110 protein-coding genes, 1 pseudogene and 1 other annotated feature (1 of these 112 only partly in view) are annotated in these 115,343 nt (G+C 37.7%); of the genes and pseudogenes, 24 read left to right on the forward strand and 87 right to left on the reverse strand.

Annotated elements, in window-relative coordinates:
* Positions 1–155: 155 nt before the first annotated feature.
* Positions 156–932, reverse strand: a complete 777-nt coding sequence (locus V7108_RS11025; RefSeq protein ID WP_335568245.1) for a C40 family peptidase — start codon at positions 930–932, stop codon at positions 156–158.
* Positions 933–1,304: 372 nt separating this feature from the next.
* On the opposite strand from V7108_RS11025, the gene V7108_RS11030 reads away from it, so the two are divergent.
* Positions 1,305–2,483 carry a TIGR04053 family radical SAM/SPASM domain-containing protein gene (locus tag V7108_RS11030; RefSeq protein ID WP_335568246.1) on the forward strand — a complete coding sequence of 393 codons (1,179 nt, stop codon included), beginning with the start codon at positions 1,305–1,307 and terminating at the stop codon, positions 2,481–2,483.
* A 38-nt stretch (positions 2,484–2,521) separates the two neighbouring features.
* Here V7108_RS11030 and V7108_RS11035 read toward each other — a convergent pair whose 3' ends face one another.
* Positions 2,522–2,665 carry a Ger(x)C family spore germination C-terminal domain-containing protein gene (locus V7108_RS11035; protein ID WP_335515636.1) on the reverse strand — a complete coding sequence of 48 codons (144 nt, stop codon included), beginning with the start codon at positions 2,663–2,665 and terminating at the stop codon, positions 2,522–2,524.
* Between the two features lie 112 nt (positions 2,666–2,777).
* Here V7108_RS11035 and corA point away from each other — a divergent pair, with 112 nt between their 5' ends.
* A complete protein-coding gene (gene corA, locus V7108_RS11040) occupies positions 2,778–3,728 on the forward strand; it encodes a magnesium/cobalt transporter CorA (protein ID WP_335568247.1) in 951 nt (316 codons plus the stop codon).
* 64 nt (positions 3,729–3,792) lie between these two features.
* Here the strand turns inward: corA and V7108_RS11045 are convergent, their stop codons facing one another.
* Positions 3,793–4,107 carry a hypothetical protein gene (locus tag V7108_RS11045; protein WP_335568248.1) on the reverse strand — a complete coding sequence of 105 codons (315 nt, stop codon included), beginning with the start codon at positions 4,105–4,107 and terminating at the stop codon, positions 3,793–3,795.
* Between the two features lie 234 nt (positions 4,108–4,341).
* On the opposite strand from V7108_RS11045, the gene V7108_RS11050 reads away from it, so the two are divergent.
* The gene (locus tag V7108_RS11050) at positions 4,342–5,364 is read left to right on the forward strand and encodes a M42 family metallopeptidase (protein ID WP_420489079.1); all 1,023 of its coding nucleotides are present in this window, start codon (positions 4,342–4,344) and stop codon (positions 5,362–5,364) included.
* Between the two features lie 15 nt (positions 5,365–5,379).
* Complete coding sequence (tatA, locus tag V7108_RS11055) at positions 5,380–5,595, forward strand: twin-arginine translocase TatA/TatE family subunit (RefSeq protein ID WP_335568249.1); 216 nt, start codon at positions 5,380–5,382, stop codon at positions 5,593–5,595.
* A 62-nt stretch (positions 5,596–5,657) separates the two neighbouring features.
* Here tatA and V7108_RS11060 read toward each other — a convergent pair whose 3' ends face one another.
* A complete protein-coding gene (locus V7108_RS11060) occupies positions 5,658–6,230 on the reverse strand; it encodes a hypothetical protein (protein WP_335568250.1) in 573 nt (190 codons plus the stop codon).
* Between the two features lie 302 nt (positions 6,231–6,532).
* On the opposite strand from V7108_RS11060, the gene V7108_RS11065 reads away from it, so the two are divergent.
* Together V7108_RS11065 and V7108_RS11070 are read left to right on the forward strand one after the other, a co-directional pair.
* Positions 6,533–7,756 (forward strand): NAD(P)/FAD-dependent oxidoreductase, encoded by a 1,224-nt coding sequence (locus V7108_RS11065; RefSeq protein ID WP_335568251.1) that lies wholly within the window; start codon positions 6,533–6,535, stop codon positions 7,754–7,756.
* Positions 7,757–7,978: 222 nt separating this feature from the next.
* A complete protein-coding gene (locus V7108_RS11070) occupies positions 7,979–9,370 on the forward strand; it encodes a YheC/YheD family protein (protein ID WP_335568252.1) in 1,392 nt (463 codons plus the stop codon).
* 35 nt (positions 9,371–9,405) lie between these two features.
* Here V7108_RS11070 and V7108_RS11075 read toward each other — a convergent pair whose 3' ends face one another.
* From V7108_RS11075 to proS, 7 genes are all read right to left on the reverse strand, one after another.
* The gene (locus V7108_RS11075) at positions 9,406–10,386 is read right to left on the reverse strand and encodes an ABC transporter permease (RefSeq protein ID WP_335516504.1); all 981 of its coding nucleotides are present in this window, start codon (positions 10,384–10,386) and stop codon (positions 9,406–9,408) included.
* Positions 10,379–11,290 carry an ABC transporter ATP-binding protein gene (locus V7108_RS11080; protein ID WP_335568253.1) on the reverse strand — a complete coding sequence of 304 codons (912 nt, stop codon included), beginning with the start codon at positions 11,288–11,290 and terminating at the stop codon, positions 10,379–10,381. The genes V7108_RS11075 and V7108_RS11080 overlap by 8 nt, the downstream gene beginning before the upstream one ends.
* Before the next feature lie 13 nt (positions 11,291–11,303).
* Positions 11,304–12,080: an SGNH/GDSL hydrolase family protein gene (locus V7108_RS11085; protein ID WP_335516498.1), complete on the reverse strand. Its 777-nt coding sequence runs from the start codon at positions 12,078–12,080 to the stop codon at positions 11,304–11,306.
* 91 nt (positions 12,081–12,171) lie between these two features.
* Entirely contained in the window at positions 12,172–13,413 is a 1,242-nt protein-coding gene (gene hmpA / locus V7108_RS11090) for an NO-inducible flavohemoprotein (RefSeq protein WP_335568254.1), read from the reverse strand.
* Positions 13,414–13,547: 134 nt separating this feature from the next.
* Positions 13,548–14,213, reverse strand: a complete 666-nt coding sequence (locus V7108_RS11095) for a vWA domain-containing protein (RefSeq protein ID WP_335520588.1) — start codon at positions 14,211–14,213, stop codon at positions 13,548–13,550.
* A gap of 157 nt (positions 14,214–14,370) precedes the next feature.
* A complete protein-coding gene (locus V7108_RS11100) occupies positions 14,371–14,931 on the reverse strand; it encodes a GNAT family N-acetyltransferase (RefSeq protein ID WP_335519901.1) in 561 nt (186 codons plus the stop codon).
* Between the two features lie 126 nt (positions 14,932–15,057).
* Positions 15,058–16,488 carry a proline--tRNA ligase gene (proS, locus tag V7108_RS11105; RefSeq protein ID WP_335568255.1) on the reverse strand — a complete coding sequence of 477 codons (1,431 nt, stop codon included), beginning with the start codon at positions 16,486–16,488 and terminating at the stop codon, positions 15,058–15,060.
* Between the two features lie 46 nt (positions 16,489–16,534).
* Positions 16,535–16,755: a binding site (T-box leader), on the reverse strand.
* A gap of 161 nt (positions 16,756–16,916) precedes the next feature.
* On the opposite strand from proS, the gene V7108_RS11110 reads away from it, so the two are divergent.
* Together V7108_RS11110 and V7108_RS11115 are read left to right on the forward strand one after the other, a co-directional pair.
* The gene (locus tag V7108_RS11110) at positions 16,917–17,051 is read left to right on the forward strand and encodes a hypothetical protein (protein WP_335519905.1); all 135 of its coding nucleotides are present in this window, start codon (positions 16,917–16,919) and stop codon (positions 17,049–17,051) included.
* A gap of 137 nt (positions 17,052–17,188) precedes the next feature.
* Entirely contained in the window at positions 17,189–18,067 is an 879-nt protein-coding gene (locus tag V7108_RS11115) for a cupredoxin domain-containing protein (RefSeq protein WP_335568256.1), read from the forward strand.
* A 37-nt stretch (positions 18,068–18,104) separates the two neighbouring features.
* Here V7108_RS11115 and V7108_RS11120 read toward each other — a convergent pair whose 3' ends face one another.
* The 14 genes from V7108_RS11120 to V7108_RS11185 all read right to left on the reverse strand — a co-directional run bounded on the left by V7108_RS11120 (position 18,105) and on the right by V7108_RS11185 (position 33,558).
* Positions 18,105–21,257 carry an MMPL family transporter gene (locus V7108_RS11120; RefSeq protein ID WP_335568257.1) on the reverse strand — a complete coding sequence of 1,051 codons (3,153 nt, stop codon included), beginning with the start codon at positions 21,255–21,257 and terminating at the stop codon, positions 18,105–18,107.
* 3 nt (positions 21,258–21,260) lie between these two features.
* Positions 21,261–21,722, reverse strand: coding sequence for a MarR family winged helix-turn-helix transcriptional regulator (locus V7108_RS11125; protein ID WP_335568258.1), 462 nt, complete (start codon positions 21,720–21,722; stop codon positions 21,261–21,263).
* 147 nt (positions 21,723–21,869) lie between these two features.
* Positions 21,870–22,484: an ATP-dependent Clp endopeptidase proteolytic subunit ClpP gene (gene clpP / locus V7108_RS11130; RefSeq protein WP_335568386.1), complete on the reverse strand. Its 615-nt coding sequence runs from the start codon at positions 22,482–22,484 to the stop codon at positions 21,870–21,872.
* Between the two features lie 3 nt (positions 22,485–22,487).
* A complete protein-coding gene (locus V7108_RS11135; RefSeq protein WP_335568259.1) occupies positions 22,488–23,210 on the reverse strand; it encodes a sigma-70 family RNA polymerase sigma factor in 723 nt (240 codons plus the stop codon).
* 125 nt (positions 23,211–23,335) lie between these two features.
* Complete coding sequence (locus V7108_RS11140; protein ID WP_335568260.1) at positions 23,336–24,127, reverse strand: serine hydrolase; 792 nt, start codon at positions 24,125–24,127, stop codon at positions 23,336–23,338.
* A 17-nt stretch (positions 24,128–24,144) separates the two neighbouring features.
* Positions 24,145–25,149, reverse strand: coding sequence for an ABC transporter ATP-binding protein (locus V7108_RS11145; protein ID WP_335568261.1), 1,005 nt, complete (start codon positions 25,147–25,149; stop codon positions 24,145–24,147).
* Position 25,150: 1 nt separating this feature from the next.
* Positions 25,151–26,062: a C40 family peptidase gene (locus V7108_RS11150; protein WP_335568262.1), complete on the reverse strand. Its 912-nt coding sequence runs from the start codon at positions 26,060–26,062 to the stop codon at positions 25,151–25,153.
* Complete coding sequence (locus V7108_RS11155; RefSeq protein WP_335568263.1) at positions 26,055–27,155, reverse strand: mandelate racemase/muconate lactonizing enzyme family protein; 1,101 nt, start codon at positions 27,153–27,155, stop codon at positions 26,055–26,057. The genes V7108_RS11150 and V7108_RS11155 overlap by 8 nt, the downstream gene beginning before the upstream one ends.
* Positions 27,156–27,167: 12 nt before the next feature.
* Positions 27,168–28,091, reverse strand: a complete 924-nt coding sequence (locus tag V7108_RS11160; RefSeq protein WP_335568264.1) for a S66 peptidase family protein — start codon at positions 28,089–28,091, stop codon at positions 27,168–27,170.
* A gap of 79 nt (positions 28,092–28,170) precedes the next feature.
* Positions 28,171–29,802, reverse strand: a complete 1,632-nt coding sequence (locus tag V7108_RS11165; protein WP_335568265.1) for a peptide ABC transporter substrate-binding protein — start codon at positions 29,800–29,802, stop codon at positions 28,171–28,173.
* A 28-nt stretch (positions 29,803–29,830) separates the two neighbouring features.
* Positions 29,831–30,829 (reverse strand): ABC transporter ATP-binding protein, encoded by a 999-nt coding sequence (locus tag V7108_RS11170; protein ID WP_335515482.1) that lies wholly within the window; start codon positions 30,827–30,829, stop codon positions 29,831–29,833.
* A gap of 4 nt (positions 30,830–30,833) precedes the next feature.
* The gene (locus tag V7108_RS11175) at positions 30,834–31,787 is read right to left on the reverse strand and encodes an ABC transporter permease (protein ID WP_335515479.1); all 954 of its coding nucleotides are present in this window, start codon (positions 31,785–31,787) and stop codon (positions 30,834–30,836) included.
* Complete coding sequence (locus tag V7108_RS11180; RefSeq protein ID WP_335568266.1) at positions 31,788–32,720, reverse strand: ABC transporter permease; 933 nt, start codon at positions 32,718–32,720, stop codon at positions 31,788–31,790.
* A gap of 13 nt (positions 32,721–32,733) precedes the next feature.
* On the reverse strand, positions 32,734–33,558 hold the full coding sequence (locus V7108_RS11185; RefSeq protein WP_335515473.1) for a M55 family metallopeptidase: 825 nt from the start codon (positions 33,556–33,558) through the stop codon (positions 32,734–32,736).
* Positions 33,559–33,860: 302 nt separating this feature from the next.
* Between V7108_RS11185 and V7108_RS11190 the strand changes: the two genes are divergently transcribed.
* Complete coding sequence (locus V7108_RS11190; RefSeq protein WP_335568267.1) at positions 33,861–35,279, forward strand: TerD family protein; 1,419 nt, start codon at positions 33,861–33,863, stop codon at positions 35,277–35,279.
* 40 nt (positions 35,280–35,319) lie between these two features.
* On the opposite strand, the gene selB is transcribed toward V7108_RS11190, so the two are convergent.
* The 12 genes from selB to V7108_RS11250 all read right to left on the reverse strand — a co-directional run bounded on the left by selB (position 35,320) and on the right by V7108_RS11250 (position 50,906).
* Complete coding sequence (selB, locus tag V7108_RS11195; RefSeq protein ID WP_335568268.1) at positions 35,320–37,203, reverse strand: selenocysteine-specific translation elongation factor; 1,884 nt, start codon at positions 37,201–37,203, stop codon at positions 35,320–35,322.
* 71 nt (positions 37,204–37,274) lie between these two features.
* Entirely contained in the window at positions 37,275–38,081 is an 807-nt protein-coding gene (gene coaW / locus V7108_RS11200) for a type II pantothenate kinase (RefSeq protein WP_335568269.1), read from the reverse strand.
* A gap of 626 nt (positions 38,082–38,707) precedes the next feature.
* On the reverse strand, positions 38,708–41,800 hold the full coding sequence (locus V7108_RS11205; RefSeq protein WP_335568270.1) for an AAA family ATPase: 3,093 nt from the start codon (positions 41,798–41,800) through the stop codon (positions 38,708–38,710).
* Between the two features lie 3 nt (positions 41,801–41,803).
* Entirely contained in the window at positions 41,804–43,009 is a 1,206-nt protein-coding gene (locus V7108_RS11210) for an exonuclease SbcCD subunit D (RefSeq protein WP_335515456.1), read from the reverse strand.
* Positions 43,010–43,178: 169 nt separating this feature from the next.
* Positions 43,179–43,379, reverse strand: a complete 201-nt coding sequence (locus tag V7108_RS11215) for a cold-shock protein (protein ID WP_335568271.1) — start codon at positions 43,377–43,379, stop codon at positions 43,179–43,181.
* 248 nt (positions 43,380–43,627) lie between these two features.
* Positions 43,628–45,442, reverse strand: coding sequence for a TIGR04190 family B12-binding domain/radical SAM domain protein (locus V7108_RS11220; RefSeq protein ID WP_335568272.1), 1,815 nt, complete (start codon positions 45,440–45,442; stop codon positions 43,628–43,630).
* A 133-nt stretch (positions 45,443–45,575) separates the two neighbouring features.
* Entirely contained in the window at positions 45,576–45,932 is a 357-nt protein-coding gene (locus tag V7108_RS11225) for an ArsR/SmtB family transcription factor (RefSeq protein ID WP_335515449.1), read from the reverse strand.
* 22 nt (positions 45,933–45,954) lie between these two features.
* The gene (locus V7108_RS11230) at positions 45,955–47,703 is read right to left on the reverse strand and encodes a SulP family inorganic anion transporter (protein ID WP_335568273.1); all 1,749 of its coding nucleotides are present in this window, start codon (positions 47,701–47,703) and stop codon (positions 45,955–45,957) included.
* 435 nt (positions 47,704–48,138) lie between these two features.
* Positions 48,139–49,599 (reverse strand): DUF4153 domain-containing protein, encoded by a 1,461-nt coding sequence (locus V7108_RS11235; protein ID WP_335568274.1) that lies wholly within the window; start codon positions 49,597–49,599, stop codon positions 48,139–48,141.
* Between the two features lie 70 nt (positions 49,600–49,669).
* Positions 49,670–50,308 (reverse strand): HAAS signaling domain-containing protein, encoded by a 639-nt coding sequence (locus V7108_RS11240; RefSeq protein WP_335568275.1) that lies wholly within the window; start codon positions 50,306–50,308, stop codon positions 49,670–49,672.
* Entirely contained in the window at positions 50,289–50,636 is a 348-nt protein-coding gene (locus V7108_RS11245) for a PadR family transcriptional regulator (protein WP_335568276.1), read from the reverse strand. Before V7108_RS11245 ends, V7108_RS11240 begins: the two co-directional genes overlap by 20 nt.
* 102 nt (positions 50,637–50,738) lie before the next feature.
* Positions 50,739–50,906 carry a hypothetical protein gene (locus V7108_RS11250; RefSeq protein WP_335568277.1) on the reverse strand — a complete coding sequence of 56 codons (168 nt, stop codon included), beginning with the start codon at positions 50,904–50,906 and terminating at the stop codon, positions 50,739–50,741.
* A 510-nt stretch (positions 50,907–51,416) separates the two neighbouring features.
* Here V7108_RS11250 and asnA point away from each other — a divergent pair.
* Both asnA and V7108_RS11260 read left to right on the forward strand, forming a co-directional pair.
* Positions 51,417–52,406 (forward strand): aspartate--ammonia ligase, encoded by a 990-nt coding sequence (gene asnA / locus V7108_RS11255; protein WP_335520046.1) that lies wholly within the window; start codon positions 51,417–51,419, stop codon positions 52,404–52,406.
* A gap of 75 nt (positions 52,407–52,481) precedes the next feature.
* Positions 52,482–52,835: a hypothetical protein gene (locus V7108_RS11260; protein ID WP_335520041.1), complete on the forward strand. Its 354-nt coding sequence runs from the start codon at positions 52,482–52,484 to the stop codon at positions 52,833–52,835.
* An 84-nt stretch (positions 52,836–52,919) separates the two neighbouring features.
* On the opposite strand, the gene aspA is transcribed toward V7108_RS11260, so the two are convergent.
* From aspA to V7108_RS11320, 12 genes are all read right to left on the reverse strand, one after another.
* Positions 52,920–54,344 (reverse strand): aspartate ammonia-lyase, encoded by a 1,425-nt coding sequence (gene aspA / locus V7108_RS11265; RefSeq protein ID WP_335520043.1) that lies wholly within the window; start codon positions 54,342–54,344, stop codon positions 52,920–52,922.
* 196 nt (positions 54,345–54,540) lie between these two features.
* The gene (locus V7108_RS11270; RefSeq protein WP_335519631.1) at positions 54,541–55,431 is read right to left on the reverse strand and encodes a YitT family protein; all 891 of its coding nucleotides are present in this window, start codon (positions 55,429–55,431) and stop codon (positions 54,541–54,543) included.
* A 154-nt stretch (positions 55,432–55,585) separates the two neighbouring features.
* Positions 55,586–56,530 carry a biotin-dependent carboxyltransferase family protein gene (locus tag V7108_RS11275; protein ID WP_335568278.1) on the reverse strand — a complete coding sequence of 315 codons (945 nt, stop codon included), beginning with the start codon at positions 56,528–56,530 and terminating at the stop codon, positions 55,586–55,588.
* Entirely contained in the window at positions 56,527–57,294 is a 768-nt protein-coding gene (locus tag V7108_RS11280) for a 5-oxoprolinase subunit PxpA (RefSeq protein ID WP_335568279.1), read from the reverse strand. The genes V7108_RS11275 and V7108_RS11280 overlap by 4 nt, the downstream gene beginning before the upstream one ends.
* 4 nt (positions 57,295–57,298) lie before the next feature.
* Entirely contained in the window at positions 57,299–58,033 is a 735-nt protein-coding gene (gene pxpB / locus V7108_RS11285; protein ID WP_335568280.1) for a 5-oxoprolinase subunit PxpB, read from the reverse strand.
* 93 nt (positions 58,034–58,126) lie between these two features.
* Entirely contained in the window at positions 58,127–58,810 is a 684-nt protein-coding gene (locus V7108_RS11290) for a TVP38/TMEM64 family protein (RefSeq protein ID WP_335568281.1), read from the reverse strand.
* 123 nt (positions 58,811–58,933) lie between these two features.
* The gene (gene pepF / locus V7108_RS11295) at positions 58,934–60,721 is read right to left on the reverse strand and encodes an oligoendopeptidase F (protein ID WP_335568282.1); all 1,788 of its coding nucleotides are present in this window, start codon (positions 60,719–60,721) and stop codon (positions 58,934–58,936) included.
* A 143-nt stretch (positions 60,722–60,864) separates the two neighbouring features.
* Complete coding sequence (locus V7108_RS11300; RefSeq protein WP_335568283.1) at positions 60,865–62,820, reverse strand: LTA synthase family protein; 1,956 nt, start codon at positions 62,818–62,820, stop codon at positions 60,865–60,867.
* 255 nt (positions 62,821–63,075) lie between these two features.
* Positions 63,076–64,956, reverse strand: a complete 1,881-nt coding sequence (locus V7108_RS11305; protein ID WP_335568284.1) for an AlwI family type II restriction endonuclease — start codon at positions 64,954–64,956, stop codon at positions 63,076–63,078.
* Between the two features lie 83 nt (positions 64,957–65,039).
* Positions 65,040–65,894, reverse strand: coding sequence for a DNA adenine methylase (locus tag V7108_RS11310; RefSeq protein WP_420489186.1), 855 nt, complete (start codon positions 65,892–65,894; stop codon positions 65,040–65,042).
* 60 nt (positions 65,895–65,954) lie between these two features.
* On the reverse strand, positions 65,955–67,034 hold the full coding sequence (locus V7108_RS11315; protein WP_335568286.1) for a DNA adenine methylase: 1,080 nt from the start codon (positions 67,032–67,034) through the stop codon (positions 65,955–65,957).
* Positions 67,035–67,132: 98 nt separating this feature from the next.
* A complete protein-coding gene (locus V7108_RS11320; RefSeq protein ID WP_335568287.1) occupies positions 67,133–67,765 on the reverse strand; it encodes a LysE family transporter in 633 nt (210 codons plus the stop codon).
* Positions 67,766–67,979: 214 nt separating this feature from the next.
* On the opposite strand from V7108_RS11320, the gene V7108_RS11325 reads away from it, so the two are divergent.
* Complete coding sequence (locus V7108_RS11325) at positions 67,980–68,492, forward strand: DUF3231 family protein (RefSeq protein ID WP_335519373.1); 513 nt, start codon at positions 67,980–67,982, stop codon at positions 68,490–68,492.
* Positions 68,493–68,544: 52 nt separating this feature from the next.
* On the opposite strand, the gene V7108_RS11330 is transcribed toward V7108_RS11325, so the two are convergent.
* The 9 genes from V7108_RS11330 to V7108_RS11370 all read right to left on the reverse strand — a co-directional run bounded on the left by V7108_RS11330 (position 68,545) and on the right by V7108_RS11370 (position 76,033).
* The gene (locus V7108_RS11330; protein WP_335519364.1) at positions 68,545–69,402 is read right to left on the reverse strand and encodes a manganese catalase family protein; all 858 of its coding nucleotides are present in this window, start codon (positions 69,400–69,402) and stop codon (positions 68,545–68,547) included.
* Positions 69,403–69,500: 98 nt separating this feature from the next.
* On the reverse strand, positions 69,501–69,674 hold the full coding sequence (locus V7108_RS11335; RefSeq protein WP_335519367.1) for a hypothetical protein: 174 nt from the start codon (positions 69,672–69,674) through the stop codon (positions 69,501–69,503).
* Positions 69,675–69,721: 47 nt separating this feature from the next.
* Positions 69,722–70,933 (reverse strand): GNAT family N-acetyltransferase, encoded by a 1,212-nt coding sequence (locus V7108_RS11340; RefSeq protein WP_335568288.1) that lies wholly within the window; start codon positions 70,931–70,933, stop codon positions 69,722–69,724.
* A 116-nt stretch (positions 70,934–71,049) separates the two neighbouring features.
* Positions 71,050–71,859, reverse strand: a complete 810-nt coding sequence (locus V7108_RS11345; protein ID WP_335568289.1) for an ABC transporter ATP-binding protein — start codon at positions 71,857–71,859, stop codon at positions 71,050–71,052.
* A gap of 12 nt (positions 71,860–71,871) precedes the next feature.
* Positions 71,872–72,639 carry an ABC transporter permease gene (locus V7108_RS11350; RefSeq protein ID WP_335568290.1) on the reverse strand — a complete coding sequence of 256 codons (768 nt, stop codon included), beginning with the start codon at positions 72,637–72,639 and terminating at the stop codon, positions 71,872–71,874.
* Positions 72,640–72,674: 35 nt separating this feature from the next.
* Positions 72,675–73,709: an ABC transporter substrate-binding protein gene (locus V7108_RS11355; protein ID WP_335568387.1), complete on the reverse strand. Its 1,035-nt coding sequence runs from the start codon at positions 73,707–73,709 to the stop codon at positions 72,675–72,677.
* Positions 73,710–73,735: 26 nt separating this feature from the next.
* Positions 73,736–74,059: a 4Fe-4S binding protein gene (locus V7108_RS11360; protein ID WP_335568291.1), complete on the reverse strand. Its 324-nt coding sequence runs from the start codon at positions 74,057–74,059 to the stop codon at positions 73,736–73,738.
* 12 nt (positions 74,060–74,071) lie between these two features.
* On the reverse strand, positions 74,072–75,697 hold the full coding sequence (locus tag V7108_RS11365) for an FAD-binding protein (RefSeq protein WP_335568292.1): 1,626 nt from the start codon (positions 75,695–75,697) through the stop codon (positions 74,072–74,074).
* Positions 75,698–75,817: 120 nt separating this feature from the next.
* The gene (locus tag V7108_RS11370; protein ID WP_335520411.1) at positions 75,818–76,033 is read right to left on the reverse strand and encodes a Fur-regulated basic protein FbpA; all 216 of its coding nucleotides are present in this window, start codon (positions 76,031–76,033) and stop codon (positions 75,818–75,820) included.
* Positions 76,034–76,407: 374 nt separating this feature from the next.
* Here V7108_RS11370 and V7108_RS11375 point away from each other — a divergent pair, with 374 nt between their 5' ends.
* Positions 76,408–77,196 (forward strand): alpha/beta hydrolase, encoded by a 789-nt coding sequence (locus V7108_RS11375; protein WP_335568293.1) that lies wholly within the window; start codon positions 76,408–76,410, stop codon positions 77,194–77,196.
* Between the two features lie 23 nt (positions 77,197–77,219).
* Here the strand turns inward: V7108_RS11375 and V7108_RS11380 are convergent, their stop codons facing one another.
* The 5 genes from V7108_RS11380 to brnQ all read right to left on the reverse strand — a co-directional run bounded on the left by V7108_RS11380 (position 77,220) and on the right by brnQ (position 82,263).
* Complete coding sequence (locus V7108_RS11380) at positions 77,220–78,179, reverse strand: 2-hydroxyacid dehydrogenase (RefSeq protein ID WP_335568294.1); 960 nt, start codon at positions 78,177–78,179, stop codon at positions 77,220–77,222.
* Positions 78,180–78,285: 106 nt separating this feature from the next.
* A complete protein-coding gene (kynA, locus tag V7108_RS11385) occupies positions 78,286–79,134 on the reverse strand; it encodes a tryptophan 2,3-dioxygenase (protein ID WP_335568295.1) in 849 nt (282 codons plus the stop codon).
* A gap of 35 nt (positions 79,135–79,169) precedes the next feature.
* Entirely contained in the window at positions 79,170–80,441 is a 1,272-nt protein-coding gene (gene kynU, locus V7108_RS11390) for a kynureninase (protein ID WP_335568296.1), read from the reverse strand.
* 113 nt (positions 80,442–80,554) lie between these two features.
* Positions 80,555–80,800, reverse strand: coding sequence for a hypothetical protein (locus V7108_RS11395; RefSeq protein WP_335568297.1), 246 nt, complete (start codon positions 80,798–80,800; stop codon positions 80,555–80,557).
* A gap of 137 nt (positions 80,801–80,937) precedes the next feature.
* On the reverse strand, positions 80,938–82,263 hold the full coding sequence (gene brnQ / locus V7108_RS11400) for a branched-chain amino acid transport system II carrier protein (protein WP_335568298.1): 1,326 nt from the start codon (positions 82,261–82,263) through the stop codon (positions 80,938–80,940).
* A gap of 217 nt (positions 82,264–82,480) precedes the next feature.
* Here brnQ and V7108_RS11405 point away from each other — a divergent pair, with 217 nt between their 5' ends.
* The 4 genes from V7108_RS11405 (at position 82,481) to V7108_RS11420 (ending at position 83,598) form a co-directional block, all read left to right on the forward strand.
* Positions 82,481–82,759 carry a ferritin-like domain-containing protein gene (locus V7108_RS11405; protein WP_335568299.1) on the forward strand — a complete coding sequence of 93 codons (279 nt, stop codon included), beginning with the start codon at positions 82,481–82,483 and terminating at the stop codon, positions 82,757–82,759.
* A gap of 27 nt (positions 82,760–82,786) precedes the next feature.
* Positions 82,787–83,131: a spore coat protein gene (locus tag V7108_RS11410; RefSeq protein ID WP_335518710.1), complete on the forward strand. Its 345-nt coding sequence runs from the start codon at positions 82,787–82,789 to the stop codon at positions 83,129–83,131.
* A 25-nt stretch (positions 83,132–83,156) separates the two neighbouring features.
* The gene (locus tag V7108_RS11415) at positions 83,157–83,294 is read left to right on the forward strand and encodes a hypothetical protein (RefSeq protein ID WP_335518713.1); all 138 of its coding nucleotides are present in this window, start codon (positions 83,157–83,159) and stop codon (positions 83,292–83,294) included.
* A gap of 151 nt (positions 83,295–83,445) precedes the next feature.
* Positions 83,446–83,598: a hypothetical protein gene (locus V7108_RS11420; protein WP_335568300.1), complete on the forward strand. Its 153-nt coding sequence runs from the start codon at positions 83,446–83,448 to the stop codon at positions 83,596–83,598.
* Between the two features lie 249 nt (positions 83,599–83,847).
* Here the strand turns inward: V7108_RS11420 and V7108_RS11425 are convergent, their stop codons facing one another.
* The 3 genes from V7108_RS11425 to V7108_RS11435 form a co-directional block, all read right to left on the reverse strand.
* Positions 83,848–84,315 carry a PTS sugar transporter subunit IIA gene (locus tag V7108_RS11425; RefSeq protein ID WP_335568301.1) on the reverse strand — a complete coding sequence of 156 codons (468 nt, stop codon included), beginning with the start codon at positions 84,313–84,315 and terminating at the stop codon, positions 83,848–83,850.
* 183 nt (positions 84,316–84,498) lie between these two features.
* The gene (locus tag V7108_RS11430) at positions 84,499–84,852 is read right to left on the reverse strand and encodes a hypothetical protein (RefSeq protein WP_335568302.1); all 354 of its coding nucleotides are present in this window, start codon (positions 84,850–84,852) and stop codon (positions 84,499–84,501) included.
* Positions 84,853–84,945: 93 nt separating this feature from the next.
* Positions 84,946–85,122: a hypothetical protein gene (locus V7108_RS11435; RefSeq protein WP_335568303.1), complete on the reverse strand. Its 177-nt coding sequence runs from the start codon at positions 85,120–85,122 to the stop codon at positions 84,946–84,948.
* Positions 85,123–85,343: 221 nt separating this feature from the next.
* Between V7108_RS11435 and V7108_RS11440 the strand changes: the two genes are divergently transcribed.
* Together V7108_RS11440 and V7108_RS11445 are read left to right on the forward strand one after the other, a co-directional pair.
* Positions 85,344–86,270 (forward strand): DMT family transporter, encoded by a 927-nt coding sequence (locus V7108_RS11440; RefSeq protein ID WP_335568304.1) that lies wholly within the window; start codon positions 85,344–85,346, stop codon positions 86,268–86,270.
* Positions 86,271–86,282: 12 nt separating this feature from the next.
* The gene (locus tag V7108_RS11445) at positions 86,283–86,840 is read left to right on the forward strand and encodes a cysteine dioxygenase (protein ID WP_335568305.1); all 558 of its coding nucleotides are present in this window, start codon (positions 86,283–86,285) and stop codon (positions 86,838–86,840) included.
* A gap of 79 nt (positions 86,841–86,919) precedes the next feature.
* Here the strand turns inward: V7108_RS11445 and V7108_RS11450 are convergent, their stop codons facing one another.
* Together V7108_RS11450 and V7108_RS11455 are read right to left on the reverse strand one after the other, a co-directional pair.
* The gene (locus tag V7108_RS11450; protein WP_335568306.1) at positions 86,920–87,186 is read right to left on the reverse strand and encodes an HPr family phosphocarrier protein; all 267 of its coding nucleotides are present in this window, start codon (positions 87,184–87,186) and stop codon (positions 86,920–86,922) included.
* A 168-nt stretch (positions 87,187–87,354) separates the two neighbouring features.
* A complete protein-coding gene (locus V7108_RS11455) occupies positions 87,355–88,047 on the reverse strand; it encodes a hypothetical protein (protein WP_335516636.1) in 693 nt (230 codons plus the stop codon).
* Positions 88,048–88,213: 166 nt separating this feature from the next.
* On the opposite strand from V7108_RS11455, the gene V7108_RS11460 reads away from it, so the two are divergent.
* The gene (locus V7108_RS11460) at positions 88,214–89,005 is read left to right on the forward strand and encodes an ABC transporter ATP-binding protein (protein WP_335568388.1); all 792 of its coding nucleotides are present in this window, start codon (positions 88,214–88,216) and stop codon (positions 89,003–89,005) included.
* A gap of 167 nt (positions 89,006–89,172) precedes the next feature.
* Positions 89,173–89,742, forward strand: a complete 570-nt coding sequence (locus tag V7108_RS11465; RefSeq protein WP_335568307.1) for a biotin transporter BioY — start codon at positions 89,173–89,175, stop codon at positions 89,740–89,742.
* A gap of 63 nt (positions 89,743–89,805) precedes the next feature.
* Here V7108_RS11465 and V7108_RS11470 read toward each other — a convergent pair whose 3' ends face one another.
* A complete protein-coding gene (locus V7108_RS11470) occupies positions 89,806–91,062 on the reverse strand; it encodes a coiled-coil domain-containing protein (RefSeq protein WP_335568308.1) in 1,257 nt (418 codons plus the stop codon).
* Between the two features lie 308 nt (positions 91,063–91,370).
* On the opposite strand from V7108_RS11470, the gene V7108_RS11475 reads away from it, so the two are divergent.
* Positions 91,371–91,955 carry a uracil-DNA glycosylase gene (locus V7108_RS11475; protein WP_335568309.1) on the forward strand — a complete coding sequence of 195 codons (585 nt, stop codon included), beginning with the start codon at positions 91,371–91,373 and terminating at the stop codon, positions 91,953–91,955.
* A gap of 40 nt (positions 91,956–91,995) precedes the next feature.
* Positions 91,996–92,580 (forward strand): annotated as a pseudogene (locus V7108_RS11480) (hypothetical protein); the annotation flags it as partial.
* Positions 92,581–92,661: 81 nt separating this feature from the next.
* Here V7108_RS11480 and V7108_RS11485 read toward each other — a convergent pair.
* The 14 genes from V7108_RS11485 to V7108_RS11550 form a co-directional block, all read right to left on the reverse strand.
* Positions 92,662–94,419, reverse strand: a complete 1,758-nt coding sequence (locus V7108_RS11485) for an SMP-30/gluconolactonase/LRE family protein (protein WP_335568310.1) — start codon at positions 94,417–94,419, stop codon at positions 92,662–92,664.
* 234 nt (positions 94,420–94,653) lie between these two features.
* Positions 94,654–95,577, reverse strand: a complete 924-nt coding sequence (locus V7108_RS11490) for an AEC family transporter (protein WP_335568311.1) — start codon at positions 95,575–95,577, stop codon at positions 94,654–94,656.
* Positions 95,578–95,661: 84 nt separating this feature from the next.
* A complete protein-coding gene (locus V7108_RS11495) occupies positions 95,662–95,799 on the reverse strand; it encodes a hypothetical protein (RefSeq protein WP_335568312.1) in 138 nt (45 codons plus the stop codon).
* A 42-nt stretch (positions 95,800–95,841) separates the two neighbouring features.
* A complete protein-coding gene (locus V7108_RS11500) occupies positions 95,842–97,248 on the reverse strand; it encodes a CitMHS family transporter (RefSeq protein ID WP_335568313.1) in 1,407 nt (468 codons plus the stop codon).
* Between the two features lie 68 nt (positions 97,249–97,316).
* Positions 97,317–98,000 (reverse strand): response regulator, encoded by a 684-nt coding sequence (locus tag V7108_RS11505; RefSeq protein ID WP_335568314.1) that lies wholly within the window; start codon positions 97,998–98,000, stop codon positions 97,317–97,319.
* A complete protein-coding gene (locus V7108_RS11510; RefSeq protein WP_335568315.1) occupies positions 97,993–99,501 on the reverse strand; it encodes a sensor histidine kinase in 1,509 nt (502 codons plus the stop codon). Before V7108_RS11510 ends, V7108_RS11505 begins: the two co-directional genes overlap by 8 nt.
* Before the next feature lie 142 nt (positions 99,502–99,643).
* Positions 99,644–100,354: a response regulator gene (locus V7108_RS11515; RefSeq protein WP_335568316.1), complete on the reverse strand. Its 711-nt coding sequence runs from the start codon at positions 100,352–100,354 to the stop codon at positions 99,644–99,646.
* Complete coding sequence (locus tag V7108_RS11520; protein WP_335568317.1) at positions 100,320–101,945, reverse strand: sensor histidine kinase; 1,626 nt, start codon at positions 101,943–101,945, stop codon at positions 100,320–100,322. Before V7108_RS11520 ends, V7108_RS11515 begins: the two co-directional genes overlap by 35 nt.
* 71 nt (positions 101,946–102,016) lie before the next feature.
* Complete coding sequence (locus V7108_RS11525) at positions 102,017–103,543, reverse strand: tripartite tricarboxylate transporter permease (RefSeq protein WP_335514039.1); 1,527 nt, start codon at positions 103,541–103,543, stop codon at positions 102,017–102,019.
* 33 nt (positions 103,544–103,576) lie between these two features.
* Positions 103,577–104,032 (reverse strand): tripartite tricarboxylate transporter TctB family protein, encoded by a 456-nt coding sequence (locus V7108_RS11530; protein WP_335514036.1) that lies wholly within the window; start codon positions 104,030–104,032, stop codon positions 103,577–103,579.
* 60 nt (positions 104,033–104,092) lie between these two features.
* Positions 104,093–105,121 carry a Bug family tripartite tricarboxylate transporter substrate binding protein gene (locus V7108_RS11535; protein ID WP_335568318.1) on the reverse strand — a complete coding sequence of 343 codons (1,029 nt, stop codon included), beginning with the start codon at positions 105,119–105,121 and terminating at the stop codon, positions 104,093–104,095.
* Positions 105,122–105,422: 301 nt separating this feature from the next.
* Positions 105,423–106,397, reverse strand: coding sequence for a carbamate kinase (gene arcC / locus V7108_RS11540; protein ID WP_335514029.1), 975 nt, complete (start codon positions 106,395–106,397; stop codon positions 105,423–105,425).
* The gene (locus V7108_RS11545) at positions 106,394–107,575 is read right to left on the reverse strand and encodes a tetratricopeptide repeat protein (protein ID WP_335514026.1); all 1,182 of its coding nucleotides are present in this window, start codon (positions 107,573–107,575) and stop codon (positions 106,394–106,396) included. Before V7108_RS11545 ends, arcC begins: the two co-directional genes overlap by 4 nt.
* Before the next feature lie 99 nt (positions 107,576–107,674).
* Positions 107,675–109,222 (reverse strand): xanthine permease, encoded by a 1,548-nt coding sequence (locus V7108_RS11550; RefSeq protein WP_335514023.1) that lies wholly within the window; start codon positions 109,220–109,222, stop codon positions 107,675–107,677.
* 391 nt (positions 109,223–109,613) lie between these two features.
* On the opposite strand from V7108_RS11550, the gene V7108_RS11555 reads away from it, so the two are divergent.
* Positions 109,614–110,483: an alpha/beta hydrolase gene (locus V7108_RS11555; RefSeq protein WP_335516885.1), complete on the forward strand. Its 870-nt coding sequence runs from the start codon at positions 109,614–109,616 to the stop codon at positions 110,481–110,483.
* A gap of 64 nt (positions 110,484–110,547) precedes the next feature.
* On the opposite strand, the gene V7108_RS11560 is transcribed toward V7108_RS11555, so the two are convergent.
* The 4 genes from V7108_RS11560 to V7108_RS11575 form a co-directional block, all read right to left on the reverse strand.
* Positions 110,548–111,975: a DUF1116 domain-containing protein gene (locus V7108_RS11560; protein ID WP_335568319.1), complete on the reverse strand. Its 1,428-nt coding sequence runs from the start codon at positions 111,973–111,975 to the stop codon at positions 110,548–110,550.
* Entirely contained in the window at positions 111,972–113,525 is a 1,554-nt protein-coding gene (gene fdrA / locus V7108_RS11565) for an acyl-CoA synthetase FdrA (RefSeq protein ID WP_335568320.1), read from the reverse strand. The genes V7108_RS11560 and fdrA overlap by 4 nt, the downstream gene beginning before the upstream one ends.
* A complete protein-coding gene (locus tag V7108_RS11570) occupies positions 113,519–114,406 on the reverse strand; it encodes a DUF2877 domain-containing protein (RefSeq protein WP_335568321.1) in 888 nt (295 codons plus the stop codon). Before V7108_RS11570 ends, fdrA begins: the two co-directional genes overlap by 7 nt.
* A 361-nt stretch (positions 114,407–114,767) precedes the next feature.
* Positions 114,768–115,343, reverse strand: the 3' portion of a protein-coding gene (locus tag V7108_RS11575; protein WP_335516874.1) for an amidohydrolase. It continues 825 nt past the right edge of the window; only the last 576 of its 1,401 coding nucleotides appear in the window; its start codon lies beyond the right edge, outside the window; its stop codon occupies positions 114,768–114,770.

The following is a 115,343-nucleotide window of genomic DNA, read 5'->3' on the forward strand; positions in this document are numbered from 1 at the left end:
CGAATTTGCCCACGCACGAAGAAAATGCGATAGCATTTTCGAGGAGTCTTCGTGCCTTCCGCGCAAATCAACAGGTGCCTAAATCAATTTCACGCTTTAACACCGTCAATAAAAAGACCTTTATCGCTAGATAAAGGTCACTTTCTATTATTCTATTAAAATGCTGTTCGAGCACCTAGGTAGCGAGGCTTCCAGTATGGGTTGTTCATATCTGTAATCGTTACACCGGTTGATGTTCCGGCATGGATGAATTTGTTATCACCTATATAAATCCCTAAATGAGTTGGACCAGGTGCATAGGTTTCAAAGAATACAAGATCACCAGGGTTTGGGGTGCTTACCGCTTTTAAACCTGACCATTGAGTCGCTGCCGTTCTCGGAAGTGAGATTCCTGCCTTTTCAAAAACATACTTTGAGAAACCGCTGCAATCAAAACCGGCTGGAGTATTCCCTCCCCATAAATATGGAGTGCCGATATATTTCTTTGCCTCTGCGATCACCAATTGTGCTTTTGAAACGGTAGAAATGGGTGCAGGCGCCGCTGTTGTGCCAGTTAATACTAGAACTTGTCCAACATAAATGATGTCTGTAGACAGGTTATTTAGGGCCTTAAGCTGAGCAATTGTCAGCTTGTGCTTAGAGGAAATCCCCCACAACGTATCTCCTCTTTGAACTGTGTACGTGGAACTAGAATCTGTTTCATGCGTGTGCGGTGCCAATAATGATAGTTTCTGATTTACATAGATGTTATCGCCCGCAAGCTTATTCCAGGATTTTAAATCTGAAACTGATAGGTTATTAGCTTGAGATATTTTCCATAGGGTGTCACCCGATTTAACAGTATATACATTTTCTTGAGCACTAACGGATCCACCAAAAGATGTAAACAATATGCCGGCAGCTGCCGCGACTGTCAGTATGTGTTTTTTCATGGAAGTTCTCCTTCTCTTTAAGATAAATCTATCATAAAGGAGAGAACCAATTGAGTTGTATCACAAAAATTTGGTTGTTATGGAAATATCCCCCAACCCTAGCAATGTAAACCCTTATTTCACATAAGCTTGAAACACCTAAACCCTTTCAAAATAAGGTTTAAAGCTCTATTATTATTTTAATCCTCATTCTAGCTAAAACATATTGGTGGTTTTTGGAAAATAGAATGTAGAAATATTGTAACAAACCTTATGAAATATTGTAACAATCCTTTCATCCACGACGAATAGAGAAACTTATAATTAACCTATAGAAACATTTTTAAAGGTTATAAATAGATAAAAAAATATTATGAAATCTTGGTGATAATAATGCAAGGAATAAGTAAAGGACATCCACAGAAAATGGGACACCCACATGGGATGAGTAAGAGTATCAATTATGATGTGAACCCGTTTATCGTTATATGGGAAGTAACACGTGCTTGTCAATTAAAGTGTGTTCACTGCCGTGCAGATGCTCAATTGACTCCAGATCCTCGTGAGTTAACGCATGAAGAGGGTATTAATTTAATTGATCAAATTTATGAAATGGACAATCCAATGCTCGTGTTCTCAGGCGGAGATTGTATGATGAGGGAAGACCTGTTTGAGCTTGCGGATTACGCAGTTAAAAAGGGAATGCGCGTTAGTATGACTCCTAGTGCCACTCCTAATGTAACAAAAGAAAAAATGCAACGTGCTAAAGAAGTTGGTCTTTCACGCTGGGGCTTGAGTCTTGACGCACCGACAGCAGAAATCCACGATAAATTTCGAGGTGTGCCAGGATCATTCGATCTAACTATTGAAAAAATTAAGTACTTAAATGAATTGGGAATGCCTTTGCAAATTAATACCGTTATTTCACGTTACAATTATGACCATCTTGAGCAAATGGCTAAACTTGTAGAAGAGCTAGGTGCGGTTATGTGGTACATCTTCTTACTGGTTCCCACAGGAAGAGGTCAAATGGATGCATGTATCACACCAGCCGAGCATGAAAAGGTATTCCGCTGGTTATATCAGTTAAGTAAAACAGCTCCTTATGATATTAAGACAACTGCTGCTCAGCATTACCGTCGTGTTGTTTTACAAGAGAAAGCACGTGACCATCTCATTGAAAAAGGTGAAATTCGCTACGAAGATTCAATCACAACGGATTTCGCTTCCATGCACGATGGCTTAAAACGCGCACCAAAAGGTGTTAATGACGGAAATGGCTTTGCTTTCGTTAACCATATTGGCGATGTAATGCCTAGCGGCTTGCTCCCAATCGTTGGCGGTAACATTCGTGATACCCCGTTAGCAGAAATTTACCGCGAAGCAAAAGTTTTTAAGGACCTAAGACAACCAGAAAATTATAAAGGTAAATGCGGTGTCTGTGAATTCAACAAAATTTGCGGCGGTTCCCGTTCAAGAACTTATGCCGTAACCGGTGATTATATGGAAAGTGAACCATTCTGTGTTTATATTCCACAAGCAATGCGAAAAAAATCTGAACTGACAGTCTAGCACCAACCAGGCATTCCAACTAATTGGAATGCCTTTCCCTATTCAACCAATCCCGTATCTTCTATTTGCACGTCCACATTTACTTTAAATGGAATCGGAGGATATACCTTCTTCCACGTTTCCCAATCATTCTTTTCAAAATGTCTCGCACGATAATGCAGTCCAAACATTTTATTCCCCAAAAAGAAAATCCCCTAATAACAGTGGACAATTTTTGAAAAAAGAAACAACTATCGCTATCATTAGGTTATATTATTAAGTTTCCAACATAGAAAACTGAAAAAAGGTGTTTTTATGATTAAAACGATAGCAATTAATCAAGATTATCAATTGATACAAGGTCTGGAAGCCTCTGAGCTAATTAATGGTAATTATTTATGGTTTTGGATTGATTTTCAACAGCCCACACAAAGTGAAATAGAGGTTTTGAGCGATCCCCTACACTTTCACCCACTGGCTATAGAGGATTGTATTTTCACATTACAACGCCCAAAGTTAGACTACTATGAGGATTATACTTTTTTTGTTACACAAGCTTTAAACACACTCACAATTACAAAAGAAGAGATTGATTTTTTCCTTGCAGAGAACTATATCGTTTCCTTTCACTACAACCAATCTCCTGAGATTGAGGAAGTATGGAATAGATTTTTACATTCCACGAAGGTAAAAAGTTGGAGTCCATCGCAAGTGTTATATCATGTCCTAGATAAAATGGTGGACAATTACTTTCCACTTGTCTATCAGGTTGAGGATACCTTAAATGAAATAGATGAGAATTCTAAGGGAAGGTCTATGGAAGCCTTATTAGAGGACCTTTTTGATACACGGCACGACCTCTTGTCTTTGAGACAAACAGTTACACCAATGAGGGATCTGATTTATCGAATCATCAACTCCCAGCGGGTGACGGTTATGAAGATAAAAATTGAATATTTCTCTGATATTCATGATCATCTCTTAAAACTAACCGAAATGGTTGAAGCAAATCGGGAATTAGCAACAGATATCCGTGACAGTTATATTTCTTTAAATTCACATCAAACCAACCATGTGATGAAGGTCCTTACGGTTATTACTACACTTTTCATGCCACTAAGCTTCATCGCGGGCTTATATGGGATGAACTTTCATTACATGCCTGAATTAACATGGAAGTATGGTTACTTTTTCACACTGTTCCTCATGGTTTTAGTAGTACTTGTCATGTCACTATGGTTTAGGAAAAAAGGTTGGTTTAAATAAGTAAGGTGAGCCCATATTCGCTTTAAGCTTGAAAAAGTAAAAAAGACTAGCCCGCTAGTCTTTTTTATTCCCATTTTTCGTAAATGACCTTTCCACCTGTTACATCAATGATGTTTCTGTCTCCCTTATAAAAAGTCCTTCCATCCTTTTCATAAATGTAGTTTTTATAGGTAAATAGCTCTTTTCCATCTGGAAGGTGAATCACCACTTGGGAGCCAACATCTTCTTCCGGTGATTCAATCTTCATCGTACTTTGATAATAGTGGCGAAACACGAAGAAACCTACTGTCAGGATAATACAAGTTAGAATGAAAAAAAATGGCCTCTTCCACGTAAATTGCCTCGATTTCTTTTGATGGTATAGTTCTATTCTGGTCATTTTTCTCCTCCATTAGCAAGTTGTTGAATAATTTTGAATTATCCCTTTTATTCCCAAAACATAAAGCTTTTATGCTTTCCTAAAGGAAAATTCAACACTACCTAAACTATGCAGCAACAATGAAAAAGTTGACGAGTTTTGTTTCGATTGATTTATATGTAAGATGTTATAATAGGAAAGAGTGTTATTTAGAAAGGGGATTTAACTTTGGCTATCAAGAATACTGAGGAAACGATGAAATTACTGGTGGATTTAGTGTCGATTCCGAGTCCATCTGGGAATACAAATGAAGTGATTTCCTACGTTGAAAAATATCTTGCTGATTTAAAAGTTGAAACTAGGAGAAACCGTAAAGGCGGTCTTATTGCAACATTGGATGGAAAAGATTCCAGCCAGCATCGCATGCTTACTGCACATGTAGATACTCTTGGAGCAATGGTTAAGGAAATTAAATCAAACGGCAGACTAAAAATTGATTTAATTGGAGGCTTTAAATTTAACTCCATTGAAGGAGAATACTGTCAGATTGAAACGAGCAGCGGGAAGAAATTTACAGGGACTATCCTAATGCGCCAAACTTCTGTCCATGTTTATAAGGACGCCGGTAAAGCAGAGCGCAATCAGGACAATATGGAAATTAGACTTGATGAAAAGGTACATAATGCAGAGGATATTCGAGCACTTGGCATCGAGGTTGGTGATTTCGTATCCTTTGACCCACGAGTAGAAGTTACACCGAGCGGATTTATTAAATCCCGTCATTTAGATGACAAAGCCAGTGTAGCTATCTTACTTCAATTAATAAAACAACTAAAAAATGAAAACATCCAGTTACCATACACCACCCACTTTCTTATCTCTAATAATGAGGAAATTGGATATGGAGGAAATTCGAATATTACACCTGAAACGGTTGAATATTTAGCAGTTGATATGGGAGCAATGGGTGATGGTCAGTCAACGGATGAATATACCGTATCAATCTGTGTGAAGGATGCAAGTGGACCGTATCATTATGGACTTCGCAAGAATTTAGTACGTCTTGCTGAAGACAACAATATTGAATACAAACTTGATATCTATCCTTTTTATGGCTCGGACGCCTCAGCAGCCATTAGGTCTGGTCACGATATCGTTCACGGCTTAATAGGTCCTGGGATCGACTCCTCCCATGCTTTCGAACGGACACATGAATCATCCATTGAAAATACCGCCAATCTTTTATATTATTACGTTCAATCAAAATTAGTTATCTAAATAGGAGGCTGCTTAATGTTCTCAAACATAGGTGTACCTGGATTAATATTAATACTAGTTCTAGCCTTAATCATCTTTGGACCGAATAAACTGCCTGAAATTGGTCGTGCTGTCGGTAAATCAATACGTGAATTCAAGCGTGCTACGGATGGAATAACCAATGACATAAAAGAAGAATTTAAATATGACCTAAAGGAAGCACAGAAGGAAAAGGTCGATATTAAAAAATAAAAAAAAAATGCAAGCTGAATGGGCAGCTTGCATTTTTTAGTTTCCTTATTTAATTCTAAACGTTATTCTACTACCATTGCCTTCATTTTTTCGTTATGCTGTTTTGTCTGTTCTAACAATTGATTTAGTAATTCCGCTGCCTGCTTATCATTTCTCGTCTCCACGGCGGCTTTTAAATCGTGGAATGACTTCCAATTACCCATCGCTTTTCCACCATGCGCCTTTTGAACAAATTCTTCTTTTGTAATCTTACCCTCGTCTAATTGTTTCTTTAATGCTTGAATTTTCTCCATTTTTTCTTGCTTCCACTTTTCGCGCTTCGTTGCATTTTCAGGACTTAACCACTTATTTCGTAATTCCTTTTTTTCCGATAATACCTTTGTCCATTCTTCTTTTTTATCAGGGGTATACTGATTAACCCATGTTAACAGTTTTTGTTCACGTTCTGCCATTTTTTCCTGCCAGTTTTTGTGCATATGCTCATGTTTTTCATCACAATCGCATTCTTCTGTACCCTTCTCCCCATCTATTTCATGGGAGTTTGGTGCAGAAGGTTTTTGATTTTCATCCGGTACCTGAACATTTGCTGAAGTGAATCCTGGCATGGCTAGAAGCAACCCTAGCATCATTATCATTATTCTTACCTTCATTCGAATCTCCTTCTTTCTTTTTATATTGATTTGAACTTTAACCAGCCTTTATTTGGCACCTAGTTATCATTCCCTGACTGTCAAAAAAAATTTACCAATTCGACATATTTATCACAAAAGGCTACTTGTTATTTAATTTTCTATATTGTATTCTATGAATATTAACGACATGTGAAATATTTCACAAGGTTTAGAGGTAATACAACTTATTTTTTTTGAAGTAATATGTGAAATGCTTCACAATATGAATCATACATAAACATACTTATTGTTAGGAGAGGGATTTTATGAGAAAACCAAAAATTGTGATTTTAGGAGCAGGTTATGGTGGTATTATCACCAGTAAGAAATTAGAAAAGCTACTAAAGTCCGGTGAAGCAGACGTTACGTTAATCAATAAACATGAATACCACTACATTACTACCCAACTACATAAAACCGGTGTTGGTACTGCTGCGGATCGTCAAATTGCAATGAAAATTCCAGAGTTAATTGATCCCCATAAAACAACTTTTAAAAAAGCCAGTGTTACAGCAGTAGATGTTCAAAAACAAGCCGTACACCTTGATGATGGCGAAAGTGTTGAATATGATTACCTTTTAATCGCATTAGGTTTCGATATTGAAACATTTGGAATTCCTGGCATTAAAGAACATGCCTTTGCCATTCGCAGTTTTAGAAGTACCAAAGCCATTTATAACCAAATTATCAGACAATTAAATCTTTATAAAGAAGACAAAGACCCATCCCGCCTTACCTTTGTGGTGGCTGGAGGCGGATTTACGGGGGTGGAAATGTTAGGAGAATTAGCGGAAGGACTTCCAAAGCTTTGTAAGAAGTACGATGTTCCATTTGAAAAGGTTAAAATTGCAGCGGTTGAGGCTGCACCTTCTGTCATTCCATTCTTCCCTAAGGAATCTATCCAATATACAACAGATGTCTTAAAAAAGTTTAATATCGATATGTTTATGTCAACCAAAATATTAGAATGTACACCTGAGAAAGTCGTACTTGAAAACACCCTAGAGATCCCAACACGGACACTTATCTGGTCTTGCGGGGTAAAAGGTAATCCAATTGTACAAAACTGTAGTTTGCCAATCGAAAAAGGCAAACTCCCTGTTGATTCATTCTTACGTGTTAAAGGCAAGAATAACATTTTCAGCATTGGTGACTGTTCCCTATTCATGAAGGATGAAAAAAACGCCTTACCGCCAACAGCGCAGGTTGCCCTTCAGGAAGCGGATGTTTGTGCGAAAAATATCGTGTCCACAATCCGTGGTGGAAGCTTGAAAGCTTTTGAATATCATCATAAAGGGTCTGTCGCATCAATTGGTAACTTTGCTGCGGTTGGTAAGGTTGGTAACTTTAGATTGTCAGGATTGTTTGGCGCCTTTATGAAACAAGTAATTGAAGCACGCTATTTATTGAATCTTGGCGGTCCATCTCTTATTATTAAACAGCACTTTGGTTTCAGCAAAGAACCAGTAAAAGTAACCGCAAATCAGTAAATTTCAACCTTGGTATAAGGACTCCCTCCCCTTTACCTGATTAGAATATCCCTTATCTAGACCAAAGTAATGTCTTAATCCCCCAATTAAGGCAACGAAACCACCTTTTAAGTTAAAGGTGGTTTTTTTCACAATAATATTTTCCAAATTAAGGGCTCATACCCTCCAAATTATTCCCCTTCTGAATAAAATAGTAAAAAGAATTATTAAGGAGGGATATTTATGGTGAAAGTAATAAATGAAAAATTCAGCAAATATTCCCACTTAATAGCAGAGAAAAGTATTTCTCCTTACCTTCCAGAAACAGCTTTATTTAGTGAAAGTAGTTTTTATGAGTTCGTAAAGAAATACTATTCGGTATATGTACGTCCTTGTCATGATTATAAAATAAATATTTTAGTAACTTCCCTCGAAGATCATCACTATAAAATTGAATCGGGTAGTACCAATCATATAGCAAAAGGAACACAAGAAGCCTATCAGTTTATTGTTATGAATCTACTTGAAGGTAAAAGGTTTATCATCCAACAAGCGGTGCCGCGTACAAAATTGAACGGAAAGCACTTTGAGGTAAGGGTCTATGCTGTAAAGCTTTCTTCTAAATGGACTATAACTGAAAAGGTTGCACGAATATCGACAGAGGGATTTTCAGTTACGGATGAAGTAAAGGACATATTCCCTGCCCATGATATTTTACAAAAAATATATCAAGAAACTAGCAACGACTTTTCATTACAACTGGAAGAACTTCCTATCCAAATTGCTAAAAAATTAGAGGAGAAATTTCCTAAATCCAATTTAATTATGATTGATTTTTACCTGGATCAATTAGGGAAACCATGGATTCATGAGATAAGGTATAGATTCTCCGACGGCAAATGGGATTGGTACCAAGTGTTAAGAGGTGAAAAGGAAATCTTTCCCTATTTACCTGTCACCTATTTTTATCACGATAACCTCCTTCTTCAATATCTTGATAAATTTAAAAGCTGCATCATTAAGCCTAATCTAAGCCAATGGGGACGCGGTTTGGCACTGATTTCGCAGTTAGAAAATCAAACATTTGAAATCCATTCAGAGCGAAAAATCATCCCCATTGACCATTCTAATGAACTGTTAAAGGAAATAAGTGAACGGTTTCTCTCAAAAAAGTCCTATCTTTTACAAGAAAAGATCCCTCTTCCAACAATTAAAGGTTGTCCCTTTGATATCAGAGTGATGGTTCAACGGAAAAGTGTCAATTCGGAATGGGTAGTTACAGGCAGAATTACAAGAACCGCAGCGGCTGGATTTATTGTGACAAATGTGGCGAGAGCATTGACTAGCCTAGAGGACGCAATAGAAGCTTCCAACTTAAATCTAAGAAATATCGATTCACTGATTTGGGAATTGGATCGACTTTGTATGTTAGTTGCAAAGCAACTAGAAAAAGTTTACCCAGACGCCCGAATGTGGGGTATGGATATTGGAATTGATTCATTCGGAAAACCTTGGTTTATTGAAGCAAATCTCGTTCCCGACATATCAATCTTTCGCTACCTGGCTGACAAAACGATGTTGACAACGATAAGAGAATATATTCGTGCAGGAAAACAACAGCCAGAGGAAAACTAAGAGCTATCGCTTTCAGAGATAGCCCTTCTCCCGTTCTAATATACATCCTTTTTAGTAAAGACAAAAAAGGAAACGAATAAACCTGCAGCCCACCATACAAGGAGAACCATCATCGAAAAAGATAGGGTCATTCCCTCAATCGGCGGCGGGTTTCCATTCATATAGTTGGTTAATTTTAAATTCACCATAAAAAAATATTTTGCTGACTCCCAAGATGAAACCATATTGCTTAGAATGGCACCTGCTATTAGGGCTGCTAACATGACACCCATGCCTGCAGCCGTACTGCGAATCAGTACAGATAACATAAAGGATAAAGTACCGACAACTAATGCCACAAACCATACGAGTCCAAGATCCATTAATAAAAACAGCCATTGATCCATTAACTTCACACCTGCAGTATTTAATCCAGCATCACTGACGCTAAAACCCGTTAAAACGGGTGCTCCAAAGCCTTTATAGCCAAATACAAACCCGGAGATTAGGTAAGAAAGGATGGCTCCGATTGCAACAATTAACGAGATGGCAAGGGTCAGGGTTATATACTTACTTAAGAGGACTTTCCACCTCTTTACCGGTCTCGTCAAGAGCAGCTTAATCGATCCCTGACTATGCTCAGAAGACACGATATCACTGGCAATCACCATGACCATTAACGGAATAAATAATTCAATCGAGTTTTCAAAAAATATCCTCATAAACGTTGGAGCACCAGGCTCTGATGGGTTTATATCGTGATCTAGATAATATTGATTTTGCTGCATGGCAATTTGCAGTTGTTGTTTCCATTCATCTGAAATTCTCGGACTGCTTATCCGATTTTGCTGATCAATAATAGTTTGTTGGATAATCGTTCGCCAATCATCCGTTCCCAATTTTTCTTTTTGTCTTTCCACTTCTTTATATTGAGCATAAGTGAATAAAGCAACCAGTATGCCGATTATAATCGCAATCACAATGAGGCGCTTTTTGGCAATCAGCTTCATCATTTCATTTTGAATCAGTTTATTCAATCGAATCACCCCCGGTTAGCTCGAGGAACAAATCTTCAAGTACTGGCATTTTTCGATTCATTTCTGTCACGGATACTCCAGATTCAACAAGCATTTTATTCCACGCTGCTGCCTTTATTTCATCGTATTCCGTTAAAATGGAACCATCGTCTCTTTCTTCAATGGCGGTAACAGAACGTAATATCTGTTTTCCCTCTTCGCTTGGATGAAACCGCCATACTACCCGTTCCCTATTAGATAACAAGCTTTGGACGGTATCCGTGCGAATAACGGTTCCCCTTGAAATAATCGCGACTCGATCGCATAGTAATTGAATTTCACTTAATAAATGGCTGGAAACAAGAACACTAAGTCCTTCTTCTTCAGCAAGGAATCTGATAAATTCCCGCATTTCTCTAATCCCTGCAGGATCTAATCCATTTGTGGGTTCATCAAGAATTAATACTTTGGGTTGTCCCAGAAGTGCTTGAGCAATACCTAATCTTTGCCTCATCCCTAAGGAATACGTTTTCACCTTATCATTAATTCTATCTTTAAGGCCCATTAGCTCAGTTACTTCTTGAATTCGTTCTTCGCCAATTCCATCGAGCATCCGTGCAAAATGTAACAGATTGTCATAACCAGATAAATACGGATATAATTCAGGATTTTCAACAATACAACCCAAGTCCCTCATCGCTTCCTCAAAATTGTCTTCAATGTTATTCCCGCCAATCTGAATCTTCCCAGATGTGGGTTTAATTAATCCCACCAGCATGCGGATGGTTGTGGTTTTTCCCGCACCATTGGGTCCTAAGAATCCAAAAACCTCTCCTTCTTTTAAATCAAAGCTAATCCCTTTTATAATTTCTTTTTTACCAATCACTTTTTTTAAATTATGTACAGATAAAGTTATTTTCTTCATTTAGCCAATCTCCTCACCAGGTAAGCAATGAAGCCACTCGTTCAGCAATTAAACGGTACCCTTTTGAATTAGGATGGAACTTGTCAGAATACAGATAATCATTAACCTTCAATTCAAAAAGATCAAAGGTTGGAACAAACACAATATTGGGGAAGGCTGCACTTAGTTCAGCACTTTGATAATTCCAATGCCGGACTACCATAGAAAGCTCTTTCCCCTCCTCTAAATCACTAAAGGGATTATATAAACCAATGAAAAAAACATTCGCTTTAGGATTACTATTACGGATCTGTTGAAAAATAAAATTCATATTTTCAAGAAATTTTTTCTCAACAGCTGTAATGTCTTCCGTTTCAAACTCTAGTAAACCTTGTCCGCCTCTGAATAAATCATTGCCGCCCATCGTAACGACAATCATATCTGCGGTTTGAATTTGTCTTTGAACTTCTGCCTGCTGGACTTGTTGTTTCAATTGGTCTGACCGCTGCCCGGTGATGCCGAGGTTCGTTAACCGAACTTCTTTCTTTGACTTTTCCTTTATTTCATCCATTAAGATACCAACATAGCCTTTACCCGTTTCATCACCGGTTCCTCTTGTTAAGGAATCACCAAGAGCAACAATATGTAAGCCCTTTTTTTCATCCACTTTTTTTTCAACCTTGGTTTTCTCGGGGATATTATCTGGTTTTCCTGCATAATATTCTCCAACTGCCCAGCCTAGTCCAACCAGCCAAAGGAGACAAAAAAACACTGATATAATGGTTACAGACCGTATGAGATTCTTATTCAAGAAGATTCATCCTTTCTGGTTATTTCTACCTTTTATTTAATCACAATTACAGAGTGAATCAAACTTTTAACCCGCAAAAAAAAACCGGTTCCTAAACGGAAACCGGTTCTTTCTTCACACTCTCTTCTAAATTGCCTTTTGGGCCAAAGAATTCAAAGTTAATTCTATCTTCACTTACTCCTAAATTCTTTAGGAAACGATTGATTGCTGACATAAATGGTACTGGACCACAGAAATAAAAGTCTGCGTCTTGGAAAGGTAGATTTTCTGCCATCCACTCCTGGGTTACATACCCTTCCACATCAAACCTTTTGTTTGCCCAGTCATCTTCAGTCGGTGAATCGTAAAAGTAAAATGAATTGACATGTTCAAGCGACGTCAGCTGCTCCACTTCAGCTCTTAATGCATGGACGTTACTATTTGCAGCAGCATGGATGAAAGTGACCTTTCTTTCAGGCTGAACCTCAACCAATGTCTTTAACATGCTCAGCATTGGTGTTAACCCAACCCCGCCGCTTAAGAGCACAACAGGTGTATTTTTTTCAGTATCTAGCACAAAATCCCCTGCTGGAGCACTAACCTTAAGGATATCCCCTTCTTTTACACCTTCATGAAGGTAATTAGATACAACTCCATCTGGATTCGCTGTGCCTGCTTCACGTTTTACGCTAATGCGGTAATAATCTTTGCCTGGAGCATCAGACAAGCTATATTGACGGATATGGGTAAATTCCTCGCCAGCGATTTCAAGCTTAATACTGATATACTGACCTGGCTGGAAATGAGCAATTGACTTATTATCCTCAGGTTTTAAATAGAAGGAAGTAATAACATCACTTTCTTTTACCTTACGGTCCACAACAAAGCTGCGGAAACCTTCCCAACCACCTAGCTGTTTTTCTGCCTCATCATACATTTCTGCCTCTACACCGATAAAAGCATCCGCAATTACTCCATAAGCCTCAGCCCAGGCATTGATAATTTCATCTGTAGCTGCGTCCCCAAGTACATCTTTGATCGCTAATAATAAGTGTTTTCCAACAATCGGATAATGCTCTGCTTTAATACCTAGACTTCTGTGTTTATGAGCAATTTGTTTTACAAGTGGTAGAATTGCTTCAAGATTATCGATATATTGAGCAGCTGCATAGACGGTTCCTGCCAATGCTTTTTGTTGTCTTCCTTGTTTTTGGTTTGCGTGGTTAAAGATATTTAATAATTCAGGATGATTTCCAAACATTAATTGATAAAAACGGGTGGTTATTTTTTCCCCATGTTGTTCTAAAACAGGTACGGTTGATTTAATGATATCGATTGTTTTTTTATCTAACATAACTTTCACTCCTTATGTAGTGTGTTTATCACTGTTTATATAGTGATTATATGAGAAATCACACAAGGAGTAAGTGATGCAAATCACACTTCGTTATTTTCGGATAATTCGAACTATATCCTATCCATTTTTTGTTAGAGAACTCCCTTAGTTTTAGCCTCATTAAGCCATGAAGGAAACTCATTTAGTAAATTATTATACAATTCCTCATCCGAAATTTTTTCGATATCCGTAATGTGGAAGAAATTCGCGTTGTCTATATACCGCCCTTCCATCGTATCCAATTTCTCAAGTACTTCAAAGTTAGAATCACCAATACCAACAAATTGCCAAAAGATTGGCTTATTAGAGGAATCAACAATTTGTTTTTTGATCGTTCTCTTGCAGCCGCCATCATTGATAAACACAATAAAAGTAGGTTCCTGAGCTGGTTGTTCTATTGTGTATTTATTGATTACATCTTCCATTACTGGTGGTTCGTCATTTCTACCGAATTTGTGAATTAAATCGTTATTTAATATGTATTCTTCAACATAATTCACAAAATCTCTTTCCGTTACAGATTTAAGTCGCGAAAATTCATTATCATACACCCATACATCAAGGGACCCATCATCATCAAACTGGCTGGCAACAGCTAATATCCGCTCTACAACCTTTTGAACTGTTCCATTTTTATACAAAGATCTCATCGAACCTGAAATATCTAATATTAATCCAACTCTTGCTACCACATCTGTAAGTTTCTTCTTTTCTAATACAACACTTGCAGTCTTTTTCATTAAATTAATTGTCGTCATAGAATATCCCCTCCCAATTAATCATTTCTTCCATAATTATACTATAGTGGGTAATTTATAGGTAATATTCAATCTATTTCCCATAAACCTATATTTTGGCCACAAAAAAGGAGCCCACTATTTGGACACCTCTACTCTTTTAAAGGGTGTTTCAAAATTATTTAGTTTTTGCAAAGATGCAAGTATCCCTAAGTTCATTACTAGTAACTGAGAGATTATCATTTTTTAATATCCCTTCTAATGTAAAGCCTAATCTTTCAGGAATTGCCCGACTTCTAAGATTTCTTGGGTCACAACGGATTTCCACACGGTTAGCGTTTAATTCGGTAAATGCAAAATTAGTGATTGCCTCTGTGGCTTCGGTAATGTAACCTTTGCCGGAATATCGAGTATCTATCCAATAACCAATCTCAAACTTAGGAACATCCCAATTAATTCTATGCAGACCGGATGAACCGATAAATTCACCGGTTTCTTTATCGAAAATATGTAATCGTAAATCCTCACGTGTGATAAATTTTGCAATACTATCGCGTATATTTGCCTCGACATCCAGTTCAGATTGGTTGGAATGAGCCCATGGCATCCACGGCTTTAGTTCATTCAGTGAGGCTTGGATTGCTTTGTACACTGCTATTCCATCCCCTGGCATGGGCTTACGTATAAACAGTCTCTCTGAAGTAAATTCCTCTGGGAAATTTAGTAATGCAGGTTTCAACTTGATTCCCCCTTTGTTATTTATGGCTTTTTATGAGAACCACTTTTTCAAGTGAACCAATGTTTTGGCCTTCATAAACCGTATATAAAAATAACCCCTTCTTAAAATGAAGGGGCCTGATTTAAATTAGTATGCTTTTGCCCAATAAACCATCTTGTCAGCAGATTTACCGCAACAAACGCATGTATCCGAGACCTGTTCTTGTTCAAATGGGATACATCTTGATGTCGCTGTTGTTTCTTCTTTGATTTTCTCTTCGCAAGCGAGTTCGCCGCACCACATTGCTTTGATAAAGCCTGGTTTTGCTTCAAGCTTTTCCTTTAATTCAGGTAGCGTTACAGCTACGGATGTTCTCTCTTCGCGATGATTCAATGCTTTGTTATATAGGTTGGATTGAATATCATCGAGTAATTCAACAAGCTTTGTTTCTAATTGATCCAAAGGAACGAAAACCTTTTCTAATGTATCCCTTCTTACTAGCACTACTTGCTTGTTCTCAATATCTTTTGGTCCAACTTCCAAACGAACTGGAATCCCCTTCATTTCGTATTCATTGAATTTCCAGCCTGGCTTTTTATCACTTGCGTCGATATCCACGCGGGCAACTTGACCTAAGGACTTTTTCAAATCATAAGCGAAATCAAGAACGCCTTCTTTATGCTGGGCAATTGGCACAATCATAACCTGCGTTGGCGCAGCCTTCGGTGGAATCACAAGCCCGCGGTCATCACCATGAACCATAATTAATGCCCCAATAATTCTTGTAGTAAAGCCCCAAGATGTTTGGTGCACATACTGAAGCTTTCCTTCTTTATCGGTATATTGGATATTAAATGCTTCAGCAAAACCTGTTCCAAAGTGGTGAGAGGTTCCTGACTGAAGAGCTTTACCATCATGCATTAAGCTCTCAATCGTAAAAGTAGCCTTAGCACCTGCAAATTTTTCTTTATCTGTCTTTTGTCCTTTGACAACTGGAATCGCCAGAATTTCTTCACAAATTGCTGCATATACATTCAGCATTTTAATGGTTTCTTCCATTGCCTCTTCATCAGTTGCGTGTGCTGTATGACCTTCCTGCCATAAAAACTCTAATGTCCTTAGGAATGGACGAGTAGTTTTTTCCCAGCGGACCACGTTTGCCCATTGATTATAGAGCTTTGGCAAGTCTCTGTATGAATGAATAATATTGCTATAATGCTCACAGAAAAGAACTTCAGATGTAGGACGAACAACTAAGCGTTCGGCCAATTCTTCAGAACCGCCATGGGTTACCCATGCCACTTCAGGTGCAAAGCCTTCGACATGATCTTTTTCTTTTTGCAATAAGCTTTCAGGAATAAATAATGGCATATAAACATTTTCATGCCCTGTTTCTTTGATACGGCGGTCAAGTTCGTTTTTTATATTATCCCAAAGCGCATATCCATAAGGGCGAATGATCATCGATCCGCGTACACTTGAATAATCAATTAAATCTGCTTTTGTTACTACATCTGTATACCACTGGGCAAAATCCTCGTCCATACTGGTAACATCTTTTACAAATTCCTTTGCCATTTTGACACCTCATTATTTTTTTGAATATAAAAAGGCCCTGGCCCCAAAAAGGGACCAAGACCTGGCGATACCACCCTAAATTCATAAAGCAAATGCTTTATACTCTCGACATGATAACGGATTTTATCCGCATGTATCTTCAACAAAAACGATCCGATACAGAACTCCGAGGCAGGTTCAAATGACTGTCTTAAGAAACCTTCCACCAATGGTTTCCTCTCTTTGTAAGACAACTTACATTTTACTAATCCTCATCAACGTTTTAATAGTATTTTTAAAAAAATTATATATTTACCTTCCCTAAATGTCAAACATTGTTTTTGGAATATAATTCTTACTTTCGTCTTTTTTCCTTATTCTAATCAATCATCCAATCTTTATTCTCCACTTCGAATGGGTTAAAATGAATCAAGAATGAGGTGATTTCATTGAAGAAGGAAGAATCGAATGAAAAAGACTTGGATGAGGAAGAGAAAAAATACTTACTTGACTATATGAAAATGCAAAATGAAGTACTAAAGAGAATCTATAAAAACACAATAGAACCTGAAAAAGAAAAGTAGTCCCCCTATAGACGTTACATACGTCTTTTTTATTTTTGCTAGGTTTTCATTAAACGTTCATAAAAGCAGCAAAAATCCTTTCTATATACATTTATAATTTACTTATGTTGTTTATTAACTTTAGAGGGGATTTTCATATGTATCTATTATCCATTTTTGCAATATCTATTATCAGTTTAATCACAGGATATGTTATCTACCTATTACACCGCCATAAAAATAAACTAGCCAACATTTCTGGAATTGTGGTAGTCATCGTCATTACGATGATGGGCGGGCTATTAACAGGTTATCTTAGCGGCATTCTATCAGGAGAATTATTTCTTCCTGTTGGTTTGGGCACGCTGATTGGATTTTCCCTTGGATTTATCACTGGTCAGCCTGTAGGTATCCTGGCCATCCTAAGTGGTTCCGTTTCTGGAATGGTGAGTGGAATCATGGGTGCCCTCCTTGGAGCAATCCTTCAGTTTGATAATCCAACAATTATGTTAGGTATTTTTCTAGGTTTATATGTGATTGTTCTTGGTCTAGTAATTTTATATATTATTGTAGAGACAAATGGAAAACTTTCCTTAGATACAAAAGCCATTTCACCATTTAATATTTTGTCAGGCGGGCTTGTTTTGATTGCACTATTCCTATTTTTATACAGCAGTGATTTTGTTAAAGTTCCTGGTGAAACACAAGCAGCTCAGGCACAAGAAAAGAATCCTGCACCTCAACAAACAGAACTTGATCTTACCAAGGAAGCAAGTCCTAAAATCGAGATAATGATCACACCTACCGGATATTCTCCAAATGTTATCAAAGTTAGAAAAGGTGTTCCGGTAGAGCTAAATATCACTAATCCTGGTGATAATAGCTGTTTTTCAACCTTTATGATGCCAGATTTTGATTTAGATAATGTTAATTTAAAGGCTGGTACAACAAAGTTAACCTTTACCCCTGATAAAGAAGGTAATTACACCTTTAGTTGTGGAATGAATATGTTTAAAGGCACCGTTATTGTGGAATAGGCAAAAAGCACGCTGGAAAATCAGCGTGCTTCTTTTTTTACATATGAGAAGAATGATTGTTAACTACCGAATCATTACTCCTTTTAAACGGCCACCAATTTGCATTGCCAAAGGTTTTTACCATAACAGGAACAAACAATGGCAGAATCACCAGCGCATAAAGAAAGAGTCCAATTAATAGAATGGCCGCAATCTCAAGCAAAGATAACACACCAGCTGGCATCATCGCAGCGAAAGTACCTCCTAAAATAACCGCGGCAGAGATAATAACTGTTCCCATTTTCTTCATCGCTTCTAGAATCGCTTGTTCTACTGGCATTTGTTTGAACTCGTTAAAACGGTCCATTAAGAAAATACTATAGTCAATTCCAAGGGCAATTAAGATAACAAAAGCAAAGAATGGAACTGCCCAGCTAATACCGGTATAACCTAACCAATTTACGAAGATGGCTTCTGCAAGTGCCATCGAAGTATAATAGGTCAAGATTAATGATCCTATTAAATAAAGAGGCATAATAATCGAACGGAACAAAACGATTAATATAAGGGTAATTCCAATTAGCATGAGGACCACTGTTCTTGAATAATCTGCTTGTGAAATTACATCAAGGTCATGGTGCATACTTGATACTCCGCCTACTGCTACTCTCGCATTTTCTAGCTTTGTATCCTTTACTACACGCTTAACTGTTTCTTTAATTTCAGGAATACGATCCAGTGCTTCATTTGAATATGGATTCGTTGTAAAGACCACATCAATGGTCATGACCTTGCGATCTCTTGACATATACACATCTAAAGCCCGCTCAAAGTCTTTGCTGTCCAGTACATCTTGAGGAATATAAAAACCATTTTTCTCTTGCTTCGCTACACCTGCAAGATACTCTTGTGCAGATTCTAGACCATCAGAGACTTGATTTAGACCGTCCGCACTTTGCGTCAATCCATCTGTCAACTGAGTAATTTGACCGCTCATGTCCTTAAATCCGGTCAGGAGCTGCTGCTGTCCATTGTTTACCCCGTTTAAACCGCTTGTTACCTGTGGGAGACCATTAACGATTTGTCCTTGGCCATTCCCCATCGTATAAAGTCCTGTTTCAATTTCAGTGAGACCCCTTAAGAGATCTTCCATTCCTTTAATAAGGGCTTCCTGTCCAGCTATGGCTTCTGAAAATTTACCATTCGCAAAATCAATACCTTGCTGCGCTCCCGTTAATCCAGTATTTAATTGATTCAGGCTTCCAGCTAATTCTTCTGTTGCAGCTTGAGACCCTTGAATGGTCATTTTAATAGCTTGGTAATTTTCATTTTGCCCAATATCACTATAATCACTTTCTAGATTAGCAAAATATTGATTTGTTGAAGCTAAGGAATTATGTAAATAGCTAACCCCCATAGCAACTTGTTCATAATTTCCAGCAAGAGTTGTTAGTCCCCCAGCTGCTTGTTTATAACCTTCAAGTAACTGTTTACTGCCGGCTAACACTTCAGCAGATTTCGTTTTTATGACTTCAAGCCCTTCTTTTACTTGAGAGGTTCCTGCTGCACCTTGTTTTAATCCGTCTTCAATTTTAGCAAGGTTCTGTTGGATGGTGCCCATTCCAGTCTGTAATTGATTGGTTCCAGTAATCAATTCGCTGATTCCATCGGTTGCTTCATTCATTTTCGGCTGATTGGCAGCGAGTTGGCTCCCGGCCTCTGCAAGACCACTGCTAATCTTCTGAATTCCATCATTCCCCTGACCAAGGCCGTCTTCTAAACTTTTCACTTGCTCTGATATATATAATTCATCGATGGTTTCACCTGTCGGACGTGTAACAGAACGAACCGAATCAACATCACCGATTTTGCTTAGCTCTTGACTGATTTTTTCGGTAAGAGCAATGTATTCTGATGTATTCAACTCATCATCATTCTTAATGACAATCTGCGTTGGCATCGATTCACCAGGACCAAATCCATCCGAAATAATATTGAATCCTTTTATGGAATTGAAATCATCGCCAATTTCTTCGAGTGAGTTAAACGATAAATCTCCATCATAGGTAAATAATGCAGGCACAGAAATAGCTGCAACAATTAGAAGGGCGATTAATGGGCGTACCAATGCAAATTTACCGGCAATTCCCCATATTTTACTATCAACGTGCTCAAGCTTGCCTTTAGACGGCCAGAAAAGTTTTTTCCCGAGCACAGCCATGAAAAATGGAACAACGGTAAACAATGCTAAGAGCAATAACGCTACCCCAATTGCCACGGCTGCTGCCGACTGATAAAGAACAAATGTTGAAAAGCCAATGGAAGCAAATCCAATCATAACCGCTAATCCGCTAAAGAATACCGTTTTTCCTGCATTCTTATACGTAATAACAATTGCTTCTACTACACTATCATTCTTTGACATTTCCTCTTTAAAACGACTAAGCAGCAAAATACAATAGTCTGTTCCGATCCCAAACAAAACTGCGACTAAGAATATTTGTGTAAAGGTTGATAATGGGAAATTCACTTTATCTACTAAAATGGCAACAATCGATTGCGCTGCCAAATAGCTAAATCCTACCGTTACTAATGGAATAATAGGAGCAACTGCAGATCTAAATACAAGAAGTAATACAACCAGGATGAAAACAACGGTGATACCTTCTGTCTTCTTAAGGCCTTCTTGTGAGTTTGTTACAAGATCGTCGGAAATTAGCCAGTTTCCGGTATAATAGTGCTCTAACTCTACATCTTCAAGTACATGATATAATTCCTTCGTTATTTCTTTTCCTTCTCTACCATCTGCCGTTACATTCAAGGAAACCAGGATGGTTTTCCCGTCATCAGATACAAGCTGCTCCTTCAATTCTTCTTGATTAAAATGAGTAAGAATCGAAGTGATACCCAGTTCACTTTTATGATTTTCAAGCTGACTAACAGCTTTTTCTGCTATTGCAAAGTCATCTTCCGTTAACTTTTTATCACTATGAAAAACCAAAGCGGTTTGTAAATCATTTCCGCTATTTTCACTTGACTGGACAGCATTTAAGATTTCTTCTGCTAATGTAGAAGAATATCCATCAGGAACATTTATCTGCCCTTTTTCGCGGACCAAATTTTCCATGTTGGGTGCCGCCATAAAGAGAACAGCAATCAATGCTATCCAGGCAATAAGGATAAACCATTTTCCTTTAACAATGAATCTCACAAATTATTCCCCCACTTCTTCCTTTTTCATGTTGGTTAATATTTGGGCTAACTTTTCATAGGTATTAATAAAATTTGTAATTTCAGATTCATCGAATTGGGTGATAAACGATTCTACCAAAACATGTACTTTTTCCTGTGTTTTTTGATTAAGTTCTTTCCCCTTTTCCGTTAGGGTCAGATATACAACCCTTCTATCATTTTCATCTCGGGTTCTTTCTATAATCCCTCTATCGGCCAAACGGTTGACAATTGCAGTGATTGCACTTTTATTGACCTCAAATACCTCTGCCAATTCAGTAGAGGTGCATTCATGGGACTTTTGAATGTATCCTAAAATATAGTGTTGGTCAATCGTTAAATCTTCTCCTATTTGACATTTAATAAGAGAAGCTGCTTTCTTATTTACTTCAAAAGAAACGGACACGTAGCGGTTGATTAGTTCCTGAATGGTTTTTTTATCCATCGCCCATTTCTCACCTCTCTCTTCAATAATATTAGTTCAACTGTTAAACTATTCACCTGTTTAACTATATTTTATGTTGTTATATATGTCAATAAAAAAAGGTCAGCATCATGCTAACCTTTTTCCGTTATTTTGCTTATTATATCCTTATGACTTTTTAGGATACAGAATTTCATCAATGATTCCATATTCTTTGGCTTCTTCCGCACTCAAAAAGTAATCTCTATCGGTATCTTTCGCAACTTTTTCAATCGACTGACCTGTACGTTCCGCAATGATTTGGTTAATATGTTCTCTTAACTTTAAGATTCGCCTCGCCGATATTTCAATTTCTGTTGCCTGCCCTCTTGCACCCCCTAGAGGCTGGTGTATCATAATTTCACTATTTGGCAGAGCATACCGTTTACCTTTCGTACCTGCAAGAAGCAGCATCGCCCCAAATGAAGCGGCCATCCCCGTACATATAGTCCGTACATCAGGCTTAATGTATTGCATTGTATCAAAGATGGCGAAACCGGCTGAAGTTGAACCGCCCGGACTATTAATATAAAGCGATATTTCTTTATCTGGCGCGTCCGCCGCTAAAAATAATAATTGGGCAACCACACTATTTGCCACATGATCATTAATCTCATCACCAATTATGATGATACGATCTTTTAACAATCGTGAATAGATATCATAGGAACGTTCACCACGATTGGATTGTTCTATTACATAAGGAATTGTACTCATTGATTTGTCCTCCTTGAAAGCAGATATTAGCTACGCAGCCATACAGAGAGTGCTTGAAGGAGTGTGCCTATTAACCGAACGTATTTCCCTTGTAACTATTTGTGGAATGTCACCGACACTTTTTAATAATGGTATGGATTGAATTAGAATTGATGGATTTTGAATCTTTATAGCTTGATAAAAGAGGGATGCTAATAATTCTCGTTCTTCTTCATCCCAAAATAAATCAATAGGAAATGACTTCTCATCTTCTTTTACTTTTTTAAGTCTTTTTTTTGCTCGATATAAATTGGACTTTACAGCTTCTTCTGTCGTCCTGAGGATTTCGGCTATTTCTTTCGATTGATATTGAAAAGCCTCTTTCAACATAAAGGTGATCGCTTGCTTTGGTGTAAAATGCTTCATCAGCAATTCAACGGAATACATTATATCAATAGCTTGATTCTCTTCCTTTTGATTTACTATTTCATCATCTAATTCGATTGTCTCCTTTTTCCTTTTTCGAACCTGATCAATCCAATGATGGTAGGCAATTTTATTTAATAAGGCTGAGGTGAATGTTTGCTTATTACTGTAATATTTCTTTGCTTTCAGATAAACCTCTTGTGCAATATCATCAGCGTCCCATTTATTTTGGGTAAGAAAGTGGCAATATTGATGAAGTTTCGGATAATACTCCAGCCATATAGACTCCTCAGTCTCAGTTTCCTGTTGCACGTCTTCTGTGTTGTATATGCTAAGCTTATTAGACATTTTGTTCACTCCTTTAACACTCTCTACCTAATAAACGTTTTAAGGATGATAAAAAGATACGGGGTAAAAAAAATTTATTTTTATTATAATATACAAAAACTGACTCAGAATGTACCCAAGTCAGTCTAATTTAATGAATTTATTTGAGTCCTAATGAAAAAATCAGAAATATGTTTCCCTATATTCCTAATGGTTTGTTTTGCCATTACTTGATCATTAAGACAGTCCATTAAAACAGCAACATAACCAATTCTTCCCTGACAATCAAATATTGCACAATCGTGTTCAACATCTGACAATTCCCCGGTTTTATTAAAAACGGTAATCTTAACTTCGTCTACCAGTGCCGGGAGCTTTTCTCTAAATTGCTGATGTTTCAACATTTCTTTCGCGATATTTGGTGGTCCATTGATTCCAAAATACTCATTAAATTGATTCACCATTTTAAGGCAATGAACCATCTCTTCCGGAGTTGTCTGGTTGTCCTCCCCTTTGTATATTGCAGCAAAGTCCATCATTTTCCTATTCAGCTTCGTTTGTTTAAGTCCCATTTCTTGAAGTGTTGCGTTAATCGCCTCGATGCCTAATAAATCAATCAATATATTGGTTGCAGTATTATCTGAAACAATAATCATCAAAGTCATTAAATCCTTAACAGATAGTGTTAATCCATTGGATAGCGCTTGTAAAACTCCAGAACCTTCAACTTTATTATCGTTTAATATCGTAAACTGTTGCTGTAAATCAATTTGACCTTTATGATTGGCAAGTAGGATGGATAGTAAAATGGGCATCTTTATAAGACTTGCAGATTGAAAGACAGCCTGGCTATTTAAGTGTATAGGTTTTGAGTCTTCAATCTCTATTGCTAAGCCAATGCGTCCATGAAAACCATTAAGTTCTTCTTGAATCTTCACTTTTAAAATTTCCATATCTACCCAGTAACCGCAACCTGTGAATAATCATGGTCGCCTGTTTTGTTTTTATCATATAAATGACACGCGATGAAATGGCCAGCTTCCACTTCCTGCCAGCTTGGTTTTTCAGAGGAGCAAACTTCCATCGCCATCGGGCAGCGCGTTCGGAAGACGCAACCGCTTGGTGGATTGATTGGGCTTGGCAACTCTCCTTTTAAAATAATCCTTTCACGCTGATCCTCAATGTCAGGATCCGGAATGGGAATCGCAGACAGCAGCGCTTGTGTGTACGGATGAAGAGGTTTTTTATACAACTCACTGCTTTCTGTTAATTCAACTAATTGCCCTAAATACATAACCCCAATTCGATCACTAATTTGTTTTACCATCGAGAGATCATGGGCGATAAATAGATATGTTAACCCTTTTTCTTTCTGAAGTCTTCTTAACAAATTTACAACTTGTGCCTGGACCGACACATCAAGAGCAGAAATTGGTTCATCAGCGATAATAAACTCCGGATCTAATGCTAGAGCACGGGCAATGCCAATCCTTTGACGCTGCCCCCCGCTGAATTCATGCGGATAGCGATTGGCATGATTGCGATTTAACCCAACATCCTCTAGTAATTGATAGACTCGATTTAGCCGCTCTTTTTTATTTGGAAACAAGCCATGGACTTCCATGGGCTCGGATATTATTTCAGCTACTGTTGATCTTGGATTTAATGATGCATAAGGATCTTGAAAGATCATCTGCATTTGCCGGTGAAAGCTATGTCTTTCTTTAGACTTTAAAGTATGAATGTTTTTTCCATTAAAAATAACTTCTCCTTCAGTTTGGTCATAGAGTCCGATAATGGTTCTTCCAGCTGTAGACTTCCCGCAACCTGATTCACCAACAATTCCAAAGGTTTCCCCTTTATTGATATGAAAAGAAACACCATCCACCGCTTTTAAGATTTCATTTTTTCCTAAATGAAAATGTTTCTTCAAATTGTTTACTTGTAAAAATTTCACCATACTATGCCTCCAACTCCACCCAATATCGCCTTGCTACACAAAGTTCTCGTTCATAGATTGTTCCTGCTAATGAAATAATTTCAACTGTTTTTCCTGTATTAGGTGAATGGAGTAATTTTCCGTCACCATAATAGATTCCAACATGATGAATTCTACCCTTCCCTTCTTCGTAAGCAAAAAAGAGGAGATCACCTGGTTTTATTTCTTCTCCACTGACTTCCACCCCTGAATTTGCCTGATCGTGTGCATCGCGGGGGATGATATAACCATTTGCTTTACACATCGAATAGCTGAAACCAGAGCAATCATATCCGTAGCTGCTCATTCCACCCCATAAGTATGGAAGAGTAAGAAATTTTTCTCCATCTTCTACAATATTGTTTCCATTTCCCTTTTTGCGATTGGCTAGCGATTCAGAAATGGTAACATGGTCTAAATTCAGCCAACCTGTCCCATTAGGAGTCTTAACTACAACCTTCCCTTCACCTTCTTTTATTAAAGGTAGAATGGTTTGATAAGAGAGTTCTATATTTGATTCTTCTAAGAATGTTTTAGGATTCGTGACGATAACAATTGGACCTTCTTTAATATTCCAGTCTAATGGACATTTCACCAATTGAGATGACGGGACCCAGCCAGGGTAGCCATTTATATTTTTTGATGTCGGCTGATTCGGGATAGTAACATGGGCCCAATTCCCTTTCTCTTCAATTACGATGACTTCTTCGCCATATAAAAGTTGAGTTTGAACAAGGTTCTGTTCACACAATCCAAGTCTAGTTTCATATGTTAACCCTTCTAACCATCCATTGATGTCGACCGGATTACTGATAGCTGGCTTATCCAATTCCCTCGCAGAGTTATAGGATGTCCAGACAGTAGCTACCGGGACATTTACAAGTCGTTTATCCAATTGTAACTCCTCCTTCTAACGTTACATGCTTAATTCCAAGGCCAGGACAATCCGGAAGTGTAATAAATCTATTATGATATTGGATTCCTCCATCAACAATATCTTTCGCCAGCATAAGTGGCGCGTCAAAATCGAATCGAGTTATATTTCGCTTGCTTGCCGCAAAATGAGCTGCAGCCGTAATCCCAAGTCGTGTTTCAATCATGCTTCCAACCATGCACTCTACTCCACATGTTTCAGCTAGCTGATTGATTATCTGAGCTTGATAGATTCCACCGGATTTCATTAGCTTAATATTAATTAAATCAGCACTTCTAGTCTTTAAAACTTGGAAAGCCTGCTTAGGTGTGAAAACACTTTCATCTGCCATAATCAGTGTCCCAACAGAATCGGTAACCTGCTTTAGCCCCTCAAGATCATCCGCTTTGACAGGCTGTTCTACTAATTCTATTCCTAAATCACTATCTTCCATTTTACGAATCATTCGAATCGCATCTTTTGCGGTCCAGCCTTGATTTGCATCTAATCGTATTTTTATGGTATTTCCCACTCTTTTTCTAATCTCCTTGATTCGCTCTAAATCCTTGGAGATATCATCTTTCCCAACCTTAACCTTTAAGACATTGAAGCCTTTTTGTATATAAGAAACAGCATCGTCACCCATTTCTTCAGGACTATTCACACTTACGGTAAAATCCGTCTCTAGCTCTTTTTTGTGACCGCCAAGGAACTGGTATAGGGGAAGTTTACAAAATTGGGATAAACAATCATATAAAGCCATATCTATGGCTGCTTTTGCACTTGTGTTGCCTACCAAGATCGTTCTTAGTCCTTGAAAAATTAATTCGTAGTTTAGGAGACTTTTATTCTCTAGAAATGGTTTAATTACCTGATTAATCGCTGATTCAATACTTAACAGACTTTCGCCCGTAATGACCACTGTCGGTGGTGCCTCTCCCCAGCCAGAGATTCCATTATCACACGTTACTTTCACGATAATTGCTTCTGCTGTTGTTACTGTTCTTAATGCTGTTTTAAATGGTTTGATGAGTGGCACGGCTGCACGAAATGTTTCAATTTCCTTAATAATCATGATTTTCCTCCTTTATAAAATGCCGCTTTCAACTATTAAACTTTTATCATACGTATTTAAGACAGCCTGCACTCCCAAAGGAATGGATATATGCGGATTACAATGTCCGATCATGAATCCTTTTAAGGAAGGTTTATTTGCCGACAAAACATAGTGGTCTATAACTTCTTCGAGAGTTAAAGTCAGTTCCCTTTTAGGTGTACAATCACAAAAATCTCCAATAACGAAGCCAACTACTTCATCTAGTTTCCCTGCCATTTGGAGTTGATTCAGCATCCGATCGACTGATCTTGGTTCTTCATTCACATCTTCAATAAATAAAATCTTTCCCTTCGTATCTATTTCAAATGGTGTGCCTAGGGTGCTAACTATTAGGGATAAATTTCCGCCAACAAGTTCACCACTTGCAACACCCTCCGCCACTGTCTCTAAAGGAGAAAAACGCTCAGTATAACTTACATCAGTTGGCTCAAATAATTGCTGAAAGCCCTGTTTGGAAAATGCATGCGTGTCCTCCTTTCCGATATCCGAACCCAGCATGGGTCCATGAAAGGTGATCAGACCTGTTTCTTGCCTAATAGAGGTATGTAAAAAAGTAATATCACTATAACCCCAGAAAATTTTGGGGTTTGCTTTAATTATTTCGTAATCAATATTTGATGCCAATCTCGCTGTTCCATAGCCTCCACTTGCACAAAAAATAGCCTTTACTTCAGAATCGAGAAACATTGCATGTAAATCATCTAACCTATCTTGATCGGATCCAGCTAAATAGCCATAGATTTTTTCAACACTCTTGCCAACTTTTACCCGTAATCCTAATCCCTTTAAAAACTCTATTCCGCGTTGGAGATTTATTTGATTTGGCGGGCTAGCCGGAGCAATTACTCCAACGATATCCCCTGGATGCAGGCGGTTTGGTTTTACTTCACTCATCAAAACACCGTCCTCACTTTCTGTCTCTCTAGAATTTTAGAACAAAAGGGATGTTCAACGAACATCCCCTTTCCTTGATTTACTTTTTATCAGCGGACTTTAATTCCAAATATCCAACTGGATGACGGACAATTCCTGTTACACTTTTATTTTGTAAATATACTTGGTTATAGAAGTGAATTGGAATGATGGGTGCTTCTTCAAAGAGAATCTTTTCGGCTTTGTACATCAAGTCGAATCGTTTCTTTTCATCTGATTCATTTTTTGCGTCCTTAACCAATTGGTCATATTCTGCATTGCTCCAGCCTGTACGGTTCATAGAATGACCTGTTTGGAAGTTTTCGACAAAGTTGATTGGATCGGCATAGTCTGCAAGGAATGAGCTGCGGGAAAGCTGGAATTTTAATGCCTTTTGATCTGTTGCAAATACATTCGATTCCATGTTTGCAAGTTTTACGTCAACACCTAAATTTTCTTTAAACATTTGCTGAAGGGCTTCAGCAATTTTCTTATGTGAATCAAGAGTGTTATAAGTCAATGTTACTTCAGGAAGCGACGAATATCCTTCCTCTTCCATTCCCTTTTTTAACAGCTCCTTCGCTTGTTCTACATTCGTTTTAAGTAAGTCACCATTTGTTTCACGGAAGTCTTTACCTGAGGCATCCTGAAAGCCGTATGAAACAAAACCATAAGCAGGCTTTTCTTTATTTTTGGTAACTAATTCTACAATTTGCTTTTGGTCAACTGCCATGGCAAACGCTTTACGGATATTAACATTCTGGAAAGGTTCCATCGTTACATTAAAACGATAGAAATATTCCCCTGCTTGATCCTCTACTTTCACGTCGCCTTCTTTAAACAATGATTCTGCTAAATCTGCTGGAACGTCAGAGGTATCTAATTCACCAGTCTTGAACATCTGATATTCCGTATTGGTATCGTCAACCATGGCCCAATGAATCTTATCCAATTTAACATTTTCTGCATCCCAGTATTGGTCATTTTTTATCATCGTGAAATCGCTATCATGATTCCATTCTGATAATGCAAATGGTCCGTTACCAACGAAAGAATCTGCTTCAGAAAACCATTCTGGATTTGTAGTTGCTGCTTTCTCGTTGATTGGGAAAAACGCTGGATTTGCGATAACACTTAAGAAATATGCCTGCGGACTTGTCAGTGTGACTTCAAAAATTTTCGTATCTACTGCTTTTACTTTCACATCGTCTGCTGTTCCTTTTTCTGTATTAAAGGCTTCTCCACCTTCAATAAAATAGCCTAAAAATGCAGCTCCAGAACCTGTCTTTGGATCTAATAACCGTTTCCAGGCAAATACGAAGTCACCTGCTGTTAAATCATCACCATTGGACCATTTAGCATCTTTACGGATGTGGAAGGTATAGGTTTTTCCATCCTCTGATACATCCCATTTTTCTGCTGACGCTGCTTTTGGCAGGTGATTTTCGTCTAAACGGGTTAATCCTTCCATGATATTGTTTAAAGCATTCCATGATACAGCATCAAAACCGATTGGCGGGTCAAAGGAGGTAGGCTCTTGTCCGTTATTAAGATAGAGGACTTTTTCAGTCTTTTCCTTGGAATCACCATTTCCATCGTCCTTTGACTTGCTTCCAGCATCACTGTTTGCTGTACAAGCGGATAAAGCAAATAACAACATAATAGAAACCAACATCGTAATAAACTTCTTCATTTTCTTCCCCCTAAATAATGTTTAATATTTAAACAAATATTGAAACCAATTTTTTAGCGCGTTCATCCTGCAGCCAGCAATCAACATGGTGGATGTTGCTAAGCGAGGATTGAACCGGGTAGACTCGTTCACACACTTCCATTGAATACTTACAGCGTGCAGCAAAGGCACAGCCTTCAGGAGGTGAAAATAAGTCAGGCGGTGTTCCTGGGATTGGAACCAGCTCGGCCTTTTCAATATCTAAACGTGGTACAGATTGAAGCAGCCCAATTGTGTAAGGATGCTGTGGGCGATAAAAGATTTCCCTCCTGCTCCCTATTTCCACAATCTTACCGGCATACATAACTGCCACTCGATCAGCAACTTGGGCAACTACCCCCAAATCATGAGTGATTAAAATAATCGAAACACCTGTTTTTTTCTGTATATCACGGAACAATTCCAGTATTTGTGCTTGTATCGTTACATCCAGAGCAGTTGTCGGCTCATCGGCAATTAACACATCAGGACTGCACACGAGCGCCATCGCAATCACAATCCGCTGGCGCATCCCGCCGCTAAACTGATGAGGGTACTGTTTTAAACGTGCTTCAGGGCTCGGAATTCCAACAAGCTGGAGCATTTTAATCGCAGCTTTTTTGGCCCCGGTCCTTGATATCTTTTCATGTTCCATGATTCCTTCCATAATTTGCTCACCAATGGTCAGTGTTGGATTTAAAGCCGTCATTGGATCCTGAAAAATCATAGATATATTCGCACCACGAATTTTCCGAAGATCGGGTTCTTTTAACTTGATTAAATCCATATTATTAAAAAGGATTTCTCCACCTACCATTCTCCCTGGCGGTTCAGGAATCAATCTCATGATACTTTGGGAGGTAACACTTTTCCCACAACCGGATTCACCGACAATGGCAAGCGTTTCCCCTTTATGTAAATCAAAACTGACCCCGCGAACGGCCTGAACCTCACCGCCGTACGTGGAAAAGGACACATGAAGGTCTTTAACCTGAAGAATTTTTTCCATGATGTTACCTCCTCAGTTTCGGATCAAGAGCATCCTGCAGCCCATCACCCAAAACATTAAATGCAAACATAGTTAATGAAATAAAAAGGGTTGGGAAAAACAATCGCCACCAATACCCTGATAGAATCGTAGACAGACCATCATTGGCCATAACTCCCCAACTTGCATGCGGTGCTTGGATTCCAAGGCCGATAAAGCTTAAAAAGGCTTCTGCAAATATAGCTGATGGAATTGTAAGAGTCATTTGGACAATGATTGGTCCCATTGTATTGGGTAAAAGATTCTTTCGAATAATCCTTCCTGTTTTCGTTCCAAACGTTTTGGAGGCCAATACAAACTCATAGTTTTTAATTTGCAAGACTTGCCCTCGGACAATTCTCGCCATACCAACCCAACCGGTTATCGACAGTGCTAGGATGATCGTTGTTAAACCTGGTCCAATCACTACCATGACTAAAATAACTACAAGTAAGTAAGGAAGACCATACAATATCTCCACAAACCTCATCATCAGATTATCAGTCTTACCGCCTTTGTAACCAGCAATCCCTCCATAAACAACTCCAATAATAAAGTCAATAAGTGCGGCAACTAAACCAACAAATAGAGAGATACGGGCACCGTATGCCGTTCGTGTAAACACATCTCTTCCTAAATCATCTGTCCCAAACCAATATTCAGTAGAAGGCGGCAGATTTTGAGAGGTTAACTTTTGTGTTTCAACCGAGTGAGGTGAAATAATGGGACCAAAAATGGCGAATATAGCCAGCAATATCAAGAATGCCATTCCAGCCATTGCCAGTTTATTTTTTAAAAGCCGGTACCACGAATCTTTCCAATACGACAAGCTAGGTCTTACGACAGCTTCTGCTTCTGATTGATTTTGTACCTTAGGGACAAACCATTCATCAGGAATATCAGGCGAAATATTCCGTTCTTCCTGTTTACGCATTTCCATTTACTTTGCCTCCTTTTTGTGGAGTTTGATTCTAGGGTCTAATACTCCGTATGCGAGATCGACTAAAAAAAGCATGAGAATCAAAATCGCACTATAAAAAACGGTAGTCCCCATTATGACGGGAAAATCACGGTTATTGATACTATCAACAAAATATTTTCCCATTCCCGGAATCGCAAAGATTTTCTCAATTACAAACGTTCCAGTTAAAATACTTGCTGCTAAAGAACCTAAGACAGTGACAACTGGAAGAAGAGCATTTCTTAACGCATGTTTAAAAACAATTTTAACCGGTGATAATCCTTTGGCTTTTGCAGTCCTTATATAATCTTGTGTTAGAACCTCTAGCATACTTGAACGAGTTAACCTCGCGATAATCGCCATTGGGCCAGTTGCCAAAGCTAGAATTGGCAGTACCATATGTTTAGGGCTTGTCCAGGTTGCAACCGGAAAAATCGGAAAATTAACAGCTAATTGTTCAATTAGAAATGTTGCTATTACAAAGTTTGGAATTGATATCCCTAGGACAGCAATACTCATCGAAAGATAATCGACCACTCCATTATGACGAAGTGCGGCAATAATCCCGAGTGTAATTCCAGAAATGACCGCGAGGATAAGGGTATAAAATCCAAGTTCAAAACTAACTGGAAATCCTCTTCCTAGCATTTCATTGACAGTCTGTGATGATTTTTTGATCGATGGGCCAAGGTCTAGGTGAAGTAGAGCAGATAAGTAGTTCCCATATTGGACTAAGAGTGGTTCGTCTAGATGATAATAAGCTTCGAGGTTTTTTTGGATGGCTTCATTGGTTGTTCTTTCTTCATTGAAAGGTGAGCCAGGTACTGAATGCATTAAGAAGAATGTCCCTGTTATGATGAGCCAAAGAGTTATAATCATGGCTATAAATCGTTTGATAAAATATGTATTCATGCTTTGTCCTTTCTTAACAGAATGTAGTTCTCATCGCTAATTCAGTCATGACAAGCATTGCTTGATACGCTTCCAATATATTTTTAGCTTGGAAACGGACAATTGTTGTTCCAGGTACGATTTCTGTTCCTGGCATTAAGTTGGCCCACTCTGCTTGTCCATAGTTAGCAAATTCGATTCCAAGCATTGGTCGGTCAGGAGGCGTCAGCGGCTTTACAGTATCTTTATTTCTAAATGCAAAAGCTGTCTTTTCGCGGAGAAGTTGTCCAGCCTTAATAGGTGTTAAAGATTTTGCAGCGGACCGTGAGATCGACTCTTTTACAATTGCGGTTGTTACATTGGGAATTAGCTTTTCGGCCTCGTTTGCAGCGCCATCATCACCAGCTACCATTAACACCGGTACATCAAAATATCCGGCAACATAGGCATTAAACCCTAATTCTCCAACAGCGACATCATTAATGTACATATTCCTGACACCAAAAATCATGGAATGAGACATTACTCCTTTTAAAGATGCACGGGCATGATAGCCAACAAAGATGGCCCCGTCAAAAGTTTCATCTAAGCCCTGAACCATCGAAAAAGGCTTCACGTCACCGGTAATAAGTTGTGTTTCAGGGTGCAGCCTTTCAATTAACAGGTTATTCATTTTGGAGTGGCTGTCGTTTACAACTACCTCCTTCCATTTTTGCTCAAAAGCAGTCGCTACAACATGGTTCGTCTCATCTGTCATGATGATTCGGCTCCGTTCATAATTATGCTTGTTGGAATCGACATGGGTGTGGTCAACCAGACCTGTTATTCCTTCCATATCTACGGATACATATAACCTCATTTTATACCTCCTAATTAAAATACTTAATTTTCTTAAAATTATAAATTATTATTCTACTTTTTTCAATTCATTTTTAAAATATTATTTCAAAATGATTCTTATCGAAGAAAAAGATCATAATCTAGGTTTATGTTGTAGGGTTGAAATAAAGAAGGAATGAAATATGATTAATTTGAAACTTTATCATCCCTTACCTCGTAGTGTTATATTAAGTGAAAGAATTGAAAGTAAATTCATTTTTCTACATAATTAGATTTATAAATGAATATAGGAATACTAAACATGTTAAGGAGTGGAACGAATTGGGAGTTACGCTTAGTAAAGGACAGAAAGTTGATTTAACAAAGTCACATCCCGGTCTGAAGAATGTTGTCGTCGGTTTAGGATGGGATATCGGACATCACGGTTCGAATTTTGATTTGGATGCCTCAACCTTTTTATTAGGTCAAAATGGTAAGGTTCAAAGTGATCAGGATTTTATTTTTTACAATAATCCATCAGGCGGAAATGGCTCCATTGTTTACAGTGGTGACAATCGAAATGGTGCAGGAGAACGCGATGACGAACAAATTCGCATTGATTTACAGAGGGTTCCCAGCCATATCCATCGGATTGCCTTTACCATCACCATTCATGACGCACAAATAAAACAACAAAATTTCGGACAAATCTCTAACTCATATGTCCGGATTTTTAATGAACAAACAAATGAGGAGTTACTCCGTTTTAACCTTGGCAGGGATTTTACTGTGGAAACAGCGATTGTCGCGGCAGAATTATACCGCCATAACGGAGAATGGAAATTCAATGCCATTGCCAGTGGTTTTCAAGGTGGACTAGCTGCTTTATGCGGCAATTTTGGTGTCAGTGTGGATGACCCGGCACCAGCGCCAACACCGCCACCGATTCAACAAAATTTATTTACTGCCAATCAGAACCAAAATTCCTTTAATCAAAATCAAAATAATTCGAACTCGTATCAACAAAATCAAACGCAGCGAATTCATTTACAGCCGGAATCTTCCTATTCTCAGCCAGCATTCGGTTATCCAACACAAACCACACCAGTGAACAGTAATCGTACATATGGGGATGATATTTTTTGTCCACGTTGCCATTCATCAAATGTTCGAACTGGGCAAAAGGGGTTTGGGCTTGGGAAAGCAGCGATTGGCGGCTTAATTCTTGGTCCAGTTGGATTGCTTGGCGGATTTATTGGTAAGAACCAACTCAAGTTTACATGTAATAGCTGTGGTAACAATTGGTCACCAAATCAAACCGACATCACGGAATGGGCAAATCAGTCAAAGAGAAAAGCTCAAGAGTTATTTAACCGCTATAAGAGTCAAGATGTACTAGAAGCAGTCGTTGCAGCTTGTGCTTTGGTATCCATGGCGGACGGCTACTTGGATGCGCTGGAACGTCAAAAAATGATTGAATTTGTAAACTCTAGCGAAGAGTTACGCGTATTTGACAGCAATAAAGTCATCCAAAGATTTAATTACTTTGTATCACGGATTGAAGCAGATCGTATGATTGGAAGAGCAGAGGCATTCCGGGCATTAGGAAAAATCCGCTCAAAGCCAGAAATCGCCCGTTTAGTGGCTCGTTATTGTATTGCTATTGGGTATGCAGACGGTAATTTTGATCATAATGAAATGCAAATGGTCAGCGATATTTGCCGTGAGCTTGGATTAAATCCAGGAGAGTTTCTTTCCTAATACAAATACCTCAATCCATTTTGAAGGATTGAGGTATTTTTTATTTTTGCCACACACGTTTATTCTCTACACGTTTTGTTAGACCCTTAGAATCTAATCTTTCTAAAAAAGGAATCATATATTTTCGGGAAAGGTCAAGGATTTCCTTGGCGTCCCCTACTTCAAACTCTGTTCCCGTACCCTTGCGAAGTTTTTCGACCGCTTCTTTAAAGACATCACCGTTATAGGCAAATTGCTCATCCAAATGAACCACTAATTCCTGTTCTTCAAGAAAACGCCTTAAGTCCACCTCTAAATGGTCTGGTATACCAGAATCTGAAAAATAGTCTTTATAATAACGGACCTTAAGTCCATCCTTCTTTAACTCAGTCAGCATGTTTTCAGCTCGCTTTTGCCAGCTTTTCGGTACATGCGGCACAAAACTTGAAAGTGAAACAAATTGTTCTTTTCGATTAAATACACCATTTACGATTCCATTTTCGACTACATATTCAAGCAGCGATTTAGGGAATCTTTTTTGCATGGTTTGCAGAAGCTCTGCCTTATTGAGACCAAGTTTCATGGAATGAGTTTGATGGAATTCTTGTAAACGATCATAAATATCTTCTTCAATCGAGTTAATTAACATCTTAAGTGTGTATTCTTTATTATTGTATAAAACAAAATCACCATCGTTTAAAAACTCATTCAAGGTTTCTTCATCGAGTGCAGTATGTTTAATCAATTCACTTACCGTAAGGCTTTTTGCTTCAAAAATGGCAGCCGTAATTCGTTCCTTTGGCGTACCTTCCTTCTTCTTTTCAAGTTCCTCAATTGTTTGATTGCCAAACCGATATTTATTTCCTCTCGGATCAATTACCCAGCCACCGCCAATCGTCTCCTGCGGACTTGGCCGCCGTAAAATAAAGCGATCTCCGCGTTTCGTAAGAATTTCTTCTTCCAAGCGAAGTTGACAGAGAATTTCACCGTTCTCCTCTTTAAGTTCGTTTCTGTCAAAAAAGACAATACGCCCCATTACTTCAGTGGTTCCGATATGCAGCTTAATCGGCATCCTCTGCTTCACCAAATGTTCAAGGTCCTCAACCACCCGAATGGCCACATCTACAGTCTTTGTAACAATAAAGTGCTCGGAAGAAACCAAAACATCACCGCGTTCAAGGTCTTCTTTCGAAACGCCCGATAGATTGATGGCAGTACGCTGTCCTGCATAAGCCTTTGGCGCTTGCTTATGATGAACCTGAATCTGCCTGGCTTTGACTTCCAATCCTTTAGGCATGATCGTAAGGGTTTGCCCCTCTTCCACAGTTCCTTCATAAACTGTGCCTCGGACAACGGTTCCCTGTCCCTTGACCGTAAACACTTGGTCAATGGGGAGTCGAAATGCCCCTTTTGCATCTCTCATTTCTTGTTCTTTAAGTGTTTGAATCACTAAATCTTTTAATTCATCTATTCCTCTTTTTGAAATGCTGTCAACTAGTACGAATGAAGCACCCTCAAAAACGCTTCCAGTTAGTTCCTCTAAAATATCATCTTTCACAAGTTCAATAAATTCTTCATCGACTCGGTCAATTTTCGTAATCGCAACGAGTCCGGTTTTCACTCCTAAAAATTTCAAGATGTCGAGGTGCTCTCTTGTTTGCGGCATAACACCCTCATCAGCAGCAACAACAAGTACAACGAGGTCAATTCCAGCTACGCCAGCAATCATTTGCCGAATAAAGCGCTCATGACCAGGAACGTCAATAACTGAAATTTGAATGTCCTCATCCTCATATAATGGAGCAAATCCCAATTCTATTGAAATTTGTCGTTCCTTCTCTTCTTTTAACCTGTCTGTATCCACATTGGTCAGAGCTTTTGTCAAAGAAGTTTTACCATGATCAATATGTCCAGCCATACCAATTGTAAAATATCGTTTTTCCAAATTGCCACCTACTTTTTCAATCTTCCTATTCTACTTTATCTTTAAAGAACACATAGTTCAAGGGAACATTCTTAGACAGATAAGTAGGCTCCAATGGCTCCACAATATTCACCCTTTTCTAAAAATACCGTCGTTAAACCTACCATATTCAAATAGAATTCAAGAGCTCGTTTTAATGAAGGATTACCAATCATTGAGGTTCCAATGATAACGACATGGTTAACTTGATGGATGGTGGCTGCTTGTGACGTTAACAAAACAATCGTTTCAGCTATCATGTTAGAAAGTGAGGCCAGGCGATCTGCTTCTGTATGGTTTAATTTTTTCCCTTTAGCGAAGTTCGCAGCCGTTAATTCTCCATTAATGGGACTGTCATTTGAATCATAAATATCCTTAACCAGCATATCCACTTTTTCTTTATTTCCTTCTTCTGCTAAAATTGTAAGCAACTGATAGTCCTGAACTTGTGTTAATAAAGAACCGAGACCTGTAAAGGTTCCTCCGCCCATTCCACTCCCTAGAATTCGCTCCGACTTGTCCCCTTTCACCACATGCCACGAGGTTCCCGTACCAATGTTTACGATTAAGTAGGATTCTTCGATGCTTATATTTTCTTTTGCTAGTAAGAAACGAACACCATCACTTGCAGCCTGAAATTCAGGAATTATTATGCTGTCGTGAAAATACTTTTTTTGTATAGCCGCGGCTTTACCGCCGGCTAATGAAACTCTTAATGATGGTGCAATCGTTTTTAGCCATGAAATAGAAGAATCTTGCTTGTTACTTGGGAATTTTTTGAAATGCATTCTACCATTTTCTTTATAAACAATTTTGATTAACGAGCCCCCTGCATCAATACCTGCTGTTATCTGCTGCATCCCTTCCCACTCCTTTAAACGAATGATTTAATTACCTATTTGACAAAAATCTCCGTTAATCCTGCTTTTCATTTCACGAATCTTCCACAATCCTTCCGTTAAAATACTGGATGAATGTGCTATGGTGTAGAAAAGGATACTACAACAAAAGAGGAAGATTGAGTATGAAGTAATTTATATGGCCTTGTGTTTTAGGACTAGCCTTATTAACGGGCTGTCAAAACACTGAACCCAAAATAAAAGACGAAGGCAAGCAGTCAACGCAACAAAATCAACAGAAGGCAGCAGCCAATACTGACTCTCCCTTCCCTTATCCAACTTTATTGTCTGAAAGTGCACAAACCTTTTCACTTTTAGTCATTGGGGATCAGGATACACACATTGAAGACAACGAAAAAGTAACGGAAAAAGTAAATGATATTTTGAGCCTGCCCGAACTTGGAATGGTTCAGAAAGCATACCCAGCACTTAACATCAAATCAGAACCCGCATATATTCTTTTTGATCAGACAGGGGTAGTGCACCAATCAAAGAAACTCGAGGAGTTGACGAGCTTCCTTGACAAAAATAGCCCAAAATAAAAACCAGAATTATTTTCTGGTTTTTTTTGCAAACATATAAAAAAACTATCGAATTACAAACTCTGTTCGGCTAAAGCCTTCTTTCGTCTTCTTCACTTCTAAAATGGCCGGTATGGCATTTTTTAGTTCTTGAACGTGCGAGATTACACCAATCATTCGGCCAGATTGCTGCAGGTCAATTAAAGTGTCGATCGCTTTATTTAATGATTCTTCATCTAGCGAACCAAAGCCTTCATCAATAAACATGGTATCAATGGACACCCCACCCTGGAAACTCTGAATGACATCGGCCATACCAAGTGCCAAGCATAAGGAAGCATTGAACTTTTCTCCGCCCGACAGGGTTTTGACATCTCGTGTTTGACCAGTATAAGCATCAAACACATCTAAACCAAGACCACTTTGTCTTCCTCGGGCTTCTTGACGTTCACTTCTTTCCAAAATAAATTGACCGTTCGATAAATGTTTTAAGCGCTCATTCGCTGCAATAATAATCTGTTCCAAATACTCAATTTGTAAGTATCGTTCAAATGATATCCGACTTCCATTTTGTCCTCTAACGACATCATATAAATCTGTTATGCTATTCCTTTGCTTTTCCAAAGCCGATACGGTTTCTTCGGCATTTAGTATTTTGTTCTTTAATTCCAGTGCCAATTTCTGAAAACCTTCAGAATCACTTAATCGTTTTAAGGCAAGGTCACGGTTATTTTTCATAAGAGTTAAACGACTAGTAAGCATGTCTAAGTCTGCTCTTTCTTTATCCTTCAATTCCTCTTTAAGATCGGTAATTTGCTGCTTCAACGTATCTAAATTCTTCTTAAAATCGTCAATGGAATCTTTTAATAACTTGCGATCTCTGTCTGACAATTTTGCACGTAAATAGTCATCCTCTGAGAAAAATTGAGCATTTTGCCATTCTGATTGGAATAGATCTTCTGAACGTTCCTTTTTCTCGGTACTCTCCTGCAATTGTGTCTGAGCACTCATATAAAACGCAATTGCCTTTGTTTCTCCATCTTTTGCAATCTGCAGCTGCTTTTGGGCAGTCTCCCAGTCCCGCTCTAGCTTTTCTCGATGATTTTGTTCTTCATTGATTTTATGTTGTAACGCAGCTAGATTTCGAATTTCCTCTGGAATCCGGCTGATTTTTTCATCATAAATGGCTTTTTCTCTGACAAAAAGAGTTTGTTTTTCTTGATGAGCAGAAGAAAGCTGTTCCTTTTTCGCTTCATATTGCTTCAATTCTTGTTCTATCGTCTCCAGCGATTTCTTTAAGGTCTTTACTTCTTCCTTACCTGCTAACAGGGCATCGACCTCTTTCTTAAGCTCTTGTCCCTCTTTAACGATACGATTGTAGAAATGCTCTGCCTCTTCAACCAGAAATCCTCTGTTCGTGACTTCTTTGGCTTTTGTTTCAAGCTGCTCTGTATTCGAATTCAAGCTTGCTTGGGCATCGCGATATAGATTATCTAATTCGTCTAAATCTTTTTTTACAGCTTCTCGCTCTTCCTTGCTGGGTACCACATCTTGACCATCGGCTTTGTTTGGATGGTCACTGCTGCCACATACAGGGCATGGCATTCCATCGTGCAAATGCATTGCAAGAATACTCGCCTGCCCATTTATCCAGGACTCCTCAAGCTTTTCGTATCTCTCTTTCATTTCCAGATAATTTTTATGCTTTATCGTGAAATCCTGGTGTAACTTTCCCTGTTTTTGGTGAGCCTTTAGATATTCTTGGATGACCATAACCTGTTCTCTCAGCTCATGTAATGTCTCCTGCTTAGCAGGCAATTCATCAACTAGCTTGTCCATTCCCTTAATGTTCGCAGTGAGTTTTTCCTTTTCAATATTCTTTGTATCCCTATTTCTAAGGTTTACCTCAAGGTCATTAGCTAGCTTCTGGACTTCTTTATTCAAGCTAGAAAGCTTTGATTTTTTACTATCAATATCTTGAACAGTCGGCAAGAAGTCTTGTAATCGGTCAACGGTTCGGACAATTTCCTCACGCTCTCCTTTCCGCTGCTCTTCGATATCATAAAAATTTTGCGCATTTTCAAGCTGTTTCTTCGCGTTTTTTATTGCTAGATCAGCTTCAACCAGAGCCTTTTGTTTCAACTTTTCATCCGCACGCCATTCGTTCACCTGGTACTCGTAGGCTATAATTTTACTTGCCCGTTCCGCTTTTTCATACTGTTTTTCTTTTTCCATAAAGCTTGGAATCTTCAGGGACCATTCTTTGTGCCTTATCTCTTTCCCTTCAAGGTCTTGAAAACGATCATTTAACGCTTTCGCCTGATGATAGGCACCAAGCATTTCATTGTAGGCTGTATCTGCTTCCTCAGACTGCTTCTTATTTTCTATCATTTCAATTTGATAAAAGTCCGTTTCAATTTCCAAGGCGTCAATGATTTGATGGGTATTATACTGTTCTTGTGAGAACACTTCAGACAGTTTTGAAGTGTCCCTAATAGGGAGGGCGGCTTGAATATCTTTAATGTACCGGTCAATCATTTGTGCTTCTCGTTTATACTCTTCCTCCGCTTCCTTTTTTCGCTCCTTTAGCCGTTCACTAATCCATTTATATGGCTCCGTTTTAAAAATCTTCCTTAAAATCTCTTCTTTATTTTCCGTTTGCGAGGTTAGTAGCTTCCGAAATTCACCTTGCGGCAGCATCACAATTTGGCTAAACTGATCCTGTGTTAATCCAACAATCTCTTCCACCCTTTTATTAATCTCGGAAACGATTTGTCGGTCCACACAAGGTATTTCACCGTCTTTGGCTTTTTCATAGAATTCGTACTGCTCTCCAGTCGCCCCTTTATTCCCCTTTTTCACATGAGGCAGCTGTCTCTTAATCCTATAATGCTTATTATGAAGCTCAAACTCGAGCTCGACCGAAGTATGAACATCATCCTCCGCAAAGTCACTACGCATCATTTTCGAATCACTGCGGTCCTCCCCGCTTGCAGATCCGTAAAGAGCAAAACAAATGGCGTCAAAAATGGTCGTCTTTCCTGATCCTGTGTTACCTGAAACAACAAATAAACGATTATCTTTTAGTTCAGTAAAATCAATCACTTCACGATCTTTGTATGGTCCAAAAGCAGTTATAGTTATTTTAAGTGGTCTCAAATTCTACACTCCCTTCGCTGCTCGATTTGTTGTGACTGCGACCTTTTGAGCTGATTGCTCACTATCCTTTTGTAAAAGCTCTTGAAGAACTTCTAAAAATATCTCTTCTGTTTCCTCCGACAGAGCTGTTCCTTTTACTTCTTGGTAAAAAGCTTTAAAGAGGGATAAATCATCCATTTTTGTTCTCGCAACTTTTTCAGATGCTTCTCCATCTTTCGAGATTGGTGTTTGAATAACACGCTCGACATGCATCGCATTCGGATAAACTGATCGAACCTTTTCCATCGGCATAAGTACAGGTGTTTCATCTAGTAAACGAACAAAAACATAGTCTTCATTTGTGGAATGTTTTAATAACTCGTCCATTTTCGCCTCAACCGTTCTTACATCACGAGCAGGTGTTAACAACCGTTTTTCAAGTGTAACCTTACCTTCCTCGTCCATTTCCACGATGAAGAACCCTTTCTTATGCTTTTCCTCTGAGATGGAATATTTAAGTGGTGAGCCTGCATACTGGATACTTTCATTCGAAACAAAATGTGCTTGGTGCAAATGCCCCAGCGCAGTATAGTGAAATTTATTAAAGTGGATGCTACTGACATGCTCTGCTCCGCCAATCGAAAGTGGCCGTTCCGAATCGCTTGTATTGTCCTCTTTTTCTCCTGTTGGAGTTACAAATGCATGTCCAACAAAAACGTGCCGGGCATTTTTATTCATTTTCGCGGAAATTTCATCGGTAATTTTTTTCATCGCATCATTATGTGACTTAACTTCCTCATCTTCAAACACATAGCGAATAACACTTGGGTCCGCATACGGAATTAAATGAAAATGTACCTCACCATGCTTATCTTTTAGAACAACGGGTTCTAACTGCTTAGAAATCTGACCAACCATATGGTAACCGTTCGACTTCATGATTTTGCTGCCGAAATGAAGCCGGCTCGGACTATCATGATTCCCTGCAATCGCCAATACGGGCGTGTTTAATTTTAAAACGATAGTCTCTAGTACTTCATCTAATAAATTTACCGCCTCTGTAGGGGGCACTCCACGATCATACAAATCCCCGGCAATAATAACTGCATCGGGCTTTTCTTCTTCAATTGCTTTAACAAACTCCCCAAGAACGTGCCGTTGATCTTCCGTCATATACACATTTTGAACCAGCTTTCCTAAATGCCAGTCCGCCGTATGGAAAAATTTCATTTTATTCACCCCATCTTATTAAACTCATACATACTATTATAGCAAAATACCAACTTTTGTGAGATTGGAAAACGAAGAAATAACAGGTAATAGTGGGAGAGTATTATCGTATAAAAAGCAAAAAACAGCCTGACACATTGGTCAGGCTGTTAATAATTAGTTTCATAGATTATTTTTTTGTTACGTTAGCAGCTTGTGGTCCACGAGCACCTTCAACAACTTCAAAAGATACTTCTTGACCTTCTTCTAGAGTTTTGAATCCTTCAGTTTGGATAGCAGAAAAGTGAACAAAAACATCGTTTCCGTCTTCAGCTTCGATGAATCCGAAACCTTTTTCAGAGTTAAACCATTTTACTTTACCGTTTTTCATGAAAAAAATCCTCCTATTGGCTTATAAAAGCCATTGTAATTCACCAAATTACAACGTGATAGCTTTACTTTCACTTTCTCATCCAAACTTCATTTATAACTTTGAACAAGCTTTGTAGCATAAATCTAATCCCGTGCAACGGCTGACTAAAATTTAACATTTTTAAGCGGTTTAGTCAATAAATCACTATAGACAAAAGCCTACAAAATTCGGGCGTTTTCTAGGTGTTTCTGCTGTTATCTGGGGTCTTACTTTTGTCTTTGATGTCCGCTGGTATCAGCAACCATAACCTGATTTCTGTCGATTATTCCTCTTTTACATTTAATGTCTTTTATGACATCTTTAATTAGTAATTCAAGACCAATATAAGTAAGGGATGGAAAGTTCGCAAATAGTTTTTTGACCTCCCATTTTAGTTCATTTTCACCGCAAATACTATGTCGATTAATATGTTCCACTTCGTACTTAATCTTGGAAAGCTCCTCTTGTTTTTTATCTGGCGACAAGGACTCAAGCTCATCGAGTCTGGCAAGGAACTCGACAGACTTTTCTATTTTCAGTTGTACCTCATCGTGTACGTCTTTGGTAATAATTTGATGATTGTATTTAAATTCATTTAATCTTAGTGCTGAATCATAGGTAGCTTGAACAATTTCCTCTCTTGTCATACTGTTCGTTTCATAGCTTAGCATATTTTTCCATGAAGGCTGCCTCATTGCTTCACGAAAGTCCTCTAGTTTGTGACAAAACTTTTTGTAGCCATATTTCTCTGGATTTTCAAAAGCTGGGCTGCCTGGATCTAGGAAAGGAGACAATGGTGCCACAAAATACGAAATGCGAGAATTCCCATCGCATTCTTTGTGAATTATTTCACAAAAATCCACATTCCTCATCGCACTTTCATACGTTTGATTGGGGATACCCGTCATGAAAAACAAATCAATTTTAGCGCAACCATGCTTTAATGCAAATTGAAGCATTTCGATGACTTTGGCATTTGTGCATGGCAGCTTTCCGTTATATTTACGAATATCTTCATCAGCCGATTCTAATGTAAGCTCGATGCTGTATTTAGGCATTGACCTGTTTAATTTTTCAAAAAACTTCTCATCTGCATAATTAAATAACTCAAATACGATTTCATTCTTTATCTTCATTTTTGCTAATCCATCCAAAAACTCATCAACGTACTCTTTTCCCCCTTGCCTGATATCATTTAACAGAAAGATTGGAGCCCGAGTGAAACGTTGAATCAAAGCAATATCCTCAAGCATTCTTTTTGGGGAACGCATAACCAGCTTTTTTCGGTTGCAGTTTAATTCGTAGGCATCTCTAGAACCCCCACAGATTAAACAGTTATAATTACACCCCTTAGAGGTTAAGATCGCTGTGTTAGGATACTGCAGCCATCCATTGTAAGGCAATGCATCTAATAGATTAAAATATTTAAAGACTGAACCGATGATATAACGATACCCTGGTAAGTTAAACTCATCGAGACTGTCTGGTACATAGGTTATTTCGTTATAAAAATATTGATTATTTCGTTTCCAGGTTAAATTTGGAATTTCCGAAAATTCCGTTGCATCTTTGCTCTCTAATTTATTAAGCAGCATTAATATTAATTTTTCTGTTGTATCACCACGGACAACAAAATCAATACAAGGGTATTCAATTAATTCCTTGTGAAAATAAGTACTAGACAGCCCTCCGAACATAACAGGAGTTTCAGGGTGGTATTTCTTAATGATTTTGGCTAATTCTACACTGCCATGTGCATGTGGCAGCCAATGGAGATCAATCCCAAATGCCTTCGTTTTAATTTTCCTGATTTTCTTTTCCACATCAAAGTTTTGATTTAGCAACATTCTATTCGCAATATTAATAATTTTTACTTTTAAACCAAAACGTTCAAGATAATCCCCAATACTAGTTAAACCAATGGGGTACATTTCAAAAACAGGAGATGATGGAACAACATCGCTGATTGGACCGGTAAAAAGCATTTCCTTCCTGAAATCATAAACAGTAGGTGGATGCAGCAATACCAAGTCGTATAACATAAGATCACTTCCTAAGTTCTTATATTTGTTCACATCTTTATAGTAATATAAAAAATAGGCAAATGATGGATTAAATTTTACAAATATAATAACAATATTTTCCTAATTAAAAACGTAAAAATACCGAAGAACGTTAATTCTTCGGTATTGTTTCTACCTCTTCATCTTCATCTTTAAATTTATCTAATATCGTAATAGTATTAACAAGATGATTATTAAATATTTGCCGTGCTACCGCTAATAATTCAATGATCATTGGATCATTTAAAGTATAAATCACCTTATTCCCATCTTTTGTACCCGAAACAATATTTTTAGCTCTTAATATGGTTAACTGCTGCGAAACAGCAGATCCTTCACTGCCCACAAGGGTTTGAATTTCATTCACATTCTTATCCCCTTCTGCTAACAGCTCCAAGATGCGGATTCTTAAAGGATGAGCAAGTGCTTTAAAAAATTCCGCCTTAAATTGCTGCATTTCAAGATTCAATCCATTCACTTCCTTAACCAATTTAGTAAGTAGCTGAAAGCTTCGTTTGGCTTCTTTCCATTACACCTGAGGCCGATAGCTTCTTACATTCTCTAAACGCAAAATGTTTACAGCCTAGACATTTATTACGATCCAGCTCCCCAAGGGCGAACTGAATGGCTTCTCCTGTGTGTTCAAAAAAATGTTCCCGGCCAATTACATCATATAATCCTGTTTTCACCATTACATTTTTAGGCTGTTCATTTATTCCTGATATAATAACTATACCATTTTTGGAAAAGTGATTCACAATACTAGCTAAATTGGCTTCACCTGTGGTATCCATAAAGGGAACCCTGCTCATTCGTAATAAAAGAATCTTTGGATGATAGTTAATGGTGTTCATAATGGATGTTTCAAACGTTTGAGCTGCTCCAAAAAACAATGGACCTTCGACGTTAAAAATACTTACCTGCGGACAATCATGTGAGTCAGATACCATTTGAGTTTCAATTTTTTCATTTTTATGCTGGAGGTTCGGCAATGCTTTTGACGTCTTCATCACATCGCTCATTCTCTTTGTAAAAAGAATTGCTGCGAGCAGTAATCCCACTTCGACTGCTGTGGTTAAATTTACAAAAACGGTCAATAAAAAGGTAACCACCAAGACCAGGGAATCAGTAGATTTTGTTTTTAAAATATGGGCAAATACTTTTCGTTCACTCATATTCCAGGCGACAACCATTAATATCGGTGCCATGCTTGCAAGTGGAATGTAGGAAGCGAATGGAGCAAAAAAAAGTAATACGAGCAATACTACAACTCCATGGATTATACCTGAAAACGGTGACACCGCCCCACTTTTAATATTGGTAGCCGTTCTAGCAATCGCCCCAGTGGCTGGTATCCCTCCAAAAAGCGGAGTAACCATATTGGCAATCCCCTGACCAATCAGTTCTTTGTTGCTGTTATGCTTGCTATTTGTCATACCATCGGCAACCACTGCTGAAAGCAAGGATTCTATTCCGCCAAGCATCGCAATGATAAATGCCGGTTTTAATAGCGTAATGATCATATCAAGGCTCAAATCTGGTATCTTAATCTGTGGCAACGAACTCGGAATTTCCCCATAGGCTGTTCCGATCGTCGCAACGTGGTTTGGAAAAAATAGTGTGGCAATGATCGTTGAAACCATTAATCCAATGAGTGGTCCTGGAACTTTAGGCGCAATCTTTGGGCTTACAATAATAATTGCTAAACAGATAACCGCTGTTAAGATGCTAAAAAAGTTAATGGTATCCAAATGGATGATAATTTCTTGAAGATTATTAATAAATTCTTCATGTTTCTCAATATCCGACAATCCTAGGAAACTAGCAATCTGTCCTGTGAAAATGGTGATAGCAATCCCCGTTGTAAAACCAATTGTTACTGGTCTAGGAATAAATTTTATTAACGATCCGAGTTTAAATATTCCCATTAAGACCAGCATAATCCCGGCTAAAAAACCCGCAATTAATAGGTTTTCATATCCGTAGGTCATAACGATACCAAATAGGATTGGAATAAACGCACCAGTTGGACCGCCAATTTGGTACTTGGATCCTCCAAAAAGCGAGATGAGAATTCCGGCAACAATCGTTGTGTAGATTCCATACTCCGGTTTTACCCCTGAAGCAATCGCGAAGGCCATCCCTAAAGGTATGGCGATGACACCGACAATTAGTCCCGAAAGGACATCTTTTGGCACATTACTTAAGGAATATTGATGGAATCTTTTATCACTAAACATATTCACCCTTCTTATCTTATTAATTTGTATATCTGATTATTTGAATATAGAGGAATTTGAAGTAATAATCAAGTCTTTTGTTTGTATATATTTTTCCAGTTGTAATCTTTTAATCTCTGTGTTATATTAATTGAGCGATGAGCTGAGTTGTGTAAGTCGAGAAACATTCCTTTATGGAGCACACTATGTGGAGTGTGGTTTTTCGCCTCAATACGCAAAGACGTCTGTGTATGCAGACGTCTTTTTTATTTTTATCTACGATAAAAGGAAGGCTCCGAGAGGATGATGAAGACTCTTACACCGTAAAACATCGCTTAAAAGTGTCATCATCACGCTTATGACCCCAATCTGACTTTAACCTCCATCACCGCTGCACCAGAAAGATCTAATATTAGCGGCTTCATCCTGTTCTCTACTTGTTACAACGCACACTACCTATTCCAGAGGTAATTTCTTTAATTCCTGATTTACTTGGACTTTTTTCAAGTTATAGGACTGCCATGGAATGGTATCTAAGTTGACTTCGTTTTTTCGTTCTAGTAAAAGATTCTTTAACCCGGGATGATGACTATTTTTCTCATATAAATCAATTAAACCGATTATTCCGGTGTAAGATAAGCTATTTAAATAGTGGATGTCAATTTTCCCGGTTTCCTCATAGCGTTCAATATTCTTTGTTACAATGATTTTCTCCACATCTATCACATTCATTACAGTATAGTAGAGTAACCCGCTGATAAAATAAAAGTGGAATAATGACAGTTTTTCAATCCATATTTTTAATAATGTATACATAAAAATAACGACTAAAAAAATCATAAACGAATGTGCCATCACTCTGATAAAGGTAAAGCCGTAGGCCTCCTCATACATGCTTAACCGTAAGAAAGCTGAACTTAATAAAACAGCACTGGCCATAACAAGGATTGTCAGGAGCGTTTGCATTACTCTTTTTAAAATACCTTTCGTCTTATCGGCAAAGGTTATTACAAAAACAGTTATCGTTAGATTGATGATGGTCACAAATAATAGTTCAAAAAATCCCTTTCTTGCGTATTCCGCATACGTCAAATTATCTTGCAGTGTCCCGCTAAAAAAGTATTTAAATTGGACAATGGTAAAGAGAACGTACACGGCATTTATTAAAACAAGAACGGTAATGATAATAATGGCGTCCATTCTAAATTTCTCTTTATTGCTGCTCTCAACCATTGCATTTATTTGTTTCTTCATAAGAGCCTGCATGAGAGCAAAGAAGGCAAGGGTATAGAACAAAACAGCAAGGGTTCGAATGACACTTTCTCCATCGAGTAATTGAAACCACTGTGGAATTCCCCCTAACATCCGTTCAAATTGCGAGTCAGCTGACATTAATAACTGCAAAACCACAAAAAGAACCGGAACAGAAATCAACACCCCAACACTTACTTTTTTCCAAATTTGAAACTTATTTTCGTCGACCCCTTGTTTTAGGAATTTCCCCACTAAAGAAGCAAATATAAAATTATACTTTATTACTGCAGCTACTTTTATGAGTAAATAGGTTATAAAGGCTGGGTGGTTCCAACGCATTTTTTTCTGACTCGTAATCAGGACCAAATGAAAAAAAACAAGAGCTGGAATCACGAAAATATTTAATGCATAAAAGAAAAGATTATCGTTCAAAAAATAACTTGCTGCCATTACCCAGATGCAGATTAGCAGTAGATAACCAAATCGCTGGTGGGAGAAGGAAAATCGTCGATAACGATAAAAAAATAAAGCGTAAAAAGCGATTGTAAAAAGGAGATAAGAAATTCCAATTTCAGCGCGAAAAAAGGCTTCCTCTGCTATAATTCCTAATACCAAACACAACAACAAAAAGATCCAATCAGACTTACCAATTTTTACTTCCATGTTTATCCCTCTTTCTATATAGAATATCTATATACATAGTTTTACTAGGTACATAGGTAAAAAAAGCTGCTTATATCGATGCCTTCCTTCCCCATCTATATCCTAGCCAACTAATTGGATATAAGAGCATGGTAAAAATGATACAAGCAAGTATAAATGTTTTTGTTAATAATGGTTCGAACCAAGAATGGGGAATAATTTCAAAAACAGTTAAGACCATTAACAATAAATTTGGTATAAGCGAAAGTAAAAAAGTCTTATTTAGAAGTCTTCTTCCCCCGTGTCCAAAGCCTTTTCCAATTTCGTATCCTAGTAAAGCCCAAAAAAACATATAAATAAAGGCAATCAAGGTAGGGATGGCTGTTATATGAGTCCAAACAATCGAAAGCCATTTCCATTGAAATAAATTATGGAATAGTGTTAATAAGCTTCCTCCCCCAAAGAAGATGATATTGATAAGGATAAAGAGCCATTTCATATTACTTGGTGTTACAGAAAGCTCTTCTCTCCACATTTCTGCTATTTCCTTAGGTGTCCCCAATCTGGAAATAATCAGCTCCATCCTTTCATTCTCATCTTTACAGTCAAAAGACTCAATAAGAATTTCTTCAATATGCGCTTCATATTCCATCAAGATACTAGTCTTATCTTGATGGTTTCCAAGACCTTTTTCCAGCTCTTCTAAAAACTTATTCTTCGGCGGTACCATGCTTTGATCTCCCTATGACCTTGTTCATCACCTTCACAAAATCCTGCCATTCTCGTGTTTTTTCATTCAATAGTTCTTTTCCTGCGTCAGTAATTTTGTAATATTTTCGAGCTGGACCCTTATCCTGCTCCTGCCAATAACATTCAATGTACTCTTGTTTTTCAAGCTTGTGCAGTGCTGGATATAAGGTACCTTCTTTGACACTTAAACCATTATCACTTCGCTGCTCAAGTTCTTTTACCAGTTCATAGCCGTACATATCTCTTTCATTTAGCAATTGAAGCAAAATTAATGATGTACTACCTTTAACCAATTCGCGATTAAACATTTTCTCACCTACCTAGAATTATTAGGTACATAGAAATTCTACACTATGAAAATCATTTTGTAAATTAAAAAAGTGACGATTTATCGATCGCCACTATGTTGATTATTTCTTTATTTTTTTCTGATGTTGGATAAAGTCATTACGTTCCCCACCATCTGATAATTCCTCTGAAAATTCGTGATCAACTTGTTGATCACGGCGTTCAAAAGGTCTGACAATTCTTGGGGGAATATTATTATTAGGAGCTGCTTGTTCATTCCAATCACTCATCGTATCACCTCACTATTAGTTTGGGAATCAAGAGAAAAAACATACACCAATCATTGCTTGCATAAATATTCCATTTTTTCGGCATAATAAGTAAAAATATGGCGAGGTGATAAACATGGGATTAATTAACTCCTTTAACCAATGGCGAGAAACTAGATATCAAAGTCATGTCTCGCACATGAAAACACAGGATAAATGTCCCGATTGCTACGGGAGAGGCTTTACCGTGTATCCGTACAATGAATTTGCTTTTTATAACTCTGTTGAATGTCCTGGTTGTCAAGGCAGCGGAGCCTTTTCCGCTTGGGAGCAACTGAAATAATAAAAAAATTCCTTCATCAGTGAAGGGATTTTTTTTAGTTTGGAACAAAAATTGTGGTAAGGACAGTATAGTTTTGTTATAATTTCAGAATATTCGACTGAGATACGATTGATTGTATAAATAAACATGAACAATACTTAAATTATTTTTACGGAGGTTTTTTTATGTCACATTCACTTTCTACAACAATGAACTACACTTCAAAATTAGAACTACTCCAAACGGAAGTGGCTATAAAACAAACGAAAGACTTTTTCGAAAATTCACTAGCAAAGTCGTTAAATTTAACACGCGTTTCTGCTCCAATTCTTTTAAAATCAGGAAAAGGTTTAAATGATGACTTAAATGGTATAGAAAGAATGGTTTCCTTTGAGGCTTTGGATATTAAAAATTCAAATATTGAAATCGTTCAATCATTAGCAAAATGGAAAAGGATGGCATTAGCAAGGTACGGTTTTGATCTCGGTGCTGGACTTTATACGGACATGAATGCTATTCGAAGAGATGAAGTTTTGGATCATCTGCATTCCATTTATGTCGATCAATGGGATTGGGAAAAAATCATTTCAAAAGAATTGCGGAACTTGGAAACATTAAAAGCAGAAGTGGAAAAAATCTTTCAGGTTTTTAAAAACACAGAATCCTATTTATACGAACTTTATCCTGTTCTGGAGCCAATTTTGCCTGAGAAAATTCATTTCATTACGACGCAAGAGCTTGAGACACTGTATCCAGAACTTTCACCAAAACAAAGAGAAGATGCCATTGCCAAGGAATATGGAGCTGTATTCATTATGCAAATTGGGGGTACCTTGCTCTCTGGTGAAAAGCATGATGGACGTTCACCAGATTATGATGATTGGACATTAAATGGTGATATTATTTTCTATTATCCTCCATTGGAGCAATCGATCGAGGTTTCCTCAATGGGAATTCGGGTAGATGAAGAGGCACTAAAGCAACAATTGGCAATCGCTCAGCTTGAGGATAGATTATCCTTAGAATATCACCAAGCAGTTGTTAATCGTGAGCTTCCATATACAATCGGCGGAGGAATTGGCCAATCAAGAATTTGTATGTTTTTCCTTAAAAAAGTCCATATTGGTGAAGTTCAGGTTTCTGTCTGGAATGATCAAATCATCGAGGACTGTAACAAAGCGAACATTACCCTCCTGTAAGTTTTAAGAATAAATTACACCCTTTGCGGAGATTAATAATGCTATGTATGCTGTAAAATCTCTGGGGGTGCTATCATGTCTGTTTTTGTTTATCAGACGTTTATCATTAAGCAAGATAAATTTAAAGAAGCTATAGACAATTTAAGAGAGATTAAAAAGTTTCGAAATGAAAATTATAACCATCACGTTGAGATCCTTACTCCTATTTCTGGGGAAGACCATACCTTTGCACTGCTTACCACTTACGATGGTTTGGGAGAAATGGAATTAGAAAATAAACGGCTATTTGACGATGAAGAATATATAGAGTTAATCGGTCCTTTTTTCCTAGAAAACATAAAAGAAGGCAGCATGTATACGCAAATATATCGGGGATTAAATGATAAAAAGAGCGATAAAAAGGACGACGAGAAAAAGAAAGAAAAATAATATGGTTAATAACACAGAAAGAGGGTTCCAGTTTGACTGGTACCCTCTTTCTGTGCTTTTTATACGATTTAAATTTAATCAACATTAATTCCTATCCAGTAGTTCTTCTCCTGCAATTCCGGGCTCAGTCATTTCATAGACATTCAAAATAATATCTAATTCCTCTTCTGTTAATACATCATATTGTAAACATAATTCCCTAACAGATTTTCCCGTGATAGTTGCTTCCCTGGCAATCCTTGCTGCCACTTCGTAGCCGAGGTGAGGATTGACTGCGGTAATGATTCCCACACTTTTATCGACATATTCCTTTAAGCGCTCTTCATTCGCTTCAATACCTGCTAAGCAATGGTCCGTAAAGACACGGAAGCCATTGTTCATGATACTAATGGATTGAAGGAGGTTAAAGACTAAAACTGGTTCCATTACATTTAATTCTAGCTGTCCAGCTTCAGATGCAAGACAAATGGTATGGTCGTTACCAATTACTTGAAAGGCAATTTGATTAATTAGCTCTGGCATAACTGGATTTACCTTACCAGGCATAATGGATGAACCTGGCTGACGAGCAGGGAGTCTAATTTCTCCCAGGCCAGCGCGAGGTCCCGATGCCATTAATCGAAGATCATTTGCTATTTTCGACATATTCATCATACAAACTTTCAACGTAGCCGATACCTCTGTGTATGCATCCGTATTTTGAGTGGCATCCACTAGGTGCTCTGCATTAACAAGTGGAAAGCCAGTAATTTCAGAGAGCTGTTTTACTACATCTTTAATATATTTTGGATCAGCGTTTAAACCTGTTCCTACAGCTGTAGCTCCCATATTAACTTCCAATAAGTGCCCCCGAGTATGTTTAATACGATTTATATCACGGGTAAGGACCCGGGAGTATGCCTCAAACTCTTGTCCCAAACGAATAGGAACTGCATCTTGGAGATGGGTGCGTCCCATCTTGATTACCTTCTCAAACTGAACAGCTTTTTGTTTGAATACCCTCTGCATATCGTCCATGGTTATTAATAATTTTTCTAAAAGTGTTAATGTGGCAATATGGATAGCAGTTGGGAAAACATCATTCGTGGATTGCGACATATTCACATGTGTGTTTGGACTTAAATGGAAGTAATCGCCTTTTGCCTTGCCCAGCAGTTCAAGTCCACGGTTGGCAATCACTTCATTCATATTCATGTTCATGGAGGTTCCTGCACCACCTTGAATCGGATCCACGATAAATTGATCATCCCACTTACCATCAATTATCTCATCTGCTGCTTTGATAATGACATTTGCTAAGTCTTTATACAATCTTGTTGTATTCATATTTGCAATGGCAGCCGCTTTTTTCACCATTGCAAGCGCTTTAATAAGAGAATCATGAATTCTATATCCAGTTATCGGAAAGTTCTCCACTGCTCTCATCGTTTGAATACCGTAATATGAATCAAACGGTATTTCTTTCTCCCCTAGGAAATCCTTTTCGATTCTTTTCTTATTCGTCACCATATGAATCCCCTTTTCTGATGTCTTTTATTTCTCCACCTAATGTTATAGCATAAAATATAGAATTGTTGTTCTTCTAAATCATAACATGTCTACAAGCTTTTTACTGTATTGGAATATTAAAATCCTGAAATCTTTAAACCCTTCAACTTAAAAAAATCTCAAGGATTTTATTCCATGAGATTTATTATGATATGAATTAATGGATATCTCTTTTCTTGAAGCGTCCGCCTCGAACTTCGGATATATCCGCGATCGCCAAGAAGGCATTAGGATCTATTTCCTCAACAATGGTGGTCAGTTTCGATTCTTCTAGTCGAGTGATAACGCTAAAAATAACCTTCTTATCTTCACCCGTATAAGCACCTTCTCCATTAAGATAGGTAACACCGCGGCCTAAGCGCGCATTTACTGCATTGCCTATTTCTTCTGCAAGATCACTAATAATCCAAACAGATTTTGATTCCTCAAAGCCATCTACTACCGTATCAATAGCTTTAGCAGCAATCACATAAGCCAATAAGGAGTACATTGCCCGATCCCAGCTAAAAACAAACCCAGCTGCACCTAAAATAAAGATATTGATAAACATAATAATTTGACCAACCGAAAATGGTACCTTTTTGGTGATTACCAGCGAAAGGATTTCTGTTCCATCTAAAGCGCCGCCATTCCGAATAACAACTCCAACTCCAATGCCCAAGATCATCCCGCCAAAAATAGTTGCTAGAAGGATATCATCTGTAAATGCTGGTATAGGATGAAAAAGTGTAGTAAAAACCGATAAAACAATAATTCCATATACCGTTGAAATAGCAAACGTTTTTCCCATTTGTTTATATCCCAAATAAACAAATGGCAGGTTTAAAATAAATAGGAATATACCAAGTTCAAGCCCCGTTAAGTGTGATAGCATAATGGATATACCCGTTACGCCTCCGTCAATTACTTTATTAGGAACTAAAAATATTTCCAGACCGGTAGCCATTAGAATAGCCCCTAGTGTTATGAAAATTGCCCGAATGATTATTTTACTTAGAGGCAGTTTCCTATGCTGTACCTTTACATGTTCATTTACTAACTCTGTCACAAAACCACACCTTATTAAAAGTTTATTAAAAAAGGACTAAAATGTGTACGATAAGGATTTTCAGATTACGTTATTATTACCAGCATAATAAATATTATTAACATTAGCATTATACCATATAATCTATTGAAACATGAACTTAAGTTCATATTTTTTAGTATCTAGATACCATATGTAAACAATTTATCCTCCGCCTATTTTCTATTAGCTCTTTTTGAGCAGATAATAGGGAGGTTTCACTGAATCTTATTTCTGACCCAGGAAGTGCTTGAGCAAGAAACGGTATATCTGTTGAAATCACCGTACCTATTCTAGTATAACCCCCGGTTGTTTGGTGTTCAGCCATTAGGATAATCGGCTGTCCACTGGCAGGTATTTGAATACCGCCTAATGGGATTGGGTCAGAAATGATATCAGCACCACCACAATGTTGAACTTTCGGGCCCATTAGCACGCACCCCATTCGATTTGATTGTGGGGATAGGATATAAGGCTCATTCAGAAATGTCTTGATGCCAAAAGAAGTAAATTTATCTTTATAGGGTCCTAATACAACTCTAACTGATATGTGCTTCTGGTATACAGGTATTAAATGATTGTCCAGGTATCTGTTCCTTCTAATTACTGGATTCCCAAACAAAATATCTCCCACTTTTAGTGCTCTGCCTTTATAACCGCCAAATTTTCCTGTCAAATAAGTAGATTTACTGTTAAGGACGGATGGAACATTGATTCCTCCAGCTATGCAAATATAAGACCTAGATCCTTCTTTGATCTGTCCAAACGAGAGAGTCTGACCCTTTTTAATTACCATACTTTTCCAAAGCGGAATCTCACTCTCATCAATCATGGGTGTAAGATTGCCTCCGCAAATCGCTATCGATACGTCCGTTAATGCCAACAGTGCTGGTCCGATTATCGGTGCTTCAAGCCCTGCTTCACACAATTCGTTTCCAACTAATAAATTTCCCATCTGTAAAGAATAGGAATCCATAGCCCCTGACAGACTGACCCCGAATTCACGGAATCCATTTCTGCCCAGATCCTGAACGGTTGTTTGCATTCCTGGTTTAATAACTCTAAAGATGGGAGTCTTCATTTTTTAGACCAGCTCTTACCGATCACTATATTTTCTTTTGTCAAAGCCGACTTTAATTCCATTATGAATTCCAATGCGGCAGGTTCATCGCCATGAACACAGACTGTATCTGCTGTTATATCAATATCCGTTCCATCTGTTGCAGTTACCTTCCCTTCTTGTACCATCCGAATAATTCTCTTTACCGCAAATTTCACATCATGAATCATCGCGTTAGGATCGGTTCTAGAAGTTAACGTTCCATCTGACTGATAGGTTCGGTCAGCAAAAACTTCAGAAGCTGTCAGTAAACCCTTTTCTTTTCCTGCTTGGATTAGTTCACTTCCCGATAAACCAAAAAGGATCAAACTTGGATTGTAATCGGTTACTGCCTGGGCAATAGCACCTGCGATTGAACGACTTCTTGCTGCCATATTATAAAGTGCACCATGTGGTTTAACATGCACCAACTGTGTTCCGTGTGCTTGAGTGATCGCAGCTAAGGCACCGATTTGATAGAGAGTAAGATGATAGATTTCCTTTGGAGAGATGTTCATTTCCCTCCGGCCAAAACCTAATAAATCTGGTAGTCCTGGGTGTGCACCAATGTAGACGTTATTTGTGTTCGCCATTTTCACTGTTTCGACCATGACATTATGGTCCCCGGCATGATAACCACAAGCAATATTGGCAGATGAAATATGCTTTATGACTTCCTTATCATTCCCTATTTTATATAGCCCGTAACTCTCTCCGATATCCGAATTAAGGTCAACACATTTCATGCATTTACCCTCCCTTTTTGTATGTAACCACTTCATACTTATTAGCGGCTAATTGTTCTTTTATTGAAAGGTACTCTTCGTATTCAATAGGTAAAAAGGAAACATAATTTCCTGAGGATAATAAAGATGGTTTTTTATTATTAATATTAAATAGCAGCAATGGTGTAATGCCAATAATTCTCCAGCCTGAAGGGACCTCTGCAGGATAAATCCCTGTTTGTTGACCGCCGATTCCAACCGATCCCGCTGCAATTTTAGTACGCGGCTTTTCTAAACGAGGAGCTGCAAGTTTTTGCGGAAGTCCGCCAAGGTATGGAAAACCTGGAACAAATCCTATCATATGGATTAAATATTCTCTGTTTGCATGTAAGTCTATTACTTCTTGTTCAGTAGAATGACTATACTCCGCAATAAATGGTAAATCTGGTCCTGTTTCTCCACCATAATACACAGGAATTCTATAGACAATTGCTTCTATTTTAGGAGTTTCCATAGCAGATTGATAAATGGAAAATACCTTTTGCTCTAATTGGCTATATGGTATCAGCATAGGATTATAAAAAATGGCTACAGATGTATAGGCTGGAACAAATTCAATAATCCCAGCGATTTTTGACTTTCTAAAAATATGTAAAAATTGATTGATTTGTTGATGTATATGTTCATGAATCTCATCGCCAAAAGTAATCGTGATCGCAGAATCCCCTAATGGATTGATTTCAACACTTATATCCCTCACCCTTTTCCTACCAAACTTGTTCTATATTTACTTTATTTAATACATCGCTATAATGCAATTAAAAAATACTCTGATCTACATAGACCAGAGCCTCTAATTTTCAAACTGTCTATTCGACTCATCTACTTGTTTCATTCTCTTCCGTTTTTTCTTAACTCGGTAGAAAAATACTAAGCCTACCAGGATGATCGCTATACCGAAGAGAATATTTTTCTCCATATTCCCTTCCATTAATCCTGCAGGTATAAGTGATAACACAAAGAAAAAGATTAGATTTCCAAACATCGTACCCATAATAAAATGTTTAAATGTAATTGAACTTAATCCACTAAGAATATTGATTAAACTTGTAGGAACGAATGGAATAATTCTTGCTTGGAACACAAAAAGTAACCCATTTTGCTCCATCTTCTTTAAAATTTCAGGATTTGCCTTCTTCTGAACCCAATCATTAAAGAGATATCGGCTTCCAAAAAACCAAATACCAGCAGCCATAATACTTGTGAACCAACTCCAAATAAGTCCATTTACAAAACCAAATAATGCAAAATTTACAGTTATAATAATAATAAGAGGAATGATTGTAAATGAATTTTGAATCAACATGATGATAAATGTAAAGAAGAATTTTGAGAATGTGGTATCCTTCAATGAGAGAATAATTGAATCTATATCCCCATTTCTAAGCAGTTGAAATACTTCGGAGTTTTGAACAACTAAAAAAATGACCACGATGATTGCGATGAGAGAAATTAATTTTTTCCAAATGGTAATCACCTATTTTCTTTTAAGGTAATCTCATGAGAGTAATTATATTCCTATCCCAATCATACCATGCAAAAATAATCTGGGATTAAAAAAAAGATGCCACAAGATAGATTTTGTGACATCCTTGAATCATTATAATCTTGAGAACTCCTCAACCAGCTCTCCAAACTTTTTCATAGCATTTTCAATTGGTAATGGTGTGGTCAAATCTACACCCGTCTTCTTTAACAACTCCAATGGGTAATCACAGCTGCCACTTTTTAAAAATTGGAGGTATGTTTGGAGTGTTTCCTTGTCACCTTCAAGAATTTTCGCTGCCAGATGAATAGCGGAGGCAAAACCTGTTGCATATTTATAAACATAAAATGGACGATAAAAATGTGGAATTCTAGACCAGCCAAACTTTACTTCGTCATCAAACACCACTACTTCTCCGTTATATTCCCTAAACAAAGATTCGTAGGTTTGGTTGAATATCTCCACGTTTAATGGTATACCCTTCTCTGCCAGCTCATGGATGATTTTCTCAAATTCTGCAAACATCACTTGGGTGAAAAATGTCCCCTTAAATTGGTCAATAAAATGATTTAATAAATGTTTGCGCACATCTGGATTTTTTTCATGATTAAGCAAGTAGTTAATTAACAGCACTTCGTTAACAGTCGAAGCTACTTCAGCCACAAAAATACTATACCTTGCCGTAATCTGCGGTTGATGCTGTGAGCTTAATTTGCTGTGAACTCCATGGCCACACTCATGGGCGAGGGTAAATAAACTATCTAAATCATCTTGATGATTTAATAAAATAAATGGATGTACCCCGTATATGCCCAAATTATAGGCCCCTGAGCGCTTGCCAGGTGTCTCCCGGACATCAATGTATCTTGCGTCTTTAAACTCCTTTAGAATGGCTGTATATTCCTCTCCTAGAGGTGCTAGAGCTTTTATCATGGTTTCATACGCTTCCTCATAAGGAATAACCTGTTTCACTCCCTGCACCAAAGGAACAGACATATCGTATTGCCTTAGTTCATCTACCTGAAGCTTTTTCTTGCGGATTTCAGAGTAATTGTGAAGTGCTGAGATATTTTCCTTTGTTGTAGTGATTAGGTTTTCATAAACTTCTTTTGGTACCATGTCACCAAATAGAGCTTTCTCCAATGCAGAAGGATATTTGCGAATTTTAGCTAAGGTAACATTATTCTTGATCGCTGCGGAAAGGGTGCTTGCAATCGAATTCTTCCATTCAACATATGGCTTATAATAGGCTTTATAGGCCTCCCTGCGTTTTTCGCGGTCTTCATCCTCGACTAATTTTGCGTACATCCCTCTTGTCAATGGAACCTTTTCACCATTGGCAGTTGTGACTTCACCAAACTTAATATCTGCATTATTCATCATACCAAAGGTTGTGCTGGGTGCAGAAAATGCTTCCCCTAATTGGGATAACACTTCTTCCTGGTCTTTTGTAAGTACATGGGCTTTGTACCGGAATGATTCAAATAAATCCTCCTCAAAGTACTTCAGGCCTGCCTCTTCAGCAATATAGCTGTTTAATGTTTCTTTATCTAATCCCAATAAATAAGGCATAAAAAAAGATGTTGAGGCACTTACCTTCACACTAAGTCCCTTAGCACGGTCTAATAGTGATTGAGAACTTGCATCTCTCGTATCCTCATCAACCCTTAGCATGGCATAGGCGTAGACATGATTGAATTTATAAGATAATTCCTCTCTTTGTTTTAAATAGCGATAAAGACTTTTCCCATCGTGGATTGCACCATCAAATTCCTTCAACTTTCCTGCCATATCCTCAACAAGCTGAAGATCGCTCTCCCATTTGCTAACATTAGAATATATGTCTTCAAGGTTCCATTTTTCATTTTGTGGCACTTCGTTTCTGGAAGTATAGGCAGTCATTGTTACCCCTCCTTAAAAAATAATCATAATTAGAAATTATTCCTAATTTTTAGGTTCTAGACCTTAACTATAGCACAAGATTACAACATAAAAATAGAAAAAGGCTGCTTAGGAATTTGCCTAAACAGCCTTTAATTTATTGCCTATTCTTTAGATTCTCCACTAATTGGAGATAAATTATAGTTGTATTGTGTTCGGTCAATAGGAGTAAAGTTTTCAGGTGTGTAAAAGCGTAATAAGTCTCCATTAACCACTTTATCAGAGAGCATTAATTTATTTTCTACTATGCCCTGAAGATTTATTGCCTCTTCCATCCTATTCTGATCAATTTCTAGTCCTGTTGTAGAGTCGTAGAATTTACCATCTACAGCTGAAATCGTCGGACTCATAAAGCTGCCATCACGGAAAGGAATAAGATCATCATGCTGTTCAGATAATAGGTCGGTACCGAACTGAACATAATCTTTTGTTTCAATCCCTAATAAGTGTAGGACAGTTGGAAGGATATCAATTTGTCCTCCGTATTCATGGTTGACTCCACCCTCAATGCCAGGAACACGGATGAAGAATGGTACTCTCTGTAAACCAGCACTATCAAAATTTGTAATTTCTTTTCCTAGAACTTTTTCCATAGCTTTATTGTGATTTTCTGAAATACCATAATGGTCACCATACATGACAATGACAGAGTTATCATATAAACCTGATTCTTTAAGGTAATCAAAGAATTGTTTTAATGCTTCGTCCGCATAACGTGCTGTTTGGAAGTAAGTATCAACTGACTTATCCCCCGTCGTATGTGGTGCAATCGTCGCTTCTCCTTCAGCAAGCGGATAAGGATAATGATTGGAAACAGTGATAAACTTTGTATAAAAAGGCTGCGGTAATGTTTCCAGCATTGGAATTGATTCCTCAAAAAACGGCTTATCCATTAAACCGTATTCCGCAAGTTCTTCTGGATTCATATTATAATAGCTTTCATCAAAAAAGTGATTATATCCAAATGATTTATAGATTTCATCACGATTCCAGAAACTGCCTGAATTCCCGTGGAATACAGCTGATGAATAACCTTGCTGGCCTAAAATTGCTGGTGCTGCTTGATACGTATTTAGTCCTTTTGTTGTAAAAGCAGAACCCTGCGGTAATCCATATAATGAATTTTCAAGAATAAATTCAGCATCCGCCGTTTTACCTTGCGCTGTTTGATGGAAGAAGTTATCAAAGTAAAGTGTGTTTTGATCCTTTGTTAAGGAATTTAAAAACGGCGTTACTTCTTCTCCATGCAGTTTGTAATCAATTAGGAAGTTTTGCATGGATTCAAGGTGTAAATAAATTACATTCATACCTTTTGCTGCACCAAAGTAAGCTGGATTTGGCTCGGCATAGTTAGCTTTCGTATAGTTAATGACTTCAGTCATATCATCACTATCTGCCATAACTCTTTGCGCTGATGCTTTTGTACTTTTTACTGCGTCATAAATGGTGTAGTTGTACATCCCTAAATATTTCACAATATAATTACGGTCAAATCCTCTTGTTAACAATTGAGGACGATCGGTTTCAGCTAGTCCTAAATTACCACATGAAATCGCTAAGGATAATGAAAATAAAGCAGCTACTTTACGGCGGTTCATATCTTGAAACTCGATCTTAACAACCCGAAAAGCAAGTAAGGCAATTAACAGAACGATGTCCACAAAAAATAGGAAATCAAATGGTCTTAAAAGAGTTAACACACTGCCGCTTACATCACCAAAATTTTGTGTCTGAGTTAATGTCGGTAATGTAATAAAGTCATTAAAGAATCTGTAATACACGACATTGGCAAATAAAAGGAAGGTTAAAAAGAAATCAATCACTATTAAAGCAATATATTTCTTGCGTCCTTTAAATAATGAAGCCAATCCTAAAAAAAGTAATGACGACCCTAATGGGTTAATAAATAATAGTATTTTTTGCAGCGTATTCTCAATACCTAAATCAAATTGCGTTAATTGAGCGATATATGTTTTCATCCAAAGGAAGAATACAGCCAAAAAGAAAAAGCCAATATATTTATTAAAAATACCCTGACTCTTTTGAGTTAAGTTATTCATTTTCTGCACCTGCCTTAAAAAAATAAGTAGTTTTTAGTTTACGTTAATTTTAAATTAGTTTTTAAATCCATTAATCTATTATTTATCATAACAGTTAAGTATGAACAATGTATGAACAATCCATGAACACTCGATAAAAATAAAAACAATGTAACACAAGAATAGTATTATACGGATTTTTTCCAAAATGTCAACTTTGCTCTCTTCTAAAACAAAACGACATGTGGATCTCACATGTCATTGTACGATTATTTATCATTGATTACAGAAACTTTCTATATATTGGTCAATAGCTGCTACCCATTGTGTGGAATTATCAATTTTTTCAGTTGCTATTTTATGTAAATCCGATAACAATTTTGATAGGTCATGATGAGTAAAAGGGGCACCATTATCTCGTATCAAGTAAATTTTATGGATCATCCTCGCATAATTCTTTAATGTTAATGGTATTATCGCTAAGGTTTGACCCTCAAAAATTGGATATTTTACGTTACCGAAAAATGTATTGATTGTATCCCTATGTAAAGATGGGGCCAAAAATAATCCGTAGGTTTGCTTCGCTGCTTGATTTGCTCTGTCTGCCACATGCCGCATAACAGGTTGTCCTTCGTTAATCCATTGATCTCGACCTTGCATCATCGTAACTTCTCCAACAAGTTGGAAGTCAGGATAATCAGCAAATAAATCTTCTACATTCCCCCTAGCTGTCCACAGAGGGAGTCCATCATCACCAACATTATAATTAGGTTTAATCAGATTTGCCGATCCTATCGCAACGAGGCTTTCAGCAAATAGCCATTCCAAGCGAACGGATGGCTTTTGTACTTCAGGGAACTTCCGATAACTTTGCGTTCTTCCGCTCATCTCCTCGATTGCCAGCGAAATATCCTTTAATTTAGTGAATTGGTCTTCCTTGAACATTGTTAATGTTCTTGTTGATTGTCGAATGTGTTGACGTAATGACTGAACTTCATCAGCTAACATATTAATATCTGAAAACTTTTCTATATAGGCAACTTTCGTGACAGCCTTTGGTTTGATTTTGGAAATGGCACACTGTAAGCTATCATACGTTGAAAATAAATTTTTGTATTCACTCTCTAATTGACTATACGTTTCCCATGGAAGTTCCGGGGTTTTTGTGTCACTTAAGTAATCAATATAAGCATCCACGTCTTTAAAGGATTCTGCTTCTGCTGAGAATTCCTCGGCAATGAAATTTGCCTCTCTTGTTCTGCTGGGTGATAGATCAATATACCTGCCCCCGCCGCGTAAATAAAGGATTCCAGTTTCACGAAAATACCTGATTGTGGAATCGGCATAATCACGAAGATTGGATTTTTTCGTTTTGAGGCTTTCTTCACTCTTGGTGTTGAATAACTTTTCAGTAAAGTCTGTAAAGAATTGTTGCTTAAATTCTTCCTGATTCAACCCGCCCATACTTTTTACTTTTAATCGATATTCAATAATATTTTCAATGGTCTGATCAATGTTTTTCGCATTTACTAAAGTAGGGATAAACATTTTCATTTCATCAAAAGAAATTCCCACTTGGCGCAGCCCTAACTCCTCAGCTCTTTTGTTAACCCCTGCTATAACTTTAACTGTAGCTACAAAAGGTTTAATATTGAATCCATTTTTTTCGGTTGGGTTATCAAGCTGCCACTTTAGGAACATCCTTAAAAACATATTTTCAGTATTAATTCCTTTTGAAAATGCCTCACCAAGTGGAGTTAAAGCCACCTTCCCATCCTTGTCTCTGTTTCTTACAAACCCAAAGTTGGTCAACGGCGAAAAAGCAGTTCTTCCACGAAAGGCATATATTTTAAATTGATCATCTTGATAGGATTTATTCTTGTATACTACTGTAGACATTAATTCAATTACTTCATCTTCTGTTAGAATATAACTATTATCTTCATTTGGTAAAAAGTTGTTTACCCGCTTTTTCCATGTAGGATCCTTACTGGTAGGCTGATATAACCCTCTTCGAATGGTTTCAAAAAAGAAATCTTTTTCGAACTCCTCGTTCCTGGTCCTCCCTTGCATAATTCGGACAATTTCGATATAGCCTTGCAGGCGGTCAGGGGACCGCAATGTGGTATTAATACTCCAGACACTTTCCCTAGCCATTCATTTCTCCCCCTTTTACGGCACAATTCTATTTACTTATATCTTTTTCATTTTATTCGAAAAGATGTAAAAAGAAGTGCTAATCAATAATTCGTGATTAGCACTTCTCGCTCTAATATGACTGTCTCCTTTTTCTTTTGATAATTCGAATTACTATAATTCATTTTCAGGTCATGGATATGATAGTTAGCAGCCCATTTTTCTAAGATTGTATTTTTCTTCTCGCTTTTTTCTAATACATTTGATAATGCAAATTTAACTTTGCGTTTATTTAATGTATCTAACAGCTCTAGCAAATTTATTTCATGTTCTTCCGTCCAGCCATTCTGTTCATTATACGTAGCCGTAGTAATTAAATAGGGTGGATCAGCATAAAGGAAATCACCAGGTCCCAACAGTTCTAAATCGATTTCTTGGAAATCCTTGTGTTGAAATTCAATATTTCTGATTTGTAAAGCCTGCATAAACTGAAAAAGATTTTCCCTTACGTTATTATTAAAATCCCTTTTTCCAACGGGAATGTTATATCCTCCCGACTTATTAAAACGAATTTGGTTATTAAAGCCAAAGATAATTAGTGTAAAAAATAATAAATCTAAAGGAAATTTCTTTTCCAGCCGATTATAGTCATTCCTCATTAGGATGTATTTTTCTTTATTAAATGGACCAACGCCATCCGCACTATTTGCTTGATAATACTCATACCCATTTCTCATTGTGTCACTTAACCCATAATATTCGACAATGGCTTCAATAACCGAAGCTACTTGATCATAGGAATGAGCCTTTAAATAGTTAAAAAGAGAGATCAGGCGTTCATTTATGTCAAAAGCATATGTTTTTTGCGAATCAATATTTACGGCTACATTTGCTCCTCCCGTGAACAAATCCACAAAAATTTGGATATTTGCAGGGAACAGATTTGTTAGCTGCGGCAACAGTTTATGTTTTCCTCCGGTATAATTTAATGGCGATTTAATGAAAGTCATATTCTCACCTTATTTCCCAACATGACACACAAAGAGCCGTTCTTGGTAATTTTCAATATCTTTCAGACCTGTAGTAAAATGCTTATAATCTTGTTCATAGCTAATCGTTTTACCGCGTTTTTCTAAAGACGAGATCATTTCCACATCGGATATCTTTGCATTTGAACGGCCATCGCCTTTCTCTGCCATATTACTGTAAGAAACCACAATTAATTTAGCGCGGGCATGTTGAACAAGATCGTCAAATGCTTCTGGTGCTGTCTTCAAACAATATTTACTCTTCCCATATTGACGGACTTCTGAGCTCATTTTCTTCGCAACACCTTCAAGTTCCGGCTTGTCCCACATCGCAAGGTTCTCCAATAGATGATAGGAATCCACATACTGTCTGGAGTTATAGGGTGTATCAATATACAGGATGTCAGTCTTAATTTCTCTCACTAATTCATTGGCGTCACATTGATAGATTTTATTTAATCTATTCGTTTCATTGTCAGCTATAGCCGGCATGAGAAATCGAACTGGATTGTACATGTCAAGTTTCTTACGATACGCTTCATAATGTCCCACCGTATTTGCAGCCTTATCTAGAGCATACAAAAGTGAAGTAAATAGAATCGAGAATTCTCGGTTACTCAGGTATCCTTTTTGTTGTAATTCTTCCATATTTTCTCGTACATACCCAATCTTACGAGCATTCTCTAAAGTGAAATATTTATCCCCATAATTGTTTGAAAAGTAATTATCGTCGTGAACCTTTCTTTCATTATAAGAATGCAATAGATTTATGATTTTATCTCTTTCAAAAGGTTCTGGAGAGAAAAAAGTGTTGTAACTGTGAATATTTGAGTAAAGCAAATCATTTATGATTAATTCTTTGCCTGGTTGATTAAAACGATTCCCAACAACACCAGTCCCTCCAAATAAATCTGTGAAAGAATGCCATTCTTTAATAGAGTCATTGATCACATCTTCGATTAATGGGAGCAGTTTGGTTTTAGCACCTAAATATCTTCGGCTTTGGATGGCAAATTCCTTTATCTCATCATTTTTGGTATGATTATTTTGTGTCTTATCATTTAATATCATGTCGATCTCCTCGTGTTGTGATTCAGACCACCGTCATTTTCTAATCCCTATCTATTCTATCATGACTTTTTCAAGCGTGATAATAAAAAACTTTACGCTTAACCAAAGAGCGCTTGAATCCCCTGATATCCAAAATAAAGACCAAACAAAACTAATGAAGCCCCTGAGATAATCGATATTGCAATTAGACTTTTAATCGTTAAGAGTTTTCGGAAGCCTGTCGTAAGGCCTGCAACGAAGACATCCCAAATGGCTAATCCAAGAAAAATCATACTGCTATAAATGCACAATGATTCCGTCCCATTTGTCTGAGCCGTTTTAGCCAAAACAGAGCCATAAATCCCTAACCAGAAGAGAACCGATAACGGGCTTGTGATTGACATGATAAATCCTGTAAAAAAGCACTTCACTAATGATTCTTTTTCTCTACTGTATGTTAGGGTAATCGTATTTGCATTTTTGATACTTTCTACTCCTGAATAAATTAAAATAAATCCGCCAAATAACCAAAGAAAGATTTGAATAATCGGAATCCCTAGAAATTGAACCATTCCTAAATAAACGAGCAGCATAAAGAAACCATCTGCAACCATTGAGCCTGCCCCCACAACCCATGCATGCCAAAAGCCATTCTTAATTCCTTTATCTAACCGAGCAGAATTTACCGGGCCAATTGGAGCTGCTAGTGTAAAGCCCAATATGATGTAGCTCGCCAATATGCTAATATTCAAAAAAAACACCACTCCACTTCACCAATCTCTTAACTTGTACATTTTATGTTCGTTATACAGTCACATGTCTAAAATTTTTTATAGGGCAAATGAAATAACTAAAAACGATAAAAAAATTAATGAGAAGAGCTCGGAATGGAAACCCTATTGATGTGCTTCAAGAAAGGTGGCACTGTTAATGAATAAACTAGCCTATACACTAAGGAGGGCAACAATGGGAATTTTAAGCGGGAATCCTAAGGAAGAGCCTTTACATTATGGAGAAGTATTTGATTTATGGTCTGCTGCATTGGTAAATAACGGGAAGATTGCAGGATATCATACCATGTTAAACCATGCAGGTGATGAGGATTTAAAGAAGTTATTAGTAGAAGCAAGTGAAATTTGTCAGGGCGAAAACAAGCAATTAGAGGAACTTTTAAAAGAAAACGGCATTGGCTTACCGCCTGCGCAACCAGAGCCTCCTGAAGCATGTTTAGAAGATATTCCAGTGGGTGCTCGAATCATAGACCCTGCCATTGCTGCTGGACTTTCTGCTGATATTGCCGCTGGACTCGTAGCCTGCAGTCAAGCAATAGGTAAATCAATCAGGGAAGACTTAGCTTTGATGTATACGCAATTCCATGCGCAAAAGGTCGCACTTGGAGGAAAAGTCCTCCGTTTAAATAAAGAAAAAGGCTGGCTCATTCCTCCCCCATTACATCTCAATAAACATGGCGATTGTTAATTTGACACCATAAAAAAGGATGAACACGTTTTGTGTCTCATCCTTTTTTACATTATCGATTTAAATCACTAATTCCAGGGCTATGCTCATTCGGCATTTCAGGCATTACTGGAACAGGATAACCTTGCGGCGGTGGTACGACTTGTAATGTTCCAGAATCCCTGCTAGGTGATTCACCTTGGAATATCGTACCAATTAGGGTTTCATCTAATCTAAAATTAAATTGAGCATTATGGAAACCCATTTCTACATATTTTCGGCATTCTGGATACTTATTTATATCATAGTTCGGTACTGGGAAAATCTTACCCCAGTTCACACCCAGCGTTTCCAATGCTTTTGCAAATGCATTTTGGTGCGCATTATCACGGACAATTAAGAACGCTAATGTTTCCCTAAAAGTTTTATTTGAGCTCATTTCATAAATTCGTGTCTTTTGCAGAACCCCTGTAGATTCTAATACGACGTTATCTAATAAATCACTTATCAAGTTTCCATGGCTATATACATAGTTACCACTCCAGGGATTCCCTCCTGCATCGACTGGAAGTGAACTCTGAGCACCCATAATAAAGTGATGAGGGTTTGCGTGTTCTTTAACGGCTTCTTCCAAAGGAGCACCCATCGTTCCCCCTGCCCCAACGGCCTCTTCTCCCGACCCATTCAGGAGTTGATTAATGGTTGTTTGAACGAGTTCTACATGGCTAATTTCCTCTAGGAAAATACCTCTGATTAAATCGCGGTATTGCTTTTGGTTTCCTCTGAAGTTTGAGCTTTGGAAGAAAAACTGCATCATTGTTCGCATTTCACCAAATCTTCCACCCAATGTTTCTTGAAGTACTTTAGCAGCCGCCGGATCCGGTTTATCTGGAACAATCATATTAATTAGGTCTTCTCTATAGAAATACAATTGATTACCTCCTATATAATGTTTGATAAAATATTAGCACCTAAATAGGTTTTCCAAATACGCATCACTTATCCAATAACCTTTTGGGAGGAATCCAACTATTCATTATCAGCAGAATCCTCTTGATAATGCTCATTTAAAATAGCATTTTCAGGTGGAGCGAAATTAGCTGTTAACAAGCTCATTTCCGGATCAATTCCATACATTTCTTTAAATGAACTATATATTTTCTTAGAATTGGTATTTTTTGATTCTTTTTCTTCTTCGTTCATCGGTTTCACCCTCTAATGAATAATTTATTTGATTTACTTTTACTTGCTCAATAGTAATCTGAAAAATATGGTGTTTGCATGTTAATTACTTTTTCAAGTAACTCCACAGACTTTTTATCACCGTTAATTCTCGTGATAGTGGCTAAATACGTTGGTCTTTTGTAACTTAGCAGCATAGTCGTTAATGTCTGGATATCTAAAGAAAAGGTCGGTTGCTCCATACTTTGAACCAACTCTCCCTTACCCTCGGGAGAAACTTGAAGTGTAAATATCCCTTTATTCCACTCTAGCATTGGATCATCCAGCCTAAAGGTAAGATTTATATCTGTTCCTGTAGCTATAAAAGGGTACTGGGCAATAAATTGTTTAGCATCAACAATCCTTGCCATAAAATAAGGAGAGATTTTTTCTTTAATATCTGCATCTTCCAGCCAAAAAGCTAGTGGCTCATTCATAAAAATATTTCCGACAACTTTTGAGACCATAGAAAAATGTGCACCAATGAAATTCCAAAGCCCTACCCGCGCCTCTTGATCGATATATATCATTTCTTTAATATGCAGCACATCTTCAGAAATCCAGTACAACAAATACCCCTGTGGCTCGTGAGCATGATTATAATATACCGCTGCCGTTTGTTCATCTACATCCCATCGCCAATACTCCTCCCAGGCTAATTCATTTCGAATCATGGCCGCATGCATTTTACTTGAAACGAGTTCATAAACCTTTTTAACATCTAGGTGCTCGATATTCATCCTTTCCACATATCCAGGTACTTTTTTTATCTTTGGTAATTGGATGTCTTTAACTTCAAACGTCATCTTGTCCGAAATAATCTCCCAGCCTCTTCGACGGTAATAGGGAATGGAATAGGGAAAAAGATAGGAAATAGATTGTTTTCTTTGACGCATATCTGCTAGTGCCTGACGCATCAATTTATTCATCAGTCCCATATTGGCGTATTCTGGATACGTCCCGACTCCCGTCAACCCGCCCATTTCAAATGTCTGTCCAAAAATATTAACTTGAAAAGGATAAACAGCCAACTGCGAGACAAGTTTCTCTCCATCAAACCAGCCAATCACATCCGCTTGATCCAATACCGGTTTTTTTGCTAAAGCGATTTCTCGTTCTTCCCAGCCTACCAGTTGTAAATCTTTCTTGGTAACTTGAAACACATACCGTAATAACTCATTAAACTGTTGGAAGTGATTTGTTTCCACTTTCCCCATTTTGAGCCTGTCTAGTCGACTCATCCGTATACCTCCAAAAATTAACTTACTTTATCTAATTTCTAGTGTTTACATTAAGGTGGAATAGAATTCCAAAAAAAGAAGCTGCTCATCTTTGTGAGCAACTTGTTTATACATATTTATATGGAATAGTCTTCTGGTATTTTTACTTTTTCATTTTCGAAGAATAAATGAAATATTTGTTCACGAATTTTTAAGAAATCATAACTATTCCTATCGCGTGGTCTCGGTAAATACACCGGAATTGTCTTTTGGATGCGTCCTGGTTTCTTTGACATGACAATGACTCTATCCCCTAATAAAACAGCCTCATCAATATCATGTGTAACCAGGATCATTGTAATATTGGATTGTTCTCTAATTCTAAGGATCTCGTGCTGCATTTGAATTCTTGTCAATGCATCAAGAGCACCAAAGGGTTCATCGAATAAAATGATATCTGGTTTTTTTACTAAAGTACGAGCGATGGCAACACGCTGAGACATACCTCCAGAAAGTTCTCCAGGCTTCGCATTTTCAAAGCCTTTTAATCCGACTAATTCAATATGCTCTTGCACGACTCTCTTACGCTCCCTTGCAGAGAGATGCTCCAGACCAAAACCTATATTTTGCTCAACATTCATCCATGGATACAGCCGATGATCCTGGAATACCATCCCCCGATCTTGACCAATTCCAGAGATGATTTGATCATCAATCGTAATGGAGCCTTCGAATAATAAATCAAGACCGGCTATTAAGCGTAATAGCGTGCTTTTTCCACAACCGCTTGAGCCGACAATGGTCAAAAACTCTCCTTCCTGAACTTCTAAATCAATATTATTTAATACCTCAAGTTTTTTGTCTCTCTGATTATATGTTTTTGATAAATTAGATATTTTGATTTTCGGTTTATAGGTTTCATATTGAACTCTTTCTTGGGTAAGCATCTACGTAACCTCCTAAGATTTAATCCCTGGCTGCCAGGAAAGGACACGCTTTTGAATCAACTTTATGAATGCATCCATTGATACTCCAATCAGTCCTATCATCGCCATTCCAATAACCATGACATCTGGCTGTGAAAGTTCTCTACCTTGAGTGATTCTAAATCCCAATCCCGATTCAGAAGCAATTAATTCAGCCGCTACAACCGCCATCCATGCAGTACCAAGCCCTAATCGTAGACCAACAAATATGGAAGGCAATGCAGCTGGTAAAATCACCTGAAATAACACTTTCCTCTTACTTACTCCCATCAGTTTAGATACCTCTAAATATCCTTTTGGCACCCCTTCTATTCCTTGAATACTGTTTAAAAGAATAGGGAAAAATGCGCCCTTAAAAATAATAATTACTTTAGAAGCCTCACCAATTCCAAACCAAAGGATAATGATTGGAATCCAAGCTAATGGCGGGATTACCCTTATGGCATTAAATACACCTGCAAAAAATTGGTCGATACGAGTGAACAACCCCATAATAATTCCAAATATTAAACCGGTGACCACTGCCAATGAAAAACCTTGCAGCATTCTACTAACACTGGTCCAAGTGTCAGCTAAAAGAGTACCATCTCCCAAAAATTGAATGAATGTATCGATCACCACTAATGGTGATGGAATTAAATAGGCCGCAATAAATTCTTTTTCAGTTAAATAGATCCATACTAAAACAATCAATATCGGTAGAACAATGGGTAAACTATATCTTACGAATGTCTTGTTCACATTAACACCTCTGATCTATAGGCTATCGATAGCTATTATTCTCGTAAAATCCAATTCTCTAATTCAAAGTCTTTTTTGATTAATTTTTGTGCTACCAAAAACTTCTTCGTTCCTTCTAATAACTTGATGCCCTCTTCAGGAAAACTCTCTTCCCTAATGTTATCTAAAGGAATACTTTCCTTCACTACATCTAAATCCTGCTGCGATACATCCGCAACATATTGGTAATATTCTTCACCGTGTTCCTTTAAGTCTTTTACTGCATTTGACCTTATAGCATCCCAGACGGATAAGAATTCTGGATTCCCATCCAAGTATTTTTCAGTCGCCACAATGACAGAAGTCCCTGTTAATTCTGGAGTTGTTTTGCTTGCCTGTAATACGAGCGGAAATCCAAGTTTTACATGTTTTGGACCCATGTAGGTGGGGAATGCATAGGCTTGTATGTCACCATGTTCTAGTGAAGCTAACGCCTCTGGCGGGAATAAGGATACAAATTTGACCTCATCCAGTAACCCCTCTTCTTTTAGTAACCCTTGAATATAGCGAAACATATAAGAACCATTTGCTGTAGCTACTGTTTTCCCTTTTAAATCTTCCAATTTAGAGATTCCGTTTTTCTTATTGGTTACAAGCCAAATATCCTGATAAATACTTGCTAAACCAATTAATCTCGTTTTTTGGCCGGCACCCCTAGCTAATAACGCTGGAGTATCACCAAAAATCCCTAAATCTATTTCTCCAGATGCCATGGCTTCATTTAGGTTTGGCCCATTTGGAAAAGCATAATATTCAATTTCGGTAATACCGATTTTTTTCAGCTCCTCTTGTAAAAATCCCTTTTCAATCGCCCAGCCTTCTGCACCTGATACTGCTGGTTTTCCTTCACTCGTCGAACCTGTGGCGTTTATATAACCTAACCGAAGCGTTTTTCCACCATTTTCTTTGTTCGACTCAGTGCTATTTTCTTTTTTAGCTTCCGCGTTAGTAGCAGCACCATTTGAGTTGCAAGCTGTTAACAGCAGGGTAAATAGCAGTACTACAAAAACCAAGTATTTTATCTTTATCATCTTCTTCAATTCTGTCCACACTCCAATTATTTTAGATAAAATTTATATGCTAAGTCTTGTTTAGCCGTGGATTTTTGCCCCTTCTCCCAGCCAATATTAGAACGATAACTTCCTATTAAATCTGTTTCCTTCAATTCTTGCTCCGTTATACCAATAATATCATCAGCGTTTGGTGCTACATAAAGAGCCTTAACTGGACAATAAAGTTCACACATATAGCAGGTTTGACAATCATCCTGCCGGGCAATTACCGGTGCTGCTCCTTCTCTTCTTTCAAAAACGTTCGTCGGACATACTTTTACACATAAATTACATTCCACACACTGGTCTTCTAGTAAAACTTCAATCAAGTTTTTTCCTCCTTACGTGTTTTGCAGTTTGGTAGTTGGGTTCACTTTTATCTCATCTAATCCACTCGTAATTAATCGATAATGTTGATTTTCATCCAGGACAGGGTAGTCTAATCTTTTGTGCATCCCGCGTGTTTCTTTTCGTTCCAGTGCCGTTGTGTACATCCATCTGGATGTCGCTAACATTGCGGCTGATTCTCGTACCTTTAAAAGATTCCCCTGATTTTCCTGGAGACTATTCTTTGACTCATTCCATAAAGTGTTAAGTCTTAATAATGCAGGTGTTAAAATTTCTTCAGTTCTGAACAGGTTTTTGTCAAAAGGAGTAACTTCTGCTTGCACCCTCTTGGTCACTTCTGACGCATCGAGAAGATCTTTACCAATAGAGTGTTCGTTAATCCCGATAACCTGTTTTCTTGTTAGGACTCTATCACGTTTATCTCGGTTGAAACTAGAGGCATACTTTGCAGCTGCTTCCCCTGACCAGTAACCAGAAGATATCGCCCAAGCTGCGTTATAACTTCCTCCTCCCGTAAATCCGCCGCATATCATTTCCCTGGTTGCTGCGTCACCTGCTGCAAATAGACCTGGCACTGATGTGGCACATGTCTCATCGACAATACGAATCCCTCCCGTTCCACGTACCGTCCCTTCAAGCCGTAACGTCACTTCGAATCGATCCTCAAAGGGATTAATTCCCATTCGATCAAATTGAACAAAGAAGTTCGGCTGCGCAATTCTCATCCATTTTTGTAAGTCGTAATAATCCTTTGCCTTCACTAATTGAGCAAATACTTTTTGACCTCCCTGCAATTTTTTTGCTATTACTGAACGACCTCTTTGGGAGCCTGCACCTTCGATAATCGATCCGTCCTCATAGGTGAAAACTGCCCAATTATAAAAAGCTGTTTTTGTAATCGAAGAGAATTTTGGCGTAATCGCATACGCATTGGAAAACTCCATTCCGGAAAAATCTGCTCCAGCTTCAGAAGCTAGTAAGTAGCCATCTCCTGTTAATACATTGCACCCTAATGCCTTGCTTAGGAATGCGCAACCCCCAGAGGCAATCACAATGGAACTTGCCTGGACAGACCATGTTTGGGTAGTTTGTTCGTTGATACCAGCTGCACCCGCAACACCGTGACTATCGTACAAAAGCTCAAGCGCAGGACTATGGTCAAGGATTGTAATCTTTGCTTTATTCAATTTCCTCCGCATTAATCTCATGTATTCAGGTCCTTGCAGACTTCTTTTATGAGCTACCCCATTTTCATCTATTGGAAAAGGATAACCCCAAGCTTCTAATTGATTCATATTTTCATAGGTTGTATCAAGCACTCGTTTCATCCATTTTCGCTCTGATAAGTACCCGCCTAAAGCTTCACGACTTTTCATGGCCTCTTCTCTTTTTTCTTTGTCAGGCTGTATGTACCAAACACCACTGCCTGAAGGAGCAGTCGCTCCACTTGTTCCACAATAACCTTTATCTACTAAGATTACCGAAGCACCATTTTGTGTTGCAGTTATGGCAGACCAAGAACCAGCGGGTCCCCCGCCAATAACAAGAACATCTGCTTTAAGACTTAGATCATACAATTGATTTGCTAATTTATAAGATTGAGTTAACTCAATCGCCATTTCCATCATCTCCTTAAGATATTGTGTTTTTCTTCTATTTCGTTAATCTTTCTATAAAACCACCTCCTTGAATGAAACAAAAAAGAGACCTCCATAATAAGGAAGTCTCCAGTCGTCTGGTCAACTTAAGTTATTAATTTTTTTAACCCAATGGATGGATTCTATTTCACTATGTGGATGTTGATCCTCTACAAAATTTCTAAATTCATTTTCTAGATCTGTTAGTGATAGCTCCAAAAGATGCTGCTCCTCTTTTTTATAAACACCGAATGCAATTAGTTTGTTAATCAATTCCAATCGTCGTTTTTCTACAGCTTGTCGAAGAATTTTTCCCATTTTCAACTCTCCTTTATCATTAGCGCTAAAAAAGGAATAAAAAAAGCTCCTCTATTTTGCTTATTATGCAAAATTTAGAGGAGCCATTGGTTGACCAATAGGCTTACTATTAATATATTCCTTCTCTTACATTACCTACTTGTTTACTGGGAATTAAAACTATAGTCTAAAATATACTTTGTAACCTAATTCTTGTCAATGACTTTTTTAATTTTTTTGATTTTATTATAAAACCAACTTGACACATCGGAATTATAGGTATATCTTAAAGGTAATAATTCGCCGATTTGACAGCAAAAGGCACCTCACTTTAGACAGGAGGTGTTTTTTTAAATACTTACTTCTATTAATTCATAAAGAAAGGAGTTTTATTAATGATTGAACAATATTCGGTATTACCAGGAGCTGGATCTTTTTTCTTTAAAGGAAATGAAATTGGAATTTTAATTTCACACGGTTTTGTGGGTACCCCACAGAGTGTCAAATATTTAGGAGAATACCTTGCAGCTGAAGGATTCACAGTTTACGGAGTTAGATTAAAAGGACATGGTACCCATTTTGAGGATATGGAAAACTGCAGCTACCAAGATTGGATTCAAAGTTTAGAAGATGGTTATTCATTTCTTCAACAACATTGCAGTGAAATCTTCGTTATCGGTCAATCAATGGGTGGAACCTTGACGTTAAATTTAGCCAACAAGTACAGAGATATCAAAGGTATTATGTTAATTAACGCGGCAATAAATTCCATCCCTCCTATGGAAAGGTTTAAAAATAAACGTTTCCCCCGTTTTGTTCATGAAGGAGCGCCAGATATAAAAGCTAAGAATGTTCATGAAATCACTTATACGAAAGCACCTGTCAGGTCCATAAATCAGTTATTTTTATTGATTAGTGAAACGAGGGATAAACTTCCAGGTATTTCTTGCCCCGTTTTGGCATTTCGATCAGAAGAAGATCACGTCGTCCCACCTGAGAACACGAATTTTATTTTGTCTGCCGTTCAATCTGAAATAAAAGAAGTTGTTCCATTATACAATTCGTATCATGTTGCCTCAATGGACTATGACAAAGAGTTTATAGGTGAACAATGCAGCTTATTCATTAACAAACTAACAAGTAATGTATTTACACCCAGAAGAATAAAAGAACCTCGCCATTAAAAATAGGCGAGGTTCTTTTATTCTTAATTAATTAAGTTTGGTGGATTTCCATCTTTTAGCCCTGTCACTAAGTTTGTTGCTGCTGTCATTGCCATTTTAAATCGAGTCTCATATGTAGCTGATCCAATATGAGGCAGCGTAACAACATTCTTCATGGAAAGCAGCGGGTTATCCTTTTTCACTGGCTCTTGTACAAAAACATCTAGTCCAGCACCATATATTTGTCCGTCTTGAAGCGCCAGAATCAAAGCTTCCTCATCAACTGTTTTCCCTCTCGAAGCATTAATAAAGATTGCTGACTCTTTCATCAGCTCAAATTCTCTTTTTCCAATCAAATTTACGGTTTCAGGAGTTAAGGGTGTCATTAAACATACAAAATCAGAGTTCTTTAATAATTCCTCAATCGAGCAGTAGGTTGCCCCAAACCTTTGTTCCGCATCCTGATTACGTGAACGGTTATGATATAAAATCTCCATATCAAATCCAAAATGTGCCCGTTTAGCCACAGCAGAGCCGATACCACCCATGCCAATAATCCCTAGCACCTTATGATGGACATCGATTCCAAACCATTTTTCTTCAAGGCCAGAATTCCACTGTCCGGTTTTCACCCATTGATCTAATTCTGGCATTCTTCTAGCAGTGGAAAGAATTAATCCCATAATCGTATCCGCTACCGTATCATTTAGAACATCTGGCGTATTGGTCGCCATAATCCCTCTCTCTGCTAACGCAGCTAAATCAAGATTATCGTAACCAACAGCTATATTGCAGACTATTTTCAACTGAGGGGCAAGATCTAATAATTCATGATCTACTTTCAGACCAGAACCTATTAATCCTTCCGTATCTTTCAGTTCTTCAATAAATTCTGGATAGATATTAGAATCAAGTTTTTCAAAATAAACAACTTTGCATGTGTCTTCAATTAATTCTAAAACTTTTTTATCCACTTTCTTATACACAATTACTTTAGGTTTCATTATCCCTGCTCCATTTCGTAAACTATCATAATAAAATTATAAATGAATAAACTTTTTATTTAAACAACTACTGAAGGATATTCACGAATGTTTCATCAAATAAAATTTATAATTTCGTTCGTACGCTCCAAAGTTCTGGAAAGAAGTGCTGATCGAGTACCCTTTTTAAATAGGTTACACCAGATGACCCCCCTGTTCCTTGCTTATGACCAATAATTCTTTCTACTGTACTCATATGATTAAATCGCCATAATTGTTGTTGGTGGCCAATGTCAACTAACTTTTCAGCCAGCTCATATAAGTCCCAGTATTGGTCAACATTTCGGTATACGGTCAGCCATGCTTCTTCAACACTTTCATTAGGTTCATACTCTTTTGACAAATCGCGTTTTAAGACATCTTCATCAACTGGGATGCCGCGAGCAGCCAAAGCATGGATGGCGGCATCATAAATACTCGGCTTATGAAGAGACTCATGCATATTTTTATATAGTTCAGTTTGATGCTGATAGACTGTTAGAGTATGTGCACGTTTGTGACCTAAGGCAAATTCAATCAAACGGTTTTGAAAAGACTGAAATCCGGAAGATTGACCAAGTTTATTCCTAAATTCCAAATACTCAGAAGGAGTTAAGGTGGAAAGAACACTCCATGATTGAATCAATTGCTGTTGTATTCTTGAAACACGCGATAGAACTTTAAAGGAAGGCTCCAAATTATTTTGGAGAATATACTGAATCGCCTCTGTTATTTCATGAATAATTAATTTCATCCATAATTCACTGGTTTGATGGATAATGATAAATAACATTTCATCATGGTGATCAGAAAGCCGGTGTTGACTAGATAAAATTTTATCAAGATGAAGGTAATCTCCGTAGGACATTGCTTTTTGGAAATCGGTTTGAATGTTTTTTTCTAAATCTAGTTTCCTGTTTTCTTCGGGTGATTTCATGATTAGCGCCCCCCATGGTTTAATCCATTCTCCCTCTACGCTACAACATCACGTACATTTTCAAACTTCTCGTATTGCTTTTCCACCATGATTTGCTTTAGAACCTCAACTGCATCCCATACCTCAGAATAAGAGGTATATAGTGCCACCGGCGCAAGACGTATAATATTAGGTGCTCGGAAGTCAGGAATAATTCCATTTGCTTTTAAGGCCTTACAAATACGCGCGGCTTCCTTATGTTCAAGGCTTATATGCCCTCCACGACGTTCATCTTCATAAGGGCTGCCAATACTAAATCCCATATTGGATAATTCTTGGTCCATCAAATCCATCAAGAACCGATTTATTTTTACAGACTTTTCCCTTATTTTTTCAATCCCTGCCTCTGTAAAAATCTCTAAAGCGCCAAGTAAAGGGGCTAAACTCAGCACATGCGGTGTTCCAATTTGATAAGCACCTGCTGATTCTTCAGGTGTAAAGGAATACTCCATATCAAATTGCTTCTCTTTTTTAGAACCAAACCAACCCGTTAAACCAGGAGCAGTTCCAAAGTGTTTTTTATTTATATATAATCCGCCTACACTTCCTGGTCCACCATTTAAATACTTGTAATTACACCAATAAGCAAAATCAACTCCCCATTCACTAAAGGAATGCGGTATGGCACCGATAGAGTGACATCCGTCGAAACCGATTAGGATACCTCTTTTATTCGCCTCCGCTGTTAATCGTTTCATGTCCAAGATTTGACCACTGCGATAAAGTACCGTTGGCAGAATGATGAGTGCAGTTTCATCCGTCATACCTTCGATGATATCCTCTTCCTTTAAGAATCGCCCATCTCGGCTTTTTACCATGATAAGATGTGTATCTGGGTCAAAACCATGTAATCGCAGCTGACTTTGCAGCGCGTAAATATCAGATGGAAAGGTTAATTCATCAGCGAGAATTTTTGACCTCTTTCCTTCAGGCTTATAAAATGTAGCAACAAGCTGATGTAAATTGACCGTAGTTGACCCAGTAACCATCACTTCGTCAGCTTCTGCTCCGACAAGTGGTGCAATCATCTCTCCTAATCTTTCTGACAAAAAAAACCATGGGTGCTTCCCTTTTGTCCAGCCATCAATTCCATGTTCTTTCCAATCATGTAATGATTCTAAGAGGGTGCGTTCTGCTCTTTTTGAAAGAAGTCCCAAAGAATTCCCATCTAAATAAATGGTATTTGGTTTTATGTAGAATTCTTCTCGAAATCTGTATAAGTGGTCTTCTTTATCTAATTTTTTGGCATATTCCGCTGTCAAAAGCATACCTATCCCTCTCTCCATCATTTATCGTCTTTCTAATTCTATTGTACTCGGAGCGAAATTAGAAATAGCCGCTCTATATAGGAAAGCGGCTTTTATTAGTTGATACAATTAACCTATTCAAGAACAAGAACATATTGAATTTGATTTGGTGAAATTGCTGTACTAGCTTGGATACGATATCCGATACTTAGTAGTTGCGATAATGTTTCAGCACAGTTTTCGCGGGGAGGCTCAATTGGTGCGTGGTAGCTTTTATACAAATGAATAAGTTGATTATTCGTTGTACAATGAAGCAGGACCACGTGTCTCCCCGTCCACGCCTGCCCGATCATTGGTTGTACTTGTCTCATCCTTTTCATGACAGACACCCTTATAGTTTTAATACCATAGTCTATGCCTCACTCATCTGTAGGTTCAATATCTGTTATTCATTTTTTGGGTTTAGAAAAGACGAAAAAACGAGAAACTCATATTATCCGTTTCTCGTTTAACCAACCTATAGAATTGTCCTTTTAACAGGTGATGTACCTCTAAACTTGCCTAGCAGGTATCCAAATATCAACCCAATAACTGCAGGTGTCAGCCAGCCGATTCCTTCGATATAGAATGGAAGAATTTCAAATCCCCTACCCCATATGTTATTCAAAAATGTTTTATTAATGGTGTCCAATAAACTAAATATAGCTACAAAGCCTATTACAGTGATATAAATATATGGATTTTTTTTAATCATATCATCAAAGAGCCCTAAGAAGATAAGAACGATGGCGATCGGGTAGATCATACCTAGGATGGGTACAGATATTTGAAGGATTTGCGTTAATCCTAAATTTGCTATGGCAGTACTTAAAACAGCTAAAATGATTACCCACATTTTGTATTTCACTTTTGGGACTGCAGTAGAAAAAAATTGGCTGCATGATGTAATTAAGCCAATGGAAACACAGAAACATGCTAGTGTAAAGACGATTCCTAAAATGAGGTTTCCGCTTTTTCCAAACAGGATCGTCATGATGGTAGACAAAATAATGGCACCATTCTCTGCTTGTCCTAATGAAGAGCTCGCAGCTCCTAAATATCCTAAAATTAGATAGATCACTGCTAATAACACTCCAGCACCCACACCTGCATACATCATATAGCGTGATTTCTCTTTTGAATTATTAACACCTTGCGCCGTCAACGTGTTAGCAATGACAATTCCAAATGCCAGGGCTGCTAAAGCATCCATGGTTAAATACCCTTCTAAAATCCCTTGGAATAAAGGATTGTCTTGATAATTTCCTGTCGGTGATTCAAATGAACCGATAGGATCTAATAAGCTCTTTACAAAAATAATGGCAATGAGAGCTAATAGGATGGGGGTCAATAACTTCCCGAAAAGACTAATCAGTTTTGACGGATACATACTCAACCATGCGGCTAAGCCAAAAAAGACGATAGTATAGATCAATAAAGAGAGCGGACTTTCAACCAAATTCTCTGGCAGGAAAGGGGCGGCACCCATTTCAAATGCAAGGCTCCCTGCACGAGGAATCGCTAGACCTGGACCAATTGCGATGTAAATTAAAAATGGAAAAACGAGTGCAAAACCAGGGTGAACTCTAAGATTTAACGCATTTAGACTACCTGCCTTAGCTACGGCAATGACGCCTAATATCGGCAATCCGACGGCAGATACGATAAAGCCTGCAAGTGCAGTCCATAAATGGTCACCTGCAGATTGACCTAGGTATGGGGGAAAAATTAGATTACCTGCTCCAAAAAACATTGAAAATAACATAAAACTGATAAAAACAACTTGTTTTGCAGAAAAATTCATGATGATGTCTCCTTATGATGTGAAAATATTCATTGATTCAAATTTACTCTTTCTGAATTCTTTTAGTGTTCCTCAAATTGAAGTGATTCCATCCCAAATAGTTATTACTATAACATAATCTTGGGAAAGCAAAGATAGATTATAAAAATAAAAGCATATAATGGTTCCATTTTGCAAAATATAGATTTGTTAGAAGTAAACTGAAAGGAGTTTAACTATGCAAAATAATCAACCACCAATCCCCAACCCGCCAAGGGCTATAACGACTAAGGATGCGCTTTACTTAAAGGATGCCTTATCATGGGAGCTTTTAGCATTTAAAAAATTTCACTTTATGGCTAATCAGATCCAAAACCCTCAATTGAAGGATGCCCTAAATAAAGCAGGTCAAATGCACCAAAATCATTATCAACGCTTAATTACTCATCTGCAGATTGATAACAACGCTGCATTATCTAATCTTCCTAAAACCCAGCAGATGCAGCAGCAGCAGTAACAATTTTTAAGGAACGGAGGAATAGTAATGTCAAATCAACAGAGTCAAAACAGCAACCAAATTGCGAACCCTCAGACAGGAGAATTACCTAAAGTAAAAACTCCCGATATGAACGATCGCGATTTTGTTAATGACGCACTTAGCACATGTAAATATTTAACAGACAGCCTCAATATTGCCGTTAGAGAAGCAAGTCACGAGCAGCTTCATTCTGACTTTTTGCAAATTTTGAATGAAACACATCAAAGCTGCCGGGAACTTTATAACCTCATGTTCCAGCATGGATGGTACAAACTTGAAGCCGAAGAACAACAAAAATTAGACCAAGCCTATCAACAATTTAATAACTATTCATCGCAATTTCCATATTAACATCATCCTTTGGGGGTCATTCGATTTGAAAAAGGTCGAAAGAGTAAAAGTAACAAGGCTTATGAAATCGAATAAAACAAATAGACTTACAGAAAGCCATAATAAAACTGAAAATGACACGATTAAAGACTATGATAGGGCATGGGAAGATGACCGACTCTAATAAATAAATTTAGGGTAAAATTTCGGTAAAATATAAAAACTCTCAAGGATTAGCCCTTGAGAGTTTTCATTTATCCAACTTCGAGTGAGGAACACTCTGGGATATTTTTTGAAACATGATTTGATATCCATAACGAACTGAGGTCCTAACAATGGTTAAACCAATCATGGTGGCTAATAATGGCCATAACAAACCTGTATTTCCACCAAACATGACATCATCGACGATTTTCCTGCAAGATAAGGATTTACCATATTTAGAGCGGATACTGCTAGTGCCAACAGCAAACCCATATATAACCTAATTTTATGATTCCGTATATAACTCCATGCCCATCGTAAGCTCTGCATAAACTTTGCCTCCTACCAAACATAAATCAATCATATTTTTTAACCCTGATAGTTATGAATAGTAGACAAGTTATTTCTTGGTACTAATCTAAGGTAAACGATTGCTTTAATTCAGTGGAAACTGGGCTGTTATGATTTATACAAATTTTCCAATATAAAAAAGAGCAAGCTCTTAAAAGCTTACTCATTAACAGAATGTAAAATTATTTACTAATTTTTACCTCTTGGTTTTCAATAACGACTCTTTCATTCTCCGCCAAGTTTGTAAAGATGACTGGCGTAATAATGGAAGGTACTTTTTCTTTAATAAAATCAAAATCAGCTTCGAGCAGCTTTTGACCTTTTTGGACACGTTGGCCGTCACTTACAAATGAAGTAAATCCTTCCCCATTAAGAGATACTGTTTCAAGACCAACATGAATTAAAATTTCTCTCCCTCCCGTAGATTTTACGCTAACCGCATGTTTGGTCGGAAATACACTGATTACCTCACCATCTACGGGAGATATAACCCTGCCATTTGTTGGTTTTACAGCAAAACCATCACCAATCATTTTTTGAGAAAATACTGGATCGGGAACCTCTTCTAGTGGGACGATTTCCCCTTCTAATGGCTGTAAAATCGTAGGATCGTCTTCTGCCTTTTTACCTTTAAATAAGTTTTTAAACATGTACTATACCGCCTTTTTGAATCGTATTAAATAACTATTCATAAATAAGTTATTTCCTTTTATTATTTTCCCCTAATTTTATTCCTTTATCAAAACATACGCTTAAAACAGATTTTTTAAAATTTTCCTTATTTTTCAATCCCTCCAAAAAAATAATCCCCACAAGGTGATTGTTGGGAATGTTTACGAAGCAATCTTACTGAAACTGCTATATAGGTTCTTTAATGTGTACAATCTAGCCGTAACGATAAATAATTCATTGTAGTTGTTTTTTACATATTCATCAATGATGGTAATTCCTTTCTGAAATTCGTCCACTAAGTAAAGCGTGTATTTTTCATTCCAATCAAACTGATTAATCCTGATTAGTTCATCTGCAATAATTTGAAACTTATATTCTTCAATCAGAAATTTAATTTGTAATAATTTATTATTGTCAATCTTAAAGTTATTTTTTGTTCTTTGATACTGAACAAATTTTATAAAATCATTGATATTTTCTGCCAAAATAATCGCTTTTTGCATTTCGGGCTGCATGTCATCCTCTCCTCAGTCTCTAAGCTCAATTTTATCTCTATAGAAAGTTTATGTTTTGGGATAAAAGGATGACACTTTGATATTGTTTACAAATCACTCGTTAACCCTCGATCTTTTTCTTGCTTTAAACTCTTCATATTTTGATGGCCTGCGATGTGAATGCAAGGCATTAATCGATGCTCTAACACTTGAGCAATAACCACAATTTGTACATTTTCCGTCTTCGAACAATCTTAATTGCCTACACTCTGGGCATTTTACTATTTCCATCGACATCCCCTCCACATCTTCATTACGGCTAATAGTCCTATTTTATGAAGGGGCGAGAGAATATATATTTATCGTTACCGAATAATCAAAAAAATGTCCAAAAAAATATTTCTCTTAAGGATTCCAACATAAATATCCATACTGCAAAGAAGCATCATCTTCTAGCAGGACAAGCATAAAATAGATTATCTGTATTTTTTATTCTGAAAGGATACTTAATCATGACTTTTATTAAATCAAGATTAACAGCATCCATGTTTGCAATGATGTCGATTAGTTTTTGGGGCGTTTCATTTGTATCTACAAAAGCTGTTCTAGGAAAGTTAGACCCCTATTCGTTACTCGTCATTCGTTTTGGAATAGGTGCCATATTTTTACTTTTGCTATTACTGCTGCAAAGACATCGGTTATTTGTTTCTATTAAATATATTCCGCATTTAGTAGTTCTCGGAATAGTTGGAGTATTTGTTCATCAATTGCTTCAAGCAACAGCATTATTGACGATTGATGCCTCTTCTGCTGGATGGCTCATTTCGATTTCCCCCATTTTCACAGTGATCCTTTCAATTCTTTTTTTGCATGAAAAGATAAGTTTTTCAAAGGGAATTGGAATGGTACTGGCAATACTCGGTGTATTGCTGGTCACAACAGCAAGAAATGGACAATCCTTTCAGATCACATTAAATTTAGGCTTCCTTCTAATGATTTTGAGTACATTAAATTGGGCTGTATATTCTGTGTTATTAAAAAGCCTAAAGATTCCATATCCGCCCATTGTCATCACCTTTTACATGAGCTTATGCGGCTTGATACTCACGACCCCTTTTCTTTTCCGTAACAGAGGCTGGGAAGCACTCTCCCTCCTAACGAAATCAGAGTGGGCCCATTTGTTGTTTCTTGGTGTCTTTGTTTCGGGCGTAGCCTATTGGTATTGGGCAAAAGCACTTGAAGTTTTGGAAGCTGTAAAAGTTTCGATGTTTCTATATTTGGAGCCAATCGCAACGTTAATTGCCGCAGTTTTACTTTTACAAGAAAAAATTTTCCTTCTAAGTGTTGCAGGTGGAATCATAATTATAATTGGGGTGATTATTGTTAATGGTCAGCTCGTGCCTATGTTGTTACGTTTCTTCAAGAAAAAACGACTATAGGAGGGTAGTATAATGACTTTGATAAGCAGGATAAAGGATGTTTTAGATCCATTAAAGAACCCATCTAAAGCAGAATTAAAAAAAGCGCTTTTACAACTAAATATAACAGTTAATGATCTAGCCGACTTGCCAGAACCATCTGCAGGAAAACCGTACAATCGAAAGCTTCTATATAAAAATGATGAGGTTGAGCTGCTCGTAATGAATTGGTCACAGTTAGAATGTGCCCCTCATGATCATGGCAATTCCCACGGCTGGATACATGTACTTTCGGGAATTTCCCTTAACTCCGTTTATGAAGTAAAAGGAACAGGGTTACCAACAGAGTTGTTTCATGAGTACCATCTTCAAGGGAATTCTTTTTTTGCACCGAAAAAGGCCATTCATAAAATGGAGGCTTCTAACCATTCAGCTTTGGTCACTCTCCACCTTTATTCCCCGCCTATAACAGGAATGATTGTCTATGACTTAGATAAATGTGCTGCATGTGTAGTATCGGATGATTGCGGGGCATGGTGGCCTGATGAACAATACCAAAAGGTAAAAGAAATAAAAATAAAAAAGAATTAAATTTCAAATACTGTCAGACAGACGAAAGGCAACTGCCATGGAAAATGGTAGTTGCCTTCTTCAAATTTTAAATATAATTCTATTTTACAACAATGGAAATTTTCAGAACTGCCTCCGTTTCTTGAAAAGCTTCTTCCTCATCCGGCCCTTCAACAAACACTTTAATTTGATCTCCCTCACCTGCTCCTAGAGTCATCAGGCTAGTAATAGATTTTAAATTAACTTGTTTTCCCTTATATTCTACTATTACTTCAGACTTAAATTTGCTAACTGTACTTACTAGGATTGCTGCAGGTCGTGCATGGATTCCATCCTTGTCAATAATTGTGAAGGTTTTCTCAATCATAATTACTCTCTCCCCCTATTGATTCTATTTTTCTGTTAAGTGTATAAATCTTATTTTATAATAATTTTCTGATTTATCCTATAAAAACTTTTTCCAATATACTGTAAATAGTAAACCCTTCGTAAATAATCCATTTACGAAGGGTTCAACGTATTTACCAGCCTGTTATTACGGGATAAATTTCTTTGCAATTTTGTTATGGGTAACTTCAATTTTTCCTGGCAGGACAAAAAGATATTCAATAATGTTTTCTAGTAAATCCATTAATAAAGAAGTTGTCTCATAATCCATTTCGGATTCTAGTTCAAGCATTTTATGCAATGATCCGTCGGTAGCAAGAAGCTGTCCAAGGGATTGTATCGGCTTGGTCAAATCCACATGATTAGGCAGGATTTCAAGTTGCTGTGCCAAGGGCTGCCCTTTACTTTTTTCTTTAAGAAAATGTTTTAAAATACTTTCTATTACGCGTTTAGACATGACAGCTGTTGCTGAATTTTCTCTTGATTGATGTACATTTAGTGCAGATCGATAAGCTCTGACTAGATCCTTTGGTATATTAGGAAGACATTCTATTTGATTGATTGGATGCTTTGAAGCTTGGATATCATAAATATATGTATCTGCATGTTCACCCTGTTCATCTAGAACATCCTTGGTCATAATGACAAAAACCGCTGATTTTTTACAAGTAGGACAACTGGACTCAGTTACCAGCCCATTCTTGCTGTTTTGGAAATTCGTATTTACCATAAATTCAGTTGTTTGTCGACATTGTGGGCATTCACTTTGAATACTCTTTGGTATTTTTATATTCCCATATCTAATGTAAGAATTGACGGAACCAGGATTTATTCTTCTCATTTTCTTGCCTCCCGATTATTCCATTTACTAAATATTCATAATATAATTACGATAAGCACTTATAAAAATTAAAACGATTGTTATCTTGCTTCTAGATTAGTTATCCCCTAAAAAGGTAAATAACATGATAGAATTTGGTAATGAAATCGGTGAAAGGAGTAATAATTTGGTTCTACAATTAAAGAATATTTCATTAAAAAGAGGAGAAAAGTGGATTTTAAAGGATCTTAATTGGAAGGTTGAAAAAGGACAGAACTGGGTTTTATTCGGGCTAAATGGCGCTGGGAAAACGTCTCTCTTAAATTTACTTAATGCCTTTTATTTCCCCACAAAGGGAGAAATCAGTGTACTAGGAATGGAATTTGGAAAAACATACCTTGCTGAACGACTTCGGAAGCAAATTGGTTTTGTTTCATCGTCTTTACAGGAAAAATTCCATCGGGATGATAATGCTTTCGAGGTTGTGTTGAGTGGAGCATTTGCTTCTATCGGTCTTTATGAAACACCTTCTGAAACAATAAAGGAAAAGGCAGTTAGCTTACTCGAAAGGCTTGGATGCCTCGATTATGCCAACCGAGAGTATGAAACACTTTCGCAAGGAGAGAAACAACGGGTACAGATTGCTCGTGCTTTAATGGCTGACCCTCCATTGCTTATCCTCGACGAACCTACATATGGATTAGATTTTATCGCACGGGAGAAATTATTAGACTCCATTGAAGAAATCGCAAAAGATCCGAATGCACCTACCATGATTTATGTCACCCACCATGTAGAAGAGATTTTACCTGTATTCAAGAAAACATTATTACTTAAAGACGGACAAGTCTTTGCTTCCGGAGATACAAATGATTTAATTTCAAGTGAGCAGCTCTCCCACTTTTTTGAACTTCCTGTACGTGTAATATGGACCAATAATCGGCCATTGCTATCCAAAGTCCAGATGGTCAAAAATTAATATAAAAAAGCAGCGTATCAACCTTAATTTTAATTAAGTTACACGCTGCTTTTTTATATTTTGTATTTTCAGAAAAAGGATTGACAAAGAGTTAATGAACCTTTTATACTTTATTTGTTAACCAACACATAAAATAAGTTAACTTAAAATTAACTGGGGGGATACCAATGCTTCAATCACACAATCAACTAAAAATGTGGATTACCAGTGCTTTATTTGCTGCCATTATCGGTATTTTAGCACAAGTTACAATCCCATTGCCACTAGTACCGATTACAGGACAAACACTTGCAGTTGGTTTAGCTGCTACCATTTTAGGCTCACGATATGGCACTCTTTCTGTTATTTTTTACGGCTTAATTGGCGCTATCGGAATACCTGTATTCAGTGGAATGTCAGGCGGACTCGGGGTTATCATCGGTCCTACTGGAGGATTTATCATTGGATTCATCCCGGCGGCATTTTTAACAGGGCTTTATTTAGAAAAAACTAGCTTTACTGTTATCAATGCTATGATTGCAAATACAATCGGTATGCTTGTTACTCTTTCATTTGGTACTGTTTGGCTAAAACTTGCAATTGATACGACTTGGGCGGGGGCTTTTGCAGCAGGATTTTTCCCTTTTATAATTGTAGGGTTAATTAAAGCATTTTTAGCTTCATGGATTGGTATAACTGTCTACAAAAGACTGGTTTCAGCAAAGTTGTTATCGTCTCCTCAGCATGTTTCTAATTAAACCAAAAAGGTAGAAACCACATTTTTTAGGGTTTCTACCTTTTTTATTTTGTTTATTAATAACTTATTCAATAATCCGGACAACTTTACCAGCAAAGTTGTTTGCCCAATAACCGCTGGACATATTAGCAACAGCAACACCGGTAGAACTTTGTGAGCCGATGAACTTGCCCCCGCCTAAATAAATTCCAACATGGCCATCCGTTTTATAAGTATTAAAGAATACTAAATCACCGGGGCGCATTTCACTTGTTGAAACTTTACGGCCATCATTTTTTAATGAATCTGTGCTTGCTCCAACACTAATTCCCGCTTGAGCAAAAGCCCAATGAACAAATCCAGAGCAATCAAATCTTCCATTCGCTACATCATAAGCCGTTCTTCCGCCACCAAAGACATAAACAGAGTTTCCGATATATCTATTGCCGACTGTAGTAACGATACTAACTGCTCCTCTTCCTTGAACTGGTGCAGCAGGAATGTAACTTGATGTTGTAGTTGAACTTTTTGTGCTAGTAGGACTGGTTGTACTAGCAGGACTTTTTGTACTAGTAGAACTTCCTGTAGTGGTAGCTACTAGGGGTACTAGATTAGCAGCCAATTGTGCTTCTTGCGATGCAAGGCTACTATCTTGTTGTTGTAGATCGGCTTTAGAAGCAAGCCCTGCTGCTTCTTTCTGCTTAAGCTCTTCTCTTAATAACTCGTTTTGCTGGTGCTGCTCAGTAATCTGAGCACGCATTCCATCTAGCTCCGTTTTCATATTGGTTAATTCAACTAGTTTTGTTTGTATAGAAGCTTGCTTCTCTTCGACAACTTTCTTATCAGCCTCAAACTTGTCCATGAGATCCTTATCAGCATTCATAAAGGTAACAACAGCTCCAACACGATCAACAAAATCACTAAAACTTGTTGAACCAAGTACGACTTCTAGATACTTAACTTCTCCCCCAGTTACTTGGTAGGACCGTGCTCGTTCTTTTAATATCTCATTTCTCTTTGCTATTGCTTCTTTTAAACTAGCAACCTCTTCCTCGAGCTTTTGAATCTCAAGATTAGCTGCAGCGATATCAGACTCAGTTTTAACAATCATGTTTTGATTATCTATTATTGCTTGTTCAGCACGTTTTAATTGTTCATTCAACTTTAAAAGTTCATCCTGAACCAAACGGATTGCTTCATTCGTCTCATTTATATTTGCTTGAATACTAGAACGCTGTGATTGTATGTTAGAAATTGTATCTGCCTTTACGTTTGGAGGTGCAAAAACACTTCCCAGTCCAAGCGTCATTGTAATATTGAGGACTACAAACTTCTTTTTCATTATTGGTTCCTGCTTTCATTTTCGTTCTATGTATCAAAATACATCTATTATTAATCTACTTTTCATAATGAAAGTCGTCATAAGCTTTGAAAACATTTTCATTGTATAATTTGAAGTATAACAGCGAATTTTGTCATTTAGGTAATAAAAATATTACAATTATATTTCAATCACAACAAAATACGACATTTTCACTAATTTTTCACATTTATACTACGTTTTTCGGAATAAAACATTAACTCTAGAAATATTTAAATATGTGCATGGGTATCTTATTGGATGATAGAAAAGCCCCGGAGGTGTCGCCTTTGTCAAAGTTTGAACCTACACTATGGCCAGAAGAACCAATCCCAAAGTGTGTAGAAGACTGCCGAGAATGTGGTCTTTATAAACACGGAACAAGAATGATTTGGGGAGAGGGAAACCCAGAAGCACCGATTATGATTATCCTTGATAACCCAGGTGCCCGCGAAGATTGTGATGGCAACCTGTTTGTTTGTGGAACAAGGCAAACCTTACAGCAAGCAGCTAATGAGGTAGGATTATCAGTTAATGACTTATATATCACCTACATATTAAAAAGAAGGCCCACCCGTGCCTACGAAAAGGAAACGGTTAGAAACATTTGTATGAACCATCTAGAGGACCAGCTTCAAGTTAAGAAACCGAATGTAGTATTTTGCCTTGGAAACGTTGCGATACAATCGTTCTTTCAAAATCCCGATGTAGATGTAAAGTCTTTACGTGGGACCGTCCAAGAGGTGAGAGGTTTTCGAACTTTAGTTGCCTATCATCCATTAGCGGTAAGGCGCCGCCCAAACTTATGGCTACTCTTTATTAATGACTGGACGGAACTTGCCGAACTTTATCGCAGCTATCATCACTTAAGTTAAAATCAATAGGTTTGGGAGATGATCTAATAATGGAGGGCAATTAATGATTGTTTATCATGGTTCTGTAAGAAAATTTGATCAGTTTAATAAAGAAAATGTTGTTCAAAACCTAAGTAACGAAATCAGTACTATTGGATTTTGGTTTACTTCTGATATTGAGTCTGCCAAGCCTTTTGCAATTGGGAGCGAAACGGTTATCGAGAAATCTGAAAATGAGTACTGGGAGGATGGAGAACCAAAGGTAGTGCAATTGGAAAGGCTAGTTCGTGGCTATATCTATAAAGTATATATTGATGAGCCAAATCTTAAGATTTACGAATTTAATTCAGAGGATTCATATGATTTGTTTATGGCAGAACGCGACAAATTTTGTGATTATTTGGGAGCAAAAAAAAGAAACCTTACCTGGAAGGATAATGCTCTTCTATTAAATAAAGAAGAAGCCAATACAGCATTTCGAAGAAGTCTTATTAATCAGGGTTACGAAGGTTTAATGCTACGAAACACTAAACTTCATGGCAGCATTACAGACTTGTATTGCATGTTTTCGGAAGAATCTCTCCAAATTGCAGATGTCTTTTCTTTAGATGTTTTGGACAATAAATCACTAAATGAGCACACCTAATTTGATAAATGATTAATCCATAAGCTTACGGGTAATAATCATCCTTGTTACATGCATCTCCTAAAAAAAACCGACCTTTTCTTATACCAAGGTCGGTTTATCAATAGCCCTTAGATCCAGTGACAGCAAAGCTTCCTCCTCAACGCCAGCTAGATACAAAAAACCGTTATACTCAGCTACACCTGTAACCCCGTGATAGTTAGATAGAGTGTCCTGCAAATCCAAAAGAACATTCCCATTTTCGTCAAACAACATTGCCCAAGTAGTTCTGACACCGGCAGGCTGCCAACGGTCAGGGATTCTCCAAATAAGTTGGCGAATGAAAGTTGGTGCTTTACCAAGTGAGTCTAGCAACTTATTACGTGGAGTAACCATCGCAACCCAAAACTTCCCATCTTGTAAACGAGAGACATTGTCGGGGAAACCAGGTAAGTTACCAGCAATTATCTCTCTCTTTCCTGCATGTGGTCCGCGAATCCAATAACGGTTAAGTCGGTAACCATCCGTTTCGGCAAAGAGGATGGCTGATTGATCACCTGATATAGTAACTCCATTAGCAAAATGCAGCTGGTCAAGGATTACCTCTACACGGCCATCAGGGTCACGTCTAAACAGGCGTCCGGAAGGCCTGTGCTCGTACAGAGCACCCATATACTGCTCAAAATCGTATCTGTTAGTGGATTCGGTAAACCAAATCGTTCCATCACTAGCAGCTGATGCATTTGAGCAAAAACGCAGCGGTAGATGATCAACGTATTGAACCAAAGTCTCAAGTTTACCAGTTTCTATATCTAGACGGAGCAGACCCTTATGAGCGTCGCAGATAAGTAAACGCCCGTCTGGCAGTACTTCAAGACCAAGAGGACGGCCACCCGTATTCCCTACCGTTTCCTCTGAACCGTGCTCGGGATCTATCCTTAGTATACGTCCCCCTTTGACACCACATAATAGGCGGCCTTCGGCATCCACAACCACATCCTCTGGTCCATACCCGCTAATCGGGATTAACCGAGAAGGCGGGAACGGTGTGGTTCCTTTCTTAAGAGAGGCACGCGCGGGTGCAGGTGGGAGTTCACGTTTAACCGGTTCTAAACGAGGCTTCTGCTCTGGTTTTACTTGAGGGAGAGAAGGTCTTCCATCTATTGTAAAAATATATGTCTGGTAAACTGAATGAGCAAGTATCGCCTCACAATGCAGGCTCTGTGCATTCCATGTCGCAGCCAGACCAGGTGATATGATAGACTGTTGTAACTTATTCCTGTCGCAAGCACCTAGAACGAGCAAGGCGTGATAGTTACCTATCGATTTAGTTTCTTCCCTTTCCGGCAGTAATACCTGGTATCGAACTTCAGATAATAATTGTGTCTTTACTAGCGCCGGGACCAAAATATTTTTGATAAAATTTTCGAAGTCACTTATCGCGATATCTGCTTTTCGCCGAATCAGCACGACTGTACGAAAGCCCACCTTATTACTGCTATTAGAATACTGCAGCCAATGGTTGTCTTTATCACTAGCTATGCAATGATAAGTCTCCTTAAAGACATGTGACTCATACGCCTTCATCTGTTTTAGTTTAAAAGGGTAAGCACCTTTCAATAAAAACTCCTCTATCCCATCGATTCTGTAATAGGATTCGTCAATTGTTGTGTTCACACCTTGTAATGTTGGCCATAATCCTTTACTATTCAAATCAAAATGGTGCTGTCGATACTCCTGAATCCCCTTAAGCCGGGCCATCACCTGTGCATGGGAGCCAAGTAAATACTTAAGACCTTGTTCACGCGGATGATTGTCCCGTAACCAAAAGACCATTGAAGAAGCGGATAAACGTTGCACTACTAATCCTTCCCCCTTTCTAGCCCGGTTGATTTTTAATTTCTTTAACTAATTTCATCTTATGCTTCAAATAACCCCAACATTTTATCCTACAACATTTAACAGAAAAAACACCATTATCAAGCTGATTTTTTCGATGAAGGACAAATCTTGATTAATTTTCATAGGTTTTGTCCTTCATAACGCTTAAGAAAGATAAATGTCTAAATTCTTCAAATAATCATGGACTATAGATTAAAAAAGTAATTTCGAGAGATAAACGACAACCGCAACAGTCACACTGCTTAAGATAGTAGTCAGCAGGACAGCTTGTGAAGCATATTCTGGATAATTATTATACTCGAGAGCCAGTAGTGCACTATTTCTTGAAGTAGGAAACGAGCTTGCAATGAATAGTGCCTGTGCCGTTATGCCTGTTAATCCAAGAATATTTATAACCAACAACCCTATAAGAGGAGAAATTATCAGCCTCCCGATTAAAATCCAAACAATTGGTCTAGAAATTCTTGTAATCTTTAAAAATGCTACTTGTGCTCCGAGTGTTACTAGGGCAACTGCCAGAAATGCATTTGAGGAATTTTTAATTGGCCTCCAAATAAATTCAGGAATTTCAATATGGAAGTATTTTAACAATATGGAAAATAATAAAGCATAAATAACCGGAAGGCGCATAATTTTTCGTAAGATATCTCTACCGCTACTCTGGGCAGAGACACTGTTGAAAAAACCATATGTGAACGTAAGGAGATTTTGAAAAATTACCACTATAATCTGGATCGACATACCTGCAGGATTAGCAGCAAAAACTAGTTCACTTACAGGGAGACCATAATTACCAGAATTGCTCAAAACCATGCTATTTTTAAAAGTAGCTGACAATTTACGGTCAAACCTGTTTGCTCTTGCAATTAACATGCTAGTTAGGATAAGGACAATATTAAAAAGCAGTAAAAATAGTAACGTTTGGCTAATTAACCCACTTGACATCTTGCTCTCATATATATTTACAAAGCAAACAGCAGGCAATAAGAAATACACCGTCAATGTTGACAGTGTAGATAAATCAAGTCTAATGAAATGCTGAAGTAAAGCACCTGCCCCTATTAACACCAATATCGGAAAAATAATATCAAGCAATATATGATACAAAATACTCATTCAACTTACCTTCTTTCTATAATGAAAAAAGGGAAAATGCAGTTTATTACTAAATAAATTGCATTTTCCTAATTATTACACTATCTAATCATTAAAATAAATAACCTCTGAAAGAATCTTACAGCCTGTAACCTTTTTAAAAGCCTCTTTAGCTTCTTTTTCAGAATTAAATTCAAACATTGAAATATTGTTTCCCTTTGAATAGACAGTGATTATCCACATAAACATTCATCCCCCATTGATTTTCCTTTGTTTTACATTTAATTAAGAAGGAATAATTGACAATATAATTGCAACAATTATCATAACCAAAGTCGAACCGCAAGCCCATTTAAGGAATGTCCGTTGTAAGTCCCCAAAATCTTCTCCCACCATACCGACTAATAAGTACGTTGAAGGTACAAGAGGGCTTAATAAATGGACAGGCTGCCCCAGCAATGAGGCACGCCCGATAAACTCGGGGTCAATTCCATATACACTTGCTGCTTTAGCAAGCAAAGGTAAAACACCATAGTAAAAGGCATCATTAGACATAAAGAATGTTAAAGGTGCACTAATAATCGCAGTGATAAGTGCAAATTGGGAACCAAGAACATCAGGTATATAGGAAATCATGGAGCTTGCCATGGCATCGACCATTTTCGTACCAGTCAGAATACCTGTAAAGATCCCTGCAGCAAAAACCATAGAAACTACCGATAAAGCATTATCTGCATAATTAACAATTCGTTCTCTTTGGTCACTAATTTTTGGATAATTAATCGTAATAGCCAATGCAAATCCAATCATAAACAAAACAGTTGCTGGAAGAAGCTCATTGACTAGTGCTACCAATAAAATAATCGTTAGAAAATAGTTTACTAGTATTAACTTCGGTCTTTTAAGATAAGCAGCTTCTGAAGTAGCAGCCACCTCAGCATTAATGCTGAAATCAACCTTCAGGATACCAATCCGTTTCCGTTCTTTTCTTCCTAGGCAGTAGGCCATGAACAAAACAAACGCCACTCCACCCAGCATGCTAGGAATAACTGGAATAAAAATATCTGACATCTCAAGATGTAAGGCGGTCATTGCTCTTGCAGTAGGTCCACCCCATGGAAGAAGGTTCATGACACCTGAAGCAGAAACTGCAATTCCAGCTAGTATTAAAGGTTTCATGCCAATCCGTTTATACAATGGCAGCATGGCAGAAATCGTAATCATGTATGTAGTTGTCCCATCTCCGTCAAGAGATATCAAAAGCGCAAGAACTGCGGTTCCAATTGCTATTTTTACCGGATCTCCCTTTACAACCTTTAAAATAGTGGAAATTATCGGATCAAATACTCCTGCATCAATCATAATACCGAAGAAGAGAATAGCGAAAAGGATCATAATACCCGTTGGGGCAACACTTTTTATTCCTTCAAGCGCCATTGGACCCATTTTGTTTCCAAATCCGCCAATTAATGCAAAAATAACCGGAATAACGATAAGTGCAATCATCGCGGGTAGGCGTCTGGTCATAATTAAAATCATAAATGTAAGTATCATCAAAAAACCTAATAATGCTAGCATCATTCTCACCCCTTTTGTTTGTAAATTAAATATAATCGAAATATTCAGTTGTGAAAACGTTGCCAAAATAAAGTTATTATCGTAAATTAAATTGATTTTGTACTTTTTGTTCATGTGAGTATGATTTTCCCAAACTTCAATATAAAAACAAAAAAAAGAGGCAGGCAGTGTTTTGCCATCCTCTATAATGGGTAATACTTCCTTTCCGGTCTTCCAACAATGCCATATACTACTTCTGCTTTAACTTCCTGTTTAGAAGAGAGATATTCCAAATATCTGCGTGCTGTGATTCGGGAAGCCCCAATTTTCTTCCCTACCTCCTCTGCTGAAAGTCCCTCTCTTCTTTCAGTGATTACACCCTTAATTTTTCCTAAGGTGATTTCATCAATACCTTTTGGTAACCCCGTGGTCTTTACTGCTCCTACGCTTTTATCTTTACGAAAAAAGAGGTCAACATAATCTTGATTTACTTCTTTCGTGGTTGAAAGAAGCGAGCGTTTTTTTATATACTCCTGAATGACGTCATCAAACCGTTCCATACTTACAGGTTTGATCAGATAATTCTCCACCCCATAGCTTAAAGATTTTTCTAGAAAAGCTTTATCCGTTGCAGCCGTTATCATAATTATATTAACTTTGGGAAACGTTTCACGAATGATAGGGAGAAGATCCGAACCTAGCATATCCGGCATATACACATCTAGCAGGAGCAAATCGGGAGTTTTCTGCTCCAATAATTGCAGTGTCTCCTCACCTCTTAATGCTTTTCCAACCACCTGTATATCTTTAAACTTATTCAGAAACTTTTCATGTATATCAGCGATTCTAAAATCGTCTTCTGCAATAGCCACTTTTATTCTATTCAATATTCTCAACCCCTTGCACTTTCTTCGGCAGGTAAACAGTAAAAACAGTCCCACCATTCTGGCTGCTTTGTACTTCGATCATACCATTCAATTCCTTTACAGCCTCTTCTGCGTTCGATAAGCCAAACCCCCTTGGTTCATTACTGTTTTTGGAGGAATAACCCCGTTCAAATAGAAGGAATGGTTCTACTTCCCCTATTCCTTTACCGTTATCAGAGACTTCAAAGATGATATCATTTCCGATGTCCGTTACAAAGAAACTAACGGTTGGAGTTTTACCATCATAGACAGCTTCAATGGCATTATCAATTAAGTTTCCAAGGATTACGATTAAGTTAGAGAGTGTAATATGGGGTGGTAGTATGTCTAAAAAGCTATCTGCATTTATTTCAAACTTTATCTTCTTTTCTGATGCTATTCCTATTTTCCCTAATAATATCGCCTGAACTTTAGTATCCTTAATCTGGTTAAAAACGACTGAATGCTGGAATTGTAATGTTTGTGTTTCGCTTTGTATCATATCGACCGCCTCATTATATTCTCCGAGTTGAAGTAAACCCATTAATACATACAACTTATTGGTAAATTCATGTGTTTGGGCACGGAGGTCCTCCGAATATCGTTTTACCTCTGAGATTGTATTTAACATCTGATTAATTTCTGTTTTATCACGGAAAGAAGCGACAACTCCCTTAACACCAGTATTATCATAAATGGGGCTGCTATTTACAATCACTGTTTTATCTTTCCAAACCATTTCTTTATCAATTTGGGATTTTCCTGATTTTAATACTTCATACAAATAGTTTGAAGGAAACAGTCCATCCACTTTCCTATTTCTCACTGTTCCTTTAATATCGAGAAGTCTCTTCGCCTGTTGATTCATTGTCGTAATGTTACCTTTGTTATCAATTGCTAGGATACCTTCTTTTACAGCATGTAGGATAGCGTTTTTCTCCTTATAAAGATTGGCAATTTCATATGGTTCGAGGCCAAGTGTATCCTTACGAATGTTTCTCCCAAGCAAAATGCTTCCTACGAGGGAAATTAACAGAGCAAAGAAAGATACGATAAGTACACGGAAAATTTTATTCATAATTTGCTCATGAACATCTTCAAGAAGAAAACCTACAGAAACAATCCCGATAATTTCCCCTTGTTCATTTAAAATAGGGGATTTTCCTCTGATAGATGGTCCGAGTGAGCCCGCAGCCTTAGAGACATAATATTCTCCTTTTATTAAGGCCCTATCATTATCTCCACCCGTCATTTTCTGCCCAATCATTGCTGGAATTGGATGGGAAAATCTAATCCCATCTTTATTACCAATAACGACAAATTCAGCCCCTGTTTCTGTGCGAATCTTTTCGGAAAGGGGTTGTATAGTTTTAGAAGGATCACTCATTTCAAAAGCATTAATGATATCAGGGATAAAGGATATCGTTTTCGATATTTCTAGTGCTAACCTACCTCTATTTTCCTCGATTTGTTTCCCTTCCATATAACTATAAAAACCTGTCATTAACAGGATCAATAACAAACCTAGTGAAAGAACCAGCCCGAATATTTTTGTCTGCAGCGATACCTTGATAGATTTCAGGCTGAACACCTCCTACATAAAATTCATTATTGTAATATATTTTTTATATACTACTGGTTACCACATAAACCCGCTCTGGCCGTCCTACTGTTCCATACGATAAATCAGCATCAATTTTTTCCATCGAAACTAAATGTTCAAGGTAACGTCTTGCGGTTGTTCTGCTAATCCCAATTTCTTTGGCCACACGTTCAGCTGTCAGACCCATTCCTGTATTACCTAGAACCTCGACGACTTTTTCAAGCGTCAGCGGGTCAATCCCTTTAGGCAGGTAAGATTTTTCACTAACAGCTTCATCTACTTCTCTTCGTAATAGCTTGTCTACCTGCTGCTGGGTAACATGGATATTTTCTACCCCTAGTTTTGATAGTTTAGCATGATAATCCTGATATCTTAGCAATGATTGCTTAAAACGGTCAAAAACGACTGGTTTAATAATATAATCGAAGACACCTATACTGATTGCCTCTTGCACTTTATGTATTTCTTTTGTTGCTGTAATCATAATAACATCCATTTGTTTCGTTTTCTGTTTGGTTTCTTTAAGTAAGTCAAGCCCATTCATATCGGGAAAATAAACATCGAGCAAGAGCAAATCCGGCTTCAATATATCTATTAATGTTTTAGCTTCTATATAACTCGCAGCAATCCCAACCGTTTGGAAGCCTTTTATTTGTTCTATAAACCGTTTTTGAATTTCAGCTATCCTTGAGTCATCCTCAACAATTAACACTTCGATATCGCGGTCCCCCATCCTTTACTTCCCCCTTGATTTTTGGTATTGCTACAGTGAAAATCGTTCCTTCCCCGACATTAGAAGAAACTGTGATCGAACCACCTAAACTATCAATCGCGTTTTGTACGAGACTAAGTCCAATTCCTGCATTAGACTTGGCATTCTTTGTTGAAAATCCCTCTTTAAAGATCTGATCGTGATTTTTTCGATCAATCCCTTTTCCATTATCCTCAACCTCAATAATCAAATCTTTACCTAAATCTGTTAAGAACAACAAAACTCTTTTTACCTCTTTTTCATTTTCCCTCACAGCATCAAAAGCATTATTGATGAGATTTCCAATAATCGTAACCAATACATCTCTACTAATCTCATTCGGAATGTCCTTAAAGCTGCTCTCTCTGTCTATTAAAAAATTTACTTTTAATTCGCTGGCTAAACTAATCTTTCCTAAAATAAATCCAGCTATAATTGGATCTGGAATTTCCTTCATTAAATAGTGGATGAATCCTTGGGCAACATCCACTTCTTTTGAGATAAAGTCAATGGCTTCTTTATAAGACCCCAGTTGAATCAGACCAAGAAGCGTATAAAGGCGATTTGAATATTCGTGAGTTTGTGCACGTAATCCTTCAGCATAGGATCTTACATGGGACAATTCTTGCAATAATTGGGTAAGCTCCGACTTATTACGGAAGCTGGCAACTGCACCAATGACATTGCCTTTTTTATTATTAATAGGGATACGATTTACTAAATATATCTCCCCCAAAATGATCGTTTCCTTATCATACTCTGCCTGTCCCGTTCGAACCACTTTATTTAGATGGGTATTATCAAGTACCTCTTCGATTTTCTTTCCACGCAGCAGTATTTCATTTGGGACGCCCAAAATCTTATGAGCCGTTTCGTTCACTACCGTTATTTGTCCATTGGTATCAATGGCAATAATCCCTTCATGAATAGACTCTAGAATGGCATGTTTCTCCTGATACATCCAGGCTATTTCTTTTGGTTCCAGTCCAAATATTGCTTTTTTTATATTTAAAGAGATAAAAATGGCAGCTAGCAATCCTCCTATTAAAATAAGAAAGGTAGCAGCTAAGATTTGCTTCTGAATCTTTGAAACTTTCTTTTCAATATTGGTCTGAAGATACCCGACTGAAACAACGCCAATTACTTCTCCCTGGCGAAAGATAGGTGCTTTTCCTCTTAATGATGGACCAAGTGTCCCTGTAGATGCTGAGATTACAGATTCACCTTTAAAAACACGAATATTATCTCCCCCAACCATTTTCTGTCCTATCCGATTCGGATTAGGGTGAGTATAGCGGATTTCATTCCTGTTCCCAATCACAATAAATTCCGCCCCTACTTGTTTACGAATGGCTTCTGCAATCGGTTGCAAGACTGATTGTGGTTTGTCCGCTTGAAAAGCCTGTTGTATTTCTGGCATATTCGCAATCGTTTGGGCAACAGATAATGCTTTAGAACCAATTTCTTCTTTAAGGTGGGTTTCCATCATATTTTTAAATGTAATCTCAAAAATCCCGCCAATTGAGATTATTAAAATGGATATTACTAGCATTAATTTTGTATGTAATAGCATGCAAACACCTCTATGCATATTATAATAAAAAAACTCCTTAAAAAAAGGAGTTTTCGAATTATTTAAAATAATTATCCTTCGATATTAATGATTACTACTTTTCCTCGTTTTTTTAGCAAAAGTGGTATGACAAGCCAAAGAAGGGTAATAAGGATAAAAACCAGCGAAATCGGTCGTGTTAAAAATATACTGAAGTCGCCATTAGAAATCGTTAACGCACGTCGTAAGTTATTCTCAACCATCGGCCCTAAAACCAATCCGAGAACTAGCGGGGCAATAGGATAATCATTCTTGGTTAAAAAATAACCAATGATACCGCAACCCAATAAAAGCAAGAGGTCATAAGTGGATACTTGAACTGCATAGACACCAAAAATTGAAATGGCTATGATCATAGGAATCAAAAATTTCTTCGGTGTTTGAATAATTTTTGCAAACACTCTTACAAGTGGAAGATTTAGAATTAATAGCATAATATTACCGATAAACATACTAGCAATCAGTCCCCAAGCTACCTGAGGATGGTCCTCAAATAATAATGGACCTGGCTGGACATTATACATCATTAACGCTCCCATTAATATTGCTGTTGTTCCTGACCCCGGAATCCCTAATGTTAAAAGTGGTATCATCGCACCGCCAGATGCAGCGTTATTGGCCGATTCTGGTGCCGCAACACCTGCAATAGCTCCAGTACCAAATTTCGATGGATCTTTTGATACCTTTTTTTCAAGAATATAGGAGAAAAAAGAAGCAAGAGTTGCTCCGGCACCTGGTAAAATTCCTACGAAAAAACCTAATAATGAGCCACGGACGATGGGAGCTGCAGATTCTTTTAACTCCACTTTTGATGGCAGTAAATTATTAATCTTTGCAATTTCAGCATCTTCCTCATCTTTTTCCAAGATAGTCTTAAACACTTCACCAAGTGCAAACAATCCAACTGCAATGGTTAAAAACTCAATCCCCTGATACAGCCAAGGTACATCAAAGGTAAATCTAGCAATACCTGATACACTGTCAATTCCAATCGTTCCAAGTAATAACCCACAAACCGTCATGATTAATGCTTTCGTTACCGATTTTCCAGCTAGCCCGCTAACTGCTCCGAGCCCTAAAAGCATTAAAGAAAAATATTCGGCTGGTCCAAATTTTATCGCTACAGCTGATAGTGGTTTTGCTAATAGAATTAGCGCTGCAAGTGTAACAATCCCTGCCACGAAAGATCCGATTGCCGCGATCGATAAGGCACTTCCAGCCCTTCCTTTTTTCGCCATCTGGTAACCATCTAAAGTTGTCACAACAGAAGAGGATTCCCCTGGTGTATTTAATAGAATTGAAGTCGTCGAACCCCCATACATCGCCCCATAATAGACTCCGGCAAGTAGGATAATTGCACTCGTTGCTGCTTGTTCCGGAGGAAGTCCGCCTGTAATAGAAGCTGTTACTGGAATTAGCAGGGCTACACCACTCATCGGTCCAATCCCTGGTAACACACCAACAGCGGTTCCAATCAATACCCCAACAAAAGCAAATAAGATATTATACCAAATAAGGGCTGTTCCAAATCCCTGAAGTAAGTAATCGATTGTACTCATGCTTCGATCTCCTTTCTAAAATTCTCTAGTTGCCTACGAAAACCATATTGGCCAGCCTGGAAGCGTACCTTTTAAAATCTCTACGTAAAAGAAATAAACAAATCCTGAAAAGCAGGCAGATATGATAAGGGATTGAACCCACTTTGTACGTTCCATTGTTTGAAAACAAACAAATAAAAATAGAAAGGTAGTGATGACATACCCGATTGTTTCCAACGTCAAAATATAAAACAATGTCGCTATAAAGATGATTAAAAATGGCTTGTACAATAATTTTTCTTTTGAACCCTGTTGATTTTGCTTTTGGAATGTTTCATAAAATAAACGGATACTTAATAATACAAGTATGCTTCCAAGAATTAATGGAAATATATCTGGACCAACAGCACTTCCATAGGACGAGCTTCCAAGCTGCTGGCTACCAATGATAAAAAGAACACCTATCGCGAGAAACAATATGGAGGCAATGCGATCAAATTGAATAATCATTTGAAATCCCCTTTCAAGAAACAATACCGGGAAGGAGAGTTTGTCCCCTTCCCTCACCTTTTACTTCTGCATACCTAATGCTTCTAGTAATTGCTGTACTTGGCTTTCTTGCTCATCTAAGAACTTTGTAAAATCAGCACTATTCTTGTATTCTAATTCCCAGCCTTGTGTCTCTACTTCTTTCTTCCATTCAGGAGAGTTCACGAGCGTTTCAATGGATGTTTCCCAATAAGCTTTTGCCTCTTTTGACATTTTTTCCGGTCCAAAAACTCCGCGCCAAATGGTGAATTCTGCATCCACATCTTGTTCTACTGCCGTTGGCACATCCTTAAAATCGCCAGCTAAACGTTCTTCAGAAGTAATCGCCAGCACACGAATCTTACCCGCCTTTAGAAATTCCTTTACGCTGGAGGCATCAGTACCAATTACATCTGCGTTACCACCAAGAAGTGCTGTAACTGCTTCTCCACCGCCATCATAGGAAACGTATTTCACTTTTGTTGGATCCACTCCATACTTATAAGCTGGAAGAATAGAAATTAAATGGTCCATTGAACCTGGTGCTGAACCTCCAGCAAATGTTAGTTTACTAGGATCCTTTTTTACTTCTTCCAAAACTGACTTTAAGTCTTTAAAAGGGGAATCGGCTTTTACGACTATGGCACCAAAATCTTTTGTCAACTGCGCTAAAGGTGTAGTATTTTTGTAGCCATATGGACTATTTCCTTCTTTTTTCAAATTGTTAATTACAATTGGTGGTGAATTGACAAAGAGCATATCGTTATTTTCAACTTGCTGGGTAGCATATTCAGCCATAAAGACAGCACCGCCGCCACCAGGTTTATTCTCAACCGTTAAAGGCTGTTCTACAATCTTTGTTTCACTTAAAACTTTTGTAAACGAACGGGCGGTTAAATCCCATCCCCCACCTGCTCCAGAAGGTGCTACAACTGTAATTGCTTTTGTAGGATAACCTGTACTTTCTTCCTTCTTGTCTGGGCTTGCTGTTTCTTTGCTGCTGCATGCACCAAGAGTTAGTGCCAATGCCCCAGCACACATAAATGTTGAGATTTTTTTAATAGAAATCATTTGTAATTCCCCCTTGTAAATGTTTTCTTAATTTTATAAAATTTTTGAATATTTTACAGGTTATACATTTAAACAGCATTAAAAACTTAATAATCATTTTGTTCATTTTGTTTACAAGGAAACTCCATAAACTTTTTCTGGAGCAGTAGAAAATAATTTAATAATCTAGCAAAAATAAAAGGATTGAACTGTATGGTACACAGTTCAATCCTCCATTAAATTAATTAACTTCCCATGCCGGGTACACAACAAAAGCCGGCACTTTTTTGCTAGTACCGGACTTTCAAGTTATTACAAATTATTACACACAATGTGCTGTATTTAATTGTTTGACAATGTGAGTACCTTGTTTTTCGTTCATAGCATCTCTTAAACTTTCTGGGTTTGTAATAACTACCCTCTTTCCACCCTTTTCCAAAAAGCTTAGACTGGCTTCAATTTTTGGCAGCATACTTCCTTGTGGAAAGTGGTTTTCAAGAACATATTGTTTTGTCTCTTCTACTGAAATTTTTTCTAGGGCTAATTGATTAGGTTTTCCAAAATTTATACATACTCTAGGAACTCCCGTTGTAATAATTAAAGTCTCAGCATTAACTTGTTCCGCTAACAGACTGGTAGCAAAATCTTTATCAATTACCGCATCAACACCGAAATACTCATTCTCTCTTGTCTTTACAACCGGAATCCCGCCGCCGCCAGCTGCAATCACAACATATCCAGCATTTACTAACGATTTGATTGCTTCTTTTTCAACAATATCAATTGGTTTTGGTGATGGAACCACTCGACGATAACCACGTCCGGAATCTTCTATAAAAATCCATTCAGGATGTTCCATTTTCATTTCTTCAGCTTGTTCTAAAGTAAAGAATGAACCAACCGGTTTAGTTGGATTTTCAAAATTCGGATCATTAATGTCAACTTCAACTTGGGTAATGATTGTTGCAACTTTTTTATTAATACCTCTTTTAGTAAATTCATTTGTTAATGCCTGTTGAATTTGGTATCCAATTCCACCCTGTGTATCTGCTACGCAATTGACAAGTGGCACATCAGGCATACTCGCAATTTCATTTGCAATTTCAGACCTTCTAAGTCCAAATCCAACCTGTGGTCCATTTCCATGTGTTACAACTACATTGTATCCTTCTTGAACCATATCCGCGATGTTAACGGCTGTTTCTTGAACAGCTTCATATTGATCTTGAACAGAGTCGCGACCATTGTCTCGGACTAGAGAGTTCCCACCAATAGCAACAATAACTAATTTCCTCATCGGTTACCCCCCTGTGATTCTAATTGTTTGTTTAACAATTCAAGTGATTGGTTCTTATGCAATTGATATAATGGATTTGTCGGGTCGTTTGCAATCGCATTTTCAATTGCCTCAATCGCTGCTTCATGCTTTCCAAGGGATCTCAAACTGTTTGCCTTATGGAAAGAAAAATCATATCTGTGTGGCTGAAGTGCTAATAGCTTATCCATTTCGGCTACCGCTTCCTCGTGTCTGCCTAGTTCTCTTAGATAATTTGATTTATGGTAACGGTAAAATGTTTCAATAGAATCTAATTCACATGCTTTGTCATATTCAGCTAGTGCTTCTTCAGGTTTTTTCATTAACCTTAAGCAATTTGCGGTATAGAAATAATAATCAAGGTCATTCGGATTAAGGTCTAGCGCTTTTTTATATTCTTCGAGTGCTTCCTCATAACGCTTGAGTTCTTGCAAAGAATAGCCTTTATAGAAATACAAATCTAGATTATTTGGTTCTGTCTCGATAGCTTGATTCATTTCTGAAATTGCTTCTTCATATTTATCATCTAAATATAACGCTTTTGCTTTGTTAATAATTTCATTTTGTTCAACATACTCATTAGTAAGAATCTGTACTACTTTTTCATGCTTCAATTCTTTGGAGTGCTGAAGTGAAGACTTCCCATCTCGATCTGGTAAATTTCCATCAGCTCCTGCTTTTACTAGTAATTCAATGATCATGGAATATAAGCGGCCGCCGTTACCCAAAATTACTGACTCTAAAAGAGCTGACCAGCCTAAATTATTGGCATGATTAACAGGGATACCTGCTTCCAAACATCTTTGTACTGTTTTAAGATAGCCTTTTTCACTAGAAGGTAATAAGGCCGTACCGCCAAATCGGTTTACGCTATTTAAATCTGCGCCATAATGGAGCATTTCGCTTAAAATTTCATGAAAGCCATTGGCACCTGAACAAATAAATGGTGTCAATTGTGTAATATCTCTTGCGTTTACATCACTGCCAGCTATTAATAACAGTTTTACAACTGCAAGCTGATTTTTCTGTGTAGCAGCCATTAAAGCTGTTCGGCCATCTGCGTCTTTTAAAGCAACGTCAGCCCCGTTTTCTAATAATTGTTTTACTGCGTCTATATCTCCACGTTCACTTGCAAAAATTAGCTCCATGTTTTGATTCATCATCATTCTCCCCTTTTAACCATTCATTCGTCATATATAAATTTCACCTTCGAAAGCCTGATGAGTTTTAACTATCGAAGGTGAATTCTAAAGGTTTCATCACGCTACATTTTTTCCGGTTTCAAGTTTTGGCTGGGCCTTACTTCTATCCATCGCATATTTGATGACAAATATGCCTGCAATCATTAGATAGGCAAAGAAAAATTCTACTGAAGAACCTTTAGCAAATGCGACTGTTGGAGAGTGGATAAAACCAACGACGGACAATACAGATGCTATTGTTGCGGCGATAGCACCCCGTATCGGTTTGTCGGTGATAGCAAAAATCGCTATACATCCCCATAACAGACTGGCAATCGGTGCACCATTTCCTAAATGAGACAATCCTTCATAATAAACCCCTTTGCTAGCTAGCTTATCAAGACCAATTGTACCCGCAGCAGTTCCAGCTGCACCTAAAACATTATTAGCAAGTGTGAGAGCCCAGTTTGCAATCCATGGGAATAATGCAATGAAGATAACTGGTACTTCGAGTTTCGGAGTTTCTCGAACAACTTGGTTGGCCGTTACGACTCCAATATATACTAGGATTGGAGCGATGGCATAAACCGGAATGATCGCTAACAAAAATGCTCCAATACCGAAAAGTGAAAGAATTAACATCGATATACCCGTTGCTACAGTATAACCAATACCGGCGCCCATTGATTTCCACCCTGGGTGCCCAACATATACAGTTACTGGATATGGATTTCCAAATGCTGCACCAATACAAGATGCAACTCCATTTGTTAACATGACTTGCCTTGTATTATAATCATCCCCTGCAGTAGAGGCACTTTCAATGTTCTCCAAGTCAAACACATAGTTAGAAAGACCTAGTGGTATTGCTGATGCCAAGTACGGAAGGGCATGTGGCAATCCTTGCATAAAACCATCAATATTTAATGATGGGGGATTGAATCCAAATGATGCCAGTGATTGTGAAATTGCACCAGGCTCCATTAAACCTAAGGCCCAGGCGATGCCTGTCCCTACAGCTAGTAATAAAAACCCTGTTGGTATTTTTGCAAAGACCGGTGATTTACCAAACCAGTTAATAAAAATGATAATTAATACAGCAAAAGCAACCATCGGCGCTTCAAACGCTTGTAACATCGGATTCATAGCTAATAACAACAGTCCAAGACCAGCTAAACATGATAATAAGACTGTTTTAGGAATGACTTTTCTGATGGTATCACCCAATAATGATCCAAAAATTAGGATCATTGCTTCCACGAAACACCAGACTAGTGCAATCCCAATGGCAAATTCATAATCTTTTGTTTGAGTATAAACTGGCAAAATAACTAAAAAAGTTACCGTGAATATTGACGGTGCACTTGGGCCCGAAGGCAATGCAGTTACATCCGTCCTACCCGTTTTTTTAGCTAGTCGATAAGCAAAATATCCATAAGCACAACTTGCGATAAATATCCCCATACCAAAAGCTGGTGCAATTTTTCCATAAACAACTTCTTTCGGAATACCCACGACGAAAATTAATAATGACATCATGGTTAAAAGATTGGTTAAGTTATTGGCAAGTAAGCCGAAATAAGCAGCTAAGTCGCCTTTTTTCCAAAGTTTAATAGATTGATCCATTAAGTTTCACCTCTAATTTCTATTTAATTTGTTGAATGTGAAAGAATTATTTAGGACATTTTTACTTATATTGCCTCCTTTTTACTGCAGAGAATCATTCCTGTCTCCTGAAGACTTGTGTTAAATCAAAGAGTGAAAAAATAACATTTGGTAACCCCTTACATGTTTTATTTTAGTCTGTAAGCCTTTCTGGGTCATTGGCCACCAAAACCAAAAAGAATGGTGTCCATTTAGGCAAGTTATACAATAATGTTTGTACAAAATATGTCCTGAATTATAGATTAAAAACACTAGGATTATTTGTTATTTTGCACAATCCTTTTCATTGCATTATTTAACTATTTTTTTTAGTATTAATTGAAACAATTATTAGACAGGGTGTGTAATAAAAGTGAAAAACACAGTTATTTATAAAGAAGAAGTAAATTTCTCATTGAAGGCAGATTTTTATGAGACAAACCAAGAAAATGCTCCAGTCGTTATCTATATTCATGGCGGTGGATTAATTTGGGGGACAAGAGAAGAAATAAGTGAAGAAATGATCAAACTATACACCAGCAATGGATTCTCACTTTTTTCAATTGATTATAGGCTGGCTCCTTCAACAAAGCTGTCAGAAATTCTTAAAGATATTGAGGATTCAATCCTTTGGATTCAAATAGAAGGACCAAAACAATTTTCAATAGACCCCAAGAAAATTGCCGTTATAGGAAGCTCCGCGGGTGGTTTTTTAGCTCTTACTACAGGTACATTTACTCATAAGCCCCGTGCGATTGTTTCCTTTTACGGATATGGAGATCTTGTTGGGAGCTGGGCTACAAGCCCAAGTAAATATTATTGTCAAAAGGATAATGTTTCAAAGGAAATTGCTTACAAACTTATCACAAATAAAGTACTAACTGAGGCCTCAGTAGAAGAACGGTTTTTGTTTTACGTTTACGCAAGACAGTATGGAGTCTGGATTGAAGAAATTACAGGTGTTAATCCTGTATACAATAAAGAAGCCCTCTACTCATTTTGTCCGAATCGTAATGTTACAAAAGAATATCCACCAACTCTATTATTACACGGCACGAAGGATACGGATGTTCCATACGAACAGTCAGTATTTATGAGGGCTGCCATAATCAAAGAATCAGTTGAAGCAAAACTGATTACAATTCCAAATGGTGAGCACGCATTTGATAAAAACTTCCAAAATCCGATTGTTCAAAATGCACTAAAACAAGTTATTGATTTCTTAAAAACCCACCTGAGTTAAGTAACATCAAAAAGCCCAGCAGAATAATATTCCAAGCTGGGCTTTTTTTATTTAAGTTTGAATATTATTGAATGTTTTCACTTAAAGCTAGCAATGCTTTTTCGAAAGCTTCAACTGGAGGATAAGTAATTCCTGCACCTATCATTCCGATTCCTGCCTCTTTATGAGCGATTGCAGTATTAATGACTGGCATAATACCTGTTTGAGCAACCTTACGGACATCAATTCCTGTTGGGATTCCCATAAAGTCAAGTACTGGAATAGTCACGTTGGGATTCTCAGTTGTGGTAATTTCCTTCATTTTAGTCGTATAACCAATAGCTTCTTCTGGTGTTCCACCAACTAATGCAACAATTGCTGGAGCTGTTGCCATTGCAAATCCACCAAAACCATAAGTTTCTGTGATGGCACTGTCCCCGATATCAAGTCCAGAATCCTCTGGCTTGTAGCCTGCAAACATTGGACCTATAACTTTTTGTGCAGGGCCAGTAAACCATTTGTTTCCAGGCATTCCACTAACACGGATACCGAATTCAACACCATTCCGCGCCATAGTGGTAACAACTGTACTGTTTTCAATGCCGTGAGCAGCATCTAGTGCACATTTCGCCATCGCCATCCAAGTAGGACCAGAGAAGTAATCACTGCTTGCAACAAAATCAAATACTTCTTTCTTCTGTTCGATTGTATAATCTGTCTGTATAATATACGGAGTTAAAGCTTGAATTAATAACGTTGTACCCGCAACATTTCGGTTATGACACTCGTCTCCCATATGAAGTGCTTGAGCAAGCATTAAACGTAAGTCAATTCCATTTGGATTAAGTTTCATGGCGTCACGTAAAATTGGTCCGAAAACATCGCGCATCCAAATCAAACGATCAATAACACTTTGGTCATTTGCTCCCATTCGAAGGATTTTCGCTAATTGTTCACTTAAATTGGTATATGCAATATTTCCATATGTTTTGTTTTCCACTATATGCATAAACATCGACGCAGATGTAACACCAGCCATTGAACCTACACAGTTATGTTCATGACATGGTGAAAAAGTGATTTCACCGGACGCCGCAAGTTCGGCCGCTTCCTCTACATCCTTTGCTAACCCTTCAAATACGATGGCACCAGTAACAGCGCCTTTCATAGGACCATTCATTTTATCCCAAGTAATTGGGGGTCCAGCATGAAGAATCGTGGTTTTTGTCATACCTGGTACGCAATTAATAGCTTGATCATAACCAATTAAAACGGGTTGAGAATTAATAATTCTTTCAACTGCTAAGCTATTAGCTGCTTCGATTTTTTCCAAGAGTTCAGGACTCTCAAACTTGTCAAGTGCATCAATTAATTCCGGGTTTCCTCTGCCTGGCGGTGTCCATTCTAAATGAATAACTTCAGCACCTTGATGTAATAAATCATCTTTAAAGGACTCAATTCCTACATTAATAACATGTGGTTTACTTTTAAATAAATCGCTAATTCTACTCATGCATATTCTCCCTTCACAACAAATTCTCTAGCCAATAAACCGGCATTTTGCATGCTGCTGGCATGTGTTACTCCTGCAGCTAATAATTTATCAATTTGCTCTTGATAATTTTGCGGATCTAGTTCTGTTCCAAGAACATAACCAATAATTTCCAAATGCCTTCCTTCTTGTTCCGCTTGTTGTTTCGCTTCCATGATTGCTGGCAAGAAAGCTCCAACTGGGTCTTCATGAGCTCCATAGCCGATAACAAAGTCCATCACAATAGCACCAACAGATGGATCTTTTGCTTCTTGAATAAATCTTTCAAGACGTGTAGATGGATCAATCATTGGGTGTGGCTTTCCTTGTGTATATTCATCATCACCAAAGTCAATGAAGGTATGTTCCTTGCTGATATAACGGTCTTTTAAACGGTACTCAGGATTTCTTTGAATGTTGCTATAAACATTATCAAATTTCTCTAAAGCAGCATGCATTGCCTCATCTGCAAGCGTTCCGCCGCTGAAAAGTCCGCGAATGTATTTCTGTTCCGGAGTTAACTTTGTGCGAACTTCATCAATAAGCGGAATGTTTAATGCACGTTTGTTTAACTTGCTTTCATCTGCCCCTGCTAATATTACCGCTTTAAGCGCTGCTTCTTTAGACATTTTCGCAAAATAAGCGCCAGTTGCCGTTATTTTTTCTTCGTTCCCGCCAACAAACCAAACGACAACTGGTTTTTTACAGGTTTTAATTTTGTCTAATACTTTTTCTTCCACACATGGTGCAGGTGGCTTGGAAATAACGACAATGACTTTTGTCTCTTCATCGTTTTCAAGAGCTTGAATACCGTCAAGCATCATAATTCCACCAACTTCTTCCTTTAAATCTCTGCCGCCGGTTCCAATTAATTGAGAGATCCCCATGCCAAATTCATGAATGCGGACACTTACCTCTTGGCTGCCAGTTCCTGATGCGCCAACAATACCGATATTCCCTTTTCTTACTGCGTTTGCGAAGCAAAGAGCTGTATTGCCGATAATCGCTGTTCCACAATCAGGACCCATCATCAATAGGCCTTTTTCATGGGCTAATTCCTTTAATTCAATTTCTGTTTCAATGCTAACATTGTCGCTAAACATCATGACATGCAAATCATTTTCAAGAGCCTTTTTCGCCTCTCGAGCTGCATAAGCACCATTCACAGCAATAATGGCCAAATTTGCTTCCGGGTTATTTCCTGCAGCAGAAGAAATAGTAGAATATTTTATATCATTTTTCCCTTTTTTACCTGAATTCTTTTTTGTAAATAAATCATTAATTTTTTCGAAAGCGGTTTCGCATAATTCGTCAGTTGCAGCTTTGACAACAATCATTAAATCACTCGCACCCGCTACCTCTACTTCAGGTGTCATTAATCCGACATTTTTTATCACCTCTTTATTCATATCTGTACCCATTGCAATAATGGTCTGCTCCACTTCTTCAATTTGATTCGCTTTTGTGGAAAGCGACATTAAAGATACTGAATCGAAATATGTGTTTGGCTTAATCAATGCTTGTACTAACATGCTTTTCCTCCTGCTCTAATATTTGCCTCCATTCCGAATACAATGCCTAAAGCGATATCTGTTCCGGATGAAGAACCTATGTTTAATAATTTATTTAAAGAGAGAATTAAGTCTTTATCATCCTCAACAAATAGGGAGTTAAGCAATGAAATAATAGACTCTCTCACTTTACCAATTGCTGCTTTTTTCAAAGTCATGTAACTAATGTCATTCGTTAAGGTTTTTGCTTTCTTTAAAACTCCTTCACAAAATGATCGGTAAGGATAAAAAGGGCTGTTTTTAATATTAAAAATAGAAAATAACCCAGTTAAAAAATCATCCCCAGAAGGAGTTAACCCAGGCCCAAGGCCTAGAAGTGAAACCGCATGTGGCAATGCAGATGAAATCCGATCATTTAGTAATTCGTTGTAAAGTAAAAGAGTTCTTTTCTGAAGCATATTCGAGACTTCTGCTTCAAAAGAATTTTGGGGTATTACGTTTTTTTGTATTCCGCCGCCTACACCATGAATATTAATATGTTCCTTCATTTTCACTAAATTTCGTTTCAGAATTTCCATATTGTTTGGGTATGTTGGTAAAATACTTTCCCATATATTGACTTTATCAATTGAAATAGTCAGCTTATCCCCAATAAACAAGAAATTTTTCACAACACGTACCGGGTCATTTACTGCTATTTTCTTGGACTTCATATTATCAACATTAATGATTAAAGTATTAGGGCCGTTATCAAGTTTTCTGCATGCAATGGTATATAAATTGCCATTTTCGAAACATTTAATATTGAATGTCCGATTGAATGTACTATGCACAAAACCAGTGAATTTTGAGTTATTAATATCTTTTATAAAATCTGAATCACCAGAGATTGCAATAATCATGAGTAACACCCCAAAAAATCAAGAATTATTCAGTCCTATAAACTTTTTTAGCAGATCAAACCTCCTTTTAAAAAGAAATAAGCTATCTGCTTACATTTTTATTTTAGATAATATGCATAACACCGTCATCGTTTAAAAAATCCAAAAAGCTATGCATTCAATTGTGCAAATCGTACAATTGATTGTGTTTAAATTATGTCTAAGGAATGGCTCCAAGTAAGCCATATTTTAATTCCAAATAGTTACACTCCATAAAAAAGGAGATGTTAGAGTCCCTCCTACATCTCCAATCCAATTATTTAGTTAATTTTTCATCATTCAGTTTCTAAATAATTTCACGACGATTCCCACTAATTATGATTTAATTTACAGCTTCAAGAAAGCCTGATGCTAGAACGCCTTTATGCAGAACGGCAGCACGCTTAGGCAGACGGGCGACTGTTTCGGCAGAACAGCTTGCAGGAACTAGTACAGCATTTGCAGGGTCCCCAACCTTCGGCCATATTTGCTTTCCGGACTCATCTAAAGGTGTTATGCCTCCGGTAGCTAGGGAAAGGGCACGGGATAGCGTGTATTCGTGTTTCCATCCATAAAGCTGTGCAGCAAGATGAGCTTTTTGCAAGGTATCTCCAATTCCGAATGGATCCCATTGATCGGTAATACTATCATTACCCAGCAGCACTTTAACCCCTTTCTGCTGGAGAAGCGGAATTGGCATAACCCCCTTTCCAATTGGTACGGATGACGCGATGGATATTCCCTGGTAGGCGAGAAGGTTTGCCATCTCCTCATCCTCTCCAGCTGGTAAAGACGCTAAGGAGAACGCATGACTGACCGTCACTTTGCCCTGTAGACCAGCTTGTTCGGTTAGATCTGCCAATAGTCTAATCGCCTTAATTCCAGTTTCTCCACCTTCATGGAGGTGGATATCAATTCC

The organism is Neobacillus vireti (assembly GCF_036962345.1).
GTDB lineage: Bacteria > Bacillota > Bacilli > Bacillales > Cytobacillaceae > Neobacillus > Neobacillus vireti_A.

Coding starts and splice junctions, on each gene's coding strand:
- tatA (WP_335568249.1), top strand. CDS start 5,380: ATGTTCTCAAACATAGGTGTACCTGGATTAATATTAATACTAGTTCTA.
- V7108_RS11345 (WP_335568289.1), bottom strand. CDS start 71,859: ATGCTTACCCAAGAAAGAGTTCAATATGAAACCTATAAACCGAAAATC.
- V7108_RS11430 (WP_335568302.1), bottom strand. CDS start 84,852: ATGCAGCCCGAAATGCAAAAAGCGATTATTTTGGCAGAAAATATCAAT.
- V7108_RS11275 (WP_335568278.1), bottom strand. CDS start 56,530: ATGAAGACTCCCATCTTTAGAGTTATTAAACCAGGAATGCAAACAACC.
- V7108_RS11160 (WP_335568264.1), bottom strand. CDS start 28,091: ATGAGTGAAGTAAAACCAAACCGCCTGCATCCAGGGGATATCGTTGGA.
- V7108_RS11045 (WP_335568248.1), bottom strand. CDS start 4,107: ATGACCAGAATAGAACTATACCATCAAAAGAAATCGAGGCAATTTACG.
- V7108_RS11165 (WP_335568265.1), bottom strand. CDS start 29,802: ATGAAGAAGTTTATTACGATGTTGGTTTCTATTATGTTGTTATTTGCT.
- V7108_RS11490 (WP_335568311.1), bottom strand. CDS start 95,577: ATGAGTATTTTGTATCATATATTGCTTGATATTATTTTTCCGATATTG.
- fdrA (WP_335568320.1), bottom strand. CDS start 113,525: ATGTTAGTACAAGCATTGATTAAGCCAAACACATATTTCGATTCAGTA.
- proS (WP_335568255.1), bottom strand. CDS start 16,488: ATGGCAAAGGAATTTGTAAAAGATGTTACCAGTATGGACGAGGATTTT.
- V7108_RS11425 (WP_335568301.1), bottom strand. CDS start 84,315: ATGTTTAAAAACTTATTTAAAGGTAAAAAGGCAGAAGACGATCCTACG.
- V7108_RS11365 (WP_335568292.1), bottom strand. CDS start 75,697: ATGGCGATTGAGTTAACTCAATCTTATAAATTAGCAAATCAATTGTAT.
- V7108_RS11240 (WP_335568275.1), bottom strand. CDS start 50,308: ATGGTACCGCCGAAGAATAAGTTTTTAGAAGAGCTGGAAAAAGGTCTT.
- V7108_RS11515 (WP_335568316.1), bottom strand. CDS start 100,354: ATGGGGGACCGCGATATCGAAGTGTTAATTGTTGAGGATGACTCAAGG.
- V7108_RS11125 (WP_335568258.1), bottom strand. CDS start 21,722: ATGGATAAAAAAACCATTCAGGAACTAATCAACCGCTACGTGTCCGTT.
- V7108_RS11170 (WP_335515482.1), bottom strand. CDS start 30,829: ATGGAAAAAATTCTTCAGGTTAAAGACCTTCATGTGTCCTTTTCCACG.
- V7108_RS11315 (WP_335568286.1), bottom strand. CDS start 67,034: ATGATATTAAATGATAAGACACAAAATAATCATACCAAAAATGATGAG.
- V7108_RS11405 (WP_335568299.1), top strand. CDS start 82,481: ATGCAAAATAATCAACCACCAATCCCCAACCCGCCAAGGGCTATAACG.
- V7108_RS11235 (WP_335568274.1), bottom strand. CDS start 49,599: ATGGAAGTAAAAATTGGTAAGTCTGATTGGATCTTTTTGTTGTTGTGT.
- V7108_RS11250 (WP_335568277.1), bottom strand. CDS start 50,906: ATGAGTGATTGGAATGAACAAGCAGCTCCTAATAATAATATTCCCCCA.
- corA (WP_335568247.1), top strand. CDS start 2,778: ATGATTAAAACGATAGCAATTAATCAAGATTATCAATTGATACAAGGT.
- V7108_RS11380 (WP_335568294.1), bottom strand. CDS start 78,179: ATGAAACCTAAAGTAATTGTGTATAAGAAAGTGGATAAAAAAGTTTTA.
- aspA (WP_335520043.1), bottom strand. CDS start 54,344: ATGGTGACGAATAAGAAAAGAATCGAAAAGGATTTCCTAGGGGAGAAA.
- V7108_RS11025 (WP_335568245.1), bottom strand. CDS start 932: ATGAAAAAACACATACTGACAGTCGCGGCAGCTGCCGGCATATTGTTT.
- V7108_RS11560 (WP_335568319.1), bottom strand. CDS start 111,975: ATGAGTAGAATTAGCGATTTATTTAAAAGTAAACCACATGTTATTAAT.
- V7108_RS11465 (WP_335568307.1), top strand. CDS start 89,173: ATGCTTCAATCACACAATCAACTAAAAATGTGGATTACCAGTGCTTTA.
- V7108_RS11245 (WP_335568276.1), bottom strand. CDS start 50,636: ATGTTTAATCGCGAATTGGTTAAAGGTAGTACATCATTAATTTTGCTT.
- V7108_RS11280 (WP_335568279.1), bottom strand. CDS start 57,294: ATGAAATGTGTTGACCTTAATTCGGATATCGGAGAGAGTTACGGGCTA.
- V7108_RS11300 (WP_335568283.1), bottom strand. CDS start 62,820: ATGAATAACTTAACTCAAAAGAGTCAGGGTATTTTTAATAAATATATT.
- V7108_RS11230 (WP_335568273.1), bottom strand. CDS start 47,703: ATGTTTAGTGATAAAAGATTCCATCAATATTCCTTAAGTAATGTGCCA.
- V7108_RS11060 (WP_335568250.1), bottom strand. CDS start 6,230: ATGATAATGATGCTAGGGTTGCTTCTAGCCATGCCAGGATTCACTTCA.
- V7108_RS11370 (WP_335520411.1), bottom strand. CDS start 76,033: ATGGGAAAAATTCTTCGACAAGCTGTAGAAAAACGACGATTGGAATTG.
- arcC (WP_335514029.1), bottom strand. CDS start 106,397: ATGAGGAAATTAGTTATTGTTGCTATTGGTGGGAACTCTCTAGTCCGA.
- V7108_RS11535 (WP_335568318.1), bottom strand. CDS start 105,121: ATGATTTCTATTAAAAAAATCTCAACATTTATGTGTGCTGGGGCATTG.
- V7108_RS11135 (WP_335568259.1), bottom strand. CDS start 23,210: ATGTCTAATAAGCTTAGCATATACAACACAGAAGACGTGCAACAGGAA.
- V7108_RS11335 (WP_335519367.1), bottom strand. CDS start 69,674: ATGAACGAAGAAGAAAAAGAATCAAAAAATACCAATTCTAAGAAAATA.
- V7108_RS11440 (WP_335568304.1), top strand. CDS start 85,344: ATGACTTTTATTAAATCAAGATTAACAGCATCCATGTTTGCAATGATG.
- V7108_RS11215 (WP_335568271.1), bottom strand. CDS start 43,379: ATGAAAAACGGTAAAGTAAAATGGTTTAACTCTGAAAAAGGTTTCGGA.
- V7108_RS11340 (WP_335568288.1), bottom strand. CDS start 70,933: ATGAGTCGACTAGACAGGCTCAAAATGGGGAAAGTGGAAACAAATCAC.
- V7108_RS11175 (WP_335515479.1), bottom strand. CDS start 31,787: ATGGAAATGCGTAAACAGGAAGAACGGAATATTTCGCCTGATATTCCT.
- V7108_RS11410 (WP_335518710.1), top strand. CDS start 82,787: ATGTCAAATCAACAGAGTCAAAACAGCAACCAAATTGCGAACCCTCAG.
- V7108_RS11155 (WP_335568263.1), bottom strand. CDS start 27,155: ATGATTATTAAGGAAATTGAAACATTTCGTGCAGCCGTGCCACTCATC.
- brnQ (WP_335568298.1), bottom strand. CDS start 82,263: ATGAATTTTTCTGCAAAACAAGTTGTTTTTATCAGTTTTATGTTATTT.
- V7108_RS11520 (WP_335568317.1), bottom strand. CDS start 101,945: ATGCTATTACATACAAAATTAATGCTAGTAATATCCATTTTAATAATC.
- V7108_RS11305 (WP_335568284.1), bottom strand. CDS start 64,956: ATGGCTAGGGAAAGTGTCTGGAGTATTAATACCACATTGCGGTCCCCT.
- V7108_RS11220 (WP_335568272.1), bottom strand. CDS start 45,442: ATGTTATACGACTTGGTATTGCTGCATCCACCTACTGTTTATGATTTC.
- hmpA (WP_335568254.1), bottom strand. CDS start 13,413: ATGTTAGATAAAAAAACAATCGATATCATTAAATCAACCGTACCTGTT.
- V7108_RS11510 (WP_335568315.1), bottom strand. CDS start 99,501: ATGGAAGGGAAACAAATCGAGGAAAATAGAGGTAGGTTAGCACTAGAA.
- V7108_RS11525 (WP_335514039.1), bottom strand. CDS start 103,543: ATGAGTACAATCGATTACTTACTTCAGGGATTTGGAACAGCCCTTATT.
- V7108_RS11445 (WP_335568305.1), top strand. CDS start 86,283: ATGACTTTGATAAGCAGGATAAAGGATGTTTTAGATCCATTAAAGAAC.
- V7108_RS11095 (WP_335520588.1), bottom strand. CDS start 14,213: ATGACGACAATTAATTTAATGAAAAAGACTGCAAGTGTTGTATTAGAA.
- pepF (WP_335568282.1), bottom strand. CDS start 60,721: ATGACTGCCTATACTTCCAGAAACGAAGTGCCACAAAATGAAAAATGG.
- V7108_RS11455 (WP_335516636.1), bottom strand. CDS start 88,047: ATGAGAAGAATAAATCCTGGTTCCGTCAATTCTTACATTAGATATGGG.
- V7108_RS11495 (WP_335568312.1), bottom strand. CDS start 95,799: ATGTGGATAATCACTGTCTATTCAAAGGGAAACAATATTTCAATGTTT.
- V7108_RS11185 (WP_335515473.1), bottom strand. CDS start 33,558: ATGAGGTTATATGTATCCGTAGATATGGAAGGAATAACAGGTCTGGTT.
- V7108_RS11210 (WP_335515456.1), bottom strand. CDS start 43,009: ATGAAATTTTTCCATACGGCGGACTGGCATTTAGGAAAGCTGGTTCAA.
- V7108_RS11260 (WP_335520041.1), top strand. CDS start 52,482: ATGTCTGTTTTTGTTTATCAGACGTTTATCATTAAGCAAGATAAATTT.
- V7108_RS11325 (WP_335519373.1), top strand. CDS start 67,980: ATGGGAATTTTAAGCGGGAATCCTAAGGAAGAGCCTTTACATTATGGA.
- V7108_RS11070 (WP_335568252.1), top strand. CDS start 7,979: ATGGTGAAAGTAATAAATGAAAAATTCAGCAAATATTCCCACTTAATA.
- V7108_RS11435 (WP_335568303.1), bottom strand. CDS start 85,122: ATGGAAATAGTAAAATGCCCAGAGTGTAGGCAATTAAGATTGTTCGAA.
- V7108_RS11545 (WP_335514026.1), bottom strand. CDS start 107,575: ATGAATCAAAACATGGAGCTAATTTTTGCAAGTGAACGTGGAGATATA.
- V7108_RS11080 (WP_335568253.1), bottom strand. CDS start 11,290: ATGAAGAAAATAACTTTATCTGTACATAATTTAAAAAAAGTGATTGGT.
- coaW (WP_335568269.1), bottom strand. CDS start 38,081: ATGCAGCAGATAACAGCAGGTATTGATGCAGGGGGCTCGTTAATCAAA.
- V7108_RS11180 (WP_335568266.1), bottom strand. CDS start 32,720: ATGAATACATATTTTATCAAACGATTTATAGCCATGATTATAACTCTT.
- V7108_RS11030 (WP_335568246.1), top strand. CDS start 1,305: ATGCAAGGAATAAGTAAAGGACATCCACAGAAAATGGGACACCCACAT.
- V7108_RS11470 (WP_335568308.1), bottom strand. CDS start 91,062: ATGAAAAAGAAGTTTGTAGTCCTCAATATTACAATGACGCTTGGACTG.
- kynU (WP_335568296.1), bottom strand. CDS start 80,441: ATGCTTTTGACAGCGGAATATGCCAAAAAATTAGATAAAGAAGACCAC.
- V7108_RS11145 (WP_335568261.1), bottom strand. CDS start 25,149: ATGGTGAAATTTTTACAAGTAAACAATTTGAAGAAACATTTTCATTTA.
- asnA (WP_335520046.1), top strand. CDS start 51,417: ATGAACTACACTTCAAAATTAGAACTACTCCAAACGGAAGTGGCTATA.
- V7108_RS11550 (WP_335514023.1), bottom strand. CDS start 109,222: ATGGATCAATCTATTAAACTTTGGAAAAAAGGCGACTTAGCTGCTTAT.
- V7108_RS11420 (WP_335568300.1), top strand. CDS start 83,446: ATGGTTAAACCAATCATGGTGGCTAATAATGGCCATAACAAACCTGTA.
- V7108_RS11395 (WP_335568297.1), bottom strand. CDS start 80,800: ATGAAAAGGATGAGACAAGTACAACCAATGATCGGGCAGGCGTGGACG.
- V7108_RS11065 (WP_335568251.1), top strand. CDS start 6,533: ATGAGAAAACCAAAAATTGTGATTTTAGGAGCAGGTTATGGTGGTATT.
- kynA (WP_335568295.1), bottom strand. CDS start 79,134: ATGAAATCACCCGAAGAAAACAGGAAACTAGATTTAGAAAAAAACATT.
- V7108_RS11050 (WP_420489079.1), top strand. CDS start 4,342: ATGAAATTACTGGTGGATTTAGTGTCGATTCCGAGTCCATCTGGGAAT.
- V7108_RS11355 (WP_335568387.1), bottom strand. CDS start 73,709: ATGATAAAGATAAAATACTTGGTTTTTGTAGTACTGCTATTTACCCTG.
- V7108_RS11450 (WP_335568306.1), bottom strand. CDS start 87,186: ATGATTGAGAAAACCTTCACAATTATTGACAAGGATGGAATCCATGCA.
- V7108_RS11115 (WP_335568256.1), top strand. CDS start 17,189: ATGTATCTATTATCCATTTTTGCAATATCTATTATCAGTTTAATCACA.
- V7108_RS11570 (WP_335568321.1), bottom strand. CDS start 114,406: ATGATTATTGCAATCTCTGGTGATTCAGATTTTATAAAAGATATTAAT.
- V7108_RS11375 (WP_335568293.1), top strand. CDS start 76,408: ATGATTGAACAATATTCGGTATTACCAGGAGCTGGATCTTTTTTCTTT.
- V7108_RS11500 (WP_335568313.1), bottom strand. CDS start 97,248: ATGAACAAAAAGTACAAAATCAATTTAATTTACGATAATAACTTTATT.
- V7108_RS11530 (WP_335514036.1), bottom strand. CDS start 104,032: ATGATTATTCAATTTGATCGCATTGCCTCCATATTGTTTCTCGCGATA.